Here is a 110672-nt window from a genome sequence, read left to right as displayed (position 1 = left end):
GGCGATACCGGGCAGACCCCGCCGGGGGCGGCACGATAACGTCCCGCCATGGAGGTCACCATCCGCCGTGCGCGGACCACGGACGTGCGGGCAGTACGCAGGCTCGTCGACGCCTACTCGCGCGACGGCATTCTGCTCGACAAGCCCACCGTCACACTGTTCGAATCCGTGCAGGAGTTCTGGGTCGCGGAACGCGACGACGATGCCACCGTGGTGGCCTGCGGCGCGCTGCACGTGATGTGGGAGGATCTCGCCGAGGTCCGCACGCTCGCGGTGGATCCGGCCTGCCGGGGGTTCGGGGTCGGGCATCTGCTGCTGGACAAGCTGCTGCAGACCGCACGGTGGCTCGGCGTCCGTCGGATTTTCTGCTTGACGTTCGAGGTGGCCTTCTTCGCGAAACACGGTTTCGTCGAGATCGGCGAGCTTCAGGAAACCGATGATGGTACGACAGACCCGGCTGCGATCGCTACGGATGTCTATGAAGAACTTCTCCGCTCGTACGATGAAGGTGTCGCGGAGTTCCTCGACCTGGAGCGGGTGAAGCCCAACACACTGGGCAACTCGCGCATGCTGCTGCACCTCTGAGCGGCTCCGCGACGGTCAGGGGTTTGTGTTTTCCGGTGAAAGGCGCTTTCCTTTCCTTAGGCAATGGGTCGTTTAGCGGAAAGGGAAGCCCGTGGCACAGAGGGTGCAGGTCATTCTTGAAGACGATCTCGACGGCGGTTCGGCGGACGAGACGGTGACGTTCGCGCTCGACGGCGTTGCCTACGAGATCGACCTGAAGAGCGCCAACGCGGACAAGCTGCGCGGTCTGCTGGCGCCGTACGTGGAGAAGGGTCGCAAGCAGAGCGGCCGGCTCGCCGGCGCCCGCCGTCCGGGCCGCGGCACGGCGTCCCGCCCGTCCGGCAGCGCCCCGGACACCGCCAAGATCCGCGCGTGGGCCAAGGAGCAGGGCCTGGAGGTCAACGACCGCGGCCGGGTGCCCAGCACCGTCCGCGAGGCCTACGACAAGGCCAACGTGTCCTGACCCCGGGGCCGCCGGACCGCCGGAGCGGGTGCGGGGCCCCGGCGGCCGCGTACGGCGTCGACGGCACACGCGCGGGGCGCGGAGGAGTCTCCTCCGCGCCCCGCGGCGCACACCCGACCGGCACCGCCGCCGGGGCCGGGAGGCCGGGGCCGGGCGGGGGCCGTACTCGGGCGGCGGAACAATCACGAGCTGTGCAACGCTGTAGAAGCGAAGCGGCAACGCGGACACCACCGGGTGGCACACCGGCCGCGGCGGGGCCTCCGCTGAGCCGTCGTCACCGCAGCCCGGGCCCGACCCGGCCCCGAGCCGACTTCTCGCCAGGCGAACACCGCCACCGCGGAAACTGCGCGAGAACCGCCCCGATACCGGGTATGAATGCAGGTGGACGGGTTCTTCGACCCGTCCAGGGGCAGTATGCGTGACCGGCCGAAGACGGATCCGGCTGCACCCCGGCGGCTCTTGTTCGCCGATGGCGTAGCGGTATCCGGTGCATCCGGCCCACCTGTGGGAACACCGATTCCCAGCATCAGGTTGGGATTGGTGTCGGCTGGTCGCGCAGCATCTCGCTCCCGTACCGGGGAGTGAATCCGTGGGCCGCGCCGCTGAGCGGGACTAGCATGCGGAAGGACAGGGCGGGGACCGACCCCGAACTGCCCGACCGCTCTGAGGAGCGATAAACGATGTTCGAGAGGTTCACCGACCGCGCGCGGCGGGTTGTCGTCCTGGCTCAGGAAGAAGCCCGGATGCTCAACCACAACTACATCGGCACCGAGCACATCCTCCTGGGTCTGATCCACGAGGGCGAGGGCGTCGCCGCTAAGGCCCTGGAGAGCCTCGGGATTTCTCTTGAGGCCGTACGCCAGCAGGTCGAGGAGATCATCGGCCAGGGCCAGCAGGCCCCGTCCGGTCACATTCCCTTCACCCCCCGGGCGAAGAAGGTCCTGGAGCTGTCGCTCCGGGAGGCCCTGCAGCTCGGCCACAACTACATCGGCACCGAGCACATCCTGCTCGGCCTGATCCGCGAGGGCGAGGGCGTCGCCGCCCAGGTCCTGGTCAAGCTGGGTGCCGACCTGAACCGGGTGCGCCAGCAGGTCATCCAGCTCCTCTCCGGCTACCAGACCGGTGGCGGCAAGGAGTCGGCCACGGCCGGCGGGCCCGCCGAGGGCACCCCGTCGACCTCGCTGGTCCTGGACCAGTTCGGCCGCAACCTCACCCAGGCCGCCCGCGAGGCCAAGCTCGACCCGGTCATCGGGCGCGAGAAGGAGATCGAGCGGGTCATGCAGGTGCTGTCCCGCCGCACCAAGAACAACCCGGTCCTGATCGGCGAGCCCGGCGTCGGCAAGACCGCCGTGGTCGAGGGCCTGGCCCAGGCGATCGTCAAGGGCGAGGTCCCCGAGACGCTCAAGGACAAGCAGCTCTACACGCTGGACCTGGGCGCCCTGGTGGCCGGCTCGCGCTACCGCGGTGACTTCGAGGAGCGCCTGAAGAAGGTCCTCAAGGAGATCCGCACCCGCGGCGACATCATCCTGTTCATCGACGAGCTGCACACCCTGGTCGGCGCGGGCGCCGCCGAGGGCGCCATCGACGCCGCCAGCATCCTCAAGCCGATGCTGGCCCGCGGCGAGCTGCAGACCATCGGTGCCACCACCCTGGACGAGTACCGCAAGCACCTGGAGAAGGACGCCGCGCTGGAGCGCCGCTTCCAGCCGATCCAGGTCGCCGAGCCGTCGCTGCCGCACACCATCGAGATCCTCAAGGGTCTGCGTGACCGCTACGAGGCCCACCACCGGGTCTCCATCACGGACGCCGCGCTGGTGGCCGCCGCCACCCTGGCCGACCGCTACATCTCGGACCGCTTCCTGCCGGACAAGGCCATCGACCTGATCGACGAGGCCGGCTCCCGGATGCGCATCCGCCGGATGACCGCGCCGCCGGACCTGCGCGAGTTCGACGAGAAGATCGCCGACGTGCGCCGCGAGAAGGAGAGCGCGATCGACGCGCAGGACTTCGAGAAGGCCGCGTCCCTGCGCGACGACGAGAAGCAGCTCCTGCAGGCCAAGGCCAAGCGCGAGAAGGAGTGGAAGGCCGGCGACATGGACGTCGTGGCGGAGGTGGACGAGGAGCTCATCGCCGAGGTCCTGGCCACCGCCACCGGCATCCCGGTCTTCAAGCTGACCGAGGAGGAGTCCTCCCGCCTGCTGCGCATGGAGGACGAGCTGCACAAGCGCGTCATCGGCCAGAAGGACGCCATCAAGGCGCTCTCCCAGGCCATCCGGCGCACCCGTGCGGGCCTCAAGGACCCGAAGCGCCCCGGCGGTTCGTTCATCTTCGCCGGCCCGTCCGGTGTCGGTAAGACCGAGCTGTCCAAGACGCTCGCCGAGTTCCTCTTCGGCGACGAGGACGCGCTGATCTCGCTCGACATGTCCGAGTTCTCGGAGAAGCACACCGTCTCCCGGCTGTTCGGCTCCCCGCCCGGATACGTGGGCTACGAGGAGGGCGGCCAGCTCACCGAGAAGGTGCGCCGCAAGCCGTTCTCGGTCGTCCTCTTCGACGAGGTCGAGAAGGCCCACCCGGACATCTTCAACTCGCTGTTGCAGATCCTGGAGGACGGTCGCCTGACCGACTCCCAGGGCCGCGTCGTCGACTTCAAGAACACCGTCATCATCATGACGACCAACCTCGGCACCCGGGACATCTCCAAGGGCTTCAACCTGGGCTTCGCGGCCACGGGCGACACCCAGAGCGGGTACGAGCGGATGAAGGCGAAGGTCGGTGAGGAGCTCAAGCAGCACTTCCGCCCCGAGTTCCTGAACCGCGTCGACGACATCGTGGTCTTCCACCAGCTGTCCGAGGACGACATCATCCAGATCGTCGACCTGATGATCGACAAGGTGGACGCCCGCCTCAAGGACCGCGACATGGGCCTGGAGCTCAGCGTCGAGGCCAAGAAGCTGCTGGCCAAGCGCGGCTACGACCCGATCCTGGGTGCCCGTCCGCTGCGCCGCACCATCCAGCGCGAGATCGAGGACCACCTCTCCGAGAAGATCCTCTTCGGCGAGCTGCGGGCCGGCCACATCGTGGTCGTGGGTGTCGAGGGCGAGGGCAAGGACGCCAAGTTCACCTTCCGGGGCGAGGAGAAGTCCGCCGTCGCGGACACCCCGGCCGCCGTTGCCTCGTCGGGTCCGGACCTGACGAAGTAACAACATTTAACAGACAACAGCAAGCGGGCTGAGCCCCCGGCGTTCGCGCCGGGGGCTCAGCCCGTTTCACGCTGCCCTCGCACCGCGCTGACCTGGGCTTTCCCCACGAGCAGTCAGCTGACGGAAAGTTGGCGAGCATAGCGCCGTGGCCATGTCATGGTCAAGGTCTATCTTTTCCGTCTCCACTTGGGTCAAATGACGTCCACCTGTCTTTCATATTGGTTTACCGAGCCTTGGCGAAGAGTCGGCTCGGTCGGGGAGGACGTCACAACGTTGAAGACCACCAGGAGAACCGCTGCGGCCACCACGGCTGCGGCGGTCATCGTCACGCTCGGCGCGGGTCTGTTCCCGAGCAGCGCCGTCGCGGCCGGTTCGGCCCCCGTGCCGAAGGACCCGGCCGACGCCGTCCAGTCCGTCAACACCGAGCACAACATTCCGGGCCCGCTGACCGAGAAGATGGAGGCGGAGCAGAAGGCCGCCACCGAGCAGTTGCTCGCCGGCACCGCCCAGGTCGAGGAGCACAACGGCAGCACCAGCGTGAAGCTGGGCAAGGACAAGTACGTCGAGCTCGCCCGCGAGCGCACGGACAAGATCTTCACGATCCTCGTCGACTTCGGTGACCAGGTCGACAACACCACCAAGACCGCGGACGGCAAGGTCAAGTACGGCGGCGAGCCCGGCCCGAAGCACAACGAGATCGCCGCGCCGGACCGCGCCACCAACAACTCGACCGCCTGGCAGGCCGACTACAACCAGCAGCACTACCAGGACCTGTACTTCGCCAAGGACAAGCCCTCGCTGAAGACCTTCTACGAGAAGCAGTCCTCGGGCCGCTACTCGGTCGACGGCGTGGTCTCGGACTGGGTCCGGGTGCCGTGGAACGAGGCCCGGTACGGCTCCGACTACTGCGGCTCCAACGTCTGCGCCAGCGCCCAGGACCTGATCCGCGACGCCGTCGACATCTGGTACAAGGACCAGCTGGCGAAGGGTCAGACCAAGGAGCAGGTCAGGGCGACCCTGGCCGAGTACGACAAGTGGGACCGCTACGGCTCCCACAAGGACGGCAACTTCAACCAGCCCGACGGGTACATCGACCACTTCCAGATCGTGCACGCCGGTGAGGACAAGTCGGCCGGCGGCGGCAAGCAGGGCAGCAAGGCCCTGTGGGCGCACCGCTCGTACGTCTACGGCAACCTGACCGGCCAGAGCGGTCCGGACGGCAACAAGCTCGGCGGTGTCCAGGTCGGCGACTCCGGCTTCTGGATCGGCGACTACACCATGCAGCCGGAGAACGGCGGCCTCGGCGTCTTCGCCCACGAGTACGGCCACGACCTCGGCCTGCCGGACCTCTACGACACCGCCGGCAAGGGCATCGACAACTCGGTCGGCTTCTGGTCGCTGATGTCCTCCGGCTCCTGGCTCGGCGAGGGCAAGGACAGCATCGGCGACATGCCGAACGACCTCGACGCGTGGAGCAAGCTCAAGCTCGGCTGGCTGAAGTACGACAGGGCCAAGGCCGGCACCGAGTCGACCCACCACATAGGCCCGGTGGAGTACAACACCGATCTCCCGCAGGCGCTGGTCGTCGACCTGCCGAAGAAGAGCATCACCACCGACATCAACAAGCCGTTCGGCGGCCAGTTCGAGTGGTGGAGCGGCAGCGCCGACAACCTGAACGTCACGCTCACCCGTGACATCGACCTGACCGGCAAGACCAAGGCCGGCATCAACGCCAAGGCCTGGTACGAGCTGGAGCAGGACTTCGACTACGCCTTCGGCGAGGTCTCCACCGACGGCGGCAAGACCTGGACCGTCGTGGACGGCACCTGGAACGGCGCCGCGCTCCCGAAGGAGAACGGCCGCCCGGCCCTCAGCGGCCTCGCCGCCACCTGGGGCGACCTGTCCTTCAACCTGGATGCCTACGCCGGCAAGAAGATCCAGTTCCGCTACCGCAACACCACCGACGGCGGCCTGCACTACCGGGGCTTCGCGGTGGACGACATCTCGGTGGTCGCCGACGGCGCCACCGTGTTCAGCTACGACGTGGAGAACGGCGACAACGGCTGGACCGCCGCCGGCTTCACCCGCTTCGGCGGCTCGTACACCAAGGACTACGCGCAGTACTACATCGCGGAGAACAAGCAGTACGTGTCGTTCGACCAGACGCTGAAGACCGGCCCGTACAACTTCGGCTTCGCCGACAGGCCGAACTGGGTCGAGCACTACGCGTACCAGCCCGGCCTGCTGATCTGGTACTGGGACGAGTCGCAGACCGACAACAACGTCAGCGCCCACCCCGGCCAGGGCCTGGTCCTGCCGGTCGACTCGCACCCGACCCCGCTGAAGTGGGCGGACGGCAGCCTGATGCGTCCGCGCATGCAGGGCTTCGACTCCACCTTCGGTTCGCGCCGCGTCCCGGCGCTGACCCTGCACAAGGCCGGCGTCGAGACGGTCGTCCCGAAGTCCAAGGGCGTCGACGAGTTCAACGACCTGCGGAGCTACTGGAGCGCCGACAACCCGTACAGCAGCGTCAAGGTCCCGCCGACCGGCACCAGCATCGAGGTCGAGAACGAGTCCTCGAACTACCTGGAGACCTGGATCCGGGTCCGCCCGGTCGACAACTGATCGGTGATCCGGATTAGTTGATCCAGTCCCGTCCGGCCCGTCCCCGCACCGCACCGGGGGCGGGCCGGACGCTTTGCCGGGCCCCGCGGGAGCTCAGGCCTTGCGGTCGGGCAGGCGGTCGAGGAAGGCGGCGACCGCCTGCGCGATCTCGGCCGCCGTCCAGTCCAGCGCCTCGGCGGCCACCGTGACCTCGGTCATCGCCAGGCCCGGCAGCCCGGGCTCGCGCCAGCTGCCGAACAGGCCCACCCTGGTGTCCTCCGCCAGACCCAGGCCGGCCTCCTCCAACTCGGCCGCCGGGTACGGCAGCCAGAGCTGGAACTGGTGGGTGTGCGGCGGCGCCGGGTGCACGCGGGCGCCGGGCACGGCGGCGACGGCCTCGGCCAGCGCGCCGGAGACCGTCCGGGCGTGGGACACGTACCCTTCCAGGCGCGGGAGTTCGCGCTCCAGCCCGGCGAGCGCGGCCAGCGCCGGCGGCCACTGCTGGAACAACTGGCCGCCGTACCGGTGCCGCCAGGCCTTCGCCGTCCGCACGAAGCGCTCCGGACCGGCCAGCGCGGCGCCGCTGATCCCGCCGAGGGTCTTGTAGAAGGAGACGTACACCGAGTCGGCCAGCGCGGCGACCTCCGGCAGCGAGCGGCCGAGGTGGAACACCGACTCCCAGAGCCGCGCGCCGTCCAGGTGCAGCGCGGCGCCCTGCTCCTCCCGCACGACCCCGGCGACGGCCAGCAGGTCCGCCCAGTCGGGCAGCACGAACCCGGCCTCGCGCAGCGGCAGTTCGAGGATCATCGCGGCGTACGGCTCGTCGAAGGTGCGCAGTTCCTCGACGGTGGGCAGGCGCGGGGAGATGGTCGGCCAGACGCTCCGCAGGCCGGTCAGCACGCCGAGCGCGTGCCGCTCGTGCTGGTCGGTGTGGCCGAGCGGGTGGGTGGCGACGGTGGGCAGCCCGGCCGCTTCGGCGTGGATCCGCAGCGCGACCTGCTGGGCCATCGTGCCGGTCGGGAAGAAGGCCGCGTCCTCGGCGCCGAGCAGGTCCGCGACCCGGCGCTCCAGCGCGCGGACCACGCCGTCGCCGTACTGGTCCGGACGACCGTCGAGGTCGTGGACGTCCTCTCCCTCCCGGGCCAGGTCGGCGAGGCGCTCGCGCAGGCTCTTCGGCCGGTGGCCGGAGAGCAGCCGCTCGCAGCCGCGCTGGGCGGCGAAGCGGCGGTCCTGGAGGCTCGGGCGGCGGGGGCCGTCGAGGTCGTCGCTGCTGTTGGCATACATGCGTCGATCGTCCCGCAGCGGAGGCTCCCGGTCAGCGGTGCGGACGTGAGCGGTGAGCAAGGCCGGCGGCAAATCCCGCAGGCATGTGGTGCCGGCCACAGGACCGGACGCGGTACGACCGGCGGCAGTGGACGGCGCACAAGGACGCCGCGGGCGGCGCAGGCCGTGGGCGGACGATCGGATCTCATGATCTTTACTCCGTCGGCTTGAATCTCCGGTGCGACGCTGACTACACGCCGTAGTACGTCACCAGGTTTGGGAGTCCGCTCGGTGACGGTTGAAGCTGAGTGGTCCCCCGCTCAGCACGCGCCCGAACGGGCCCCTCGTGCTGCCCCCGTACGACCGTGATTGGGCTAGCGATGTCCTCTGTCCCGCCCGTGGGGCCGGCGCTGCGCCGGCTCGCCGCCCGCACGGCGGCCCAGGCGGCGGCCTGGCAGCCCCGGCTCGGCCGCGCCGTCCGTGCCCACGCCTCGCCTGTGCTCGCGCTCGCGCCGACTTCTCACCTCGGCGCACGGCACCCACGCCCCGGCGCCGGGGCGTGGGCCGACCGCGAGCGGGCCGTCGTCGCCGCCGGGGGCGCTGCGGTGCTCCTGGCCGGCGCGCTGGTCGTCGCGGCGCCCGGGAGCGCCTCCGCGCAGACGGTCCTCCCGACCACCCCCGGCAGCTCGGCCTTCACCGCGCCGCAGGCCGCGGTACCCGTCCCCGGCATGGTGCAGGTGGCCGGGCCGAGCCCGTACCGGCTCCCGGACGGCAGCGAATCGCCGCAGGCGGACGTGGCGATGGCCCCCAACCTGCTGCCGGTAGAGCCGCCGGCGGACCAGGCCCCGGCGGCGGAACCGGCTCCTGGGGCCGGAGAGGCCGCGCCCGAGCCCGAGCCCGAGCCCACGCCCGAGCCGACGCCCGCGCCCGCCGCGGCGCGCGAGTGGTCCGCCCCCATCCCGGGCGGCGCGCCGACCAGCAACCCGTACGGGGTGCTCAACTCCAGGTACGCGGCCGGCTATCACACCGGGGTGGACTTCGCGATCGCGCCGGGCACGCCGCTGCTGGCGGTGGGGAACGCGACCGTGGTGTCGGCGGGCTGGCGCGGCTCGTACGGCAAGGAGGTCGTGCTGCGGCTGGCGGACGGGCACTTCGCGCAGTACGCGCACCTGTCCTCGGTGAAGGTGTCGCGCGGCCAGCAGGTGTCGGCGGCCGAGGAGATCGGACGGTCCGGGAGCACCGGCGACTCGACCGGGCCGCACCTGCACTTCGAGATCCGCACCAGCAACCGCTACGGCGCGGTGGTCAACCCGATCGCGTACCTGGCGTCGCACGGCGTCACCGAGTTCTGAGACGGACGGCCGTCCTGAGGGCGGGGGCGGCTCGCTGCGGGCCGCCCCTCCCCCGCGATCAGGCCTGGGCGGAGGCGGGGACCGGGCGGTCGATCAGGGCGCCGATCTCCAGCGCGACCTCCCGGGCAGCGGCCATCGCCTCCTCCACGGTGGCCTGCGGCGACTCGTGCCACATGTGGTCGACGTGCTCGGTGCCGGTCTCGTCCTGCTTGAGCAGGAACATCGCCGAGTTGATGGTGAAGAGCGACATCGCGGCGCGCAGCCGGTCCTGGAAGCTCGCGTCCGGCCCGTGCACGAGGCGGACCATCGCGATCATGCGCTCCTTGAACTCCAGCCCGGCCGGCGACTCGCGCAGCGCGGGCTGGTTCTCGTGGAAGAAGCGCAGCAGCGGCGCCCGCTCGGACATCCCGGCGGCGAAGCGGCGGATCAGCTCGTCGCGCAGCTCCGGGGACCAGGGCTGCCGGCGGCCCCACTCGATGGTCTCGTCGATCGGCGCGGCCATGGACTCGACGATGCCGTGGACGATGTCGTCCTTGGTCTTGAAGTGGTAGTAGAGCGCAGCCTTGGTGACACCCAGGCGGTCGGCGATCTCGCGCAGGGACGTCTGCTCGTAGCCCTGCTCGGAGAAGAGCTCCAGAGAGACCGCGATGATGCGAGCCCGGGTGTCGGTGCGAGGGCTGTGCGTCGGACCCATGGCCTGCCTCATGACTGCGTCGGTGACTGCTGCGGACACCGGCGGTGCCCGCCCCCCGGGACACATTCTCCCTGCCCAGGCGGCCGGGAAAGAAACTGGCTTGACGACCGGCTAGTGCACAACTTACCGTGCGGACGGTCCATAAACTAGCCGGGCGACAAGTAAGTAGCCGCTCCAGGCCGACGATCGTCCAAATCCAGTCCCGGGAGACACCACCCCATGTCACAGTCCAAGACCGCCGGCCCGGTACCGGAGGACAAGCAGACCGAGGAGGAGCAGCCGCGGTCGCCCCGCGAGATACGCCTCGTGATGGTCGGCCTGGTCGTCACGATGCTCCTGGCCATGCTCGACAACCTGATCGTCGGCACCGCGATGCCCACGATCGTCGGCGACCTCGGCGGGGCCGAGCACCTGTCCTGGGTGGTCACGTCGTACACCCTGGCCACCGCCGCCTCGACCCCGATCTGGGGCAAGCTCGGCGACCTCTACGGCCGCAAGGGCACCTTCCTCACCTCGATCGTGATCTTCCTGGTGGGTTCGGCGCTGTCCGGCCTGTCGCAGAACATGAACGAGCTGATCGGCTTCCGCGCGCTGCAGGGCCTGGGCGCCGGCGGCCTGATGGTCGGCGTCATGTCGATCATGGGCGCGCTCGTGCCGCCGCGCGACCGCGGCAAGTACCAGGGCATGTTCGCCGCGGTGATGGCGCTCGCCACCATCGGCGGCCCGCTCGTCGGCGGCTTCATCACCGACCACCTGAGCTGGCACTGGACCTTCTACATCAACCTGCCGCTCGGTGTGGTCGCGCTCGCCGTGGTCGTCGTCACCCTGAAGCTGCCGAAGGTCCGCAGCAACGCCCGGATCGACTACCTGGGCGCGGTCCTGCTCACCACCGGCATCACCTCGCTCGTGCTGATCACCACCTGGGGCGGCCAGCAGTACGCGTGGGGCTCGAAGCAGATCCTCGGCCTGGCCGCGCTGGCCGCCGCGTCGCTGATCGCCTTCTGCTACGTGGAGCAGCGGGTCGAGGAGCCGATGCTCCCGCTCAGCCTGTTCAAGAACCTGAACTTCACCCTGGTCTCGATCATCGGCTTCATCGTCGGCTTCGTGATGTTCGGCTCGACCGTCTTCCTGCCGCTCTACCAGCAGACCGTGCAGGGCGCCTCGGCCACCAACTCCGGCCTGCTGCTGATGCCGATGATGTTCGGCATGCTGGTCGTCTCGCTGGTGGTCGGCCAGGTCGTCACCCGGACCGGCAAGTACCGGATCTTCCCGGTCATCGGCACCATCGTGATGACCGGCGGCATGGTCCTGCTCTCCACCATGGGCACCGAGACCAGCAGCTTCACGTCCGCCTGCTGGATGATCGTGCTGGGCGCCGGCATGGGCTTCCTGATGCAGATCACCATGCTGGTCGCGCAGAACAGCGCCGAGCTCAAGGACATGGGCGTGGCCAGCTCCACCGCCACCCTGTTCCGCACCATCGGCGGCTCCTTCGGCGTCGCGCTGTTCGGCGCCCTGTTCAACAACCGGGTCGCCGACACCATGAAGGAGCGGCTCGGTGACAAGGCCGGCTCGTCGAAGGCCAACCCGAGCCAGGTGAGCCCGGCGGCGCTGAAGCAGCTCGACCCGCGCATCCAGGACGCCTACCACCACGCGGTGGCCAACGGCATGCACACCGTCTTCCTGTGGGGTGCGGGCGTGGCCGTGATCGCGATCGCCGCCGCGGTGTTCATGCGCGAGGTGCCGCTGCGCGGCGCCGGCAAGCAGGAGAAGCCGGCCGAGGCCTCGCTGGAGGCGGCGGCCGTCTGATCGGGTCCCGATGCGTGCAGCGCCCCCGGAGCGTTCTCCGGGGGCGCTGTCGCTTACTGCGGGAGGCGGTAGACGCCCTGCTCGACGGGCTCGACCAGGCCGTCCGCCACCAGGCCGTCCAGGGCCCTGGCCCGCTGCACCGCGTCCGGCCAGACCGCGTCCAGCCGGACCTGCTCGACCGGACCGTGGGCCTCGCGCAGCACGGCGAGCAGCTTGCCGCGCACCTGCCGGTCCGTCCCCTCGTAGGACTGGCCGCGCCGCGCCGGGCCATCGTACGGCGGGCGGCCGGCCCGCTGCCAGGCGCAGTGGGTGAACAGCGGGCAGTCGCCGCACTCGGGGCCGCGGGCGGTGCACACGAGCGCACCCAGCTCCATCACGCCGACCGCCCAGGTGGCGGCGGTCTCGGCGTCGTCGGGCAGCAGCGCGGTCGCCGTCCGGCGCTCGGCCGCCGTGGTGGCCTGGGCGGGGTACTCGACGCCGGTCACCGCGCGGGCGAACACCCGGCGGACGTTGGTGTCCAGCACGACGTGGCGCTGGCGGAAGGCGAAGGACGCGACGGCGGCGGCCGTGTACTCCCCCACCCCGGGCAGCGAGAGCAGCGTGGCGTGGTCGTCCGGCACCTCGCCGCCGTGCTCCCCGGTGATCGCCACGGCCGCCGCGTGCAGCCGCAGCGCGCGCCGCGGGTAGCCGAGCCGGCCCCACATCCGGACCGCCTCGCCGGGGGCCTCGGCCGCGAGGTCGGCCGGGGTGGGCCAGCGCTCCAGCCACGCCTCCCAGGCGGGCAGGACCCGCTTCACCGGGGTCTGCTGGAGCATGAACTCGCTCACCATGACCGCCCAGGGTGACGCGTCGGGGGTGCGCCAGGGGAGGTCGCGCTTGCTGGCCTCGTACCAGTCGAGGACGGTCGCGTGCAGCGCCGGCAGCGGGAGGGGCAGCCGGGGCGGCGGACCCGCGGGGGGAAGAGGGGCAGTGGTGGCGGTGATGGAAGTCATGGCCCTTCGATCCTCCCACGCCCGTGGACCCGACCGAATCGGAGGATTGAATTCCGGATCTCCGGGGGAATTCCCGGGGAACACGCCGAAAGGCCTCCCTCGAACGGCTCAAATGGCGGATCATGTGAAGGAAGGGGCGACTGTGCGGTGTTGGTGCGTCAAGCGACACACACTGTCTCGTAGAGTTTGGGCGTGCCCTCTCTGCGTCAACCCGTGGGACCGCTGCCGGCCTCGATCTACTGGCGACGGCGCCTCGTCGTGCTCGCCGCCGTCGCCGCGGTCATCGCCCTCATCGCCTGGCTGATGTCCGATCAGGGCGGCGGCAGTGACGGCGGATCACAGAGCAAGGCCGCACAGGCCGCGCCACCCCAGAGCCAGGCGCCCGCCCAGGCCATCACGCCCGGCGCCTCGCCGAGCGGCCCCGCGGCGCGCCCCGGCGGCGGCAGCACGGGCGGTTCCGGCGGCAGCGCGGGCGGGGCGGTCCCCGGCTCCGGCGGGGGCGGTGGCGAGGTCAGCCTCAGCACCGGTGGCAACGGCGGTGCGCCCAGCCCGGCCCCCGGTGGCGGCGGTGCGGCGACGGGCGGCGCGGCAGCGGGCGGTGGGGCGACGGGCGGTGCGGTCGGCGGCGCGGGTGGTTCCGGCGGCAGCGCGGGCGGGGGCGCCCCCGCGGTGAACACGCCCGACGTGATGGCGCTGCCGATCTGCGCCACCTCGCAGGTGGCCCTGGAGCTGGCCAGCACCCAGAACTCGTACCAGTCCAAGGACAAGCCGCGGTTCGCCCTGACGGTGAAGAACTCCTCCGGCGCCAACTGCCGCGTGGACCTGGGCCGGACGACCTCGGTGATCACCGTGACCGCCGCCAACAAGGGCGACCGGGTCTGGTCCTCCGGCGACTGTCCGACCGACCGGGGCAGCCTCTGGGTGCAGCTCCCGGCGAACGGCAGCCAGATCGAGACGTTCACCTGGGACCGCAGCCGCAGCAAGCCGCAGTGCGCCACCCCCGACCCGACGCCCCCGGCGAACGACACCTACGTCGTGAACGCCGACCTCACCGGCCTCACCGGCGACAAGGTCTCGGCCCGCATCTCGATCCGGCTGGACGGCTGACCACCCGCCAGCCCGCCGCACGACGAAGCCCCCGATCCGCGAACTGCGGTCGGGGGCTTCGGTGTTCCGCGGGTAGGCCGCGCCCGACGATCCGTCGGACCGTCAGACGTAGCGCTCCAGAATGGACGATTCGGCAAGGCGGGACAGGCCCTCACGGACCGAGCGGGCCCGGGTCTCGCCGACGCCCTCGACCGTCTGCAGGTCGTCGATGCTCGCGGCGAGCAGCTTCTGCAGCCCGCCGAAGTGCTCGACCAGGCGCTCTATCACCGTGTTGGGCAGCCGGGGGATCTTCGCCAGCAGCCGGTAGCCGCGCGGCGAGACGGCGGAGTCCAGCGACTCCGGCGAGCCCGAGTAGCCGAGCGCCTTGGCGACCGTCTGCAGGTCGAGCAGCTCGGCGTGGGTGAGCGCCTCCAGGTCGGCCAGCACCTCGGTGACCGTCCGGCCCTTCTTGGCGGCCCGCTCCGGGAAGTAGTCCCGGGCGACCAGCTCGCGCTCCGGCTCCACGCCCGCGATCAGCTCGTCCAGCTGGAGCGAGAGGAGGCGGCCGTCGATGCCGAGCTCCAGCACGTAGCCGGCGATCTCGGTGGCGATCAGCCTGACCATCTCCAGGCGCTGGGCGACGGCGGTGACGTCCCGGACCGTCACCAGGTCCTCGATCTCCAGCGCGGACAGCGTGCCGGCCACCTCGTCCAGGCGGAGCTTGTAGCGCTCCAGGGTGGCCAGCGCCTGGTTGGCGCGGGAGAGGACGGTGGTCGAGTCCTCCAGGACCCGGCGGGTGCCGTTGACGTACATCGCGATCAGCCGCATCGAGTGCGAGACCGCGACCACCGGGTAGCCGGTCTGCCGGTTGACCCGCTCGGCGGTGCGGTGGCGGGTGCCGGTCTCGTCGGTGGGGATGGTGGAGTCCGGCATCAGGTGGACACCGGCCCGGACGATCTTGGTGATGTCCTTGTCCAGCACCACCGCGCCGTCCAGCTTGCACAGCTCGCGCAGCCGGGTCGCGGTGAACTCGACGTCCAGGACGAAGCCGCCGGTGCAGATCGACTCGACGTTCCGGTCGAAGCCGAGCACGATCAGACCGCCGGTGTTGGCCCGCAGGACCCGCTCCAGGCCGTCACGCAGCCCCGTGCCGGGCGCGATGGCGCTGAGGGAGGCCCGCAGCAGGGCCTCCTCACGGGAGGACTTGTCCGCCCCCCGGTCGCTGGCTGCCACGTGACTCCTCCGGTCGACCCCGTACCGCGCGCCTCGCGCCGTGCGCCGGCCTACGGTCTGTTGCTCTGTCGCTCAGTACCGCTCGGTACTCGCCTTCTCGTCAATGAGACAGGGGAAAGTCTAACTGCGTGCGGCGGAGGCAGGGCTTGGGTCAGCGCAGTTCGTCGGAGTCGAGCGGCTCCCAGCCGTCCATCAGCTCCTCCGGGTAGGCGGCGACCCGGGCCTGGCGCGGGGCCGGCGGCGCCGACGGTGCCTCACCACGCGCCTCGCCGCGCGGCTTGGCGGAGGCCCGGCGGCGGCCCGGAATGGCCCGGAGCGCCTCGCCGATGTCGGCCACCTCGACCACCTTCATGCCCGGCGGCACCTTGCCCGGGTCCGGCGGGACGAGGGCGTGCGTGAAGCCCAGCCGGTGCGCCTCCGCGAGCCGCCGCTGCACACCCGTCACCCGCCGCACCTCGCCCGCCAGCCCGACCTCGCCGATCGCCACCAGGTTGCTCGGCAGCGGGGTGTCGGAGGAAGAGCTGGCCACCGCGAGCGCGACCGCGAGGTCCGCGGACGGCTCGCTGAGCTTCACCCCGCCGACCGTCGCGGTGTAGATGTCCTGCTTGCCGAGCTTCACGCCGCCGTGCCGCTCGACGACGGCCAGGATCATCGCGATCCGCGGCGACTCCAGGCCGGAGGTCGTCCGGCGCGGCGACGGGATCTGCGAATCCACCATCAGCGCCTGCACCTCGGCCACCAGCGGGCGCTTGCCCTCCAGCGTGACGGTGAGGCAGGTGCCGGGGACGGGCTTGTCACGCCTGGTCAGGAAGAGGCCGGACGGATCGGCCAGGCCGGCGATGCCCTCGTCGTGCAGCTCGAAGCAGCCGACCTCGTCGGTGGCGCCGTAGCGGTTCTTGATCCCGCGGATGAGCCGCAGCCGGGCGTGCCGGTCACCCTCGAAGCTCAGTACGACGTCCACCAGGTGCTCCAGCAGGCGCGGGCCGGCGATCTGGCCGTCCTTGGTGACGTGGCCGACCAGCAGGGTGGCCATGCCGCGCTCCTTGGACGCCCGGATCAGCGCGTTCGCCACCTCGCGGACCTGGGCCGGGCCGCCGGGGGCGCCGTCCAGCTCGGCGGAGGCGATGGTCTGCACCGAGTCGAGGATCAGCAGGCCGGGGCTGACCGCCTCGATGTGCCCGAGCACCGCGCCGAGATCGGACTCGGCGGCGAGGTAGAGGTGCTCGGAGAGCGCGTTGATCCGGTCTGCGCGCAGCCGGACCTGGCCGGCCGACTCCTCGCCGGTGACGTAGAGCGTGCGGTGCTGGGCGGTGGCCGCCTTGGCGGCGACGTCCAGCAGCAGGGTGGACTTGCCGACGCCGGGCTCGCCGGCCAGCAGCACGACGGCGCCGGGGACCAGACCGCCGCCGAGCACCCGGTCCAGCTCCGGGACGCCCGTCGACCGGGCCGTCGCGACCTGGCCGTCGACCTGGGCGATCGGGCGGGCCGGCGCGCTGACCGGGCCGGCCGCCGTGGTCCGGATCGGCACCGCGCCGTACTCCTCCACCGTGCCCCAGGCGTTGCACTCCGGGCAGCGGCCGACCCACTTGGGCAGCTGGTTGCCGCACTCGGTGCAGCGGTACGCCGGGCGCGGTTTGGCGGTGGTCTTGGTACGGGCAGCCATGGGGCCCACCGTAGCGCCTGGGTCTGACAGTGACGGGCGCGCCTTTGCGGAGCCGGGGGTGTGCGCCGGTTCCGCCCCCGGGCGTCCCGGGCGTCCACACATGTGGGCGATGCTGTTACCCGAAAGAAGTACATGCGCCAGGAATCGGCCGGCCGCGCCGCCCGCCGTCCCTACCGTCGGACGGGTGACAACGCGTACTGATGGACCGCCGCACCCGGAAGGGCCGGCACGTGCCGCAGGACCGGCGACCGCCGTGCTCGCGGCGTACGACCGGCAGGCGGACGGCCTCTTCACCTACTGCCTCTCGGTGCTGTGCGAGCACGACACCGCCGCCGACGCCCTGCACGAGGTCCGCGAGCTGGCGCAGCGGCACGGCGCGCGGCTGGCCGAGCCCGGGCTCGTCCGGGCCTGGCTGTTCTCCCTGGCCCGGTACTGCTGCGTGCGGCGGCTCTCGGACGGGACCGGTCGCGCGTCCGGCACCGTGCTGACGGAGGCCGAGGCGGCCCGGCGGCGGCGCGAGCTGGCCTCGCTCGCCTGGCCGGAGGCGGCCGGGACCGGCCCGGAGCAGCGGGAGGCCCTGGAGCTGTCGGTCCGGCACCGGCTGACCCCGCTGGAGGTGGCGGCGGTGCTCGGGCTGCCGTTCGACGCCACCCGGACACTGCTCGGTGCGGCGGAGGCGGAGGTGGCGCGGACCAGGTCGGCGCTGCTGGTGCTCGGGGTCGGCAGCTGCCCGGAGCTGAACCGGCTCGGCGGCGCCGGGGCGGAGAGCTGGCGGGACTGGGTGCTCGGGCCGGCGCTGCGGCGGGAGCTCGTGCAGCACGTCGTCGACTGCCCGACCTGCCGGGGGACGGCGGAGCGGGTGGCGGGCGAGGCGGGGGACGGGACCGGGCTCTCGGGGCTCGCGGGGCTGCCGTTGTTGACGGCGCCGGGCTCACCGGCGGAGAAGGACGAGCGCGGCGGGGTGGTGACGTACCCGTCGGCGCAGGCTGCCGCGGCTGGGCGGAGTGCGGGAGCGGGTGCACGTGCGGGAGCGGAGGCGGCGGTCGAGCCGGGGCTGCGGTTCGACCAGAGCGGCTTCCCTCGGCACCGGGCACCGGACGCGGGGCGGGGCCTGGCCGTCCGGCGGCGGGTGGTGACCACCGGGGTGCTCGCGGCCGTGCTGGCGGCACCGGTGGTCGCGCTGTGGGCCGGGCACCGGGGTGGCGGCGGGCCGGGTGCGACGGCGGCGGTCTCGTCGGTGCGGGTGGACGGGGCCGGGCGGCAGGCGGCACAGCGACCGCCGGAGGTGGGGATCGACGCGGCGCAAGGCGGTGCGGCAGGGACGGGCGCCACCGACGGGGCGAGGGTGCCCGGGATGGAGCTCGCGGGGGCCGGGGCAAGGAGTGCAGAAACGTTGCTTCCCGGCTTCCGCGGGCCCGAGTTCCAGGGCCCCGCCGTTCCGGTGCCCGGCCGGGGCACGACTGCGCTCGGCAGTCCCACGCTGATCGCCGCTCCTGTGGCGGCAGCCGGGTCGGCGGCCGGGTCCGGCGGGGCGGCCCAGCCCGCGCCGGCCGGGCTGCTCACCGTCGAGGCGGGCGAGTACGGCAGCCGGACGGTCCTCACGCTCACCAACTCCGGTGGCACCGGGATCCGCTGGCACGCGGTCGTGGACGCGGCCTGGCTCCGGCTCAGCCGGGACTCCGGGACGCTCGAACCGGGCCAGCGCATCACGGTGATCGTCACGGTGGACGACGACCTCGCCCCCGCGACGCACTGGACGGCCCGGATCGCGCTCCCGCCGTCCCAGGCCGTGGTCACCCTGGAGGGCGGCCCGCAGAACCGGGGCGGCTCCACCTCGGCGCCCGCCGCGCCGACGCCGGCCCCTCCGGCGACGGCCACGGCGACGCCCGCGCCCAGCACCACCCCGACCGCCACGGCCTCGCCCGGCACGACGCCCGCGCCGACGCCTTCGCCGACCGGCACACCGGCGCCCACACACTCGGCCGGCCCGACGGCCACGGCGTCCCCGAGCGCGACGGCCACGGCACACCCGACAGGCGGCGCGTCGGCGTCGCCGCACTAGGCCCGGCCTCGAACTCCCGCCGTCCGCTTGAAGGGCGGGCGCGGCGGCGGTCAGGGTGCGGGCGGCGCGAGGTGGGGGGGTGGGGGCGCCTCGCAGGTGCTGGGGTGGCGGGCGGGGGATCGGAGCGGGGCTCCGGGGCTCTGCTCCGCGGGGTGTCAGCGGCGGTGGATCGGGGGCACCTGGTACGTGCCGTCCAGGACGGACTGCTTCGGCTGGTAGAGCCGGATGATCGGGCGGAACTCGCCCTCCGGGGTGGGCAGCCAGTTCGCCAGTTCCGTCGGGTCCTCGGGCTCCTCGTGCTGGAGGGTCAGGGTGAGCGAGCCGTTCGCGCCGTACACCAGGCCGGGGGTGCGGTCGCCGATCGAGTAGCGCTCGATCGGGTTGGCCACGAGGTAGTAGTCGGGCACCGAGTACATCGTGACGGACCAGAACGCCTCGGCCGGCGGCGGCTGGTCGAAGCGGAGCGTGTAGCGGTGCGCGCCGCTGAGCGGGCGGCCGTCGGAGTCGTCGTACGTCACCGCGTACGAGGCCTCGTAGGCGTGGTTGCCCCACAGGCCCGCGCGGGCGGCGGCGGCGCGGCTGAGGTAGCCGGCGCGGCGGTCGGGGATGCGCCACTCGGGGTCGTCGATGGTGCCGGGGCCCAGGTGGTCGATGTTGTAGTCGAACAGGTGCAGCGCCGAGCGCCACTCCCCCGGCGGGTGGTCCTCGGGCGGGCGGGTGGCCGCCTCGACCCGTTCGCGCCCGGCGGCGAGGCCCTTGAGCAGGGTGTGCGTCCATTCCGGGGCCGCCGCGCGGTACGGGGAGACGCCCTCGTCCAGGAGGCCCAGCGGGGCCAGGCGCCGTTCGTACTCGACGTCGGGGCCGGCGGGCGGGAAGGCCCGCATCCAGACCCGCATCCGCTCGAAGAACGCGAGCCGCTCGGGCACGTCCTGGTCCGGCTCGGGCAGGCCGGCGACCAGGCCGCCCGGTTCCAGCGGGGTGAGGGTGAGCGCGCCCTGGAGGCCCTTGACCCTCGGGAGGTCGTCCGGGCCGGCGCAGGCGAAGCGGCCGACCACGGTCGCGACCGTGGTCGGCGCCTCGATCACCTTCTCCGGGTCGGGCGGGGTGCCGTGCCAGCCGGGCGGGACGAGCAGCCAGGTCTGCGCGCCGGTACCGGTGGCGCGGCTGCCGAGGTAGGCGAAGTTGTCGGTCCACGCGTCGACGAACTGCAGCACGTAGTAGGCCCCGGCGGTGTCCGGGACGTGCAGCACCTGGGGGCCCTCGGAGAGGTCGAGCTGGGCGATCGAGTAGACGGTGTCGTTGTTGACCGAGACGAAGTCGTCCCCCGGTCCGGCCAGCCGGGTGGCGTGGCTGAAGCGGTTGAACGTCGCCGCCGGGAGGGTGCCCATCCCGCCCTTGGTGAAGCGCTCGACCATGGTGAGGCCGGCGACGAGCGGGTAGCCGTAGACGTACGCGTCGGCGGCCAGGGCCTCCAGCTCGGGCTGGGTCATCGGGTGTCCTGTCTGTCCTTGGGGCGGTGCCGGCCGGGGTTCAGCGCGGGGTGAGCGGCGGGAGCCGCCAGCGGCCGTCGAGCACGCGCTCTTCGGGGCCGTAGAGCCGCAGGACGACGGTGAACGGGCCGTCCGGGGCCGGGAGCCAGTTGGCTGAGTGCTGGGCGTCGGCGGGCCGCTTGTGCTGGACGTAGAGGGTCAGGCCGCCGTCCGGGTCGTGGACCAGGCCGGGGGTGCGGTCGCCGATCGCGTAGCGGTCGAGGGTGTTGTCGACCGGCCGGCGGTCCGGGAGCTCGTACATGGCCGCGGACCAGGAGAAGCGGGCGGGCGGGAGCTTCCCGGGGCGGAAGCGGATGGTGTAGTCGCGGTCGCTGGCGTTGGGCGGCCGGTGGCCCTCGCTGTCGGCCGCCCAGCCGCCGTACCAGGCCTCCTCGGCGGGCAGCCCGTACGGGCGGAGCCGGGCGCCGAGGGCCTGGCCGAGGTAGTCGGCGCCGACCTGGTCGCGAGTGCCGGCGAGGCCGGACGCGTCGGGACGGGCGGCGGCCTCGCGGTCCAGCCGGGCGCGGGCGTCGGCGATGCCGCGCTCGATCTCGGCGCGCACCTCCAGCGGGAGGGCGGCGGGCTCGAACTCGCCGCGGCCGTCGATCCCGAGGTCGGTGAGGCGGCCGCGCAGGTCGAGTTCGGCGGGCGGGAGCCGGACGGCGGCCGGGCGGTGGGGCGACGGGAGCGGGAAGAAGCCGAGCAGGAAGTCGAGGAAGGAGAGGAACTCGATGGTGTCCATCACCTCGTCCCGCCAGACCGGCCAGACCGGGGCCGGGGCGGGGGGCGGCGCCGGGGTGCCCGCGTACGCGTGCAGCGGCCGCAGCCGGTACTGCTGCCGGACCGCCTCCATCGCGGCGACGTCGGCGGGGTCCGGCCCGGCGAGGTGCGTGCGGGCGACGATGCCGACCAGGCGGGTGGCGGTGCGGATCACGCTCCGGATGCCCTGCGGTGCCTCGCCCTGCCAGTCGGGGCCGGCCACCAGGTGGTCGCCGGCCTCCGGGCCGGTGGCGCGGGCGCCGACGAACCCGGCGTACACGGTGTCGAGTTCGTGGACCGGCAGGACGTAGTAGCGGCTGTCGGCGGGGACGGAGACGACCCAGGGCTCGGCGCGCAGGTCGAGCCAGGCCGAGGAGGACGGGGTGTCGCGGTCGACGGTGCCGCTGTCGGGCGCGGCGACGCCGGTGCGCGCGGGGGTGGTGACCACAAGGGTGGACGGCGGCGGGTGGTGGCGGAAGACGCCGAAGCCACCGACGTACGCCGGGTCGGCGTCGTCCAGCGCCTGCGCGTACAGGGTGCGGTAGTTCCGCAGGATCGGGTAGCCGCGCAGCCACGCCTCGGCAGTCGTCGCACGGACGGTGGTCGGATCGACGAGTGCCGGGCTGACCATGCTGTCGCTCTCCCCACGCAGGATTCGAACCACGCAGGATTCGGACGAATCGCTACATAGGGGATGCTAGGCGGGGAGGCGCAGGTCAGCACCTGGAAGGGGACGCGACGGGAGCGGGAGGTCGGCCGGGCCGGCCTCCCGCTCCCCCGCACGATCAGTGGGTGCGGCGCGTCACCAGCTCGGCCAGCGCGAGCAGTTCGTCCGCCTGGGCCGGTTCGGGCACGGCCACGGCCAGCAGGTCCATCGCCGCGGCCATCCGGTCGCAGGACGCGCCCTGCGCCCAGCCTCGCCCGCCCGCGCCGTCGACGGCCGCCGCGCAGAGCGCCAACTCCTCGGGCCCGAGTGGCCGTTCCAGTGCGTACAGCTCGGCGAGCCGGGCACCGTCGGGGGTGTTCGAGCCGAGCGCCGCGACCACCGGCAGCGACTTCTTCCGGGCCACCAGGTCCGCCCCGACCGGCTTGCCGGTGACGGCCGGATCCCCCCAGATGCCGATCAGGTCGTCGATCAGCTGGAACGCCAGGCCGATCTCCCGCCCGAAGCCGTCCATCGCCTTCGCCGCCTGCTCGGACGCGCCGCCGTACTCCGCGCCCATCGCGCAGGCGGCGCCGAGCAGGGCGCCCGTCTTCGCCTCCGCCATCGCGAGGCACTCGGCGAGCGAGACGTCGTCCCGCTGCTCGAAGGCGCAGTCGATCTGCTGGCCCTCGCAGAGCTCGACCACGCAGCCGGTGAGCCGGCGGACGGCGGACCGGGCGGCCGGGTGGGTGTCCTCGGCCAGCAGCCGCAGCGCCAGCGAGTGCATGGCGTCGCCGGCCAGGATCGCCTCGGTGGTGCCGAACACCCGCCAGGCGGTGGGTCGGTGGCGGCGCGTCTCGTCGCGGTCGATGACGTCGTCGTGGAGGAGGGTGAAGTTGTGCACCAGCTCGACGGCCGCCGCGGCGGCGGTGGCCGCGGCCGGGTCGCCGCCGAGGGCCTGGGCGGCGGCGAGGACCATGGCCGGCCGGATCGCCTTGCCGGAGGGCGAGGCGGAGGGCGAGCCGTCCGCCCCCCACCAGCCGAAGTGGTAGCCGGCGACCTTGCGCATCGCGCCCGGCAGCGAGTCGACGGCGGCCCGCAGGACCGGGTCGACCAGGCCGCGGGCCCGGGCGAGGACGCCCTCGGCCTCGTGGCCCTCCTTGTGGTCCCGCTCCAGCGTGGGGCTCGTCATGGGTTCCTCCCCCTGATGACCTGTCGTGAGAAGGCCGGCCGTCACCCTGGGGCGACGCGGCCGGCCGGTGCGCGGTAGGGCGCGCGGGGGCGCCGCTCGGCCCGGGGAGACGGGCTCGGGGCCGGACGGCACTCGGTGCGGACGACGTGCGCTGCGGACGGCCCCGGCGGACGGCCGGCCCGGCGGTGCTCCGCCCTGCCGGCAGTGGCCGCCCCAGCGCTGCGCCGTCCTGACGCTGTACGACCCCACCGCCGCGCCGTCCTAACGCTGCGCGATGTCCACGTTTTCCAGGACGCCGATCGCGTCCGGCACCAGGATCGCGGCCGAATAGTAGGCGCTGACCAGGTAGGAAATGATGGCCTTCTCGTCGATTCCCATGAACCGCACCGAAAGGCCCGGCTGGTATTCGTCCGGAATTCCGATCTGGTGCAGGCCGATGACGCCCTGGTTGTCCTCGCCGACACGCATCGCGATGATCGAGCTGGTCTGGCCGCCGCTGATCGGGATCTTGTTGCACGGGAAGACCGGCACGCCGCGCCACGAGGTGACGTGCTTGCCCTCGACCTCGACGGTGCCCGGGTAGAGGCCGCGCTTGTTGCACTCTCGGCCGAAGGCGGCGATCGCCTTCGGGTGGGCGAGGAACATCCTGGTGCCGCGGCGGCGGCTGAGCAGGTCGTCCATGTCGTCCGGCGTGGGCGGGCCGGAGTGCGTCTGGATCCGCTGGTCGTACTCGGCGTTCTGCAGGAGGCCGAACTCGGGGTTGTTGACGAGCTCGTGCTCCTGGCGCTCGCGCAGGGCCTCGATGGTCAGCCGCAACTGGTGCTCGGTCTGGTTCATCGGCTGGTTGTAGAGGTCGGCGACCCGGCTGTGCACCTTGAGGATCGTCTGGGCGACGCTCAGCTCGTACTCGCGCGGCTTCAGCTCGTAGTCGACGAAGGCACCGGGCAGTTCGAACTCGCCCTCGTGGCCGGAGGCGAGGTCGATCGCGGCCTCGCCGTGCTTGTTCTGCGCCTGCTGGAAGCCGTTCAGGTACTCGATGATCTGCAGCTGCAGCGCCTCGGAGCGGTCGTGGAGCTCCTGGAAGGCGGGCCACTGCAGCACCATCACGGTGCCGGCGGTGGCCGCCTTCACCGTGTAGGGCCAGGTGTTGCCGTCCTGCTGCAGGGCCTCGTCGCCGAGGTGGTCGCCGTCGGCGAGGGTGCCGATGACGGTGTCCTCGCCGTACTTGCCGGTTCCGATCCGCTCCAGCTTGCCGTGCGCGATGACGAAGACCTCGCTGATCTCCGCCCCGGCGGAGACCAGCACGTCACCGGCGGAGAACTCCCGTTGCACGAAGCGCCCGGCCAGCTCCTCCAGGAGGGCTTCGTCCTGGAAGCCGCGCAGCACCGGCACCTCGGTGAGGCTCGGCGGGACGATCCGCACCTCGGCACCCGTCTTGACGAAGCTCACCCGGCCGCGGCCGATCGAGTAGCGCAGGCGACGGTTCACCCGGTAGGTCCCGCCGGACACCTGGACCCACGGCAGCATCCTGAGCAGCCAGCGCGGGCTGATGCCCTGCATCTGCGGCGCGGACTTGGTGGTCGTGGCGAGGTTCCGGGCCCCCGCCGTGCTCAGACTCTGCTGCTGCCGGATCTCCGGCTGCCCGCCCGGCCCAGGAATACCGGCATTGGTTTCGGTCGACATAGGGAGCCCTTCGCAAACCCGATGAAGTGTCGCCTTGCATATTCATGGTGCAACTTCATGGTGGGCCCGTTCGGAGTCACGTCGCAATCACTCATTCGAGTGGTTCGGAATAACCGAACAAATAGTGCGACCAGATCACTTGATCGATATTTGTTCGATTGCCGATTCGAACTCGCCGGAATGCCGGATGCCATCCTCTCGCATCCCGCGCGCACGGAGTGCCGCTTCGCCGCTGGAACCGGGCGGCTTCGGCGGCAAGTGCACTGCTACAGCGGGCCGTTCCAGTCGAGGGTCGGCTCCAGCACCCCCTCCAGGGTCAGCAGCCAGCGCTTCACCTCGATCCCGACCCGGCCGCCGCCGAAGCCCCCGATGCCGTCCGACGCCACCACCCGGTGGCAGGGCACGAGCAGCGCGACGGGGTTGGCGGCCATCATCTGCCCGACCGTGCGGGCCGCCAGGCCGGGCTCGGTCACGCCCTCGAACACCCCGCTGCGCGCGGCCAGTTCGCCGTAGGTGATGGTCCGCCCGTACGGCACCTCGCGCCACAGCGTCCGCAGCACCGTCCGGTGCGGGCCGCTGCTCAGGCTCCAGTCGATCGGCAGGCCGGGCTCCCGGCTGCGGCCCGCCAGGTAGGCGCCGATCCGGTCGGTCACGGCGGCGATCTTCGCCTCGTCGGTGCAGACCGGCGTCTCGCCGTCGCGCCCGCCGTAGCCGACCGCCGCGACGCCCAGCGGCGTCACCGCGACGTGCATCGGGCCGCTCGGCAGCGGCGTCGGCACGGTGAGCCAGGACATCGACCAGGACTGCGGCACGCTCGGGCCCCCACCCTCACCCTCCACCGGGCCGGCCACCGGCCGACCCGGCACCCGGGAGGCGTGCGGGAACCGCCCGCCCCGCGCGTCATCGTACGGCGGGTCCGGTGCGCCGGCGGCCGTCGGCGGCCGTCGGCGGCCGCCCGTCACGCCCCGGCGCCGGGTCCTCGCGCTAGCGCCGGCCCTTCAGCTGCGCCGCGAGCGCCCGGGACCAGCGCGACAGCTCGGCGCGGTCCGGCGCGCGGCCCTCGCACAGCGCGGCGAGCTGCGCGTCGTTGATCCGGTTCGGCCCCGGGATCTCCAGCAGATAGGCCAGTTCCTCCAGCACGGTGGTGAGCCGCACGGCGTCCGTGTGATCGAGGGCCACCGCGGCCTCGTGGTGGCTGATGGTGAGCGAACCGGGCATGGCCAACCTCCTCCGTCCACCCCCGCACCCTCCACCGTACGACCGCCCCGCCCGCGCCGCCCGCGCCGCCCGGGGGCGAGGCCGGGGGCGGGGACGGTTCGCGCGGGCGGGGTGGGATTGTCGGCGTCGTCCCGCCCGGGTGCGCCCCGGGGCGGCCCAGGTCGGATCCTCGCCGCCCTCCCAGGGGCGGGTGCGCACCTCCGGCACGGCCAACACCGAGACTGCGGCGGCGAGTTGGCAGAGTGCGCCGAGCGGCAGGACGGTGTCCGTCCCCGCCGGCACCGCCCTTCGCCGGTCGGTGGTGTTGCGAAGCGGCGTTACGGAACGGTGTTACGAAGCGGCGTTACGAAGCCGGTCAAGGGCGTTACGAAGCCGATGGACCGCCGTGACGCGACCGGCCGGGGACCGCGACACGGGCTCCCTAACGTCACCGTCGACGCACCGGCCGCAGGGGCCGGGAGGCGTCGACCACGAAGGAGAGACACCGCATGAGCAGGAGCCGTACCGATCGTGCGCCGGGCCGCCGGGTCCTGGCCGTCTGCGCCCTGACCGGGGCCGCGCTGCTGACCGCCCTGACCGGCGGGCAGGCGTGGGCCGACGGGTCACCCGTGCCCGTCCCGGCCACCCCGAGCGCCGGCCCCGCCGCCGCGGGCACGGCCGTGGCGCCGCAGGGCGCGCCCGTCCGTCCCGCGCAGCCGCCCAGGCCCACCGCCTCCGCGCCCGCCGCGGCGGTCGTGCCCACGGAGCCCACCGCCTCGCCCGCGCCGCCGCGCACCCCGGAGGCCCCCCGGCCGCAGGTCCGCGAGGTGCCGAAGGGCGCCGCCCAGGCCGGGGACGGTTCCACCGCGACCGACGGCAACGGCCTCACCCTGGCCGCCGGCGGTGCCGTCGCGGCCGTCGGCGCCGGGGCGCTGGGCTTCGCCGTCCTGCGCCGCCGCTCCGGTGCGCGCGGCTGACACCGGCCCCGAGCCCGCCGGGCACCCCGGCGCCGCGCCCCCGCGTCCGGCCAGGCGGGGTGGCGGCGCCGGGGCGGCCCCGGCGGCGAGCGGGGCACCGGTCGGCGGGCGACGGCGGCGCGCCGCCGGGCGGGGGCGAGTCGCCGGGCAGGGACGAGTCGGCGGGCAGGGACGAGTCGGCGGACGGGGGCGGCGGCGCGGACCGCAGCGCGGGCCGGGCGTGGTCCGTCGGGCCGTCGTCGGGGCGGCCGGGCTGCTCTGCCTGCTGCTCGGCACGTCGGTGGCGCTGTCGTCCCGGGACACGCCGGTCGTACGGATCGAGGCCTCGGCGCACGGCAGCGCGACGGACGCTGCGACGCCCGGCCCCGCACCGGCGGCCTCCGCACCGGACGTCACCGCGCCGCCCACCGCCGCGCCGAAGGCCCTCGCCGCCTCGGAACCGACCCGCCTGCTCATCCCGTCCGCCGGTGTGGACGCCCCGGTGACCGGCCTCGGCCTGAACGCCGACGGGACGGTCCAGGTGCCGTCGGCCGACCGGGCCGAGGAGGTCGGCTGGTACCGCAACGGCCCCACCCCGGGCGAGACCGGCCCCGCCGTCCTCGTCGGGCACTACGACACCGTCCACGGCCCGGCCGTCTTCCGCCAGGTGCCGAAACTGCGGCCGGGCGACCTCGTCCGGGTGCGGCGCGCGGACGGCACCACCGTGGACTTCAAGGTCCGCTCGCTGCTCCAGGCCGCCAAGGACCGGTTCCCGACCGACGCCGTCTACGGTGACACCCCCGCCCCCGCCCTCAGGCTCATCACCTGCGGGGGCCGGATCGGCTCGGACGGCCACTGGACCGACAACATCGTCGTGCTGGCCGACCTGGCCTGAGGCGGCGGCACGGAACCGCCGACCACCGCCCGCACGACCTACTCAGGAGGCACGGGGACGCGTGCCGGAACGGGCCGACGCGCGTCGGCCCGGGCCAGTCGCGGCACACCGGTCACCACACACCAGGAGGACGAGCGCCGACGTGGCAGCAGCATCCCCGCCCCGCCGCCGGCCCGCCGCCGCGCCGATGGCCGCTCTCGCGGCCGTGGCCGTCCTCGTCGCCCTCGCCGCCATGGCGGTCGGCCGGGCCACCCCCGGCGGACTGCGGGACCACGGCCCTTCGCAGCCGGTGACGCCGCCCCCGGTGCCGCAGCCGCTCTGGCCCGGCCTGGCCGCCTCGCCGTCCCCGTCCGCCACCGGGACCGGGTCCGCCACCCAGGCGCCGCCGCGGCCCGTACCCGACGTGACCGTCCCCGGGCGGGACATCACCGCGGTCGACGTCCGCACCGTGCTCACCGAGGACCCCGAGGTGAGCACGGAGGAGCGGCACGCCCTCGGCTCGTGCACCGAGTGCGAGGTCCGCAGCCCCGAGTTCCGCGACCTCACCGGCGACGGGAAGCCCGAGCTGATCGCCGCCGTGGGCGTCCCCGGGCAGGTCGTGCTGCACGTCTACACCCTGGCTGACGACCGGCTCGTGCCGATCCTGCGGGTCAAGCTGCTGCCGACTTTCAGCGCCGAGACCGTCGGCACCGACCTGTGGCTGCGCGAGCCGACCACCACCTCCCTCCTCACCACCAGCCACTACCACTGGGACGGCGTCCGGCTCGTCCGACTGGAGCAGAAGGTCGAGGGCGTCGGCCCGCTGCCCGGCCCCACCGTCCCCCCGGAACCGGCGACGGGCGCCGTCCCCCCGGGCGGCCGCGTCCCCGTCCCCGTCCCTGTCCCCGTCCCCGTCCCCGTCCCCGTCCGCCCGACGGTCGGGCCCGAGCCGGCCCCCGCAACGGCCCTCCCGTCGCCGCGCGCCTCCGTCCAGGCCCCCTCCCGGCCGACGCCGGCCCTCCCGGGAGCGCATCCGTGAACCCCGACGCCCTAGCCTCAGCAGCCATGACCCCTGCCGCCACGCCCACGCAGCCCCGCATCCTGCTCGTCGAGGACGACGAGGTGATCCGCGAGGCCACCCGGATGGCCCTGGAGCGCTACGGCTTCCCCGTCGCCACGGCCGCCGACGGCCTGGAGGGGCTGGAGGCGTTCCACGCCGTCCGGCCCGACCTGGTCCTGCTGGACGTCATGCTGCCGCTCCTCGACGGCGTCGGGCTGTGCCGGCGGATCCGCGAGGAGAGCCAGCTGCCGATCCTGATGATGTCGGCGCGCACCGATCCTGTGGACGTCGTGTCCGGGCTGGAGGCCGGGGCGGACGACTACGTGGTCAAGCCGTTCGAGAGCGCGGTACTGGTCGCCCGGATCCGGACGGTGCTGCGCCGGGTCCGCGTGGTCGCGGTCCCGAACGCCGATGCGTCCGCCCCTGTCGCCTCCCCCTCCCCCGCGCCTTCCCCCACCGTCCGCAGCTTCGACGGCATGCAGGTGGACACCGACAGCATGGAGGTCCGGGTGGACGGCCGCCTCGTCCCGCTCACCCCCACCGAACTGCGGCTGCTGCTGGAGTTCACCGCCGCGCCCGGCATCGTGCTGGAGCGCTCGACCCTGCTCGAACGCGTCTGGGACTACGAGTGGGGCGCCGACACCCGCGTGGTCGACGTCCACGTGCAGCGGCTGCGCGCCAAGATCGGCGCCGGACGGATCGAGACCGTCCGCGGGTTCGGCTACAAGCTGCGGCGGCCGGCATGACGCTGCGCCGCCAGATCGCCACCGCCGTCGCCGCGATCTCCGTCCTGGTCGCGGTGGCCGTCGGCCTGCTGGTCCACCAGGCGATGATCCGTCAGCACGTCGACCAGGCCCGCGCCACCGCCCTCGCCGCCCTCGACTCCTCGCTCGGCGCGTACGGGCGCGGCGAGGCCCTCGCCCACGGCGCCGCCGTGGGCGACCCTTCGCTGCCCACCCGGCTGCGCGCGCTCGCGTCCGACGGCCGGCGGGGCACGCTGCTGGCGGCCGGCCCGGACGGCGAGACGATGTGGGCGGCCGGGCCGGCGCAGAACGGGGCGCTCTCCGTCCGCGTGGACTTCACGCAGGACCGGCAGGCGATCGCCGACCTCGACCGGATCATCCTGCTCACCGTCGTCGCGGCCGTCTTCACCACCGTCCTGGCCGGCGTGCTGGTCGCGGACCGGATCAGCCGCCGCCTGCGCACCGCGGCCACGGCCGCCCGGGGCATCGCCGCCGGCCGGACGGACACCCCGATCGGCGAACTCGTCGACGGGCGCGACGAGGTGGCCGACCTCGCGGCCGCCGTCGACCAGATGTCCCGCTCGCTGCACCGGCGGCTGGCGGACGAGCAGCGCTTCACCGCGGACGTCGCCCACGAGCTGCGCACCCCGCTCACCGGCCTGGTCACCGCCGCCGAACTGCTGCCGCCCGGCCGCCCCACCCAGCTCGTCCGGAACCGGGTCCAGGCCCTGCGCGCCCTCGTCGAGGACCTGCTGGAGGTCTCCCGCCTCGACGCCGACGTCGAGACCCCGGACCTGTCCGCCGTCCCCCTGGAACGGGCGGTGCGCCGCACCGTCACGCTCACCGGCCTGGACGTGGACGTCACGGTGACCGCCGACGCCGAGGTGCGCACCGACCTGCGCCGGCTGGACCGCATCCTCGGCAACCTCGTCCTCAACGCCCACCGCCACGGCGCCGCCCCGGTCGAACTCCACGTCGACGGCCACCAGATCACCGTCCGCGACCACGGCCCCGGCTACCCCGACGACCTCCTCGCCCACGGCCCCCAACGCTTTCGCACCAACGCCCCCGAACGCGGCCGCGGCCACGGCCTCGGCCTCACCATCGCCACCGGCCACACCCGCGTCATCGGCGCCGCCCTCACCTTCGCCAACCACCCCACCGGCGGCGCCCTCGCCACCCTCACCCTCCCCACCACCTGACCGGGGCCCTCCCCCACGTTCCTGGTGATCGCCGCGCGGGCATGCCGACTCCGTGCCAGGGAGGGCATGCAGAAGGGGGCCGCGTGACGGGTCCGGTGGTCAAGGTGTGCCGGAGGTCGGGGTTCGTACGCCGGCCGTGTCCTCCTCGCCCCGTCGACGGCTACGGACGGCGGTCCTTCCTGCCGTCCCGCAAGTCCCATTCGTCGAGGGTGCGCCGGGCTTCGGCGGCGAGCGGGTGGTGCGGGCCGTAGAGCCGTTCGGTGTCGAGGAGCAGTCGGAGCTGGGCCGTGCGGGCGCCGGTGTGGTCACCGGTCGCGAAGAGCAGGTGTGCCGTGCGGCTGCGGACCTCCAGTGCGAACACCGGATCGTGGTCGGCGAGCCGGTCCAGCTGGGGAAGCAGGGACCGGTACTCGGTGAGTGCCGAGACGTGGTCGCCGAGGTGCTCCAGGCACTGCGCTGCCTCGACGCGGAAGCGCAGTGCCTGCGGGTCGGTCGGGCCGGCCTCGGCGGAACGCTGCTCGATCAGGAGCCTGAACTCCGGCAGTGCGGCGCGGAACTGACCGTCCTCCAGCAGGGTCGCGGCGTACTGCTTCCGCAGCATGTGGACGACGGGAGAGTTCCGGCTGTGGGCCTCCGCGGCAGCGGACAGCGCTCCGCCGAGCACGCTCACGGCCTGGGTGATCCGACCCGTGTCCAGCAGCCCCTTGGCCTCCTCGACGGCGGCGGCGATGTCGGCCTTCCCGCCGACGGGTGCGGGAGGGCCCGGGTGCGGGTCCGCGGCGGGCACGGTCGGCACGGTCGGCGGGTGCGGTGACCGGCCCGGCAACTGCCCGCTGTGCCAGGGCGCGTAGGGCTGCCGGAACGGCCGGGTCGGGTCCATCGGCACACCCGGGCCGTCGGGGCGGTTCGAGGCGGGCCCGGGCAGCAGGGGCGCCAGCGCCCGATAGACCTCCGCCGCATCGGCCGGACGGTCCCGCGGGTCCTTGGCGAGCAGCCACAGGACCAGGGCCTCCAGTGGTTCCGGCACCTCCGGCCGGACCCGGCGCAGTGGCAGCGGCGGCTCGTGGAGGTGCCGATGCAGCACGCCCAGCGCGGAGGAACCGGCGAAGGGGACCGTGCCGCTGAGCAGTTCGTGCAGGATCACGCCGAGGGAGTAGAGGTCGGCGCTCGGACCGACCTCGCCCCCCACGGCCTGCTCGGGCGCCATGTACGCGGGGCTGCCGATGGGGGAGCCGGTGAGGGTGAGCCGCGTGGTGTCGGAGTCGAGGACGGCGGCGACACCGAGGTCGAGCACGACGACGGTGCCGTCGGGACGGACCATGACATTGCGCGGCTTGAGGTCGCGGTGCACGGCCCGCACCGCGTGCACGGCGGCCAGCACCGCGCAGAGCTGCGCCGCCACGGCGACCGCCCACGGCCAGGGGTAGGGATCGTGCTCGGCCAAGTGGTCGGCCAGGTCCGCGCCGTGGACGTACTGCATGGCCAGGTAGAGGTCGTCGCCATCGCCGGCGGCATCGTGCACGGTGACCAGTCCGGGGTGATCGACCTGGGCGGTGACCCGGCACTCCCGGACGAAGCGCCGCCGGACTCCGTCGAACTCCTCCGCTTCGGTCATCCGGTCGGGCCGGAGCAGCTTGACCGCCACCCACCGGTCCAGGGTGCGGTCGTGTGCCGTCCACACCTGGCCCATTCCGCCCTGTCCGATGAGCGTCGCCAGCTCGTACCGCCCGGCGACGAGCCGGCCCTTCATGAGCGCTCCTGCTGTTCGAGGTAGGCGCTCAGTTCGTCGAGCCCGGCCCTGACCTGCCCGATGCGGTCCTGGCGCGGCAGCCCCGGGGGCGGGTAGCCCGGCTGCACCGGCGGCAGTGCCACGGGGGTTCCCGGGCCGGGAACCACCGCGTCCGAAGGCTGCGGCCGCAGGTCGACGGCGAGGAAGTACGCCGGGACGAAGACCATGGTCCCGAGCAGGATCACCACCCCGGTGGTGGCCTGCCAGCTCTTCTGCTCGGACGGCCCGATCAGTGCCAACCCGCCGACGGACGCCGCCGCCACCGCCACCAGCAGCAGCCAGTCGCGTCTGCGGCGGTGCACGAGCGCGAGGTACAGCATTGACATCCAGCCCAGCATGCCGATGGTCAGCACCGGAACGGCGGTGAGAACCACCCGGAGAAGCACCCTCCACACACGCGCGCCACGTCGAGGCGGCGGCGCTGTGGGGACGGGGCCGTACATGGGCCAGCTCCTGCTCGGCGGAGGTTGATCGGTGATTGCCGGGGTCAGCCTACCGACCCCTCCGCCGCACGGCCGTCGCCCGTCAGGACGGGCTGATGCTCCCGTCCGTCAGCCCGTCGTACAGGCCCTGGACGAGCAGTTCGCCCAGCCTGGCGGCCAGGCGTGTCGCCTCCTCGAAGGCGGCGACCGCGCGGAACCGCTCCCCGTACCGCCGCTGGTCGGCCGGCGGCAGCCGGGGCACCTGGAGCCGGCGCACGTCGAGCCGGGTTGCGGACGTGGTGAAGCTGCTGGCCTGCCGGTTGTTCGCACTGCTGCGCAGGAAGCCGGCGAGGAACCACGAGTCCAGGGTCGCCGGGTCGGGTCGCAGCAGGTAGACGTTGCGGCCCAGCGCGGCACCGGCGGTGGCTTCGTCGATCACGCGGGTCGTGGTGCCCCGGCCGAGCACGGGGATCACCACGTCCCCGGCCCGGGTGAGCACCGGCTCCTCGTCCTCGCCCTCGGGCAGCACGCCGGAGGGGGCGCCGCCCGACACGATGTCGTGCTCGGTCAGGACCGGCGGGCCGCCGGTGCCGGCTCCGGCACCGCCCGTCCGCATCAACAGGGCTCCCGTCCTCGCCAGTTCTCCGAGGCTGGTCATCGGCCAGTGCGCGGGCGCGCCCTGGACGCCCGCCACCGGCGCCAGTTCCACGGTGCGCCGCAGGGCACCGGTCAGGCGGTCGCGGACCTCGCTCAGCCCCGCCTCTCCGCCGCCCGCCGCCCGGATCGGCAGGTGCCGGGCCGGGGTCACGTCCACGTCGTCGTCCAGCAGGTCGACCAGCGGGACGACGCGGCTGACGCCGGGCCGCTGCGGTGCCGCGCCGTCGCGGTCGAAGGCGTACCAGTCCTCCAGCACAATGCTGCGCAGTTCCTGCCAGGACAGCTTCTCCCCTCCGTCCGGCCGCTCGGCGGCGTTCACCAGGAGCAGTCGCTGCGGTTGCGGCGCGTCCGCCGCGGGGCGGCGCAGCACCCACAGGTGCAGGGGGATCCCGTACGGCGGGGCCACGCCCGCGGGCAGCGCGACGACCGCCCGGAGCGCGCCGCGCCGCAGCAGGTCCGCCCGGATCCGCCGACCCGACCGGCGGGACGCCGCGGCGGGCGGCATCAGCAGCACGGCGCAGCCGTTCTCGCGCACATGGGCGAGGGCGTGCTGCACCCAGGCCAGCTCGGACTCGGTCCGCGGCGGCAGCCCGTACTCCCAGCGGGTGTCGTAGGCGAGCTCCTCGTGCCCCCAGGAGCGTTCGTTGAACGGCGGATGGCACAGCACGGCGTCCGCGCGCACCCCGGTGTGCGCGTCGGCGCGCAGGCTGTCGCCCACCCGGATCCGCACCTCCTGGTCAGTGTGCAGGGCGAGGCGCACCGCGGTCAGCGCGGCGAGGTCCGGATCGACTTCCTGACCGGTCACCGCGGTCGTGGGACCGGCCGCGCCGAGCAGGCCGCCGAAGCCGCAGGCGGGGTCCAGCACCAGCTCGGCCCGGCCGGCGAGTTCGGCCATCAGCTCCGACAGCGGTGCGGGGGTCAGCGTGTACTGGCGGGGCCCGGCCTCCAGGTGGCGCCCCATCAGGAACTCGTACGCCTGGCGGGCGCCGAGTTCGTTCGCGAGCTCCGCGCCACCGCGCAGCAGCGCCAGACGCCCGGTCAGCTCGGACCCGCTCGGCACGGGTACCGGGTGGTCCTCGCCCAGGCGGGCGCGGAGTGCTTCGGCGAGTGCTTCGGGCAGCTCGCGGGTCAGACGGCGATCGTCGGCGGCGGCCAGCTCCTGCCATCGGGTGGGCTGGTCACGCAGCAGGAACACGGCACCGACCAGTCGCAGCGCGGTCGCCGCCCCGTCCGGATCCCGTTCGATCTGCTGCCAGACCCGTTCCCGCAGGGGCACCTGGACGAGCTTGCCCTGGTCGCGCAGCCACTGCTCGACGTCGGCCAGGTCGAAGGCCGGGCTGGTGTCGGTGCCGCCGACGGGCTTGGGGAAGTCCGCGTGCCTGCGCCGCCAGTTGCTGACCGCGGCGCGGCCGACACCGGCCAACCGCGCGATCCCTGCGGCGGTGACGTCTGTCCTGTTCTCCGGCACCGAGTGGGCCCCCTCCCCGCGACGCTACGACTGAGCACGATCTTACAACCTGCCTCACGGCGAGTTCTCATGTTGACGCGGTTCACAGGCGGTGATCTGATTGGCCCGCCGCTCACACAGCTCCCCGCCCGAAAGGTGCACACCCCTCCATGCCTCAGCAACTCCGCCGGGCCACCCTGATCGCCTGCAGCGCCACCGCGGTTCTCGGCCTCGCCGCCTGCGGCCCGGACAACGCGGACTCCTCGGCCACCGCGGCAGCCCCCTCCGCGTCCGCCGGCGTCGCATCGCCCGCCGGCGTCGCATCGTCCACCGCGCCGGCCCCCGTCCCCGCCGCGGGCACCGACGCCCTCCCCAACGGGAACAAGCTGAACGCCGTACTCCTGCCGGCCACCGCGCTCCCCCAGAAGCTCAAGCTCGACCCCAGCGGCACCAAGAGCACCGGCAACGGCTTCAACCCGCCGGTTTCGCCGTCCGCCGTCCCCGCCTCCAAGGCGTGCAACATGCTCAACGGGACGGGCTGGATCAACGCAGCGGGGATCACCGCCGCGTCCTTCGCCCAGAACAACTACACGGACGACTCGCAGGACATGTTCGCCCAGGAGCTGGACGCCTACCGGGGCAACGACGCGCAGACGGTCATGGCCAACCTGAAGAAGGCCCTCACCGCGTGCCACACCTACACCGTCGTGCAGAACGGCCAGAACTACACCGCGACCGTCACCCTGCAGAGCCTGCCCGGCGTCGGGGACGAGGCACTCCAGGCGGTCATCACGTCTCCGGACTGGACCGGGGGCAGCACGCTGGTCGCCGCCCGGGTCGGCAGCGTCGTCGTGACGACCTACGACAACGACCAGAGCAACACCGGAACCGCCGGCGTGGCCCTGACCAAGGCCCTGGTCAAGAACGCAGCTTCCGCGCACTGAACGCGGCGCCCGATCAGGCACCGCAACCGCATGCCCGGCCGCCCACAGCGGCGCCGGCACAGCGGCAGGCCCGCCGCTACGAGGGGAGCGCCGGGCCTGCCGTCGTTTTCGGCCCCGCCGGGTTCCGCACCCAGCGCAAAGCCCTCAAAGCCGCCATCGCCGGGACGGAGCCGTTCCGGCGGACCGTCGGCGCGTCGACCTGCCGACGGATCGCTCCACACTCCGAGCCGGCTCGACGCCGCGATCCGGCGAGGGAGCCTGCGGCCGGACCCCCGGCGGCGCCCCCACTGAACGGGCTGCCTGACGGCGCGTCCCCACCCTGTCCCCACCGGACATGAAAACCCCCTCCAAGTGATCTCGGAGGGGGTTTCGCATGATCGCAGTTGGGTTGTCTTCCCAGGTCAGGCACTGAGCCCCCTGTCGGGTTCGAACCGACGACCCCCGCTTTACAAGAGCGGTGCTCTGGCCAGCTGAGCTAAGGAGGCACGGTGGCCGTCCGCGAGGATCACGGCGGCACCGAGGGCAGTCTACCGGGCGCGGGTGGCGGGGTGGGGGGATATCCGAAGGTTGGCGGGGTGGGGTGGGCGTGATGGAAACGATGCGGAAATCGGGCCGGAGGGGGGCTGACAAGCGGCGGGGGCGCAGGTAGCGTCGCCGGGAGTCGGTTCGTGTAGTGGTTCAGACCACTGGACGGGCCGACGCGACAATCGAATCCCCCCTTTACTCGGATCGTCCGGCACGTTCCTGCCGGTGAAGGAGAGCACCAACCATGGCTTCTGTCACGTACGACCAGGCGACCCGCGTCTACCCGGGGGCGGACAAGCCCTCCGTGGACGCGCTGGACCTGGAGATCGCGGACGGCGAGTTCCTCGTGCTGGTCGGCCCCTCGGGCTGCGGCAAGTCGACCAGCCTGCGCATGCTGGCCGGCCTGGAGGACGTCAACAGCGGCGCGATCCGGATCGGTGACCGGGACGTCACCCACCTGCCGCCGAAGGACCGGGACATCGCCATGGTGTTCCAGAACTACGCGCTCTACCCGCACATGACCGTCGCCGAGAACATGGGCTTCGCGCTCAAGATCGCCGGCGTGAACAAGGCGGAGATCCGCACCAAGGTCGAGGAGGCCGCGAAGATCCTCGACCTCACCGAGTACCTGGACCGCAAGCCGAAGGCGCTCTCCGGCGGTCAGCGCCAGCGCGTCGCGATGGGCCGCGCGATCGTGCGCCAGCCGCAGGTCTTCCTGATGGACGAGCCGCTGTCGAACCTGGACGCCAAGCTCCGCGTCTCGACCCGCACCCAGATCGCCGGCCTGCAGCGCCGCCTGGGCATCACCACGGTGTACGTGACCCACGACCAGACCGAGGCGCTCACCATGGGCGACCGCGTCGCGGTGCTGAAGGGCGGCGTGCTGCAGCAGGTCGACACCCCGCGCAACATGTACGACAAGCCCGCCAACCTCTTCGTGGCCGGCTTCATCGGCTCGCCGGCGATGAACCTGGTCGAGGTGCCGCTGGTGGACGGCGGTGTGAAGTTCGGCGGCTCGGTCGTGAACATCTCCCGCGAGGACCTGGGCGGCGCCGGCAGCGACAGGACGGTGACCGTCGGCATCCGCCCGGAGCACTTCGAGGTCGTCCCGGCCGGCGGCATCGAGGGCGTCGCGGTGACGGTCAACGTGGTCGAGGAGCTCGGCTCGGACGGCTTCGTCTACGGCACCACCAAGATCGGCGGCGAGGACAAGGACATCGTGGTCCGCGTGCACGGCCGGCAGATCCCGGCCCGCGGCGAGACGATCCACGTCGTGCCGATCGCCGACGAGACCCACGTGTTCTCCACCAGCACCGGCGCCCGCCTCAGCAACTGAGCCACGACGAACGCGAGCCCGTCGGACCGGCCCCGGTCCGACGGGCTCCGTCCGTACACCCCCGCGTCAACACGGCGACGGGACGAACCCGGACACGTCGTCACTCGATGGTGTAACGGAGGGCGACCCGGCCCGTACCCACCGCTACGCTCCTGAGCGTGAAGCAGCTAGTTCGCCGTATCGGCCAGACCGTCGCCCTCACCCTGCCCGTGGTCCTGGTGACCACCGGCACCCTCGCCGTGACCCGGGTCCCGTGGGCTCCGCCGACCGGGCTCGACCAGCAGGTCGTCGCGGCGTCCAGCGGCGACGGCGCGGGCATCGGACGGTCCGCGGGCGCGGCTGGCAAGACGCCGGACGGGCTGGCGCCGCAGGACGCGCTGCGGGTCGCGATGCTGGACGAGCTGCGCGAGCACAGCCCGGCCGCGGCGCTGGACCTGCTGGAGCGCTCGATGCGCGAGCAGCCGTCGCTGACGCCGTACTGCACCTCGCTCGCCACCGAGCTGGGCCGGGCGACGGTCAAGAAGTACCAGGGCGACGTGCAGCGGGCCCGCTCGTTCGCCCGCCCGGTCTGCGACGGCTCCTTCGCGTCGGGTGTGACGGGCTGACGTCCCGGGGGTCGGCGAAGACCTGGGCTCCAACCCCCGTCGGCGCGCCTATTGTTCAGGCATGACCGCTGATTCCGGCCCCACCGCCGACCTCGCGTCCCCGCAGTCCCAGCACCCCCACCCGCCCCGGCCGACCACGACGCCCGTCACGCAGGCCGTCATCCTCGCCGGCGGCCAGGGCTCCCGGCTGCGGCCCTACACGGACGACCGCCCGAAGCCACTGGTCGAGATCCCGGGGACGGGCATGCCGATCCTCGGCCACCAGCTGGCCTGGCTCGCCGCCGAGGGCGTCACGGACGTCGTGGTGTCCTGCGGCCACCTCGCCGACGTGCTGGAGGAGTGGCTGGGCAGGGCGGACCTGCCGCTGCGCGTCCGCACGGTCATCGAGGAGGAGCCGCTCGGGCGCGGCGGCGGGCTCAAGTACGCGGCCAAGGCGCTGCCCCGCCCGGACGAGCCCTGGTACGCCACGAACGGCGACATCTGGACCCGCTTCAGCCTGCGCGACATGGCCGCCTTCCACCACGAGCGGGACGCCGTCGCGACACTCGCCCTGGCCCGGCCGCGGATCCCGTGGGGCGCGGTGGAGACCGACCAGTTCGGCAACGTGCTGGACTTCATCGAGGCGCCGCCGTCGCCGTTCCTCATCAACGCGGGCCTGTACGTGTTCAGCCCGGAGTTCGCCGAGCTGCTGCCGGGCGTGGGCGACCACGAGCGCACCACGTTCCCCCAACTCGCCCGCGGTAAGCGGCTGGCGGGCTACCAGCTCCCGCAAGGCGTGTACTGGCGCGCGATCGACACCGCGAAGGACCTCACGGAGGCGGCCAAGGAACTCGCCGCCGGAGCGGGCCGGGCACCTCAGTAGCCCCTCGCAGCAAGCCGGTCGGCCGGGTGCTCCCCCACGGAGCGCCCGGCCGACCGCGCCGTCCCCACCCGGTCAGGTCGCCGTCGGCGCCCCCGGACGGCTGGAGTGGCCGCCGCCCGACAGGTCGGCCAGCTGGCCGCTGCCGAGCACCCCGCCGAGCAGGCCGGAGCCCGAGCCGCTGGGGCTCGGCTTGGACCCCGCGCCCGAACCCGCGGGAGCCGGGGTGGAGCGCTGGCCGGGCGAGGAGCCGGCCGGCTGCGCGGCGGACGAGGGTGCCGACCCAGGGGCCGAACTCTGGCCGCCCTCCGCCTTGGTGGAGTGCTTCCCGCTCGGTGTCGGGGTGGCCGGGCGGGAGGCCGGGGCCGAGGACGCCGGGGCGGTCGGGCTCGCCGCCGGGCGGGACGCGGCCGGCGCGGGCTGCGTGGACGTGCCCTGACCGTGCGCGGCACCGGAGGGGGAACCGCTCGGCCAGACCGGCGTGCCGTAGTCGGTGGCCGGCCGGCTCGGCGCCTGGTGCGGCCGGGCGCTGGTGCGCACCGCCGCGCCGAGCATCGAGCCGAGCAGCAGCGTCATGCCGACGACGACCGTGGCGACCACCGTGCCCCGCCGCAGCACCCGCCGCCGCAGCGCCCCGGGCGTGCCCGAGCCGTACCGCCGCCAGGCCTCCAGGTTGAGCCGCCCGTCCAGCGAGGCGAACGGCGCCCCGGCGATCAGCAGCGGGCTCCACGCGGCCATGAAGATCAGGTCGGGGGTGTCGTACACCGGGACGGCCCGCCAGCTGACCGTGAACAGCAGCACCGCGGAGAGCAGCATCGCCGCGCCGGCCGCGAGCCGCTGCCACAGGCCGAGGACGGTCAGCACGCCGACCACGATCTCGGTGAACGACACCACCAGGCCGGAGCCGACGGGGTGCGCCATGGCGAAGGCGAGCAGCGGCTCGGCGGCCTTCCACGGGTGCAGCGAGGCCAGCCAGCGCATCATCGAGCCGCGCTCGCCGCCGTCGAAGTACACCGGGTCGCAGAGCTTGCTGAACCCGGCGTAGACGGACAGCGAGCCGAGGACGGCGCGCAGCGGCAGCAGCACCAGGCCGAGGTCGACCCGTCGGCCGGGGTACCAGGACTGCTTGCCCCCGGCGTCGGCGGCGGAGACCTCGGGCAGCTCGCCGCTCGGGGTCCAGCCCTGCGGCGCGCCGATCGGGCCGACGCCCGCGTCGGTCGCGGTGCCGGCGCCCTCGCGCGGCTGGCGCGGGACGGTCCGGGCGCCCGCGAGGGCCGGGATCACCCGGGTGTCCGCCTCGGCCAGGCCGACGCCGCCTCCCGGGGAGCCGCTGAGCCGCACGGCCTCCAGGAGCCGGGTGGCGGCGAGGTCCCCGGGGGGCGCCTGGCCGGTCCAGGTGACGGGGGTGACCCGCCCCTTGCGGCGCGGCGCACCGCCCCCGGCGGCCCCCGCCAGCGCCGGGACGGCGGAGGAGGGCACGACCACCTGCGGGGTGACCAGCGGACGGCGGATCAGGCCCTGGCTCGCGTACGGGTCGCCGAACGCGGCGCCGGTGGAGAGCAGTCCGGCCGGGGCGTCGATCAGCGGCGCCGTCGGGGCACCGAGCCGGAGCCGGAAGCTGGCCTGGGTGCTGCTGAGGCGCGCCGGGTCCGACTCCACCTTGACGGTGTTGAGGCCCGGGTCCACGTCTATCCCGGTACTGCCGCCGCCGAAGAGGGGCCGCCGTTGTGTTCTGGTGTCCACGCCCGTCTAACCGGGTGACGGCCGCTTAGGACACTCTCCCGGGTGGATATCCGGCGCCCACTTGAAGTGATCATGAGAAAAGCGATCGGACCCGGTCGGGCCCGATCGCTTTCACCCGGATCGCGGAGAATTCGGAAATACCCCTGCATGCAGGGTCTCCGATGTGCCGCGCAAGCCGAGGTGCCGTGCAAGCCGATGCTCGACAGAACCTCAGCGAGAACCTCAGCGCTTGGCGCGCAGCCGCGCGGCCTCGTACAGCACGATGCCCGCCGCGACGCCGGCGTTCAGCGACTCCGTCAGGCCCGACATCGGGATCCGTACCCGGATGTCGCAGGTCTCCGAGACCAGCCGGGACAGGCCCTTGCCCTCGCTGCCCGCGACGATCACGACCGGGCCGGTCAGCACGTCCAGGTCGCCCAGCTCGGCCTCGCCGTCCGCGGCCAGGCCGACGACCATCAGACCGGCCTTCTGGTAGGCCTCCAGCGTGCGGGTCAGGTTGGTGGCGCGGGCGACGGGCAGTCGGGCCGCGGCGCCGGAGGAGGTCTTCCAGGCACCGGCGGTCATGCCGGCCGCACGGCGCTCGGGGATGACCACGCCGTGCGCGCCGAAGGCGGCGGCGGAGCGGACGACGGCGCCGAGGTTGCGCGAGTCGGTGACGCCGTCCAGCGCGATGATCAGCGCGTCCTGGCCCGCGTCGGAGGCGTCGGCCAGGAGGTCCTCGGGGTGCGCGTACTCGTACGGCGGCACCTGGAGCACCAGGCCCTGGTGGTTGAGCCCGCCGGTCATCTGGTCCAGCTGCGGGCGCGGGGCCTCCATCAGCGGGATGCCGCGGTCGTTGGCGGCCTGGAAGGCCTCGCGGACGCGGTCGTCGGTGTCGATGAACTGCTGGACGTACAGCGCGTTGGCCGGCACGTCACCCTGCAGGGCCTCGACCACCGAGTTGCGGCCGAAGACCAGCTCGGCGCTGCCCGCCCCGCCCCGGCCGCCGCGGCCGGCTCCGGCGCGGCGCATGCCGGCGCGGGCCTTGGCGTCCCGCTCGCGCTTGAGCGCGGCGTTGGCGGCGCGCTGCTTGGGGTGGCCCTTGCGCGCCTCGCCGGGCGGGGTCGGGCCCTTGCCCTGGAGCGACTTCCGGCTGTGCCCGCCGGTACCGACAGACGCGCCCTTCTTCGATCCGGGGTTGCGGCGGTTCCTGCGCTGGCTGTTGCCGGCCATGGCTGTACTTCCTGTCTGTCCGGCATGCCCGGCCGCCCCGCTCTGTCCGGCGGCGGCCGACGGCATGCGCTACGTCATGCGGGAGGGCCGCACCGGTCCGGTACGGCCCACCCTCACCCCGATCGTCAGATGGGGTTACTGGCTGTTGATCGTCCAGCGCGGGCCGGACGGGGTGTCCTCGATCGCCAGCCCGGCCAGGCCGAGCTGGTCGCGGATGGCATCCGCGGTGGCGTAGTCCTTGCGCTCGCGCGCCGCCTGCCGCTGGTCGAGGACCAGGCGGACCAGCGAGTCGACCACGCCGTGAAGGTCCTCGCCGCGCTCCGCCCCGCTCCAGTGCGGGTCGAGCGGGTCGAGGCCCAGTACTCCGAGCATCGCACGGACCTCGGCGAGACGCGCCACCGCGTTCTCCTTGTCGTCCGCGTTCAGGGCGCTGTTGCCCTGGCGGACGGCGGTGTGCACGACGGCCAGCGCCTGCGGCACGCCGAAGTCGTCGTCCATCGCCTCGGCGAAGGCCGGCGGCACCTCGGGCGCCGCGTCGACCGTCCCGCAGCGCTCGACGACGCGCTGGACGAAGCCCTCGATCCGGCCGAACCCGGCCTCGGCCTCCCGCAGCGACTCCTCGCTGTACTCGATCATCGAGCGGTAGTGCGGGGCCGCCAGGTAGTAGCGGAGCACGATCGGCCGCCACGCGCGGACCATCTCGGAGACCAGCACCGAGTTGCCCAGCGACTTGCTCATCTTCTCGCCGGCCATGGTGACCCAGGCGTTGTGCACCCAGAAGTTGGCGAAGTCGTCGCCGTAGGCCTTGGACTGGGCGATCTCGTTCTCGTGGTGCGGGAAGATCAGGTCCAGTCCGCCGCCGTGGATGTCGAAGGCGGAGCCCAGGTACTTGTGGGCCATCGCCGAGCACTCCAGGTGCCAGCCCGGACGGCCGCGCCCCCACGGGGTGTCCCAGCTCGGCTCGCCCGGCTTGGCGGCCTTCCACATCGCGAAGTCGCGCGCGTCCCGCTTGCCGGTCTCGCCCTCGCCCGCGGGCTGCTGGAGGTTCTCCAGCTTCTGGTTGGAGAGCGCGAGGTAGTCGGAGTACGACTTCACGTCGAAGTAGACGTTGCCGTCGGCCGCGTAGGCGTGCCCCTTCGCGATGAGCCCCTGCATCATCTCGACCATCTCGGGGATGTGCCCGGTGGCCCGCGGCTCGACGGTCGGCGGCAGGCAGCCGAGCGCGCTGTAGCCGTCGTTGAACGCCCGCTCGTTCTCGTAGGCGATCTGCCACCACGGCGTGCCGAGCTCGCGCTCCTTGGCGATGATCTTGTCGTCGATGTCGGTGACGTTCCGGGCGAACGTCACCTGGTAGCCGCGGTAGGCGAACCACCGCTGCATGATGTCGAAGTCGAGGTAGGACCGGACGTGCCCGATGTGTGGCGCCGACTGGACGGTAGCGCCGCACAGGTAGATCGAGACACAGCCCGGTACAAGCGGGACGAAGTCGCGTACCTGGCGGGTGCTGGTGTCGTACAGGCGAATGCTCACAGCGTCAAGCGTAGTGGGCAGGAGGGGGTGCCCCGCCACATTCCCGGGGACATTCCCGGGGAACGGCGGGCCGGAGGAGCCGGAGGAGGGTCAGATGTTGCCGACCACCTTGCGCGGAGTGAGGCGGACGACCACCCGGACGTCGTCCGGTCCGTCGAAGCCGTAGACGTCCTCGCCGCGGTACTTGAGGGCGAGCTCGTCGATCAGCTCGCGGCCGCCCTCGGTGGTCAGGGTCACCGAGCCGCGCACCTCGAAGTACTCGTACGGGCTCTCCGGCGGGTTGACCACGAGTGTGATGCGCGGGTCCTTCACGAGGTTGAGGTGCTTGCGCCGGCCCTCGACGGTGGAGAACAGGATGTCCTCGCCGTCCCGCTTGACCCAGACCACGGAGGACTGGGGGCTGCCGTCGGGCTGGATCGTGGAGATCACGGCGAAGCTCTTGCCGTCGATCAGGGCCTTGGCACGGTCGGAGAGTTGGGCGCTCATGGGAAACCTCTTCTCGTCGGCGGCTGGTACGGCCCGAGGACACGGCCTGGGCGGGCCCGTACCGAAACACTATCGACTCGGGCCCCCACAACACCCGTTGAACACTCGTCAGTCCCGGGCTATTCCCGGACCGCCGCACGCCCCGCGCTCAACGCCGTTCGTACACCAGGGCGGTGGCGATCGCGGCCAGCCCCTCGGCCCGGCCGGTGAGGCCCAGCCCGTCGGTGGTGGTGCCGGAGACCGACACCGGCGCACCGGCCGCCTCGGACAGCGCGGCCTGCGCCTCGGCCCGGCGCTTGCCGATCTTCGGGCGCACGCCGATCACCTGGACCGCGATGTTGCCGATCTCGAAGCCCGCCTCGCGCACCAGCCGGGCGGCCTCGCCGAGCAGCTTCACCCCGGACGCGCCGGCCCACTCGGGGCGGTCGGTGCCGAAGTGGGCGCCCAGGTCGCCGATTCCGGCGGCCGAGAACAGCGCGTCGCACGCGGCGTGCGCTGCCACGTCGGCGTCCGAGTGCCCGGAGAGCCCGAACTCGGCGTCCGGCCACTCCAGTCCGGCCACCCACAGCGGGCGCCCGGCCTCGAAGGCGTGCACGTCGGTGCCGACGCCCACACGGGGGATCGGCGGGAACTGCGGATCAGTAGGCATCGGCGGCCCTCCTGCGGGCGAGTACGGCCTCGGCGAGCACGAGGTCCAGCGGACGGGTGACCTTGAACGCCTCCTCGTGACCGGGCACCACGACGACCTGGCCGCCGAAGCGCTCCACCAGTCCGGCGTCGTCGGTCACCGGAGGCGCACCGGTGCCGCCCGCGGCCTCCTCGGCCAGCGCCTTGGCGTGCACCTCGGCCAGGACCTCCCGGCGGAAGCCCTGCGGGGTCTGCACGGCGCGCAGGGTGGAACGGTCGGGCGTGTCGAGGACGGGCTCGGGACGGCCCGGGTTCGGCTCGACCCGCTTCACGGTGTCGGCCAGCGGCACCGCGGGCACCACCGCCTCGGCCCCGGCTCGGACGGCGGCCGCGACCGCGTCCACCACCTCGACCGGGACGAGCGGGCGGGCCGCGTCGTGCACCAGGACGGTCTCCACGTCCGCCGGGATCGCGGCCAGGCCGAGCCGGACCGACTCCTGGCGGGTCGTGCCGCCGGCCACCACGCGAACGTCCTTGCCGTCCAGCCCGTGGCTGTCCAGCAGGGCGACGACCTCCGCCACCCCGTCGGCCGGCGCGGCGACCACGACCAGGCCGACCGCCCGGCTGCGGGCCAGGGCCCGGACGGCGTGCACCAGGAGCGGCACACCGCCCAGTTCCCGCAGCGCCTTCGGGGCACCGGGCCCGAGCCGCTCACCGCGCCCGGCGGCGGGCACCACTGCTGCTGCGACTGCTGCTGACGCGTTCAGGTTTCACTCCTTCGGCGAAGTGGGTATGGCCATGGCGTGCACGACGGGCGCACGGACCCCTTCCGAAGAACCACCGGTCCGCGGCCCACACGATCCGCAGAAACGGGGGGCCTGGACCGGCTCGGGCGGGGGGCGTCGTCCGGACACGCCTCAGCGCCCGAAGTGCCACTGCACCACTTCCCGGATCCCTCCGGGAGCGGCGCGCCGGCACCGGGCGCTGTGAGCGTTGGGCGGCAGCCCGACCGCACTACGAGGCGAGGACCTCGTCGAGCAGCGTCTCCGCCTTGTCCTCGTTGGTGTTCTCGGCCAGCGCGAGCTCGCTGACGAGGATCTGGCGCGCCTTGGCGAGCATCCGCTTCTCACCGGCCGACAGGCCGCGCTCGCGCTCGCGACGCCAGAGGTCGCGCACAACCTCGGCGACCTTGATAACGTCGCCCGAGGCGAGCTTCTCCAGGTTCGCCTTGTAGCGACGGGACCAGTTGGTCGGCTCTTCGGTGTACGGTGCGCGCAGCACCTCGAAGACCCGGTCCAGACCTTCCTGGCCGACCACATCGCGCACGCCGACGAACTCCGCGTTCTCGGCGGGCACGCGGAGCGTCAGGTCTCCCTGCTGCACCTTGAGCACCAGGTAGGTCTTGTCCACACCTTTGATCTGGCGAATTTCGATGGCCTCGATCAGCGCGGCCCCGTGATGGGGGTAGACCACCGTGTCGCCAACCTTGAACGTCATGTGACAGGACCCCTTCCGTGGCTTTCCAGAATAACACGCTTTTCGGCGCACCCGAAGGGCGTTTTCGCAGGTCAGGGCCGGTCTCGGGGCTTGACAAGCACCCCCATGACGTGCTGCGACCGGTGTTCGAGAGAGGCTTCCCGCAGGTCGGAGGCGGTTCCGGCGCTCGGCGAAACCTGTCGCAACAGTCCCGAAACCGTGATTGGATCTTGAGTTTTCGCCGTTTATCGGGCCGTTTCCGGATCGTTATTCGATCTTGGTCGAAGCTTGCTCCCCGCGCCGCCACCCCGAGCGGCGCCGGGCCGCCCACGGCATGACACGGACACGTCCCGGTGCGCCCGGACGGGCCCCCGGCCGCCCCCGGGAGTGCGACACGGGGACCACCCCGTGAGGACCGCATAAGTGAGGTCGATAATCTGAGACCTGACCTACCGACACGCGACCTAGGGAGAAGCCGCCGCCGTGAGCCGCAGCCTTCGACGCGGCAGCATCGCCGCCCTCGCCGTCCTCGCCATCGCCTCGCTGTCCTCCTGCGCGGCCGGCAACCAGCCGGACACCCTGCAGATCAAGCCGGACAGCGCCGCGGCGACGCTCGGCACGAACGTCCGGCTGAACAACATCGTCGTCGTCACCGGAACCGACACCTCGGGCGACTCCACCGGCCCCGCCAATGTGACGGTGAACATCAGCAACACCGGGGCCGACCCGGTCGAGCTGCAGTCCATCACCGTCGGCAACGGCGCCACCGCCACCTTCGCGGACCCCGCGGGCGCCCCGCTGACCAGCATCGTCGTCCCGGCCGGCAGCGCCGTGCTGCTCGGCGGCGCCGGCAACCCGTCCGCCAAGGTCGCGTCCGTGGGCGTCACGGTCGGCGGCGTCGTGCCGACGTCCTTCGCCTTCAAGGACGGCCAGAAGGTCGACGTGCAGGCCGGTGTGAGCCCGGACAAGGGCCTCTTCAAGGGCTACGGCCCGACCGCCGCCCCGACCGCCACCCCGGCCGCCGTGCCCAGCAAGAGCGCCACCCCGGGCACCGTTTCGACCACCCCGGGCGTGTCGGCCCCGGCCACCGGTGCCACCGGTGCTGCCACCCCGTCGGCGGGCACCGTTCCGAGCGCCCCGGCCGCGTCCGCCCCTGTCGCCGGCGCCACCACCGCTGCCACGCCGTCCGCCGGCACGCACTGACGGCTCCACACCGCGTCCGGCGGGTCCGTACGGGCCCGCCGGACATGCGGAAGGCCCCCGCCGGCAGTCGCCGGCGGGGGGCCTTCCGCATGTCCGTTGTCCGTGGCGGTTTACGGCTCGAACTTGTAGCCCAGGCCGCGGACCGTGACCAGGTAGCGCGGCGCGCCCGGGTCCGGCTCGATCTTCGCGCGCAGGCGCTTCACGTGGACGTCCAGGGTCTTGGTGTCGCCGACGTAGTCCGCGCCCCAGACCCGGTCGATCAGCTGCATGCGGGTGAGCACCCGGCCCGCGTTGCGCAGCAGCATCTCCAGCAGGTCGAACTCCTTCAGCGGCAGGTCGACCTTGGCACCGTCCACCGTCACCACGTGCCGGTCGACGTCCATCCGGACCGGGCCGGCCTCCAGGGCGCCCGGGCCGCCGCCGTTGTCGCCGGCGCCGCCGTCCTCGCCGCGGCGGCGCAGCACCGCGCGGATCCGGGCGACCAGCTCACGGGTGGAGTACGGCTTGGTGACGTAGTCGTCCGCACCTATCTCCAGGCCGACGACCTTGTCGATCTCGCTGTCCTTGGCGGTCACCATGATCACTGGGACGTTGGAGCGCACGCGGAGCTGGCGGCAGACCTCGGTGCCCGGCAGGCCCGGCAGCATCAGGTCGAGCAGGACGAGGTCGGCGCCGTTGCGTTCGAACTGCTCCAGCGCGTCGGGGCCGGTGGCGGCGACGGCCACCTCGAAGCCCTCCTTGCGAAGCATGTACGAGAGGGCGTCGCTGAACGACTCCTCGTCCTCGACCACCAGTACTCGGGTCACGATCAGGCCTCCGGGGCAAGCTGGGTTGTCTTTGACAGGGGTACTTCCCGCTCCCCGGCGGGGAGCGAACGGTCCGTGCGGCCCGTGGTGGCCGCGCGGTCCGGCGTGCGGATCCGGGGTGCCGCGGCGGACCCGACGCGGGCGTCGAGGTCACCGCCCTCGGCGGGTTCGACGTCTTCCAGGCCGTCGACGTCTTCGGCGTCTTCGGCGTCTTCGGCGTCCCCGAGGTCTTCGAGCTCTTCGGCGGTGGGCGCCTGGCCGGCGGGCAGGCGGATGGTGAAGGTCGAGCCCTGGCCCTCGACGCTCCACACCGACACGGTGCCGCCGTGCGAGGCGGCGACGTGCTTGACGATGGACAGGCCGAGGCCGGTTCCGCCGGTGGCCCGGGAGCGGGCCGGGTCGACGCGGTAGAAGCGCTCGAAGACCCGCTCGCGGTCCTTCTCGGAGATGCCGATGCCCTGGTCGGTGACCGATATCTCGATCAGTTCGCCGTCCGCCTCGCCGAGCGCGGCGGCGCTGGAGATGCGGCGGGTGGCGATGGCCACCCGGGTGCGGGGCGGGCTGTAGTTGACCGCGTTCTCGACCAGGTTGCCGAGCGCGGCGGCGAGCTGGCCGCGGTTGCCGTGCAGGTAGAGGCCGGCGATGCCGCCGGCGGCGATCAGGATCTGCTTGGCGGCGGCCTGCTGGCGGCAGCGGTCGATCGCCTCGGCGATCAGCTCGTCCACCGCGACCGGCTCCGGGTCGACCATCAGCCGGTCGTCCTGGACCCGGGAGAGGTCGATGATCTCCTGGACCAGGCTGGCCAGCCGGGTCGCCTCGATCTGCATCCGGCCGGCGAAGCGCTGGACCGCCTCCGGGTCGTCGGCCGCGTCCGCGACCGCCTCGGAGAGCAGGGACAGGGCGCCGACCGGAGTCTTGAGCTCGTGGCTGACGTTGGCCACGAAGTCCCGGCGCACGGCCTCCACCCGGCGGCGCTCGGTCTGGTCCTCGACCAGCACCAGCACCAGCCGGGAGCCCAGCGGGGCGACCCGGACCGAGACCGCGAGCGGCTCGGCGGCGCGGGCCGCGCCGGGGCGCGGCACCTCCAGCTCGACCTGGCGGATCTCGCCGTCCCGGCGGGTGGCCCGGGCGAGCGAGAGCATCTGTTCGACGGCGACCGCGCCGCCGCGCACCAGGCCCATCGCGTACGCCGCCGAGCTGGCCTTGACCACCTCGTCGGCCTCGCCGAGCACGATCGCGCAGGAGCGCAGCACCGACAGCACGGTGTCCACGCCCGGCGGGAGCGGGGGCTCCTGGGCGGCGCCCGGAGCCGGGTGCCGGCCGTAGTTCCTGCCGTTGGTGCCGCTGTACTTCCCTCTGGCCTGCTCGCGCTCGCTCCAACGGAAGGCGATGGAGGCCGTGAGGCCGACCCCGAGCCCGGCTATGGCGCAGGCAGCGGCGGCGGCCACGTTCACGTCCATGTGGCCAGCGTAAGCGCATGGCCTCGGCGTTCCCCAAGGGTCGGATCAAGGCATCGACCTGCTGTTGCCGAGAATTCACCTTCATGTAGCTGCCGATTCACCGCACCGGCCGTGCGTGGTCGCCCAAACGGCACAGAGTTGGCCGTGCAGCCCGTGTGGGAGTGGGTGGCGCGCCGAACCGGGGCCGCCGCCCGAAGGTGCGCGTACCATTCGCGCACCAGCAGCGGTCACCCGGACACCGGATCGACGGTCGGACGGGATGACCGGTCGGCACCGCCACCGACACAGCTACTGAGGAGAGAGCATGCGCGACGCGTACCACGAGGAACTCGATGCGATCGGCGACAGCCTGGTCGAGATGGCCCGGCTGGTCGGATCGGCCCTGGGCCGGGCGACCACCGCACTCCTCGACGCGGACCTCGCGCTGGCGGAGAGCGTGATAGCCGCGGACGAGAAGATCAACGATCTCCACCACGAGCTGGAGAACCGCGCGATCGACCTGCTCGCCCGGCAGCAGCCGGTCGCGACCGACCTGCGCATCGTCGTCACCTCGCTGCGGATGAGCTCCGACCTGGAGCGCTGCGGCGACCTCGCCCGGCACGTCGCCAAGGTCGCGCGGATGCGCTACCCCGAGTCGGCGGTGCCGGGCGACCTGCACGCCACCGTCCTGGAGATGGGGCAGCTCGCCCAGCGCCTGGTGGCCAAGGCCGGCCTGGTGATCGCCACCAAGGACGTCGAGAAGGCCCTGGAGATGGAGCAGGATGACGACGCCATCGACACGCTCCACCGCGAGCTGCTGTCGCACCTGATCGACGACCGCTGGCACCACGGCATCGAGACCGCCGTCGACATCACCCTGGTCGGCCGCTACTACGAGCGCTTCGCGGACCACGCCGTGTCCGTCGCCAAGCGCGTCGTGTACCTCGTGACGGGTGAGCACGTCGCGGACTTCGTCGCCTCCTCGGAGGCCGCGGCCGCGGAGTGAGCCGTCGCGGGGCTTGCCCGCGGCTCACCCCGAGGGGTGAGTAAACCTCGGGCGAGGGTGGTGTGGGCGCACGGATTTCCGAACGTTCCACCACTGCGCGCCCGTTGACGCCCCCTCCGAATGGCGGCTTCACTCGAAGCTGTAGGCACCGGAAGTGTGCCCGTCACAAGGAGGGTTCAGCACGATGAAAGCCAACCCGACCCGACCGGCGCCGGCACACGACACCGTCGAACCGCTCACCCCGAAGCTGCTGCCCGTCCTCGCCGCCGGCTGTGGCTGCGGCCCGGGGTGCGGCTGCGGCTGCCAGTCCGGTGCGCCCTGCCAGTGCGGCGGCGCGGACGGCGGCTGCTGCGGCGGCCACTGAGGAGGCACCGGGGGCGCCCGGCCGCTCGTGGGAGGCGGCCGGGCGCTCCCGGCCGTCCGGTTCCGCCGGTGCCTCAGAATCGGACGCCCCAGCACCGGACGCCTCGGCACCGGACGTCTCAGAACCGGACGTCGGTGCAGGGGTAGAAGGCGTTCGGCACACGCAGGCTGAATGACATCCGAACAGCAGGAGGCCCCGCCCCCGGCAAGCCGGGAGACGGGGCCGTGCCGTTTTCGGGCTTACTTCTTGCCCTGGTTCCTGACCGCCTCGATGGCGGCCGCGGCGGCCTCCTGGTCGAGGTAGCGGCCGCCCTGGGTGACGGGCTTGAAGTCGGCGTCGAGCTCGTACACCAGCGGGATGCCGGTCGGGATGTTCAGGCCGGCGATGGCCTCGTCGGAGATGCCGTCGAGGTGCTTGACCAGCGCGCGCAGGCTGTTGCCGTGGGCGGTGACCAGGACGGTCTTGCCGGCGGCGAGGTCCGGGACGATCGCGTCGTACCAGTACGGGAGCATCCGCTCGACGACGTCCTTCAGGCACTCGGTGCGCGGGCGCAGCTCGCTCGGGATGTCGGCGTAGCGCGCGTCGGCGGCCTGCGAGTACTCGGCGTCGTCGGCCAGGACCGGCGGCGGGGTGTCGTAGGAGCGGCGCCAGAGCTGGAACTGCTCCTCGCCGAACTCGGCCAGGGTCTGGGCCTTGTCCTTGCCCTGGAGCGCACCGTAGTGCCGCTCGTTCAGGCGCCAGCTGCGGCTGACCGGGATCCAGTGGCGGTCGGCCTTGTCCAGGGCGATCTGCGAGGTGCGGATCGCGCGGCGCAGCAGCGACGTGTGCACCACGTCGGGCAGCAGGCCCTCGGCGGCCAGGAGCTCGCCGCCGCGGGCGGCCTCCTTCTCGCCCTTCTCGTTGAGGTCGACGTCGACCCAACCGGTGAACAGGTTCTTCTGGTTCCACTGGCTCTCGCCGTGGCGAAGCAGGATGAGTCGGTACGTCGTGTCAGCCATGGCGCCCAGCTTAGTGGAGTCGAAAAACCCCTGGCCGGGACCTTTGGCCATGAGTAATGTGTGCTCTGCGCTTCTGACACTTACACCTGTCGGCCGAGCGGGCCTGCTCGTGCCGCTCGGCGGACGCCTGCCCCCGGGAGTCCCCACATGCCCTTGCCCGTGCTCGCCAACCCCCGGTTCCGAAAAGTGCTGCGGGAGACGATGGGCGGGCTGCCACGGCAGTTCTGGTGGCTCTGGGCCTCGACGCTGATCAACAAGCTCGGCGCGTTCGTCGTCACGTTCCTGGCGCTCTACCTCACCCACGACCGGGGCTACTCGGCCTCGTACGCGGGCCTGGTGGCCTCGCTGTTCGGCCTCGGATCGGCGATCGCGTCGCTCGGGGCGGGCGTGCTGACCGACCGGATAGGCCGCCGCCCGACCCTGGTCACCGCCCAGCTGGGCACCGCGCTGTTCACCGCCGTGCTCGGTTTCGTGGACGGACAGGTGGCGATCGCGGTGGTGGCCTTCCTGGTGGGCCTGTGCAACAACGCCACCCGGCCGGCCACCTCGGCGATCATCGCCGACCTCGTCCCGGCCGAGGACCGGGTCCGCGCCTACTCGCTGAACTACTGGGCGATCAACATCGGCTTCGGCCTCTCCGCCGCCGTGGCCGGCCTGATCGCCACCCACGGCTACCTCACGCTGTTCCTGCTGGACGCGCTCACCACGCTGGTCTGCGCGGTGGTGATCTTCATCCGGATCCCGGAGACGAAGCCCGAGGCGCCGGCCGCGACGGCGAAGGAGCCGGTCGTCGGCCTCGGCACGGTGTTCCGGGACGGCCGCTTCGTGTCGGTCGTCGCGCTCAACCTGCTGCTCGCCCTGGTCTTCCAGCAGGGCAGCACCACGCTGGCCGTCGACATGGGCGACGCGGGCATCACGTCCTCCCAGTACGGGCTGGTCATCGGCCTGAACGGGGTGCTGATCGTGGTGCTGCAGATCCCGCTCACCCGATGGATGGAGGGCCGCTCGCGGACCGGCCTGCTGATCGCCAGCTGCCTGTTCGCCGGCTGGGGCTTCGGGCTGGCGGCGCTGGCCGGGTCGTCCGCCTGGATCTTCGCCGGCTCGGTCGCGGTCTGGACGATCGGCGAGGTCCTGAACGCGCCGACCATGATGAGCCTGGTCTCCGAGCTGGCACCGACCCACGCGCGCGGCCGCTACCAGGGCGTCTACTCGCTCTCCTGGTCGCTCGCCTCGTTCCTCGGCCCGGCGGCCGGCGGCGTGCTGCTGGAGCGGGCCGGCCCGGCGGTGCTGTGGGGGGTGTGCGCGGCCTGCGGCAGCATCGCGGCGCTCGGGCACGTGGTGCTGGGGCGCCGGACGAGCCGTGCGGCGGGGGTCGCGGAGACGGCGGACGTGGTGGAGACCGCCGCGCCCGCCGAGGCCGCGAAGGCTCCGGCGGGCGCCTGAGGTCCGGTCAGTCGGCCGCAGGGGCGGCCAGGTGGGCGAAGGCGGCCAGGTTGCGGGTGGACTCCCCGCGCTTGGTCCGCCACTCCCACTCACGCCGGATCGCCGAGGCGAAGCCCAGCTCCAGCAGGGTGTTGAACGGTTCGTCGGCGTTCTCCAGCACCGTCCCGAGCAGCCGGTCGACGCCCTCCGCAGTGAGCGCCTCCAGCGGGAGGCGGCCGGCCAGGTAGACGTCGCCGAGCGCGTCCACCGCGTAGGCGACGCCGTAGAGCCGGGTGTTGCGCTCCAGCAGCCAGCGGTAGACGGCCTCGTGGTTCTCGTCCGGTCGGCGGATCACGAAGGCGTTCACCGAGAGGGTGTGGTCGCCGACCCGCAGGGCGCAGGTGGTGCTCAGCTTGCGGGTGCCCGGGAGGGTCGCCACCAGCGTGTAGGGGTCGGCGGCGGCCGGTTCCCAGGCCACGCCGGCGTCGTCCAGGGCGGTGCGCAGGAGGGTCAGGGCCTCGTCCTTGGTGCGGGTTGCCATGAGGGTGACGTTACTCGGCGGTACGGGCGGCGCGCAGCCGGCGGGGCCCTGCGGCGCCGGACCGGTCCGGGTCAGGCCAGCCGGCGGCGGGCCGCGGCGAGGCGCCCGGCCGGGCGGGCCAGGCTGCCGGCGTACACCTCGGCGGTGGCCGCCGCGGCGGTGTCCCAGCCGAAGTCGGACGCGTGCCGGGCCGCCGCCGCGCCCCGCCGCTCGACCAGGCCGGGATCGGTGACGTACGGCTCCAGCGCGTACGACCAGTCCCGCGGGTCGTGGCCGCGGACCAGCGTGCCGGTCTCGCCGTCGCGCACCGCGACCGGCAGGCCGCCGACCGCGGCGGCCACCACCGGGGTGCCGCAGGCCTGCGCCTCCAGCGCGACCAGCCCGAAGGACTCGCTGTACGAGGGCATGACGAGGGCCGTCGCCGCCCGGTACCAGTCCGCGAGCCGGGCCTGGCCGACCGGCGGATGGAACCGGACCACGTCGCAGATGCCCAGCTGGGCGGCGAGCTTGTGCAGGCTCTCCGGCCGTGCCAGCCCGCTGCCGGACGGGCCGCCGACCACCGGGACGACCAGCCGCTCGCGCAGGCCGGGGCGTCGGTCGACCAGCTCGGCGACGGCGCGCAGCAGCACGTCGGGCGCCTTCAGCGGCTGGATCCGGCCGGCGAAGAGCAGCACGGCGGCTTCCTGCGGCAGGCCCAGCCGGGCGCGGGCGGCCGCCCGCGCCTGCGGTCCGCCGGGCCGGAAGACGTCCAGGTTGACGCCGGGGTGGACGACGGCGAGCTGGTCCGGACGCGCCGAGTAGTGCCGCGCCAGCTCGGCGGCCTCCTCCGTGGTGTTGGCGATCAGCCGGTCGGCGGCCTCGACCACCTGGGTCTCGCCGATCACCCGGGCCGCCGGCTCGGGCGCGTCGCCCTCGGCCAGGGCGGCGTTCTTCACCTTCGCCATCGTGTGCATGGTGTGCACCAGCGGCACCCCCCAGCGCTGGGCGGCCAGCCAGCCGACCTGCCCGGAGAGCCAGTAGTGCGAGTGCACCAGGTCGTAGTGGCCGGGGCGGTGGCCCGCCTCCGTCCGCAGCACGCCGTGGGTGAAGGCGCACAGCTGGGCCGGCAGGTCCTCCTTGACCAGGCCCTCGTACGGCCCGGCGGTGACGTGCCGCACCAGGACGCCCGGGGCCAGCTCGACGGTGGGGGCGTCGTCCGAGCAGGTCGCCCGGGTGAACACCTCGACCTCGACGTCGAGCACGGCGAGGCGCTTGGCCAGCTCCACGATGTAGACGTTCATCCCGCCCGCATCGCCTGTGCCGGGCTGGTGCAGCGGCGAGGTGTGCACGCTGAGCATGGCTATCCGGCGCGGGCGGCGGCGGCCCGTGACGAGCGACTGGAGGCGTCCGCGCCCGGGCGCGGCCGACTGGGCACGGCGCACCGAACGGACGGGGGGCTGGATCACCTGGCTGAAGCCTCCTCTGTGCGGCCCGTCTCCGGCGGCCCGCATCCGGCCCGCCTGCTGTCCGGTGTGCGCTGCCCCGTCCGGGCCCACACATCACCACCAGTGTGCCAACCACCCGAGCGACGTCCGGCATTCCCGAATCGCCGACCGGGATCCTCGAACGGGCAACAGTGCAGGTGGGAGGGGGCGGGTCGGGCTTCTCGGTACCCTTCTGGGCATGGCCGCCTCCTTCGACCCCTCGCCCCCGTCCGCCCGCGGGCGCACCGGGCGGCCCGTGGGGACGGTCACCCGGGGGACCACCAACACCAACCGGCTGCGCCGGATGGACCGCTGGATCGCCCACACCCTCGGCCGTGCGCTGCGCGCCGCCGACCGGCCGCCGGTCGCGGTCGACCTCGGCTACGGCGCCGCGCCCTGGACCGCCGTCGAGCTGGCCGGACGGCTGCGCGCGGTGCGGCCGGACGTCCGGGTGGTCGGGATCGAGATCGAGCCCGAGCGGGTCGCCGCGGCCCTGCCGTACGCCGAGCCGCCGCTGCTCACCTTCCGGCGCGGCGGCTTCGAGGTGCCGCTGGACGGCGGGGCGCCGGCCCAGCTGATCCGCGCCGCCAACGTGCTGCGGCAGTACGACGAGTCGGCGGTGGCCGCGGTGTGGGAGCGGCTCTGCGCGCGGCTGGCGCCGGACGGGCTCCTCGTCGAGGGCACCTGCGACGAGATCGGGCGCCGGCACGTCTGGGTCGCGCTCGGCCCGGAGGGGCCGCGGACGGTGACCTTCGCGGCCCGGCTGGGCGGCCTCGACCGGCCCTCCGACCTGGCCGAGCGGCTGCCGAAGGCGCTCATCCACCACAACGTGCCGGGCCGGCCGGTGCACGCGTTCCTCGCCGACTTCGACCGGGCCTGGGCGGCCGCGGCGCCGTACGGGGCGTTCGGGGCGCGCCAGCGCTGGGTGGCCGCGTGCACCGCGCTGGCGGGCGACTGGCCACTGGTGGACGCGCGCGGGCGGTGGCGGCAGGGCGAGGTCACGCTGCCCTGGACGGCGCTCGCGCCGTAGGGCTCGCGGCACTCGCGCCGTAGCGCGGGTGCCGCTCCGGCACGGCGTTCGGCCCCGGGCGGCGACGCGCCCGTTTCACTCGAACGAGTTATCGAATTCCTCTGGCGCGTTGACGCCCCGTCACGTCACGATGGAGGCCACCGGGCGGCGCCCGCACCGCCGCACGCCGCACGCCCCGCTCAGCCGCCGACCCACTACCGCCGCTCCCGCAGTTCCACCCACGCCCGCTCGAACACCCGGTGCATCTCCGCCCCGAACAGCACGAACCGCACCTCGTCCAGCCCCGCCCCGGCCCGCTCGTCGCCGCTGTCCACCACCTCGGCGACGGTGGAGAGCGCGATCCGGGCCGCGTCGGCCGGGGGCCACCCGTAGATCCCGGCCGACACCGCCGGGAAGGCCACCGTGCGCGCGCCCAACTTCGCCGCCGTCCGCAGCGACTCGCGATAGCAGGAGGCCAGCAGCCCCGCCCGCTCCTCGTAATCCTCCGCCCGGTACACCGGCCCGACGGTGTGCACCACCCACCGCGCCGGCAGCCGACCGGCCGCCGTCGCCACCGCCTGCCCGGTGGGCAGTCCCTTGCCCCAGTGCGAGGCGCGCAGCCGTCGGCACTCCTCCAGGATCTGCGGCCCGCCCTTGCGGTGGATCGCGCCGTCCACCCCGCCGCCGCCCAGCAGAGAGGAGTTCGCGGCGTTCACCACCGCGTCCACCTGCTGCTCCGTGATGTCACCCTCGACCAGGGTGATACGCGTCACCATGATGTGCCCCTTCCCTGCCCGCCCCGGCGCCCGCCGGGACGGGCCCGAGCCGTCGTCCGAGTCCGATCACCACACCGCCACCGGCGTGGCAATAGCCACAACGGCCCCGGCGGGCCAGAGAAATCCCCGGAGATCACGTTATGGTCGCGAGAAGTTCCCCGCCGCAGGGTGCCAGGCAGGCACTGCGGACGGACGCCGACCGTTACGCACTCGGGGAAAGGGAGGAACCACCGATGCCCGCAACGGGAGACGGGCGGGCACTTGGTGCCGCGGACCTGACGGACGCCCTCGACGGCGCCCTCCCGCGCCGTGCCCGCAGCCACTCGGCCCCGGTCGGCCCGCTGACGGACGCTCCCCCGATACCTCACCCCCGGTCGCGGGCCGGAAACCTTCCGGCGGCCGGCGAGGGCGACGCCGCGGCCGGCGGCACCCCGCTCAAGCTGCTGGTCATCGAGGACGACGCCTCCGACGCCCAGCTGATCAAGGCCGCCGTGGCCGGCAGCGGCACCGCCATCGAGGTGCACTGGGCCCGCGGTCTGGAGCAGGCCACCGGGCTGCTCGCCCCGCCGCCCACCGGCGCCCGGCGCGGCCGCCCGCGCGGCACCGAGTTCAGCTGTGTCCTGCTCGACCTCGCCGCCCCGGCCGACCTGCCGCACCCGTCCGACGCGTCCGACGGGCTGGAAGGCCTGCACGAACTGCTCCGCCGGGCCCCGCACACCGCCGTCGTCGTGCTCACCGACGCGGCCGGCGCCGAACTGGGCGCCGCCGCCGTCGCCGCCGGGGCCCAGGACTTCCTGATCAAGCACGAGACGGACGGCCCGCTGCTCGCCCGTGCCCTGCGCTACGCCGTCGAGCGCAAGCGCGCCGACGAGTCCCAGCGCCGCCTGGTCGAGGCCGAACTGCGCGGCCAGGAGAACGCCCGCCTCCAGCGCCACCTGCTGCCCACCCCGCTGCTCGACGGCGCCGGGCTCTCCTTCACCCGCCGCTACCGCCCCGGCCGCCGCCGCGCCCTGCTCGGTGGCGACTTCTACGACGCCGTCCGCACCGACGACGGCACCATCCACGTCGTGATCGGCGACGTCTGCGGCCACGGCCCGGACGAGGCCGCGCTCGGCGTCGCGCTCCGCATAGCGTGGCGCACCCTCGTCTTCGCGGGCCTCACCGGCGAGGCCCTGCTCACCACCCTCCAGCACGTGCTCGAACACGAGCGGCGCAGCGACGAGATCTTCGCGACGCTCTGCATGCTCGTCATCGAGCCCGGCGGCGAGTGCGGCACCTGCGAGCGGGCCCGTCTCTACCTGGCCGGGCACCCGGCGCCCCTGCTGCTCGGCGCCGACCACCAGCCGATGACGCTGCCCTCCGACCTCGCCGGGCCGGCGCTCGGTCTGCTGCCGTGCGACGACGGCGAGGCCGCCTGGCCCGCGTACGAGCTCGAACTCCGGCCCGGCTGGCGGCTGTTGCTCTACACCGACGGACTGATCGAGGGCCGGGTCGGGGCCGGGTCGCGCCGCCTCGGCCAGGACGGGTTGGCCGACCTGGTCGGCGACCACCAGTCCGCCGGGCTCACCCGCGGCCGGCTGGTCGACAGCGCGATCGCCGAGGTCGAGGAGCTGAACGGCGGCGCGCTGACGGACGACGTCGCGGTGCTGCTGCTGGAGCGGAACCCGGTACAGCTGATCCTGGGCTGAGGCCCGGACGGAAACGGTGCTGCCCGGGAAGGCGGAGATCGCCTTCCCGGGCAGCACCGTTCGGTCCGCTCCGTCTCACCAGGGCCCGTAGGGTCCCATGTTGCTCCGGCCGCCGCCGCCCCGGCCGCCGCGGTTGGTCAGCTCCCTGATCGCCGGGCGCACGTCCACCATGTAGACGATCGAGGCGACCAGCCCGGCGAGGGTCCCGATGCCGGTCAAGAAGTTCACCCCGAACAGCAGGTCCCAGCCGAAGGCGATCGCGAGGATCGCCAGCCAGAAGCCCTTGGTCTTCTTGTCCGCGGCCCGGTAGGCGTCCTCGCGGCGGGAGGCGCCGTCGATCAGGGCGAACAGCTTGAAACCCAGGATGGCGACGGACATCCACCAGCCCGGGTTCAGATAGTCCAGGCTCAGCATCTGGGCCACTCCGCCCATCGCGGTCTCCTCAGTCTCTCGGCTCCGGCGAGCGGGCCGCCGCCATCCTGGCACGGTGAACCGTGCCCCGATGTCAACGTTCCGCGGTCACCGGATGTGCCCCGTTCGGTGGCGGTTCACTCGCCGCGGTCAGCGTCCTTGCGGGCGCGGGACCCCTTCTTCGGCGCGGCCTCGGCGGCGGTGTCCGCCTTGTCCTCGGCCAGCTCGGCGTCGATGACCCCGGCGTCGATCGACCCGGGCCCGGCGGGCACGCTCGACGTGCCCGGGCGGGTGCGCTCGACCACGACCTTGCCGCGCTCGGCCAGCTCGTCGTACGTCTCCTTCGCCTTGACCGCCAGCTCGACCGCGCGGCCGACCTGCTGGAGGGCGAAGTCCTGGGCCCGCTCCTGCAGGACCTTCAAGTCGGTGGGGAGCGTGGTGACCGTCTCGGTGACCTTGGCCTGCGCCTCGGCGAGCTTGGCCTGCGCCTCCTGGAGGCGGGCGCCGGCCTTCTCCTGCGCGCCCTTGCGGTCCGCGGCCAGTGCCTCGACCTTGCCCGGCACCTCGCGCAGCTTCTCGTAGGCGAGGTCACCGGCGCCGGCGAGGGCGTACAGCGGGGTCGGGTCGGTGAGGGACTTCTTGATCTCGTCGGTGATCGGCATGACCGGTCCTCCCGGTGGGTGTCTAGGCGGCTGGGCCGTCGGTCGTCGTCGGGGTGCTGGTGTCGGCGCCGGCCGCGGACGAACCGTCGGCCGCCGCGCCCCGGAGGGTGGCGTTCTCCTTGAGGAAGGCGTCGTAGACCGCGAGCAGCGCCTGCTTCTGCTGCTCGTCGATCAGCGGATCGGCGAGGATCGAGGCCCGCAGTTCCAGTCCCTCGTCCCGCCGCTCCTCCAGGATCCCGGCCTGGACGTACAGCGTCTCGGCCGAGATCCGCAGCGCCTTCGCGATCTGCTGGAGGATCTCCGCGCTCGGCTTGCGCAACCCTCGCTCGATCTGGCTGAGATAGGGGTTCGACACGCCGGCGGCCTCCGCCAACTGGCGTAGCGAGTACTGCGCGCTGCGGCGCTGCTCGCGGATGTACTCGCCCAGCGAGCCGACGTTCAGTGAGGCCATACCCACAGCGTGCAACATGGCGCTTGCAAATGCAAGCAGGACGCTAGCAGGAGCAAACGGGGGATGGTGGACGTCGGGGGGCTCTCGGGAGGGCGGGTGGCCGGGGCGACTCCGGGGTGGCCGCCCCCTCCCGCAGCGCGCCCCTCTCGACGGGGTTCGGATCGGGGGTGGGGGCGGCGTCAGGAGGTTGCGGCGGCGGTAGTGGCGGCGGGCCTACGGCCCGTCCACCGGCCGGATCGCTCGGCGGATCACACGAGTTCCGGCACCCGGATCGGCATCAGCACGGAGAAGGTGCCGTCCCGGCCGGGTGTGCGGATCGCCAACGGGGCGATCGGGCCGCCGAGTTCCAGGACCAGCTGCTCGGGCCGGCCGGCTCCCAGCGCCTCCAGCAGGAAGTCCCGGTTGACCGCCACCCGGAGTTCGCCGGGCGCGGGCACGGTGTCCGCCGGGGCGACGGCGAGTCGGCCGTCCGCCGTGACGGTGAGGACGGTGACCGCGCAGTCCGCGCCGTGCGGGCCGGACGGCAGGGTGCGGGTGGCGCCGGACTCGACGGCGCCGCGCAGGTCGGCGGCGGGGACGTCGACCCGGTGCAGCGGGTCGAGCCGGGTGAGCACGCGGTAGTCGGGGTAGTCGAAGTCGAGGGCGGCGCCCTCGATCCGGTGGCCGCCGGTCTCGACCCGGACGAGGCCGCCGCCGAGGGTGAGTTCGGCCTCGGCCGCACCTGCGGCGAGCAGCACCCGGAGGGCGTCCACCAGGGCCGTCGGGACGATCGTGCCGACGGGCGGCACGGCGTCGGGGGCCGCCGGCAGGGGCACCTCGGCGAGCGCCATCCGGTAGCGGTCGGTGGCGACCAGGCGCAGCGCTGCGCCGTCCACGTCGAAGAGCACCCCGGCGAGGGCCGGGAGTTCGGGCTCGGCACAACCCGCGAGGCGGCCCCCGCCGGCGCAGACGGCGAAGCGGACCGCGTCCAGCGCGGCGGCCAGTTCCGGGGCCGGGACGGTGAGCCGGAGTTCGGCGGGGCTGGTGGTCATCGGGTTCTCCCTCTGGTCGATCAGCGTGCGGATCAGGGAGAGCTCGCGGCGGGCGTCGGCGAGGCCGTCCTCCAGGCGGCGCAGGTGCGTGTCGACCACCCGGTGGGCCTCGCCGGAGCCGGGGGCCGCGCCGAGCACGGCGCGGATCCCGGCCAGCGGCAGGCCGACGCGGCGCAGCCGGGCGAGCAGTCGGGCGTCGGCGAGCTGCCGGGGCCCGTACCAGCGGTAGCCGGTTCGCGGGTCCACGCGGGCGGGGGCGAGCACGTCGGCGCCGTCGTAGTAGCGCAGGGTGCCGACGCCCAGGCCGGTGGCGCGGGCCAGTTCGCCGATGCTGTGCAGGTCGCTCTCCATGACGGTGACTGTGGTGGCTCGACCAGGTGGAGGGTCAAGCCCCGCTCCCGCCGGGCGCGCTCCCGTCGGGAGCGCGCCCGGCGGTGTTGAGGCGGGTGAGCTTGTGCGGGTTGCGGACGGACCGCATCGCGGCGACGAGGGGCGCTCCGCCGGGGCCCTCGACGAAGTCGAGGACCGTGACGGAGTCGACCCGGCCGCCCACCGTGAGCAGCAGGCCGGGCTGGCCGTTGACCAGGGCCGGGCGGGCGGCGGCGGTCTCGCCGAGCTGTTTGAGGATGCCGAGGACGAAGCGCGCGACGTTGTCCGCGCCGGTGACCGGGCGCAGCGCGGCGCGGACCACGCCGCCGCCGTCGGTCCACGAGGTGACGTCGGGGGCGAGCAGTTCCAGCATCCGGTTGAGGTCGCCGCCGACGCAGGCCGCGAGGAACTCGTCGGTGGCGCGGCGGCGCAGGTCCGGCGGGGCGTCGTAGCGCGGCCGGCCGGCCTGGACGTGCGCCCTGGCCCGGCTGCCGACCTGGCGGCAGGCGGTCTCGGTGCGGTCGAGGGCGTCGGCGATCTCCTTGTAGGAGAAGCCGAAGACCTCCTTGAGCACGAAGACGGCGCGCTCCAGCGGGGAGAGGCTCTCCAGCAGCACCATCATGGCGAGCGAGACGGTCTCGGCGCGTTCGACGTTCTCGGTCGCGTCCGGCTCGCCGACGAGCGGTTCGGGCAGCCACGGGCCGACGTAGGACTCGCGGCGGACGGCGGCCGAGTCGAGCCGGTTGAGGGCGAGGTTGGTGACCGTCCGGGCGAGGTAGCCGGCCGGGTTGGTGACCGGGCCGGTGACCTGGCTCCAGCGCAGCCAGGTGTCCTGGACCAGGTCCTCGGCGTCGGCGACGCCGCCGAGCATCCGGTAGGCGATGCCGAAGATCATCCGCCGGTGCGCTTCGAAGTCGGCGAGGCCGGGGTGTTCGAGGGGGTCGGTCACCCGGCCGACGCTACCGCAGGGGGTCGGCGGGGGCGCCGGTCAGCTGCGGAACGCGTCGTAGGCCGGGGCGAGCAGGACAGCGAGGTCGCGTCCGCGCACGGTGATGCCGGAGGGGCCGAGGCGGCGCAGCGAGGGTTCGCCCGTCTCCCGGCCCTCCTCCGGGTGTTCCTCCGCGCGCAGGGTGAAGTCGCCGCGCCAGTAGGCGGCGACGTTCACGGCGGGGGCGGTCTCGCGCTCGGCGGGGGCGGCGTCGTGCTCGGTCATGCGTCCTCCTCCTCGGCCACCGCGTCGCTGCGGGTGAGCTCGACCAGTTCGCGCAGCGCGTCGACGGGCAGGTCGGTGAGCCAGTGCTCACCCTCGCCCACCACCGTGTCGGCCAACGCGCGCTTGGCGGTGAGGAGTTCGTCGATCCGCTCCTCCACCGTGCCGACGCAGACCAGTCGGCGCACCTGGACGTCCCGGCGCTGGCCGATCCGGAACGCGCGGTCGGTGGCCTGCTCCTCGACCGCCGGGTTCCACCAGCGGTCGAGGTGGATCACCTGATTGGCGGCGGTCAGGTTGAGCCCGGTGCCGCCGGCCCGCAGGGAGAGGATGAACACCCTTGGCCCGTCCGGGGATTGGAAGCGCTCGACGAGCTCCTCACGACGGGAGCGGGAGAGTCCGCCGTGCAGGTACAGCACCTCCTCGCCGAGCCGCCGGGCCAGGTACGGGCGGAGCATCGCGCCGAACTCGGCGTACTGGGTGAAGACCAGGGTGCGGTCGCCCTCGGCGAGCGCCTCCTCCAGGAGCTCGGCCAGCCGGGCGACCTTGCCCGAGCGCTCACCCAACGCCGAACCGTCGTGCAGCAGTTGGGCCGGGTGGTTGCACACCTGCTTGAGCTTGCCGATCGCGGCGAGCACCGTGCCGCGCCGCTCCACGCCCCGGACGCCCTCGACCCGGCGCAGCAGGTCGGCCACCACCGCCTGGTAGAGGCCGGCCTGCTCGGCGGTGAGGCTGCACCAGACGGTCATCTCCTGCTTGGCGGGCAGTTCGGCCGCCACCGCCGGATCGGTCTTGAGCCGGCGCAGGACGAACGGGCTTGTGCGGCGCCGGAGTTCGGCGGTGCGGTCGGGGCTGCGGTGCAGCTCGACGGGGATCGCGTAGCGCTCCTTGAAGCGCTCGGCCGGACCGAGCAGGCCGGGGTTGGCGAAGTCCAGAACGGCGTGCAGCTCGGACAGCCGGTTCTCCACCGGGGTGCCGGTCAGGGCGATCCGGTGGACGGCGACGGGCAGTGCGCGGATCGCCCGGGCCTGCGCGGTGCCGGCGTTCTTGATGTGCTGCGCCTCGTCGGCGACGACCCGGCGCCAGCGGATCTTCCGCAGGGTGGCGAGGTCGCGCTGGACCAGCCCGTACGTGGTGATGACGAGATCCATGCCCCGTACGGTGGTGGCGAGTTCGTCCGCGCCGAGGCGGCCCGAGCCGTGGTGCACGTAGGTGCGCAGGCCGGGAGCGAAGCGCTCGGTCTCGCGCTGCCAGTTGCCGACCAGGGACATCGGGCAGACCAGCAGGGTGGGGGCCGTCGCCCCGTTCGCCTGCTCGGCGGCCAGCAGGGCGAGGGTCTGCACGGTCTTGCCGAGGCCCATGTCGTCGGCCAGGACGGCGCCCAGACCGAGTCCGGCCATCGCGCTCAGCCAGGCCAGCCCCCGTTCCTGGTAAGGGCGGAGGTTCGCACGGAAGTCCGGCGGGAGCGCGGGTGCCGGGGCGGTGGCGGTGCGCCCGGCGAGCAGGGCGCCGAGCGGGCCGTCCGCGCGGACGGCGGTGACCGGCAGGCCGGCGACCGTGGCCTCGGGGTCGAGCGCCAGGCGCAGCACCTGCGCCGTGGCGACGGCGGTGTCCCGCCGGCGGTCGAGGAAGGCGAGCGCGGCGGCGATCTGGGCCGGGTCGGCCTCCAGCCAGGCGCCCCGCACCCGGACCAACCCCTGCTTGGCGGCGGCCAGTTCGGCGAGTTCCTGCTCGCTGAGCGGATCGCCGTCCGGGCCGAGCGCCGCCTGCCAGCGGAACGCGACGACGGCGTCCCGGTCCACCTGGCTCGTGACGGCGAGCGAGCCGGGCGCGGGTGGGGTGGTGACGCGCAGCGCGAGGCCGAGCCGGGGCTTGCGGCGCCACCAGGCGGGGAGCAGCACGCCGAACCCGCTCTCGGCGAGGGCGGGCGCGCCGGTGCGCAGGAAGTCCAGGGCTCCGGCGCGGTCGAGCGGGAGGGCGGACGGGCGGGAGCGGTGGCGCAGCCCGTCCAGCTCCGGCCAGCGGTGGGTGGCGCGGGCGAGCTCGGCGGTGAGGACGTCGGCCGGGTCGTCGGCCTTGCGGGCGAGCGCGGCACGGGCGGCGCCGCCCGCGTGCAGGTCGGCGGCGCGGACCAGGAGGGAGGGCTCGTCGACGGCCTGGAGCAGGAGCTCCACCTGCCAGGCGTCGTCGGACGGGCGGCCCTCGGGGTCGTCCGGGTCCGGGCCGAGCGGTTCGAGCAGGCGGAAGCAGAGCCTCAGGGCGGGGTCGGCGGGCTCGGCGGCGGCGTACCAGGCGCAGAGCCGGCGGCGCAGGTCGGCGAGTTCTCCGCGGTCCGCGGCAAAGGTGCCGGTCGGGGCGGTCAGGGCGGCCAGCCAGTGTTCGGCGGCGCCTGTCGATGGGGCGGGGCCGCGCAGGAGCGGGGGCTCGGCGGCGAGGGCGGCCCTGGCCTCGGCGTCCACGAGGGTGGTCAGTGCGGCGTCCACCAGCGATTCTGCGGTGGCGCCGGTGGGCGGCCACTCCCCCAGCGCCACCGGCGGGCAGCCGGCGGCCAGGGCGGCGGCCTCGCGGCGGCCGGCGGGGGTGAGGTCCGGCTGCCAGCGGGCCCGCGGGACGCCGTCCGTCAGGACCAGCGGCAGCACCCGGCCACCGCCGACCGTCCGCCAGGCGAGGTCGTGCACGCCGGTGAGCCAGCGCAGCGACGGCCCGTAGACGACGTCGACGCGCCCGACGCCGGGCAGCTCGGCCCCGGTCACGGCCCAGTGCGGGTCGAAGACCTCGCCCAGCAGCTGGGCCGCCGCCCCGGCGTCGAACAGCAGCGCGGGCACCCGCCACGGCGCGAGTGCCGCCGCGCCGCGAACGGGGGTGACCGGCAGGTCGGGGGACGGCGCGGGCAGGCCGCCGACGGTCGGCAGCAGCAGGGTGGCCCAGCGCTCGGACGCCTGGCCGGCGAGCCAGCCGAGGCCCGGGCCGATCCCGCCGAGCACGGCGGCGACCTCGGCCGCCGCGCAGGCATGGGGGTGGGCGCGCGGGGCGGGCCGTCCGGGTGGTTCCGCAGACGCCGCTGCGGGGTGACGGCGGGCGTCCTCGGCCCAGAGCGCCAGCGCGCCGTCCGCGCGCCAGAGCGCGTGCAGGACGAACATGGGCGGGCCTCTCAGGGGTCGCGGGGTCGCTCGTGGATGGACCGGGGTCGCCCTCGAAGCGTAAGTGCGCCCTCTGACACGATCGAAGTGGTTGAAGTTTGAACGAGATGGGCTTATGGTGGGTTCAGGAAGAAGTTGAAGCCTAAACAAATGGCTTCGAATCCGAGGAGGAGCCATGGGCCTGTTCAACCGCACCAAGACCACCACCGCGAGCGCCGTCACCGTCGTCGAGACGCCGGCCGCCCCGGACCTCGCCCACCTGACCGGCGACTGGGCGATCGACACCGCGCACAGCGAGGTCGGCTTCTCGGTGCGCCACGCGATGGTCACCAACGTCAAGGGCCGCTTCACCGACTACGACGGCAAGCTCCACCTGGACGGCACCACGCCCGGCAACTCGACCGCCGAACTGGTGATCAAGGTCGCCAGCATCGACACCAACCAGGCCCAGCGCGACGAGCACCTGCGCACCGGCGACTTCTTCGCCGTCGACGCCTACCCGGAGATCCGCTTCCGCAGCACCTCGACCGAGCGGCTGCGCGGCGACTCCTACCGGATGACCGGCGAGCTGACGATCAAGGACACGACCCGCCCGATCGTCCTGGACCTCGACTTCACCGGCAGCGCCACCGACGCCTACGGCGCCGCGCGAGTCGGCTTCGAGGGCACCACCGTCGTCAACCGCACCGACTTCGGCCTGACCTACAACGCGGCGCTGGAGACCGGCGGCGTGCTGATCGGCGAGAAGGTCAAGCTCAGCTTCGACATCTCCGCCGTGAAGACGGCCTGACCCCGAACACGGTCGGACCACCCGAACCGCATCGCCCCTGCCGGCCCCCGAACGGCAGGGGCGATGCGTCGTTTCCGAGGCCAACAGCCGAGGGGTGCAAGGAATTCCTCGACCACGCCGCCGGTCTGGCGGGCAGGGCGGCGGTCAAGCCGGGCCGAGACGGCCGGGGTGCCCGAGACGGCTGGGGTGCCCGAGACGGCCAGGGCAACACGGCGGGCCCCGGCGGATGGGCCCCGGCGGATGGGGCGGGGTGCCCCGCGGGCTCAGGCCGGCAGGAGTGCCGCGTCCGCCACCGGCAGCCAGCTGCCCGGCGGGCGGCGCAACCAGCCCTCCGCCGCGCCGAGTTCGGCGGCCGCGCCGGCCAGCGCCGCCAGGCCGGGGTGCCGCAGTCCGGGCCGGTGCACCAGACTGACCAGGCAGAGCGGCACCGGCTCGACCAGTGGCACGTTCACGGCGCCGGGGATGCGCGGACCGCCCACCGTGGTCAGCATCGCGTCGCCGTGCCGCGCGAGGTAGCGGGCGGTCTCGTCCACGCCCACCGGAGGCACGTACGGGGCTGCCGCCGTCAGGCCGTGTTCGCGCAGCAGGCGGGCGCCGAGATCGGCCCACTCGGTGGTGGCCGGGTTGCCCGCGCAGATGTCGACGGGGTGCCCGGCCAGGTCGGCGAGGCGCAGCACCGGGCGGCCGGCCAGCGGGTGGGTGTCCGCCATCATCACCGAGATGTGCTCCAACCTGACCGGGAGATGGTCGAGTTGAGCGCGCAGTGCCGCAGGGAGCCCGGCGAAGCGGCCGAAGGACACGTCCAGCCGGTGGGCGAGCAGTTCGACGGCGGCCGCCGCGAGGCCGCCGTGGAAGCGGGCCAGCAGTTCGCCCTCCGGCCGGGCGACGCGGGCCCGGGCGAGCACCCGGTCGGCGGTCAGGTCGGGGCCGGTGACATCGCTGTTGAGGTCCAGCAGGAGGGGGCGTTCGGCGGCGCCCGCGACGATCTCGTCGTGCAGGGCGAGGAGCTGGCGGGCCTGCGGCAGCAACCGCCGCCCGGCTGCGGTGAGTTCGACGCTGCGGGTGCTGCGGGTGAACAGGGCGTCGCCGAGCAGCCGCTCCAGGGTTCGGATGTCCCGGCTGAGCGCCTGCTGGGCCACGTGCAGCAGGCCGGCGGCCCGGCCGAAGTGGAGCGTCTCGGCGGTCGCGACGAAGCCGCGCAGCAGGCGGGGGTGCAGGTCGACGGGCATGGCGGCAGATTAACAACACCGTGTTGTGAGTGCGACGGAACAGGTGTTGGACCGGAGGCGGGCCGCGGGGCGAGGCTGAGGGCATTCCCTTCGACGACTCCCCAGGAGCCCCATGGCCTCGCGCGCCCTTTTCACGTCCACCCCCGGCTCGTCCGTCCTCGCCTCGTACCGGCGCCTGTTCGCCGCCCCCGGCGCCGCCGCGTTCACCCTGACCGGGCTGCTCGGCCGGCTCGCGCTCTCGATGACCGGCGTCTCGCTCGTCGTGCTGATCGCCGAGCGGCGCGGCTCCTACGCGCTGGCGGGCACCGTCGCCGCGGCAGGGCTCGCCACCGGCGCGATCGGGATGCCGCTGATCGGACGACTGGTCGACCGCTACGGGCAGGCGCGGGTGGCCGTCCCGGCGACGCTGTACAACGTCGTGCCGCTCCTCGGCCTGCTGCTCTGCGTCCGGCTCGGCACGCCCGACTGGACGCTCTACGCCTGCTGGGCGGCCTGCGCGGCGGCGCCCAACCTCGGCGGCATGGCCCGGGCCCGCTGGGCGCACCTGCACCGGGACGACCCCGCCGCCCGGCACGTGGCCAACTCCTTCGAACAGGCGCTGGACGAGCTCTGCTTCATGGCCGGACCGGTCCTCGGCATGCTGCTCTGCACGACCGTCGCGCCGGAGGCCGGGCTGCTCACGGCCGGAGCACTCGGCAGCACCGGCACCCTGCTGTTCGCCGCCCAGCGACGCACCGAACCGCCGCTGGCCGCACACCCGGTGACGCTGCGCCACGACTCGCCGCTGCGCACGCCCGGGCTGCGCGTCCTCGTGCTGACCTTCCTCGCCACCGGCGCGGTGTTCGGCTCGACGGAGATCACCACGGTCGCGTACGCCGACGCGCTCGGCCACAAGCCGGTCGCGGGCGGGCTGCTGGCGCTGGTGGCGGCCGGATCGTGCGCGGCCGGGCTGTTCTTCGGACTGCTGACGCCGCGTTCGGCCCCGGGCGTGCGGTTCCTGCGCGGGATCGCGACGATGGCCGCGCTGCTGCTCCTGCCGCTCGCGGCCGGGCTGGGCGGGGCCGGGCTCGGCGTGCTCGGGCTGATGCTGTTCGCGGCTGGCACCGGCACCGCGCCGACCATGGTGACGGGCATGACGCTCGTCCAGGAGCTGCTGCCGCAGCGACAGTTGAACGAGGGGATGGCGGTGGCCGTGTCCGGCATCGTGGTCGGCATATCGGCGGGCGCGGCCCTCGCCGGGACGGTCGCCGAGCACGCCCCGCCCGGCACCGGCTACGCGCTGCCCGCCGGAGCGGCCGCGCTCGCCCTGCTGATCGCCCTGGCCGGACGGCGCCACCTGGTGCCCGGTGCCCGGCCGGGGCCGGTCGGAGATTCCGAACGGACTGTCAGTACGGCACGCTAGCGTTTCGGACATGTCGACCATCACGTATGTCCGAGGCGACGCCACCGCGCCCCAGGCCAAGGGCGTCAAGGTGATCGCACACGTCTGCAACGACCTCGGCGGCTGGGGCAAGGGCTTCGTCCTCGCCCTGTCGAAGCGCTGGCCCGGGCCCGAGGCGGCGTTCCGGCGCTGGTACCGGGAGCGGGCGGGGAACGACTTCGGGCTGGGCGCGCTCCAGTTGGTGCAGGTCGAGCCGTACGTCTGGGTGGCCAACATGGTCGGCCAGCGCGGCATCAGGACCGGGCGCTCCACCGGCGTGCCGGTGCGCTACGAGGCCGTCGACATCGCGCTTGCCGCCCTGGGCGAGCGGGCGGCCGAGCTCGGCGCCTCCGTCCACATGCCGAGGATCGGCTGCGGACTGGCCGGCGGGCGCTGGGAGCGGGTCGAACCGCTGGTGCGGGCGCGGCTCGTGGAGCGGGGGGTGCCGGTGACGGTCTACGACTGCTGAACGTCCGCCGGGCGCCTGTCCGCCGACTCGTCCGCCGGCCAGGTGTACACGTACTCGGGCAGCACGTGGCCGCCAGGGAACACGCCCTCCTGCTCGGCCGTCCGTCGGCCGCCCTCACGTTCGTAGAAGGCGACCGCGCGGGTGTTGTCCCGCAGCACCTCCAGGTAGAGGGCGGCCCCGGGGTGCCGTACGGCGACGTATGCGCGTGCCTCGGCCAGCAGGGCACGGCCGATCCCGCCGCCGGTGCTGCCGGGCCGGACGTGCAGGTTGTCGAGCAGCACCCGGCCTTCCGGTTGTGGCACGAGGTAGGCGAACCCGACGAACTCCCCGGCCCGTTCGGCGATCAGCAGCTCGGGCGTGTCGGCCGGATCCCCGTAGTCGGCGGTCAGCCGCAGCGCCCACAGCTCGCGGCGCTGGGCGGCCAGCCCGTCGCCGAGCGCCTCGGCGGGGACGATCCCCCGGTACGCCGTGCGCCAGCTGAGCGCGTGGAGGTCGGCGACGGCCTCGGCGTCGCTCGCCCCACCGCGCCGGATGGTGGTCTGCTCGGAACGGATCACGTGACAAGCCTCCCACACCCCAGAGTTGAACATGTTCAATCCCGCCCGCTACAGTTCCGGCATGCTTTTGAACACGTTCGAAAGAAGCGGGGGCGGGGCGGCGGCACCGGATGCGGAGGGGGCATCCGGTGCCGCACGCACCGACACCGGCTGGAGTCCGGTCTCCGGCTAGGCTCGTGCCCGTGGCAGACCTGGAAGCGAGCAACGGAACGGGCGGGACGACCGGAGCCGCCGGAACGGACCGGACGGCCGGCACGGACGGCACCGGCGACACGACCGAGGCGCCGACCGCGCCCCGCACGGAGGGCTCGGCGGCACCGGCCGCGGCACCGCCCGCCGAGTCCCGGGGCAGCCGCGCCCAGCCGAAGACCGACAAGAGCGAGGCCACCAGGGCGCTGATCCTGGAGACCGCGATGCGGCTGTTCCAGGAGCGCGGCTACGACAAGACCACCATGCGCGCCATTGCCGCCGAGGCGGGCGTCTCGGTCGGCAACGCCTACTACTACTTCTCGTCCAAGGAATTCTTGATTCAAGGGTTCTACGACCGGATGACGTACGAGCACGCCGCCGACGCCCGGCGGCGGCTGGCCGGCACCCGGGACTTCGCGGAGCGCCTGGAGATCGCCGTCGCCTCGTGGATCGACTGTGCCAAGCCGTACCACGAGTTCGCGGCGCAGTTCTTCCGCACCGCGGCCGACCCGAACAGCGCGCTGAGCCCGTTCTCCAACGAGTCCCACCCGGCCCGGGCCACCGCCGTCGAGCTGTTCCGCGAGGTGCTCACCGGCTCCGACCTGGCGCCGAAGCTCGACGCCGAACTCGCCGAACTGCTGCCGGACCTGCTCTGGCTGAACCTGATGATCGTCGTCCTGTACTGGGTCTTCGACCGCACCGAGGACACCGAGCGCACCCGGCAGTACGTGCACCGCTCGACGCCGATGGTGGCCCGGATCATCAACCTCTCCCGCTACCGGGTGTTCCGGCCGATCGTCCGCGACGCCAAGGGCCTGATCCAGGACTTCATCCTGCCCACCATCGGCAGGACGGCCGGCCAGTAGCCCGCCGCACAAGGCGCTTGGGATCGCCGGGAGCCGGCCCACTCGCTCGTGGACCGGCTCCCGGGCGACGCGGGCTCAGAAGGTGTCCGGGTTCCAGGCCAGCAGCGGGGTGCGCAGCAGCAGGTCGGCCGCCGCGGCCGCGCCCGGGCGCAGCTCGGTGACCAGGCCGGCCGCGGCCAGCCGCGGGAGCGTCTCACCGCCCAGGTAGAGCGTGCCCAACTCGGAGGCGCCGAGGGCGAGATCGGCCGCGTCGCCGGTCGGCGTGCATCGGCCGGTGCCGTCGGCGGCGACCTCGATCGCCCAGCGGCCGGCCGCGAAGCCGTGCCGGTCCTCGACCTCCAGCACCACGCGCCCGGGCGCGCCGTACGTGCGGGCGTTGAAGGCCTTCGCGACGTCGAGCACGCGCAGCCAGGTGAAGTCGGCGTTGTCCACGTACGGGGTGGCGGCGCGCGGGTCCTGGAGGAGCAGCGGCAGCGGGTCGTCCGGGCCGATGTTCTCGATGACGACCTTGCGCACCCAGTCGACGGAGAGCACGAACCGCCACAGCCCGGCCGCCGTCGCCCGGTCGAGGGCGAGGAAGTCGACCACGGTGAGCGTGCAGTTCGGGTAGCTGCCGTCCCAGGTGTCGTCGACCCGGTAGACCACCAGGCCGGTGGCGGTGCCCTCGGCGTCCCGGTGGACGGCCGCGAACGGCTCCTTGAACTCGAAGCCCGGCACCGTGGTCTCGCCGGTGAAGCGCTTCCACCACAGCTCGTCGCGGGCGAGCGCGCCGGGCTGGGTGAGCCGCCAGCGGTCGTGGAGCTCGGCGCCGACCTTGCGGAGCTCCGCCATGGTGACGAAGTCGATCCGCCCGCCCGGGACGGTGGGCAGGCCGTCGCGCAGGCCGCGGGTGCGGTTGAGGTCGACGTTCCAGCCGTGGCCCCGGGTGGCCGGGCCGAAGCCGTACCGGCCGTAGATGTTGTACTCGGCGGCGATCAGGACGGCGACCGCCGAGCCGCGCTCGCGGGCGGCGGTCAAGTCCCGCCGCATCATGGCGCTGAGCAGGCCGCGGCGGCGGTGCGTGGCGCTGACCGTGACGGCGGTGACGGCGTCGGCCTGGACGGTGGCGCCGCCCGGGACCGTCAGCTCGACGTCGAAGCTGCGGAAGGTGGCGACGCAGCGGCCCTCGTCGAAGCCGCCGAGCACCCGCCCCGGCCGCCACTGCAGGCGGCGGAACTCGGCGGCGCTCTCCACGTGCGGGCGCAGGAAGCCGAGGGCGAGCGCGCGGTCCCACGCGGCGACCTCGTCCTCGGAAATCGCGCGGATCTCAATCCCGTTGACCGTCTCGACGGCCCCTTCGTCGGTCGTGTCGCCCATGGGGCCACCGTACGACCGGGCCCCGGTGACGGCACCTCATTTATTCGTGCCCCACCCGACGTGCTCCCCCGGCACCACCGCCCAGTGCCGGCAGTGCAGCACGCGGTCCGCGAAGTCGACGTCGCGCTCGCCGAGCGGCCGGAACCCGAGCGCCCGGCAGATGCCGTTGGACGGCCCGTTGGTCACGGCCGGGAACGCGTGCACCTCGCCCCAGCGGCCGTCCCGCGCGGCCGCGTCCAGCAGTTCCCGGACGGCCGCCTTGGCGAGCCCGCGGCCCTGGAACTCGGGCAGCACCATCCAGCCGACCTCGGAGACGGCGGCGCCGTCCTCCTCGTACGACCAGAGCGCGATCCCGCCGGCCATGACCTCCCCGGCGCCGTCCGGCACGACGATCGCCTTGATCCACGACCGGTCCTCCGCCACCTCCGACACGTCCTTGCGCAGCCGCTCGACCACCTTCTCCTCCGGCAGCGGCCCGCCCAACTCGGCCATCATCACGGGATCGCACCGCATCCGCACGTACGCCCCGGCATCGCCCTCTTCGACATTCCGCAGCCGCACAAACGCCTCCTCGCCGACGATCGGAACCCCCACGCTAGCCACGGCCACCGACAGGTCGCGCAAACCGCTGGTGCGGGCGGTCGCGTCCTGGAATCCGGAGCGGCGTGCCGCTGCGCTTCCGGCGGGAGGAGCTCCGGAACCCGTCCCGACGGGGCCACGAGGAGCCCCGCACGCTACGGGCGGGCGTAGAAGTCGGGGGTGCCCATGATCCAGAGGCTGGCCTGCTTGACGGGCATGCCGACGCGCGGGGCCTCGATCATCTGGTCGTCGCCGATGTAGAGGCCGACGTGGTGGATGTCGGCGGCGCGGCCGGTGTCGGTCCAGAAGACGAGGTCGCCGGGGCGCAGGTCGCTGTAGCGGACGGGGGTGCTCTGGGCGTACTGGTCGGCGGCGAAGTGGTTGAGCTGCCTGCCGCCCGCGCGCCAGGCCATCATCGTCAGGCCGGAACAGTCGTAGCCGGCCGGGCCCTCGCCGCCCCAGATGTACGGCAGGCCGATCTTCGACCGGGCGAAGGCGACGGCGGCGGCCGCGGCCTCCGGGGACCACGGGCGGGCGGGCGGTGCCGCCGGGATGGCCCTGGCCGCGGCTGCGGCGGCCGTTTCGGCCCCGGCCTGTTCGGCCGCCGCCTTCTCGGCGGCGGCCTCGGCCTCGCGGGCGGCGATCGCCTCCAGGGCGTCGTGGCGCTGCCGCTCCAGCTCGACGGTGGTGTGCCGGGCGGCGGCCAGGTCGGCGAGCAGCTGCTCGCGGCGGCGGCCGATCGCGAGGACCTCGCTCTGCTGCGCCGCCAGCCGCTCCTCGGCCCGGCCCCGCGCGGCGCCGACCTCGGCGGCGGCCCGCCCGGCGGCCTCGGTGGCGGTCCGGGCGGCGTCGGAGGCGCGGCTCGCGGCGGCGGCCGTGGCGGTGGCGGCGTCGAGGACCTGCCGGGTGCGGTCGCTCGCGACGCCGATCGCGGTGGCGCGGTCGCCGAGCTCGCGCGGTCCGCGCGCGCCGAGCAGGGCGTTGAGCGCGGACAGTTCGGCGCCGGCACCCTGCCGATACGTTTCGGCGGCGAGCCGGGCGGCGTCCTCGAGCGCGGCGACCCGCTCGGCCTCGGCCGCGGCCGCCCGCTGCGCGGCGGCGGTCTCCTCGGTGCGGGCCCGGGTGAGCGCGAGCCGCGCGCCGTTGTAGGCCTCGACGGCCTGCTCGGCGCTGCGCCCGGCCCGGTCGAGCTCGATCCGGGCGGCGGCCAGCCCGGCCTCGAGGGCACCGACCGAGACGGCCTTGCGGTCGGCCTCGGCCCGGGCCCGGTCGACGTCCTCGGCGGAGGGGTACGGCTCCGGGTCGGCCGGGGCGGCCTGGGCGGGGGCGGCGGGGAGCAGCCCGAGCACGGCGGTGAGGGAGAGCAGGAGGGTCGGCAGGAGCCTGCGCACCACGGGACATCCCTTCGGCTCGGACCGGACGGGTCACGGGTCGGACGCGTCGCGGTCGGACGGGTCACGCGGTCGGACGGCCGCCTGCCGGACGGGCCGCCCACCGGGCGAGCCGGTGACCGGGCGGCCACCCGCCGGACGGGGTGCGGATGCGCGGCTGCGCAGCGCACGGACGGGAGGCGGCAGGGCGAACGGCCCGGCGATGCGCCCGAGGCGTGACGATGCGGTCACTCGCTGCTCATGCTCTCAAGTCGGCCGCCGTTCACGCGCGGAATACGCGCCGCCGGCCGGGTGATTATCGGATGATCCGATCAGCACTCAACTCCGGCCACGCGAAAGCGGTGCGCGAACTAGCGGTGGATCCGACGGGTGTGGGTCCGCAGGTAGGGGTGGCGCTCGGGCCGGGGCTCCAACCCGGTCGGCCGCACCCCGTACGTCCGACTGCGTCCGGCCCGGATCGTCCGGCGCCGCTGCTCCGCCCGGCGGCCCTGCCCGGGCTCGCCGCCGGACGCCCCGTACGCCGGGCCCTCGTGCGCGGTGGCGGCGGCCGAGGCGGTGCCGGTGCCCTTGGCGTAGGCGGCGGCCGAGCGGCGGTCGGCGAGCCGCGCCGAGCGGCGGGCCAGCGCCCGGGCGGCGTGGGCGTCCAGGTGGGCGGTGGCCCGGGCGGCCATCCGCTCGGCCACCCGGTGGGCGGCGGGGTGGTTGGCGGGCACCTTGTCCGGCGCGCCGGCGATCAGGTCGAAAAGCCAGGTGCGGGCCCGGTCCGCACGCCGGTGGAGGAGTCGCTCGCGCCGGAGCGCGCGCGCCCGGCGGCGGGGGCGCGTGGCGTACCGCCAGCGGGCCCACGGGCTGCTCGACCGGGCCAGCCGGATCGCGCCGATCCAGGAGAGGCCGGGGACCATGATGCCGAGCAGGCCGGTCCACACCTTGCCCTTGAGCAGGGTGATCACCGAGGCCAGGGCGTTGACCGAGATCACCGTGATCAGCCCCCACCTGGTCTCCTGACCGGGCACCACGCCGAGCGGCACGTACCCGACCAGCAGCAGGGCGGTGAACAGGATCCCGAAGATCACCGCGTCCACCGACTTGCGGCCCTGCTCGCTCCAGTACACGTCGTCCAGGTGCAGGATCAGCGCGAACTCGTCCAGCACCAGGCCGCAGCCGATGCCGAAGAACAGCCCGAACCAGCCGATCCACGGGTGCCCGCCGTAGGTGGCGAACACCCCGATGCCGCCGACCAGCAGGAAGCCGAGGCCGAACACCATGTGGTGGATGTGCAGGCCGCCGGGCGTGACGTTGCCGGGCCACCACCGCACCTTGGCGCGGATCATCCGCACGCTGAACCGGATGAACACGAAGGAGGTGATGAACCCGACCAGCAGCAGGAACAGCGGTTGTTTGTGCGCGGCGACGATGTGCTCGCGGTAGCTGTCCAGCAGTGTGGTCATGGGTCTTACCTTCGTTCCTGGTCCTGCGTCCTGCCTGCCGTGACGTGGCCCGGAGCCCAACACCGCTCCAACACCGGCCCGACGGGCGGTCAGAAGCCGCGGGTGCGCTTGGCGGCCCGGCGGGGCACGACCGGGTACAGCGAAGGACGCTCGACGCCGACGGGGAGCTTCATGAACAGCCGGGCGATCTCGCCACCGAGGTTCACCCCGATGGCCAGCGCCATCGCGATCGCGGCGGCCCGGGTGATCGACACCAGCCCGGCGCTGGAGTGCCCCTGGGCGAAGGCGAGCATCCCGAGGTAGAGCGCCGAACCGGGCATCAGCGGGCCGATCGCCGCCGTCACGTACGGCAGCGCGGAGCCGCTGCGGTAACGCGCCATCAGCTGGCCGAAGAGGCCGACCAGACCGGCCGCGACGCCGGTGGCGACGATCGGGGAGACGCCCGCGTTGTGGACCAGCGCGCCGTAGCTCGCCCAGCCGATGCCGCTGTTCGCGGTGACCAGGGCGAGCGTGCGGCGGTCGGTCTGCAGCAGCATCGCGAAGGCGAGGGTCAGGACCATCGCGGCCACCATCTGGACCGGCGGGTAGCTGATCCCCACCAGGCTCTCGTCCGGCCGCAGCCTCGCCTCGAAGCCGACGCCGAGGTAGAGGATCAGCATCACGCCGATCACGATGCCCGCGACCAGGTAGATCACTTCCAGCAGGCGCGCGGCGGCGGTGATGTAGAAGCCGGTCAGGCCGTCCTGGACGGCGGCGACCAGGGCCCGCCCGGGCAGCAGCGCGAACAGGCCACCGGTGATCACGACCGAGCCGCGCAGGCCCCAGTCGTTGAAGGACAGGATGATCCCGGAGGCGGCGGCCGGCATCGCCGCGGCGACGAACTGGTAGAACTCCGGCAGCCGGCGCCGGGCGAGCGCGGAGGCCAGCCGGTCGCCGAGCACGGCCGCGATGAACGCGCTCGCGAAGACCAGCCCGGCCTTGTCGTCGATCCGCCCGCCGACCAGGAAGGTCGCCGCGCCCGCCAGCAGCCCGGTGGTCAGCGCGAGCAGCCAGGCCGGGTACGGGTGCCGGTTGCGGCGGATCTCGGCGAGCCGGCGGTAGGCGTCGTTGACCGTGACCCGCTCCGCCGTGATGTCCGCGACCAGCTCGTAGACCGCGTTCAGCCGGGTGTAGTCGGAGGTGCGGCGGCGCACCACGCGGTCCGCGGTGACCGGCGGCTCGACCAGCGAGGGCTGGTGCGATATGCCGATCAGGGTGAAGGTCACCTGCGGCTCGCAGTGGTCCAGGCGGTAGGCGTGCGCGATGCCGAGCATCGCCGCCTCGACGTCCTCGGCGGCCTCGCCGCTGGCCAGCAGCAGCTCGCCGATGCGCAGCGTCAGGTCGAGGATGCGGGGGACGTTCCGGGCCGCCGAGGGGTGCAGCTCGCGGGCCGTCCGCTCGAACGCGGGGCGCTCGGACATCGGGGTGCGCAGGAGTGTGCGCATCCGGTCCGGCCAGGGCGCCTCGCCGGGCGCGCCGGGGGTCAGCTCCGGGACGGGGATGCCGGTGGGCGGGGTGTAGCCGGCGGCCCGCCACTCCTCGGGGGTGAGCGTGTCCTCGGCGACCGAGCGGCGGCGCGGGCGGGCGTCGGTCGACGCGGCGCCGGACGACGCGGCGGCGTCCGGCGCCGTGTCCTCCTGCCGTGCGCCGGACGGCCTCGACGGCAGCGCCAGGGACGGCGAGAGCTGCGGCTGGGGGGCCACGGGCTCCGGGGTCAGCAGGCCCCTGGTCTCGGGGACGGGCGGCGCGAGCGGCACGACGGTGGTCGGCTCGACGACCGGGGCGGGATGGCCGAGCAGGCCCTCGGTGGGCGGCGCTTCGGAGGGGTGGACCGGCTGGACCGGCGGTGTGCGCCGCGCCTGACGAGCCGCTCGGCCTCCCCTCGCCCGCTTGCCCCCGCCCGGTCGGCCCCGCTTCGGCACTTCCGCTCCTCGCCACCCCTGGTGGCACCGGGCCACCGATCGATCTCCGGTTACACCTTGCCTGATCGAACAGCCGGACGCACATGTACGTCGCGTCGGGTGACCTGCGCTGCGGGCGCCTACCCGGCGCGGTGCCGGGCGCCGGCGGACCCGCCGGAACGGCGGACCCGCAGCAGTTCGACCACCACCGGGATCACCGAGACCAGCACGATGCCGGCCAGGATCGCCTCGCAGCAGGGCGGGAGAAGGTTCCCCGGGCCCGGGGTGGGCGCCGGGCCCGGGGTGGGCGTCAGAGGCCGTAGCGTTCGACGATGTCCTCGTGGCGGGAGGCGCCGGCGCCGGCGGCCTCAGGACACGCCGAGGACGGCCCGGGCGAGGCGCAGGAGGCAGTCGCCGAGGTCGGCGCGGGCGCTGTGCGGGCGGTTCCGGACGCCGTCGTTGACCAGGGCGAACAGCGCGTGGACGCGGATCCGGGCCGCCGCCGCGTCGTAGTCCGGCCGCACCCGGCACAGCAGGCCGACCCAGGTCCGCAGGAAGTCCCGGCGGAAGTCCACCGCGACGCGGCGGTCGGGCGGGGCCAGCCGCTCCGTCTCGCTGAGCATCGCGCCCAGGTAGTCGCCGTTGCGCCGTGCGAAGCCGACGTACGCCGCCAGGCCGGCCGCCAGCGCGGCCTCTCCCTCCTTGCCCGCCGACGGGCAGGAGGGGCCCAGCCCCGCCGCGGCCGAGATCGCGCCGTCCACCTCGTGCCACAGGCGCTCGCGGCTGCGGACCAGCGAGGCGGCGAGCAGCTGCGCCTTGCTGTCGAAGTGCCGGTACACGCTGGGGCCGGAGATGCCGACGGCGGCGCCGAGCTGCTCGGTGCTGACGTTGTCGAAACCGCGCTCGTGGAACAGCCGGACGGCCGCCGCGAGCAGCTCCTCGCGCCGGGCCTGCGGGCGGGGCGCGGCGGCTTCGGCGGCGGTGCCACCACTGCCGGTACCGGTGCCACCGCTGCCGGCCCCGGTGAAGGACACCGCGAGAACGGCCGCGACCACCTCGCGCAGCACCGCCTCGGCCCGCCGGGGCTGCGGCGCCGCCGACTGGTAGGAGAGCCCGGCGCAGGCCGACAGCGCCGACCAGCAGAGCAACTCGGCGTCCGCGTCCGGCAGTTCCGGGCGTTCGGCGCGCAGGACGGCGCTCATCGCGGCGACGTCCGCCCGCAGTTCGCGGCGCAGGGCCGCCCGCCGGGCCGGCGGCAGCAGCCGGGCGTCGCGCTGCACCAGGGTGCCGAGCGGCCGGTGCCCCACGGCGACGGCGGCCAGCGCCGCGCCCAGCCCGGCGGTGGAGTCGGCCGCGCGGAGCCCGTCGGCGAGCGCGTCCAGGCCGAGCCGGACGGCGCGGTCGAGGAGTTCGGGCTTGCCGCGGAAGTGCCGGTAGAGGGCGGGCGCGGTGATGCCGACGCCGGCGGCCACCTCGGTCATCGAGACCTGGTGGTAGCCGCTGCGGTGGAAGCGGTCGGCCGCCACGGCGAGTATCTGGGCGCGCCGCCCCGGGGGCCGTCGGACCACCATGCTGCCGCCCCTCCCGGTTCCTGCCGCCCTGCCGAGGGAAGGCTAGCAAGGATTCACTTGTCATGGCCGTGGCCCGGTGTTCACCGGGCGGTCCGCTCCGTGCCGACCCTGGACAGCCGAAGCTACCCGGGATTAACTTGTGGGGCCATCACCTGGCACCTTCAGCCGTGACCGGCACCACCGAAGGGAGCGCCCCGTGCGCCGCACCGTGTTCACCGAGGACCACGAGGCCTTCCGGGAGACCATCCGGGACTTCATCGCGAACGAGGTCGTCCCGGTCTACGAGAGCTGGGAGGCCGACGGCCACCCCCCGCGCGACTTCTACCGGCAGCTCGGCGCGCTCGGCGTCTACGGCATCGAGGTACCGGAGGAGTACGGCGGCGCCGGCGAGAGCGGTTTCAAGTACCAGGCGGTGATCGCCGAGGAGACCGCCCGCGCGGGCGTCAGCTTCGGCTCGTCCGGGGTGCACACCGGGCTCGTCCTGCCGTACCTGCTGGAGTACGCCACCGAGGAGCAGAAGCGGCGGTGGCTGCCCGGCTTCGTCTCGGGCGACATCATGACCGCGATCGCGATGACCGAGCCGGGCACCGGCTCCGACCTCGCGGGCATCACCACCAGCGCGCGCCTCTCCGAGGACGGCACCCACTACGTCCTCAACGGCGCCAAGACCTTCATCACCGGCGGCGTGCTGGCCGACCTCGTCCTGGTGGTCTGCCGCACCTCCCCGTACGACCCGGACAACCGCCGGGGCGGGCTCTCGATCCTCTGCGTGGACACCGGGTCCGAGGGCTACACCGTCGGCCGCAAGCTGCAGAAGATCGGCCTGCGCACCTCGGACACCGCCGAGCTGGCGTTCAGCGACGTCAGGGTGCCGGTGGAGAACCTGCTCGGGGAGGAGGGCAGGGCCTTCACCTACCTGACCCACAACCTGGTGCAGGAGCGGCTCGCGATCGCGGTCGGCGCGTACGCGGCGGCCGCGGCGGCGGTGCGGTTCGCGCTGCAGTACGTCAAGGACCGGAAGGTGTTCGGCAAGGCCGTCGCCGAGTTCCAGAACACCAAGTTCACCCTCGCGGACTGCGAGGCCCAGGTGGTGGCGCAGCAGTCGATGGTGGACCGCGCGCTGGAGCTGTACCAGCAGGGCGAGCTGACCGTGGCCGACGCGGCCGCCGCGAAGCTGTTCTGCACCGAGTCGGCGTCCACCGTCATCGACAAGTGCCTCCAGCTGCACGGCGGTTACGGCTACATCCTGGAGTACCCGATCGCCCGGCTCTACACCGACAACCGGGTCTTCCGGATCTACGGCGGCACCAGCGAGGTCATGCGCAGCATCATCGCCAAGTCGCTCGGCCTGTAGGCCGGCTGTCGGCAGGTTTCCCAGCTGCGGCGGGCCGCACCCCCATGGCGGCCCGCCGTGCCCGTCCGGTCGCCGCGGCCGGCCGCTCCGACCAGGTGGGGTGCACGGGCGGGGTGCACGGGCGGGGTCGCGGGCGGGGTCAGTTGGGCGACCCGTGCTCGGCGCGCCAGGCCTGCCAGCCGGCGACGGAGGCCACCCGCGCCTCGTGCAGCGCCCGTTGGGCCAGGGCGGTGGGCGGGGTCTCCCGGCTGCGGACCCAGTCGCGGCCCGCGGCGGCCAGCGCCACGCACACCATCGCCACCCCGGCCGCGCCGAGCACCGAGCCGATGCCGGTGAGCACCGCGCCGCCGATCAGCAGCGGGCGGTTGACCTGGAACCCGCTGAGGTAACTCTCGTTGGTCGCCATGCCTCCACGATGCGGGCACTGGGCGGGGCCCGCACCCCGAACGGCTCCGGGTGCGGGAGCCCCCGGCGTCCGCCAACCTGGGCTCACAGGCAGGAGGACGCCGCGATGCCCGATCTCGAACAGCTCGCCGTGGAGCACGCCGCGAAGGCCGCCGAGAGCCCGCACGGGCGCAGCGCCCACCTCGTGCTGCACGACGGGGTGCTGCGGCAGACCGTGATCGCCCTGACCGGCGGCACCTCGCTGGACGAGCACACCCCGCCCACCGCCGGCAGCGTGCAGGTGCTGCGCGGCCGGGTGGCGCTGACGGTGGCCGGGCAGCACCAGGAGCTGTCGACGGGCCAGCTGGCGCCCGTCCCGCAGGAGCGGCACGGGCTGCTGGCCCACGTCGACTCGGTGGTGCTGCTGACCGTCGTCACGACGTGACGGCCACCGCGTGACGGCCACGGCGTGACGGTCACCGCGTGACGGGCTCCGGCACGCTCGCCGCGACCAGCCGCAGCCCGCGCAGGAAGTCCCGTCCGGACGGCGCGAGTTCGGGCGCGGCCAGCCACTGGGCGACGTACCCGGCCAGGAGGGTCTGGTAGAAGGAGCCGCGGGCGAGCTCCTCCTCGGTGTCCGGCACCTCGGGCAGCCCCTGGAAGAGCGCGGCGAGGCCGAGCCGGCCCTCCCTCTGCGCCTGCGCGAGCGCCTGTGCCAGGTCGGGCTCGTGCCCGGCCTGCGCGAGCGCCTCGAACTGGGCCGCCCAGAGGCCCCGGTGCTCGACGAAGACGCCCTTGAGGCCCTCCCACACCGCGACGAAGCGCTCCTCGGGGTCCTCCGAGGCCTGGTTCGCGGCGATGACGACGGCACCCAGGGCCATGCCCATCTCCCCGATCGCCTCGATCATCGCCGCGTTGAGCAGCGCGTCCTTCGAGCCGAAGTGGTAGCCGATCGCAGCCAGGCTGACGCCCGAGGCGGTGGCGATGTCCCGGGCCGTGGTGCGGCCGTAGCCCTTCTCGTACAGGCAGCGCTTGGCGCCCGCCATGAGGTCTTCGCGGTTTCCCATACTCCGATCCTACGGAAGTGCTGCACAGATGTCTTGCACCTCCGTCTTGCACTCTCGTCTTGCACAAGCGATTGACACGTTCGTACTAGACAAGTGTCTTGAACGTCCGTACGGTACTTCCCATGACCGCAACCACCGGCCGCGCGGGCCGTCGTGAATGGATCGGCCTGGCCGTCCTCCTGCTGCCGACCCTCGTCCTCGCCATGGACATGGGCGTGCTGTTCTTCGCCGTCCCCTACATCTCCACGACGCTCGCCCCCAGCGGCACCCAGCAGCTGTGGATCATGGACATGTACTCGTTCCTGCTGGCCGGCCTGCTCATCACGATGGGCGCGCTCGGCGACCGGATCGGCCGCCGCCGGCTGCTGATGACCGGCGCGGCCGGGTTCATCGGCGCCTCGCTGCTGGCCGCCTGGGCCGACAGCGCCGGACAGCTGATCGCCGCCCGGGCCCTGCTCGGGGTCGCCGGGGCCACCGTGATGCCCTCGACGCTCGCGCTGATCCGGAACATGTTCCACGACCCCAAGCAGCGGCAGATCGCGCTCGGCGCCTGGGGCGGCATCCTCACCGCGGGCGCCACCCTCGGCCCGGTGGCCGGCGGCCTGCTGCTCGACCACTTCTGGTGGGGCTCCGCGTTCCTGCTCGCCGTCCCGGTGATGGCCCTGGTGCTGCTCGGTGCCCCCGTGCTGCTGCCCGAGTACCGCTCCACCGCACGCACCGGCCGCTTCGACCTGCTCGGCGCCGTGCTCTCGATGGCCGCGATCCTGCCGATCGTCTACGGCGTGAAGACCCTCGCGGTGGACGGCTGGAGCCTGCTGCCCGCCCTCGCCGTCCCGGTCGGGCTGCTGCTCGCCGCCGCGTTCGTGTGGCGCCAGCGCACCGCCGCCGAGCCGCTGATCGACCTGGGCCTGTTCCGCATCCGCGAGTTCAGCGGGGCCGTCGGCGTCAACGCCGTCGCCATGTTCGCGATGATGGGCTTCACCCTCTTCACCTCGCAGTACCTGCAACTGGTCAAGGGCATGAGCCCGTTCACCGCCTCGCTCTGGTCGCTGGTGCCGAGCGTCGGCGTCGGCGCGGCGGTCGGGATCGGCTCGGCGCTCGCCGGGAAGGTCCGCCCGGCGGTGCTGATGGGCGGCGGGTTCCTGGTCGGCGCGGCGGGCTTCGCGATGATGACGCAGGTCGGCGCGGGCTCGCCGCTCGCGCTCATCCTCACCGCGGCGGGCGTGCTGGCCGCCGGGACGGTCGGCACCATGACGATGACCGCGGAGATGGTCGTGTCCGCCGCCCCCGCCGAGCGGGCCGGCGCCGCCTCGGCCACCTCCGAGACGGCGGTCGAGCTCGGCAGCTCGCTCGGCATCGCGCTGCTCGGCGCGGCGGGCGCCGCGGTCTACCGCCACCAGCTGGTCGGCGCCCTCCCGGCGGGCGTGGACGGCGAGGCCGCCCGCGCCGCGCGGGACACCCTCGGCGGCGCGGCCACCGTCGCCGCCCACCTCCCGGGCCGGCTGGGCGCCGACCTGCTCGCCACCGCCCGGGCCGCGTTCACGGACGGGCTGCACGTGGCGGCCGTGGTCGGCCTGGTCTTCGCCCTCGGCGCCGCCGTCCTGGCCTACCGCCTGATGCGCCACCTCCCGGCCGCCGCCCCCGCCCCGGCCCCGGAACCGGCCGGCGTCTGACCCCACCCGGGCCGGAGCCACGCATCGGGGAAGCCCCGCCCACTCGGGCGGGGCTCTCCGCCGTTCCCTGTCCCGTAAACTGCCCGCGGCCCTGCGTCGGCCGGCGCCGATACCCCTGAGCGCCGGCCCGTTGTGGAGGGGACCAGCCGTGTTCGAGCCGGGCCAGGGCGGGGGCAAGGCGCTAGAGGCTCCGGTACACCTCACGCCGGTTGTCGACAGCCATGACCCAGACGATCAGCACCCCGTCCCCGACGGTGTACACGACGCGGTAGTCCCCCACCCGCAGTCGCCATCGGGCGTGGTGCCCCTGGAGAGCCCTGACGTCGAACCCCGAGGTGTCGCCGCCGTCCAGCGCCCGCTGGAGTTCGGCCAGGCGGTGGAGGATCCGGAGGGCCTCCGGCCTGGGCACCTTGAGGAGGTCCCGTTGCGCGCGCGGGCTGAAGCGCGTGACGTGCCCCATCGCGGTCAGCCGTGGTGTTCGCGGAGCATGGCGGCCATCTCCTCCAGCGAGACGGAGCCGTCGAAGCCCTCGGCCACCGCCTCGTCGGCGAGACGGTTGAGCCAGTCGTCCTCGGCCCGCTCCGCGACCTCCTTGAGGCGCTGGTACTCGGCGATGTCGATCACCACGGCCTCCTGCTTGCCGCGTCGCGTGATGATCGTCGGGGTCTCGTCACGGCGGGCTCGGTCGATCACGTCCGCCAGATGGCTCCGGACCTCGGCCATCGATTCGATCACCGGTTCAGTCATGTCGCAAATGTAGCAGTTGTACATCTGTTGCAGCCCGAAGCAACGTGCCAGGGTGGGGCCATGGTTGCTGATCACGCGCGGGTGCGCGGGAGTTACGACACGGTGGCGGAGGAGTACCTCGGGCGGATCGGGGGCGAGTTGGCGCACAAGGCCGTCGACCGGGCCCTGCTCGGGGTGGTCGTGGAGGAGGCCGCCGGCGGGGTGGTCGCGGACCTCGGGTGCGGGCCGGGGCACGTGGCGGGGTGGCTGGCCGGGCGCGGGGCCGAGGTCGTCGGGATCGACCTCTCCCCCCGCATGGTGGAGCTGGCCCGCCGCGAGCACCCGAAGGCCGCCTTCCGCGCCGGCGACCTGCTCGACCTGCCCGCCGGGGACGGGGAGTTCGCGGGGGCCGTGGCGCTCTACTCGGTGATCCACCTGGAGCCCGACGAGCTGGCGCCCGCGTTCGCCGAGATGCGGCGGGTGCTGCGGCCCGGGGGCGTCCTGCTGGTCTCGTTCCACCTGGGCACCGAGGTACGGCGGCTGGACGAGTGGTGGGGGCACGAGGTCGACGTGGACTTCCACTTCCTGCAGACGGACGCCGTCGCCACGCACCTCGCCGCGGCCGGGTTCGCCGTCGAGGCCCGGCTGGAGCGGGAGGGCCTGCCCGAGGAGGCCCCGACCCGCCGCGGCTACCTGCTGGCACGGCGGACGGACTGAGGCTCCACCCGGGGGTGGAAGCGCTCGCGTCCACCCCCGGGTCCGTGCGGGGCCGGCCGGGCAGGAGGAGCGTGGTGGGGACGTGGCCCCCGTCCGCGGCCCGTCCCGTGGTCCCCGAGCGTCAGGAGCCCCCATGTCCCTGCCGAGCCTGCTCTCCGTCCTCGGTGTCCTGTGCTGGGCCGGGTACGAGTTGCTGCTGCGCCGCCGCGAGGACTCCGCCGCCGGCACCTGGCGCGCGGACGACCGCGACCGCGGCTCGACCCGGCTGCTGCTCGCCTGCTACGCCGTCTCCGTCCTGGCGGTGGTCCTCTTCGGCCGCGCGTCCGTCGGCGAACTTCCCGTCGGGGCGCGCTGGTTCGGCGTCGCGCTGATCGCCGCCGGGCTGGCGCTGCGGGCCTGGGGCATGCGCGCCCTGGGCCGGTTCTACACCCGCACCCTGCGCACCGTGGACACCCAGCAGGTCGTCCGCACCGGCCCGTACCGGCTGATCCGTCACCCCGGCTACTGCGGCAGCCTGCTGGTGTGGACGGGCTACGCGCTCGGCCTGGGCAGCTGGCCGGCCACCCTGGTCGTCCTCGCGCTGCTGCTCGCCGCCTACAGCTGGCGGATCGCCGCCGAGGAGCGCCTGCTGGTGTCCGCGCTGGGCCCCGCGTACGCGCAGTACCGGCGGGAGTCGAAGCGGCTCGTCCCCTTCGTCTACTGAACCCGGCCTTCGCCCACTGTGACCTCCGACACCCCTGGCCGCCAAGGTCGGAACAGGGTGCAGGCACTCGCGGTCCGCTTGAGCGGCACCTGGTTTTCGACCAGCGTTTCCCGGCCGGTGTATCCGTTCCGCGTCAAGTCCAGGCATACTGGCCGGACGGGTACTTTGCCCTCCCGTGACTCTAGACAAGAAGGGACCGGTGGCCAGGGATGCTGCGGAACGGTCTTGAGCCCTGGCACATCTTGGTGGTGCTGGCGATCGTAGTCCTGCTGTTCGGATCGAAGAAGCTGCCGGAGATGGCCCGCGGCCTCGGGAAGTCGATGCGCATCCTGAAGGCGGAGACGAAGGCGATGCGCGAGGACGACACCCCGGCCGACGCCGCGGGCACCGCGCAGAGCACCGCCCAGCAGCCGGCCGACCGCCCGGCCGTCACCCCGACGAACATCACCACGGCGGCCGAGACCAAGCGGCCCGAGACGACCGCCTGAGTCAAGCCGGACCTTCCGGAAGCCCCCGGCCCCGTCCCCGTGACGGAGCCGGGGGCTTCCGCCGTTCCCGGGCCCCGTCGTCCCGGAATCCCGAGTGGCCGTCCGCGGTGATCCGTTGTCTCCTGGGAGGCACCGACCGGAGGAACGGAGTCACCGCATGCCGCCCGACGAACCGTCCGACGGGCCGCCCGGCGACACGTCCGGCGAACCGCCCGGCGAACTGGCCGACCTGCGGGCCCGGCTGAGCGCCGTGGAGGCCCACGAGGCGCGGCTCGCCGAGGAGTTGCGAACCCGCCCGCCGCACCACCGGGTGCGGTCCTCGTTCGCCGTCCTGCTGATCCTGCTGGCCTTCCTGCTGACGCCGCTCGGCGCCGTCGCCGTCTGGGCCAAGTCGCAGATCTCCGACACCGACCGGTACGTGGCCACGATGGCCCCGCTCGCCCGGGACCCGGCCGTCCGGGCCGCCGTCACCGACCGGGTGACCGACGAGATCATGAAGCAACTCCCGGTCGACTCACTGCTCGCCGACATCGCGCCGGACGACCGGCCCAAGCTCGGCGCACTGCTGGGCAGCATCGGCCAGGCCCTCGACAGCGGGCTCACCGGCTTCGTCCACACCCAGGTCGAGCGCGTCGTGGACAGCGACGCCTTCGCCGCCGTCTGGACGGACGCCAACCGGGAGGCGCACGCCGCGATCGACCGGATGCTCACCGGGCAGGGCGGCGGCGCCGTCCAGATCAAGAACGACACCGTGGTGCTCGACCTCGCCCCGCTGATCGCCCGGGTGAGGACCGCGCTCGTCGACCACGGGCTGTCCATCGCCTCGCGGATCCCGGAGATCCACACCTCGTACACGCTGGTGCAGTCGGACGCCGTCCCCACCCTGCGCACCGGCCTGCGGGTGCTCGACGTGGCCGGCTTCTGGGTGCCGGTGCTGGCCGTGGCCTGCGCGGTCGGCGGGGTACTGCTGGCCGTCCGGCGCCGCCGGGCGGTGGTCGCGGCGGCGCTCGGCATGGCCGGCGGGGCGCTGCTGCTGGGCGTCGGGCTGAGCGTGTTCCGGGCCGTCTACCTGGACGCGCTCCCGGCGGGCGTGGACCAGGCCGCCGCGCACGCCGTCTACGACACCCTCGTGCGGTACCTGCGCTCCACCGTCCGGGTGGTGATCGCGCTCGGGCTGCTGGTCGCGCTGGGCGCCTGGATCAGCGGCTCCGGACGGTGGGCCGGGACGGTCCGCGGGCTGTGGCGGGCCGGGCTGGGCGCGGTGCGGAGCACCGCCGAGCGGGCTGGGCTGCGGCTCGGGCCGGTCGGGCGGTTCGTGCACCGCTGGAAGGCGTGGCTGGGCTGGGCGGCGGTCGCGGGGGCGGCGCTGGCCTTCGTGCTGTGGAGCTACCCGACGGCACTGGTGACGCTCTGCCTGGCGCTCGGGCTGGTGGGCGTGCTGGCGGTGCTGGAGCTGCTGGACGAACCCGGCCGGACGGACGGAGCCGTGGGCTCGGCCTGAACGGAGCAGGCGCGCGGGCGGGACGGCGTCCCCGGCGATCCACAGCAATGCCGAGAGACGGATTGGCTGGCAGGGCTGAATCCGGCGCGGCGGGCCTGTGCACGCGACCCGCCACACTTCCGGTCGGTCAGCTGCCCTCGTCCGGCGGCCGGGTCGCGCGGAGGGCGGTGATGACGCCCAGGGCGACGGTGGCGATCGCGAGGGCGAGGAGGACGGCGAAGGCGGTGGGGATCAGGAATCGCACGAGATCTCGCGTTCGGCGTCGAGGAGGAGGGTGAGGAGGTTGAGGAGGGTTGAGGCCGGGGCGGTGTTGAAGCGGACGAGGACCCGGCCGTCGATGGTCCTGTCGGTGTCGGCGGAGGGCCAGATCAGGCCGAACTTCTTTCCGCGCTCCTGGACTTCGGCGAGGAGGGTACGGATGTGGTCGTCGGAGTAGTGCCGGATCCGCGGGTCGGTCGGCTTCATGGGGTGGCGGCGGAGGGACATCAGGCGGCGTCCAGCTCGCACTCGAACCAGACCGACTTGCCGCGCTCCTGCGGGTCGACGCCCCAGCGGCTGGTGAGGCCTTCGACCAGTTGGAGGCCCCGGCCGGACTCGGAGAGGAGGGCGGGGGTCCGCGGGCCCGGGAGCACGGGGCTCTCGTCGGAGACGGAGACCCGGAGGACCTTGTCGAGGAAGAGGATGTGGACGATCGGCGCGGGGGTGTCGCCGTGCCGCCAGGCGTTCACGAGCAGCTCGCAGAGGGCGAGTTCGGCGTCGAAGGTGGAGGAGGGGGGCCAGCCGGCGCGGGTCATCGCGTCGCGGAGGGACTGACGGGTGAGGGCGAGGGAGGGCGTGTTGAGGTGACGCATGGGAGGACTCCCGGGCGTGGTGTGGAGTGGTGTCGGAGAACCGGCGGATACGTCGCCGTGAGCCAGGCCAGGCGGAAGGCATGACTGCTCTGCGGTGCTACGGAATAGCGTTACTGACGATCCGTCGGATCGATATGACATCGACCATAGCGCACGACGCCTGAGTTTTTAGGCGTGGACCTAAAAGTTCCCTCTACCGTGAAACCCAGCCCAGATGGACCTGTTGAACGCCAGCGCGGCACACTGGCCCCAGCACCGACAGAGAGGACGCCATGGCCCTTCGCTCCAATCCGACCCTCCGTCAGCGCCGGCTCGGCACCGAGCTGCGGAGGATGCGGGAGCAAGTCGGCCTCGGCGGTAGCCAGCTCGCCCGCATTCTCGGAATCAGTCCCGGCCAGATGACGCAGATGGAGACAGCAAAGATCGGCGTCAGCCCCGAGCGCCTGCGGACCGTCGCCTCGGCCTGCAACTGCGCCAACCAGCCGTTGATCAACGCCCTCGCCAACATGGCCTCCGAGCGGGAGAAGGGCTGGTGGGAGGAGTATCGCGGCGCCCTGACCATCGACTTCCTTGAGGTGGCGGAGCTCGAAAGCCGTGCCACGCGGCTGACCATCTGCACGACCACCTACATGCCTGGCCTGCTCCAGACCAGCGACTATGCCTCTGCCGTGTTCGCCCGGATCTTCCCTCCCCTGCCACCGGAAGACATCGACACCAGGACAGCCTTTCGACTCAAGCGACAAGAGGTCGTCCGCTCCGGTGCTGTGCCCTTGCAGGTATTCGTCCACGAGGCAGCGTTGCGGATGCAGTTCGGCGGGCCCAAGGTCCTCGCCGGTCAGCTTGATTCACTTCTCAAAGACTCCGAGCAGCCCGGCATCTCGGTCCGCGTCGTACCGTTCGCCGTCGATACCTTTCCCGGCTCTGGCGAGAACCTCACATTCGCCGAGGGGCCAGTCCCTGAACTGGGAACCATCCAGATGGATGTAACCCAGGGCGCACTCTTCTTCGACTCCCCAGCGGACCTGACCAAGCACCGAGCGATCTTCTCTCGCCTGGACTCCACGGCGCTTCCCGAAGAAGGATCACGCGATTTCATTCGATCCGTCATGAAGGATGTGAAGGCCAGCTATGCGTAGGTCAGAGTGGCAGAAGTCCAGCTTCAGCGCCGCGAACAACGAGTGCGTTGAGGTCCGTACGGCCGCCGGGCTGGTCGAACTCCGCGAGTCGGACGAAGGCGAAACCATCCTCCGCACCACCCCTGCTCGCCTCGCCACCCTCCTCCGAGCCATCAAATCCGGCGAACTCCGCCACCACGCCTAACCGTCACGGCCTCTCGCGCATGGCCGGGCATCAGTCGTCCGGGTTGTCGGCCGCCGCGTGGAGGGCGGTGAAGAGCGCGCCGAGGCGGGCGTTCCAGTCCTTGCTGGTGGGGCCGTCGATGGCGTGCTTCTTGCTCAGGTCGCGGACCAGCTTCTGGGCGTCCCTCAGATCCTGGGTGGCGTCGTCGGGTCCACCCTCGTTGAGACGGGCGGCGGCGTCGTCCAGGACGCGCAGGAGCTCCACCTGACGGTCGCGGTCCTTGCCGCCGATCTGCGTCTGGGCGACGGCCTGGCGGAGGGCGTTCAGCTGGGCGGCCGGGGGCTGGTTGCGCGGGACGGTCGGGGTGGCGGCGGGCGGGCCGGCCGCCGTGGTGGGCGCGGCGCCCGGGGCGGTGGTGGCCGCGGGCGCGGGGGCCTGGGCGGCGGGCGCGGTGGCGGCCGGCCTGCGGGCGGCCGCGTTGCCGGCCGGCTCGAAGGCGGTGAGGGCGATGGCGGCGACCCCGGCCAGGCCGGCCACGCCCAGCGCTCCCAGGACGAGCGGCTTGCGGCTGCGGGTGGCCCGGGCAGGGGCGGGGGCGGGTGGCGCCACCGGGACGGGCGCCATCAGGGAGGTGGCAGCGGGAGCTTGGGGCGGGAGCACGGTGGTGTGCTGCTGGTTCGACGGGACCGGCGGCAGCGCCTGGGTCGGCGCGGCGGTGGCGAGCAGCTCCGCCGTCGGGTCGCCGACGACCAGCCCCGGGACGGTGGCCAGGAGTTCGACGCGGGCGGCGGAGGCATCGGCGGGCCGCTCGGCCGGGTTCTTGGCGAGCAGCCGCAGCACCGCCGCGTCCAGCGCGGGCGGCAGCCCGGGGCGCCGTGCGGACGGCGCCGGCGGCTGTTCGCTGACGTGCTTGAACGCGATCGCCACCGGGGTCTCGGCGGTGAACGGGGTCTCGCCGGTCAGCATCTCGCTCAGCACGCAGCCGACCGCGTAGAGGTCGGTGCGGCCGTCCAGCTCGGAGGCGGTGGCCTGCTCGGGCGACAGGTACGCGGCGGTGCCGAGCACCATGGCCGTCTGGGTCAGGTTGTTGGACGAGCCGGCCCGGGCGATGCCGAAGTCGACGACCTTCACCCCGCCGTCGTCGGTGATCATGATGTTGCCCGGCTTGATGTCGCGGTGCACCAGCCCGGCCGCGTGCGCGACCGCGAGCGCCTCGCACACCGCCGCCGCGATGCCGACGGCGCGCTCCACCGGCAGCTGCGGCTGCTGCGCGAGCACTTCCGCCAGCGAGCGCCCGTGCACCAGCTCCATGACGATGTACGGCGAGCCCTGGTCCATGCCCGAGTCGAAGACCATGACGATCCTCGGGTGCACCAGCATCGCGGCGTGCTGCGCCTCCCGGGAGAACCGCTCGGCGAAGCGCGGGTCGTCGGCGAGGCCCCCGTTGAGGACCTTGACGGCCACCTGGCGTCCCAGCACGCGGTCCACGCCGCGCCAGACGGTGGCCATGCCGCCGACGCCGAGTATCTCGACGAGTTCGTAACGCCCGTTGAGCGCCCGTCCGATCATCTGGGACTCCCCTCACGTGCCGTGCCCGGGGTTCCGGGCCGCCTCGTGCACCCGTGCACGATAGCCGCCCGCGCCGGCCGGCTCCGGAGGAGTGCCCGGTGCGGCCGCGGCGGCCGTGCCCTGGAGGCTGCCGTAGCGCTGCATCCGCTGCCAGCGCAGCCGGGAGCCGGCCAGCGCGGTGAACACCGACTGGATCACCACCAGGTACATCAGCTGCCGGTACACGAACTGCTGCAGCGGCAGGCTCCACAGCGGGCCCATGCGCTCCTTGTCGAGCCGGAACGCGTACGCCCCCATCAGCACCTGCACCAGCAGGAACGCCGCCCACACCCCGATGATCCGGACCGGGTCCAGGAACGCCAGGCCGTACAGCGCGAAGACGTCCACGACCGGAGCGAGCAGCGGCAGCAGCACCTGGAACATCAGCAGGTAGAGCAGGCCGCGCCGGCCCAGCTTCCCCGCCTGTCCGCCCTGGACGAGCGCGCCGCGGTGCTTCCACATCGCCTGGAGGGTGCCGTAGCACCAGCGGTAGCGCTGGCGCCAGAGCGCGCTCAGCGAGGCGGGCGCCTCCGTCCAGGCCTTCGCCCCCTCCTCGTACACGACCCGCCAGCCGTCCCGGCACAGGGCCATCGTGAGGTCGGTGTCCTCGGCCAGGGTCTCCTCACCGACCCCGCCGACGGCGAGCAGCGCGGAGCGCCGGAAGGCGCCGACCGCGCCCGGGACGGTCGGCATGCACTCCGCGAGGTCGAACAGCCGGCGGTCCAGGTTGAACCCGACCACGTACTCGATGTGCTGCCAACGCCCCAGCAGGCCACCCCGGTTGACCACCTTGGCGTTGCCCGAGACGGCGCCGACCGACGGGTCCGCGAACGGCTGCACCAGCTTCCGGACGGCGTCCGGCTCGAAGACGGTGTCGCCGTCCACCATCACCAGCAGCTCGGCCCGGGCGGCGGCGATACCGGTGTTGAGGGCGGTAGGCTTGCCCGCGTTCTCCTGCCGGATCACCCGCACGTACGGCAGGTCCAGCGACTCCACCAGGTCGGCGGTGCCGTCCGTGGAGCCGTCGTCGACCACGATCACCTCGACCGGGTGGTCGGAGGCCAGCAGCGAACGCACGGCCGGCTCGATCCCGGCGACCTCGTTGTAGGCGGGCACGATCACGCTCACCGGTTCGGTCACCGGCGGGCCCCAGCCGCGGCGGCGCAGCCGCTTGTGCCGGACGGCGGCCACCACCACGGCCACCGCGCGCAGCATGCTCACCGCGCCCGCCGCCCACAGCAGCCAGCCCAGGACGGTGAGCACCCAGTCGCCGGCCCACATCAGCCAGATCAGTGCCAGACCCTGCCAGTGGTCGCCCGCCCCGGCCGGCCGGACCGGGTCGGGCAGGCCGACCGCGTCGCTGACGGTGGTGAAGCGGAAGCCGCGCGCCTTGAGCCCGGACAGCACGTCGGGCAGCGCGGCGACGGTCTGCGAGCGGTCGCCGCCGGCGTCGTGCATCAGCAGGACCTGGCCCTGGCTGCCCGTTCCGGCGGTGGCGTTCTTGACGATCGTGCCCACGCCGGGGCGCTGCCAGTCCTCGCTGTCCTGGGTCGTGAGGACGGTCAGGTAGCCCTCGCGCCCGGCCTGCTGGACGGCGGACCAGCCCGGGTCGTCCAGGGCGTCGGCGGTCGAGGAGTACGGCGGGCGCAGCAGGGAGCTCGTCACGTCGGCCGCCCCGGCCAGGGTCAGCTGGGCCTCACGCAGTTCGAGCGTGCGGCGCCAGGCGGAGGCGGCACCGAGGTCGGTGTGGGTGAAGGTGTGGACGCCGACCTGGTGGCCCTCGGCGACCATCCGCCGCACCAGCTCGGGGTGGGCGGCGGCCTGGGTGCCGACCAGGAAGAAGGTGGCGTGGACCCCGGCCTGGTGCAGGACGTCGAGGATCCTCGGGGTCCAGCGCGGGTCCGGGCCGTCGTCGAAGGTGAGGGCGATCGTGCCGGGCTTGGGGGCGGCGCTGCGGGGCGTGCCGCCGCCGGTGTCGATCACCGGGCCGCCGGTGCGGATCGCCTCGGGGACGGTGCCGGCGGCGGCCTGTACGGCGTCGCCGTCCGGGCGGTTGTCGTACAGGTGCTGGGTGTAGCCCTGGAAGAGCAGGGTTGCGGAGAGGGTGAGCAGGACGACGGCCAGCAGCGCCCAGTGCATGCGCAGGGGCCGCTGACGGGGCACTCCGCGCCGGCCCCGACGGGCGGCCGGAGCGGGGGCGGGCTTTCTTCGGCGGCGGGCTGCGCTCACGGGGCGGGTGCTTTCGGGAGTGAGGGGCGGGCGGTGTCCGGGCACGGGGGACCGGCGCGGCGCGGGGCGGTGCGCTGCGCGGACGGCGGGGGCCGGGTGTCGGCCGCTGTCAGGGGGTCGGGGTCAGGAGGTCGGGGTCAGGGGATCAGGGCGGGCTTGGTCGGCTTGCCCGGCGGTTCGCTCGGGCGGCCGTGGCCCGGTGTCGGAGTCGTCGTGGGGGCCCCGGGGCCGGTACCGCTCCTGCCGGGTGGCTGGGCGGCGGTGGCCGACGGCGAGGGGGCGCCGGACGCGCCGCCCGGAGCGGCCGGGGCGGCGGCCTGGGTGGGGGCGGCCGGGCCGGTCGGGGTGGTCGGGTGGTGGGCGCCCGTGGGCGGCCGGACGGAGACCGGCTGGACGGAGTCCGGGCGCGCCGTCTCGGAACCGTCCGGGATCGGCTCGGCCGGCGCGGTGGCGGCCGTCGGCCGGGGCGTGGGCGCGGCGGCCGCCGGCGGCTGCGGCAGCGGCAGGAACGGAGCGTTGACGGTGGGCCCGCCGAGCACCGTGGAGACCAGCAGCCCGAGGTAGCCGACGGCGGGGACGGCGAGCAGGACGGCCAGTCGGCGCACCCGCCGACGGCGGCGGCCGGAGGAGTCCACGAACACCGGTGCCGCGGTGGGGTCGACGGCCCCCGGAGCCGGCGGCTCCGGGGGTGCCGGGGCCACGACCGCCGGGAGTTCGGCGGTGTCGGCCTCCAGCGGGGCCGGGAAGGCCGACATCGCCGGGAGGAGAGCGGTCAGGGCGGCCTCCGGAGAGGGGGAGGCGGCCGGGGAACCGGGCAGCGGATCCCCGACCGCCGGCTCGTGGTCGTACTCAGTGACGGTCACGGTCGGTCCAGGTCTGGTCTGGGTGGAACTCGGGTGTGTGGCCCGCCCGGACTGCGGGCGGGCGGGCCACACGTTCCGGGCCGGCCGGGCCGGCGGCGCGTCCGGGGTTTGCGCCTGCCGGTCCGGCCGGTGGCCGGCCGGGTGGACGGTGGGCACGGGGGAGCCGACCGGCCACCCGGGGTCTCGGGTGGGTACTGCGGTACTGCGGGTACTGCCGTACTGCGGTGGTGCTGTCCGGATGGGTGGCGAGCCCGGGGGGATTCGCTCGCCCCCCACCCGGAGATCTGGGGGTCACCTCTGAGCCGGCTGGTCCTGTCTGCTCGGGTGAACGTCGGGCGAGGCCGTCGGCACGGCTCCGCCCTTGCCGGGTTTGGCACCACCGCCGTCCCCGGTGCCGCCGCTGTTCTTGCCGGTGCCACCGTCGCCGTTGCCCTTGCCGTTGCCGTTGCCGGAGCCGCCGACGGCCGCGTTGCCCGCGTCCGCCCCCTGGCCCGGCCCGGCGGAGTCGTGCGGCGGCTGCGGGGTGGCGCTGCGGTGGGCGTCGTCGCTCACCCGGCCGAGCGCCTCCCCGCAGTAGTCCTCCACCTGGTCCGGGCCGCCGGCCGCCGCGACCAGCGAGCCGAACACCGGGTCCAGGACCAGCCGGCCCGGGTGCTCACCCTTGGCCGTCCGGTCGCCGAACGCGTGGCAGAGGGCGACCAGCGCGGGCGATGCCGGCCCGGTGGAGCGTCCCGCCGCAGACGGGGTGCCGGGCGTCGGGGAGGCCGACGGCCCGAGGCCCTGGGAGCCGGTGGTGGACGAGCCGGTGCCGGACGGCCGGCCGGACGGGCCGCTCGCGGTCATCCCGCCCGGCGCGTGCCCGGACGTGGGCAGGGCGCTGGTGGCACCGTCGCCCACGCGGGTGCGCTCGGACTCGGAGGAGCCGCCGTCCAGCGGGGACAGCAGGTTCCCGGTGCCGGCGGCGACCGCGACCCCGCACAGCGCCGTGGCGCCCAGCACGGCGGCAGCGGCCTTCGTGCTGAGGGCCCTGGCGAGGGCGGCGGTTGCCATCGATCGTCTCCGGACGGGTGCGGTCTTTGCTACGGGGTGGGGCGCGAGACGGGCCGCCCGGAACGCGGTCAGGGCGGCCTCCTCCCCGGCCAGCTCGGCGGCCGTCGCCGGGGCGGCGGCCGCGGCGAGTACCCGGGCGACCTGCCCGGCGGCGTCGCCGTCCGGTCCGGTGAGCGAGGCGTCCTGCCCGGCCGACGGGCCGCCCACGGCACCGCCGAGCAGGTGCTCGGCGGCATCACGGTCGATCCGACGGGATCGGTTGGTGCTCATCTCATGTCCTTCAGCGTCGCGGCCCGGCGTTCTGTCACACCCTGCGGAGAAATTTTTTTCGCGGCGTTCCCGGCAGCCCTTCCGGAGGACGTCCCGGGCTCCTGCCCGGTGGCGCGCGCAGCCGGGAACCCGCCACCGGAGCCCGGCCCCGCGCCCGGCCCGAACGACTGCTCCAGCAGCTTGGCGAGCCGCCGCAGCCCCCGGTGGGCGGCCATCCGGACGGTGCCGGCCCGCTTGCCGAGCACCTGCGCGGCGCTCTCCGCGTCGAGTTCCATCACCACGCGCAGCAGCACCGCCTCGGCCTGGTCACGCGGCAGCCGGGAGATCAGTGCGAGCGCGTCGGCCGTGCCGACCCGGGCGAGCGCGGCGCCCGCGGTGTCGTCCCCGGCGGACAGCTCGGCGAGGTACTCGAAGGGCAGGTCGGCGACCGGGCGGCGGCGCCGGGCCCGCAGGTGGTCCAGGGCGCGGTTGCGGGCGATGGTGGCGGCCCAGCCGCGGAAGCCGTCGCCGTCGCCGGAGAAGCCGCCCAGGTCGCGGGCGATCTGGAGCCAGGCCTCGGAGGCGATGTCCTCGGCGTCCTGCGCGTCCTCGGGGCGGCCGCCGACGAGCACCCGCAGGTAGCGCAGCAGGCCGGGCTGGACGGTCCGGAAGAGGAGCCGGAACGCCTCCTCGTCACCGCCCTGCGCGGCCCGCACGGCCTCGGCCAGATCGACCGGAGCGGGGGCCGGGCCCCGTGGCGGGGCGGCGGGTGATACTGGTCCGGACCGGCCGACGGGGCTGCCGGTGCCCGCTCCGGGGCGCTCTGCACTCTGCACCCGCCACATCATGCGCCATGCGCGGGACGCGGGCGGGCCCGACCTTGGACCGGCCCGGCCGGGCCCGAGGTTCCACGAACGGCTGCCGCTCGCCGGCGGGGCCGCCCGGCCTGCATCATCCGTGGGCGAAGCAACCGGACCCGCGTCCCCGCCGTGGCCGCCGCCCCGCCCCCACCGTGCCGTCCGTCACGCCCGGACCGCCGCGGCGCACCGGATCCAGCGCGCCGAGCTCGTCGACGGGGTGCTCGTCCCGACCTGCGCGCGGACCGGGGCCGAGGCCACCGCCCGGGCCGTTCCGGAGGGCACGGAGCCCGGCTTCCTCTCGGCCGGGGACGAGCGCATCCGCAGCGCGCGGCGTGCCGGCACGCTGGGCCGCGGGCTGTGGACGCTCACCGCGGCCGAGGCATGAAACCGCAGGTCGGAGGCCATGTCCGGAGCCTGGGTGGAGGTGGTGTCATGACGCGCACCATGACGTCTGTCATACGGATCCGGCAACGGACGACACTGATCCGGCGAAGGGTCGCGCCGGAAGACTGGAGGCACGACGCGGGCACCGGCCCGCGGCCACCAGCGGGGAGGAACCCACCATGAGCCAGACCCTCAGCGTCGCCGCCACCGAGGTCGCCGCCACCGAGGTCGTCGCCACCGAGGTCACCACCGCCCCGGCCGGCGCGCAGAAGGAGCCGAACCCGCTCGCCTCCGCGTTCCGCCCGCTCCTCCTGGACGTCGCCGCCCCGCTGGCCGGCTACTACCTGCTCCACTCGGCCTGCGGGATGAGCGAGTTCGCCGCCCTGGCCTGGAGCAGCGCCATCCCGGCCGGCCGGACGGTCTTCGGCCTGCTGCGCGAGCGCAAGCTCAACCCGTGGGCCGCGCTGATGCTGGCCGTCAACCTGGCCGGCCTGGCGCTGACCTTCGTCACCGGCGACGCCCGGATGATGATCGCCAAGGACGGCGGGCTGAGCGGCACCGTCGCCCTGGCCGTCCTGGCCTCCGCCATCGTCGGCAGGCCGGTCATGACCCCGGTGCTGATGCCCTTCCTGACCAAGGGCAAGAACGCCCGCGCCGCCGCCTGGCAGCGGCTGGTCGAGGGCCGGGCGGCCGCCTCCCGCTCCTTCCACCGCTACGAGCGCCTGTTCTCGGCGATCTGGGGCACCGCGCTGCTGGCCGAGTGCACGGCCCGCGTGGTCGGCGCCTTCACCCTCCCCGTGTCGACCATGGCCTGGCTGTCCACCGTCTTCCTGATCGGGGCGATCGTGGCCGGCTCGATGCTCGGCCAGATCGCGGCCGAGCCGATGGAGAAGCTGGTCAGCGCCGAGGCCGACGCCCCGACCGCCGCCTGAACAGGTCCACGCACCACCTGAACGGCAGGTTCCGAGCATTCGAACGGCGAGGAACCATCCGGATCTCTCGATAGTCCTTCATAACGAGGGGGTAACGGACCCCCTGACGAGGAAACGGGGAGCCCCATGATCCGGACGCACGCGCTGACCACCGCCGAGGACCGCACCCTCGTCTGGGACGGCTGCCTCAACGTCCGCGACCTGGGCGCGCTGCCCACCGCCTCCGGCCGCCCGACCGCCCGCGGCGCGATCGTCCGGGCCGACAACCTCGACCGCCTCACCGCCGAGGGCTGGGACGCCCTCCTCGACCACGGCGTCCGCACCGTCGTCGACCTGCGCAACGCCGAGGAGTACAAGCCGCTCCTCCCCCGCCCCGAGAGCGTCGAGCTGATCCGCGTCCCGCTGGACGAACTCGCCGGCCCCGCCTGGTGGGAGGCGTACGGACGGCTGGACGGCACCCCGCTCGCGCTGCGCCCCTACCTGGACCACTGCCCGCACGCCGCCGCCGAGCTGGTCACCACCGTGGCCGGCGCCCGGCCCGGCGGCGTGGTCGTCCACTGCGGCGCCGGCCGTGACCGCACCGGCCTCGCCGCCCTCCTCCTGCTCTCCCTGGCCGGCGTCCGCCCGGCCGCGATAGTCGAGGACTACCTGCTCAGCGGCCCCAACGTCCGCCCGCTGTACGGGATGCTGGGCCTGCCGGACCAGTACCGCCGGATCGACGCGGTGCTCACCGAGGCCGGCACCACCGCCGAGGCCGCGCTGACCGCCGCGCTGGACGGTTTCGAGCCGGCCGGCTACCTGCTCGCCGCCGGGGTCACGCCGGCTGACATCGCCGCCGTCCGGGCCCGCCTGCTGCCCGCGGCCTGACGGTCAACGGCCCGTCGGCTACCAGAGCTTGTCGATCGTCCCGGGGTGGAGGGCGACCCGGCTGTGCGGGAAGTCCGCCCGGTGGCGCACGGCGTGCGCGGTGAAGAAGGCCGCCATCGTCACCTTGTCGAAGCCCTCCCGGTCGCTGGGGAACGGCTCCTCCGCCGTGCCCCCGACCAGGACCGCGCCCGGCAGCGGCTCCCAGCCCGCGCCCTCGTAGAAGCCCTGCAGCCCGCGGTCGCAGGTGAACAGCCCGAGGTCCGCGCCGCGCTCCCGGGCGGTGGCGCGGGCCGCCGTCACCAGCCGCCGCCCGTACCCGAGGCCGCGGCAGGCCGGGTCGGTGACCACGGTGGACAGGCCGCTCGCCGCGTACGTCCGCCCGGCGTGGACGAGTTCCTTGGAGAGCACGTCCAGCGCGGCCACCACCCGGGAGCCGTCCAGCATCAGCACGGAGAGCGGGCGCAGGGCCGGATCGTGCACGGGGTCGGTGGACGGACCGGGCGGTCCCGGCCACGCCAGGTCCTGCAACTCGGCCACCCGCAGCTTGAGTTCGGCCGGCACCTCACCCTCGGGCAAAGTGAGGATCCGCAGCTCGTCGGCCATCTCCGGCACCTCCGTTCCGTCCGGCCGCTTCCGGTGCCCGAAGCCTACCCGGCACTATCGTCAACTATCGGTTGACGCATCCCGGGCGACAACCTACGGTTGACGCATGGAGAATCCCGTTGTTCCCAACACCACTCCGCTGCGCCTCGACGACCTGATCGCCGCGATCAAGAAGGTCCACACCGACGCGCTCGACCAGCTGTCCGACGCGGTCATCGCCGCCGACCACCTGGGCGACCTCGCCGATCACCTGATCGGCCACTTCGTGGACCAGGCCCGCCGCTCCGGCGCGTCCTGGACCGACATCGGCCGGAGCATGGGCGTGAGCAAGCAGGCCGCCCAGAAGCGCTTCGTCCCCAAGGACCCGGCCACCCCCAACGACCTCGATCCCAGCCAGGGCTTCGCCCGCTTCACCGACCGCGCCCGGAACGTCGTCGTGGTCTCGCAGGAGGAGGCCAGGAAGGCCGGCAACGCCGAGATCACCGCCGAGCACCTGCTGCTCGGCCTGATCGCCGAGCCCGAGGGCATCGGCGCCAAGGCGCTCACCGCCCAGGGCGTCAGCGCGGAGGCGGTCCGCACCGCGGCGGCCGCCGCCCTGCCCGCCCCCTCCGACGAGCTGCCCGCGCTGATCCCGTTCGACGCGCAGGCCAAGAAGGTGCTGGAGCTGACCTTCCGCGAGGCGCTCAAGCTCGGGCACAACTACGTCGGCACCGAACACGTCCTGCTCGCCCTGCTGGAGCAGGCGAACGGCACGGGCGTGCTCGCCGACCTGAACGTGGACCGCGCCGAGGCGGAGACCTTCATCTCGGAGGCCATCGCCGCCATCATCGCCGCCCGGAGCGCGAACCCGGCACAGCCGTGAACCGCGGACGGGCCCCGGGGCGTCGACCGTGCCGGGGTCCGTGCCGCTCGTGACGCCCGCTCAGAACCCCGACACGTGCGTGGTGACGATCCGCACCCGCCCGTCGACGGCCGCCTCCAGCGCGGCCCGCAGCCGCGCCGAGCGGGCCGGGCCGAGCAGGGCCGGCGCCTCCTCGTCGACGACCCAGCGGTAGTCGTCCAGCTCACCGGCCGGGACGGTCACGGGGGTGCCGTCCGGGACGGTGCCGAAGTCGAAGAGCAAGTGCTGGGCGGGGTGGTCGAGTTCGGCCGAGGGGTGGGTCCAGGAGATCGCCAGCAGGTCGCCGGCGGCCCTGACGATGCCGGTCTCCTCCTCCAGCTCCCGGGCCGCGCACTCGGCGGGCCCCTCGCCGAGGTCGATCGTGCCGCCCGGGAACTGCCAGTGCTCGCGGTAGCCGGCCTTCACGATCAGGAGCCGCCCGGACTCGTCCCTCAGCAAGCAGCCGGCCGCCGCGTAGATCCGCGGCAGCGACGCCAGCCATTCCTCACGGGACTTCAAGGGCTCGGCCGACACGGCGGACCTCCTCTGCACAGGGGCGACAGTGGTTCTGCGGCCCCTACTCTGCCACCGCTGTCGCGTGCGGGCAGCGGCCTCGTCGGCCCGGACTCCGCGAGGACCGATGACTCGGGGCCGCCGGAGCGGTCCAACCCGCATGGAGACCAAGCGAACCGCCGGCGACCGGACACTCACCTGCGACCTCGGCGCGCTCACCGCCCCCGATCTGGCCGTCGTCGATGCCCTCGCCCGGCTGCGGCTCGCCGCCGCCCGGCACGGGGTCGGCGTCCTGCTGCTGAACGCGAGCCGTCCGCTGCGGGAGCTGCTCGCGTTCAGCGGGCTGGCCGACATCCTGCCCGTGGCTCCCGGGCGGTCACGCACGCCCGGGCTGCCACTCGGCGTCCAGCCGGGCCGGGAGGCCGAAGAGCGGGAAGAGCACGTCGGTGTCGAGGAAGTTGGTGAGCCCGGTGATCCGGCCCGCTGACACCTCCGGCACGATCAGCGCCCACGGCTCGTGCCCGCCCGCCGGGTCCGGCCGGTACTGGGCGAAGGCCGGGCCGCCGTTGGCCGTCACCGGGATCAGCCGGGAGCCCCGGCAGCCGTGGCCCGGGCCGAGCATCCACGCCCGGATCTCGCTCCGGCCCTGCAGCCACATCGCGAACGGCGGCATGTTGAGCGTGACGTCCTCGTGCAGCAGCGCGGCGAGGGCCGCCATGTCGTAGGCCTCGAAGGCGCTGACGTAGCGGTCCAGCAGCGCGCGGTGGTCGTCGTCCAGGGCGGGCGCCGGACGGGCGGCCGCGCCCTCGTCGGCGAGCACCGAGCGGGCCCGCTGGAGCGCGCTGTTGACCGAGGCCACCGTGCTGCCGAGCAGTTCGGCCACCTCGGCGGCCTTCCAGCCGAGCACCTCACGCAGGATCAGCACCGCGCGCTGGCGCGGCGCGAGGCGCTGGAGCACCGCGACGAAGGCCAGCCGCACCGACTCGCGCTGCGCGGCCACCTCGGCCGGGTCGCCCGCCCCGGGCAGCACCCGGCCGTCCGGCGCGGGGCCGATCCACGTCACCTCGGGCAGTCGGGCATCGCTCGCGGTGGCGACCGTCACCGGGCCGGCCAGGTCCATCGGGCGGGCCCGGCTGTTGCGGCCGTTCAGCGCGTCCAGGCAGACGTTGGTGGCGATCCGGTACAGCCAGGAGCGCAGCGCGGCCCTGCCCTCGAAGCCCTGGTGGCCGCGCCAGGCGCGGACCATCGTCTCCTGCACCGCGTCCTCGGCCTCGAAGACCGAGCCGAGCATCCGGTAGCAGTAGCCGGTGAGTTCGGTCCGGTACCGCTCCAGCTGGAGCTCGACCGGCTCCCCCGTGATCACGTCGGCCATCGTGCGCCCCCGTCGTCCTGCCGCGCCTGGTGAACGGCACGAACGTACCGCACGCCACTGACAGTTCATCAGCGGGCGCCGCACACCTGGCCGGACCCGAACGCGGCGGTCGCCAGGGGCCGGAGTGTCGGGACCGTCCTCGCCGCCCCGGTCGTGACGGCGGCCGGAAAGGCTCCCGCGGCGGCGAGGACGGTCCAACGACGGCGCCCGTTGCGGGGGTTCATGCGGCTGCTCCCCAACGCGGGCTCACCCGGCGTCCGGTGGGGGCTGACGGGACGAGTCCGCGCGAGAACGGCGGGCCGGCCCATCCGGGACCGCCCCGAGCGGCCCCTGAACGCCGGCCCCGAGCACGCGCCAGGGGTGGACGACCGGTGCGGCCGTCCACCCCCGTGCCGGCGGAGCCGCTCAGTGCGCGGAGTGCTTCTCCGCTCCGCGGTGCCGGTGGCCCTTGAGCTCGGCGTGCATCGCCGGAGCGGCGTGCGCCGCCGCCGTCCCCGCGTCGCGCCCGCCGTGCCGGAAGGGGTCCGCGGCGGCGTACCCGGCGGTCGCGGCGGGCGTGGCGCCCATGCGCATGCGTGGCGCGAACTGCTCGGGGTTGCTCGCCATGCCGCGGCGCTCCAGCAGTTCCTGGGTGCCCCGGCGGAGCTTGGCGGTGCTGGCGGGTGTTCGCTTGGTCATCGTCGGCCTCCCTTCGGCGGTCACCGACTGCGACGGACGTCGGCCGGTGGCCGCGTGGGCGCTGCTCGTCGAGGTGCGAGATGAGCGCCATGTCCGGATTTTATCCGGCCTGCGGCCCGGTGCCACCGCGAATCCGCCGGTACGGCGGGGTGCGCCCGGCCGACGACCCCGGGCGCTCAGCCCATGACCTCGTGGACGAAGCACCAGCGCCAGTCCTCCCCCGGCTCGTACGAGCGGATCACCGGGTGCGAGGAGGCGTGGAAGTGCGCGGTGGCGTGCCGCTGCGGCGAGAAGTCGCAGCAGCCGATGTGGCCGCAGTCCAGGCAGATCCGCAGGTGCACCCAGTTCCGGCGGCCCTGCGCCAGGCATTCGGCGCAGCCGTCGACGGGTGGGAGGGGCTGGATGGTCTCGGGGGCCATGGCGAGGTCCTCGCAGGCGGCGGTCATGCCCGCAGGGTAGTGACGCCCGCCCCGGGGCGGGCGCGAAGACACGCCCGGAGCGGGGCCGAGACGCGCCCGCCGGCTCACCCCACCCGCGCCGCCTCGTCGCGCCACCTCGTCGCGCCGCCCCGTCGCGCCGCCTCGTCGCGCCGCCGACCTGGCAGACGCAGCAGAGCCGGTGGTCTCCGCGACTCACGGCGCACCCTCAGGGCGCCATGGGAGCATGCCCCCCGTGGCAATCATGACGGGGAGAACGGACGGCGGCACCGGCGACGGGGGGACCGACGGTGCCGAGGCGGGCGCTGCGCCCGGGCACATACCGGGGCGACCGCCCCGGCCGGCGGGGCACGCCCCCGCGCCCGGGGGCCGCGGCCCGCAGGCCCGGGTGACCGACACCGGCCGGATACGGCAGCCGGTCGCCCTGGTCCGGCTGCTCACCGGCCTGCTCGGGATCGCCCTCACGGTCCTGCTCGCCGACTACGCGCGCGCCACCACCGGCGGCATGGCCGCCGACATCGCCGAGGCCACCGAACTGGTACCCCACCCCCTGGCGGGCCTCGCCGGCGGCCTCACCACCGCCGCCGTCCTGCTCCTGCCCGTCGGCCTCGCCGCCCGCCGCCTCCTCGGCCCCGACCGGCGGCGCGCCCTCCAGCAGGTCTCCGACGGCCTGCTCGCCGCCGTCCTCGCCTACGGCGCCACGCTCGCCGCCGGAATCTGGGCCGACGGACTCGCCCCGGCCTCCCTCCTCACCGCCCTCACCCAGGCCCTGCCCGGCGGCCACCCCGGCCACACCGAACCCGTGTACGGCTACCTCGCCCCCGTCCTCGCCTTCCTGACCGCCTCCGGCATCCGCGAACGACGCCTGCCGTGGACCGTCCTCGCCCTCTCCGGCCTCGCCGGACTCGCCGGCGGCTACGCCACCCCCACCGCGCTCCTCCTCGGCCTGCTCATCGGCTGGACCACCGCCCACGGCGTCCTCTACGCCGCCGGCACCCCGGACCCGCGGCCCCGGCCCGCCGAGATCCTCCGCAGCCTGCGCGAGACCGGTCTGCGGCCCACCGCCGTCCACCCAGCCGGGCCCTACCGCCACCTCGTCCAGCAGGCCGACGGCCGCCCCGACCTCGACGTCCAGCTCCTCGACCGCCAAGCCGTCACCGCCGCCGCCCTGCACCGCGCCTGGCGCCGCCTGCGCCTGCGCACCGCCCCCCACCCGCGCGCCCTGCGCTCCCCGCGCACCGGCCTGGAGCACGAGGCCCTGGTCTCGTACGCGGCCGTCGCCGCAGGCGTCCGCACCCGTCGCATCGCCGCCACCGCCGGACTCGGCCAGGACACCGCCCTCATCGCGTACGAGCACCTCGCGGGCCGCACCCTCGACGAACTCGCCGACGACGAGATCACCGACGGCCTCCTCACCGACGCCTGGCACCAACTCGCCCTCCTCCAGCGCCGCGAGATCGCCCACCGGGCCCTCGTCCCGTCCGCCCTCCTGGTCGACCCGGCGGGCGCGGTGCACCTGGTCGACTTCGCGGACGGCGACATCGCCGCGAGCGAACTCGTCCTGCACAGCGACATCGCCCAGCTCCTCACCACCCTCGCCCTGCGCACCGGCCCCGCCCGCTCCGTCCGCACCGCCGTCGCCGCCCTGGGCCCCGACCCCGTCGCCGCCTCCCTCCCCCTCCTCCAGCCGATAGCCCTGGCCCCCACGACCCGGCACTCCCTGAAGCGCCCGCCCGCGGCCGCCACCGCCCCCGCCCAGGAGCCGGCCGGCTCCGAGCAGCCGGATCTGCTGGACGGGATCCGGGCGGAGGTGCTGCGCCTTCGGCCGCAGGCTGCGGTGCGGCCGGTGAAGCTGGAGCGGCTGCGGCCGCGGACGCTGCTCGCGGTGGCGGGCGCGGTGGTGGCCGGGTGGCTGCTGATCCCGAAGCTGTTCGCGGCGGAGCAGAACCCGATCGCCGCCGTGGCCCACGCCGATCCGCTCTGGCTGCTGCTCGCCCTCCTCGCCGCCGGCGCGAGCCACGTCACCGCGGCGATGGGGTTCGTCGGCTTCGTGCCGGAGCGCCTGGACTTCCGCAACGCCGTGTTCGCCCAGGTCGCCGGGTCGTTCGCGAAGCTGGTGTCCCCGGGCGGCGTCGGCGGCGTCGCGCTGAACACCCGGCTGCTGCAGCAGGCCGGCGTGCCGACCGCGCAGGCACTCTCCAGCGTCGGTGTCGGCCAGTTGATCGGACTGGTGCTGCACCTGCTCCAGCTGGGGGCGTTCGTCTACCTGCTCGGCCAGGAGCCCGGCGGCTCGGAGCTGGACGCGCTGCCCGCCGTCGCCGGCGGCCTCGCGGGGGCGGCGGTGCTGCTGGCCGCGGTGTCGGCGGTGCCGCCGGCCCGGCGGTGGCTGGCGGCCCGGCTGCGGCCGTTGACGACGGAGGTGCTGCCGCGGCTGCTGGAGCTGCTGCGCGACCCGGGGCGGCTGGCGGTCGGGGTGACCGGGCAGTTGCTGGTGTCGATGTGCCTGACCGCCTGCCTGTACTGCTGCGCCCGTGCGGTGGGCCGGGAGCCGTCGTTCGCGGCGGTCGCGGTGGTGTTCCTGACCGGCAGCCCGGTCGGCAACGCGGCGCCGACCCCGGGCGGGGCTGGCGTGATGGACGGGGTGCTGATCGGGCTGATGCAGTCGGCGGCGTCGCTGGACACGGGCGGCGCGGGGGCGGCCGTCGTCCTCTACCGGTCGCTGACCCTGATCCTGCCCGTCCTGCCGGGCTGGGCGGCGTTCGCGTGGCTGCAGCGCCGCCGCGCCCTGTGAGCCCCTACTCCCGGTACTCGTCCTCGTCGAGCTGGACCACGCGGCTCTGCTCGGCGGCGTCCGCGAGGTCGGTGGCGGGGTCGGCACCGAGGGCCCGGCGCTCGGCCACCTCGTCGTACTCGTCTCCCTCGGGCGCCTCGTCGTCGGGTTCGACGGCCTCGACGGCCTCGTCGATCAGGTAGTCCTCGTGATTCTGCGGCATGGCGTCCGTCCTCGCTGTTCGGAGGCTCCCACGGGCCCGGATGGCGGTGCTGGGCGGTACTGGCAGTATCCGCCGCCGGGCGCCCGGACGCGATGTCCCGACCCGGTTCCGGCGTGTTGCCCGGACGGTTCCACCCCAGCGGATTGACCCATGAATCCGGCCATCGAATGACCCACCTCCATGGTGCATTCCGTCCCTAGAGTCGTCGTCATGACGACGAACGAGATCACCGAAGCCCCCGCCCGCCTCGACTACGCCCGCACCGTCCCCAAGGTGTTCCGCGCGATGATCGCCCTGGACGCCGCCGCCCGCGAGGGCCTGGACCCGGCCCTGGTCGAGCTGGTGCAGATGCGCACCTCCCAGCTGAACGGCTGCGCCTACTGCCTGGACATGCACGCCAAGGACGCCCGCAGGGCCGGCGAGACGGACGAGCGGATCCACCTGCTGCCGGTGTGGCACGAGGCCCCGGCCGGGGTCTACTCCGAACGCGAGCGCGCCGCCCTGGCGCTGGCCGAGGAGATCACCGCGATCGGCGGCGGCGTCCCGGACGCCGTGTACGCGCGGGCCGCCGCCCTGTTCGAGGAGGAGGAACTGGCCCACCTGATCTCGGTCTGCCTCACGATCAACGCCTGGAACCGGATCAACGTGGCCACCCGCAAGACCCCCGGCGCCCGGTAGCCGCCGCAGGGCCGGGCAGGACGCGCGCCGGGCCGCCGGGGGTACGATCGGTGCCGTACCAGGGCTTACCCACACCCACCCGGTGGCCCCGAGGCCCACACGAACGACGGGGAACCACATGTCCGGCTCGCACTACTTCACGGGTGCACCCGAGGTCGCCAGCGAGCGCCGGCCGATCACGGTCTCCCTGCCGGACCTCACCCTGGAACTGACCACCGACGCCGGGGTGTTCTCGCGCGGCCGGCTCGACCCGGGCACCCGGATCCTGCTGGAGCACGCGCCGCCGCCCCGCGTCCGCGGCCCGATCCTGGACGTCGGCTGCGGTTACGGCCCGATCGCGCTCACCTGGGCGACCCGTCGCCGGCGCCTGCCGGTCTGGGCGGTGGACGTCAACGAGCGCGCACTGGAGCTGGTGCGGCTGAACGCCGGGGCGCTGGGGCTGGGCAACGTCCAGGCCGCGCTGCCGGACGACGTCCCGCAGGACCTCCGGTTCGCCACGATCTACTCGAACCCGCCGATCCGGATCGGCAAAGCCGCACTGCGCCGGCTGCTGACGCACTGGCTCGGCCGGCTGACCCCCGACGGTTCGGCGTTCCTGGTGGTGCAGAAGCACCTGGGCTCGGACTCGCTGCAGAAGTGGCTGAACGAGCAGGGCTACCCGACCTCCCGGATCACGTCGGTCAACGGGTTCCGGATTCTGGAAGCGCGGCCCCGCCCGGAGACGGGCGAGGGCTCCGAGAGTGGACGAGGTACGACGTCGTGAAGCAGCTCCGCGGGACCGAACTGAAGCGTCTGCACCGCTCGTGGCGGCGCAGCAACGAGTTCCGGCTCGCGATGATCCTGGAGAACCTGCAGTCCCCGTTCAACGTCGGCTCGGTCGTCCGGACCGGCGCGGCGATGGGCGCCGAGAAGCTGTACCTGACCGGGGACACCCCGTCGGTGCGGTCGGCCGGCGCGCAGAAGGCCGCGATGGGGACCGACAAGTACCTGAAGGTCGAGCACTTCCCGACCGTCGCCGAGGCGGTGGCGGCGGCGAAGGCGGACGGCTTCAAGGTGGTCGGCCTGGAGCTGGCCGACGAGGCGGTGCCGATGTTCGCGGCCGAGCTGACCCCGGCGGTGGCCTTCGTGCTCGGCCACGAGGACCGCGGGATCACGCCGGAGGCGCTGGCGCTCTGCGACCAGGTGGTGTTCGTGCCGCAGCTGGGCCGGGTCGGCTCGCTGAACGTCTCGGCCGCCGCGACGGTGGCGTGCTACGAGGCGCGCCGCCAGGGGTACGCGATCAGCGGCACCCCGGACGGCAGCGACGTCGGCGGGCTCGACGACGAGTGACTCCGTCCACTGCGCGGGCCGACTCCGCGGGCCGGTGACTTCCGAACGTACGGGTGAAGGGTCTGCCTTTCGGCAGGCCCTTCACGCGTTTTCGGGGCGTCCGGCCGCGAGCGCCCGGTTCCCCCGCGCGGGGGAGACGGTCCGTCCTTCGGGTGGAGGCCCAAGTCCCGCCCCCTCGGCGATCTTTGAAGCACCGAAGGGGACGGACCCCGATCCCCTCTCCGCCACGGAGGAACGTCCATGCGAAAGCTCATCGCCGGCCTCGCGCTCACCGCCGCCGCGGCCGCCACGACAGCGGTCCCGGCCCAGGCCGCCGAGGCCGCCCACCCCCGCCACCAGCACCTGCACGCCTGGACCCTCCTCGACGACCGCGGCCCGGGCCCCACCCCGAACGAGCGGCTCACCGCACGGGTCGACGCCCGCACCACCACCGGCCACGACGCGCGCGGCCACGCCACCGTCCAGCACGTGTTCCCGAACAAGGCCGTCGTGCGCGCCGAGATCGCCGTCGACTGCCTCACCACCGACGCCGACGGCGCCGTCACCGTGACCGGCCCGATCGAGTCGCTCCACTTCACCGTCCCCGCCGGGGTGCCCGAACCGACCCCCGCGCCGAGCACCTGGCACCCCGAGACCGGCCTCACCTTCTACCCCGCCGACGCGAGCGGGGAGCGGCGGGTCGGCTGGACGGGTGCCAACGCGCTCGACTACAGCGCCCCGGCCCAGGGCGCCAAGTGCCGGGCCACCGCCCCCAACACCTGGGTCGTCGAGGGCGGGTACACCCTCCACCGGTGAGCGGTGATGCAGCCGGCTGCACCCACACCGACGGCGCCCTGCACGTCACCGTCACCGACGGCGGCCACGGCGGCACCGACCCCGCCCGCGGCGCGGCCTGCACGGCATCCGACGCAGGCTGAGCAGCTTCGACGGAACCCTCGCCCGGCAGAGCCCGCCCGTCGGGCCGACCACCGCCACCCTGGAGATACCGTGCGCGTCGTCATCGCCGAAGACCTCTCCCTCCTCCGCGACGGACTGATCCGAACCCTCCAGGACCACGGCTTCGAGGTCGTCGCCGCCGTCCGTCACGGTGCCGCCGGCGGCACCGTGAC

Annotated in this window: 107 protein-coding genes and 1 tRNA gene (1 of these 108 running past the window's edge); 48 read left to right on the top strand and 60 right to left on the bottom strand. The window is 73.9% G+C overall.

Annotated features, from left to right (window positions below):
- The 5 genes from ACWCXH_RS18730 to ACWCXH_RS18710 all read left to right on the top strand — a co-directional run.
- A protein-coding gene (locus ACWCXH_RS18730; protein ID WP_449802521.1) for a BlaI/MecI/CopY family transcriptional regulator crosses the window boundary here: on the top strand, positions 1 to 39 show its 3' end. It extends 411 nt beyond the left edge of the window; 39 of the gene's 450 nt are visible here — the last part of the coding sequence; the start codon falls outside the window, past its left edge; it ends in the stop codon at positions 37 to 39.
- A gap of 9 nt (positions 40 to 48) precedes the next feature.
- Positions 49 to 585, top strand: coding sequence for an amino-acid N-acetyltransferase (locus ACWCXH_RS18725; RefSeq protein WP_449802520.1), 537 nt, complete (start codon positions 49 to 51; stop codon positions 583 to 585).
- A gap of 91 nt (positions 586 to 676) precedes the next feature.
- Positions 677 to 1027 carry a histone-like nucleoid-structuring protein Lsr2 gene (locus ACWCXH_RS18720; protein WP_449802519.1) on the top strand — a complete coding sequence of 117 codons (351 nt, stop codon included), beginning with the start codon at positions 677 to 679 and terminating at the stop codon, positions 1025 to 1027.
- Between the two features lie 680 nt (positions 1028 to 1707).
- Entirely contained in the window at positions 1708 to 4227 is a 2520-nt protein-coding gene (locus tag ACWCXH_RS18715; protein WP_449802518.1) for an ATP-dependent Clp protease ATP-binding subunit, read from the top strand.
- Positions 4228 to 4500: 273 nt separating this feature from the next.
- Positions 4501 to 6852, top strand: a complete 2352-nt coding sequence (locus tag ACWCXH_RS18710) for an immune inhibitor A domain-containing protein (protein ID WP_449802517.1) — start codon at positions 4501 to 4503, stop codon at positions 6850 to 6852.
- Between the two features lie 93 nt (positions 6853 to 6945).
- On the opposite strand, the gene ACWCXH_RS18705 is transcribed toward ACWCXH_RS18710, so the two are convergent.
- Positions 6946 to 8115: a threonine aldolase family protein gene (locus ACWCXH_RS18705; protein ID WP_449802516.1), complete on the bottom strand. Its 1170-nt coding sequence runs from the start codon at positions 8113 to 8115 to the stop codon at positions 6946 to 6948.
- Between the two features lie 359 nt (positions 8116 to 8474).
- On the opposite strand from ACWCXH_RS18705, the gene ACWCXH_RS18700 reads away from it, so the two are divergent.
- A complete protein-coding gene (locus tag ACWCXH_RS18700; protein WP_449802515.1) occupies positions 8475 to 9446 on the top strand; it encodes a M23 family metallopeptidase in 972 nt (323 codons plus the stop codon).
- 58 nt (positions 9447 to 9504) lie between these two features.
- Here ACWCXH_RS18700 and ACWCXH_RS18695 read toward each other — a convergent pair whose 3' ends face one another.
- A complete protein-coding gene (locus tag ACWCXH_RS18695) occupies positions 9505 to 10140 on the bottom strand; it encodes a TetR/AcrR family transcriptional regulator (RefSeq protein ID WP_449802514.1) in 636 nt (211 codons plus the stop codon).
- 219 nt (positions 10141 to 10359) lie between these two features.
- Between ACWCXH_RS18695 and ACWCXH_RS18690 the strand changes: the two genes are divergently transcribed.
- A complete protein-coding gene (locus ACWCXH_RS18690; RefSeq protein WP_449802513.1) occupies positions 10360 to 11949 on the top strand; it encodes an MDR family MFS transporter in 1590 nt (529 codons plus the stop codon).
- Between the two features lie 53 nt (positions 11950 to 12002).
- Here the strand turns inward: ACWCXH_RS18690 and ACWCXH_RS18685 are convergent, their stop codons facing one another.
- A complete protein-coding gene (locus tag ACWCXH_RS18685; protein ID WP_449802512.1) occupies positions 12003 to 12941 on the bottom strand; it encodes an A/G-specific adenine glycosylase in 939 nt (312 codons plus the stop codon).
- A gap of 192 nt (positions 12942 to 13133) precedes the next feature.
- Here ACWCXH_RS18685 and ACWCXH_RS18680 point away from each other — a divergent pair, with 192 nt between their 5' ends.
- Positions 13134 to 14048: a hypothetical protein gene (locus ACWCXH_RS18680; RefSeq protein ID WP_449802511.1), complete on the top strand. Its 915-nt coding sequence runs from the start codon at positions 13134 to 13136 to the stop codon at positions 14046 to 14048.
- Positions 14049 to 14150: 102 nt separating this feature from the next.
- Here the strand turns inward: ACWCXH_RS18680 and disA are convergent, their stop codons facing one another.
- Positions 14151 to 15209: a DNA integrity scanning diadenylate cyclase DisA gene (disA, locus tag ACWCXH_RS18675; RefSeq protein WP_449802583.1), complete on the bottom strand. Its 1059-nt coding sequence runs from the start codon at positions 15207 to 15209 to the stop codon at positions 14151 to 14153.
- Positions 15210 to 15411: 202 nt separating this feature from the next.
- The gene (gene radA / locus ACWCXH_RS18670; protein WP_449802510.1) at positions 15412 to 16923 is read right to left on the bottom strand and encodes a DNA repair protein RadA; all 1512 of its coding nucleotides are present in this window, start codon (positions 16921 to 16923) and stop codon (positions 15412 to 15414) included.
- 184 nt (positions 16924 to 17107) lie between these two features.
- On the opposite strand from radA, the gene ACWCXH_RS18665 reads away from it, so the two are divergent.
- On the top strand, positions 17108 to 18985 hold the full coding sequence (locus ACWCXH_RS18665) for a BACON domain-containing protein (RefSeq protein WP_449802509.1): 1878 nt from the start codon (positions 17108 to 17110) through the stop codon (positions 18983 to 18985).
- A gap of 155 nt (positions 18986 to 19140) precedes the next feature.
- On the opposite strand, the gene ACWCXH_RS18660 is transcribed toward ACWCXH_RS18665, so the two are convergent.
- The 6 genes from ACWCXH_RS18660 to ACWCXH_RS18635 form a co-directional block, all read right to left on the bottom strand.
- Positions 19141 to 20475, bottom strand: a complete 1335-nt coding sequence (locus tag ACWCXH_RS18660; RefSeq protein ID WP_449802508.1) for a DUF1254 domain-containing protein — start codon at positions 20473 to 20475, stop codon at positions 19141 to 19143.
- A gap of 40 nt (positions 20476 to 20515) precedes the next feature.
- Entirely contained in the window at positions 20516 to 21904 is a 1389-nt protein-coding gene (locus ACWCXH_RS18655) for a DUF1254 domain-containing protein (protein WP_449802507.1), read from the bottom strand.
- 154 nt (positions 21905 to 22058) lie between these two features.
- Positions 22059 to 23108, bottom strand: coding sequence for a family 2 encapsulin nanocompartment cargo protein polyprenyl transferase (locus ACWCXH_RS18650; RefSeq protein ID WP_449802506.1), 1050 nt, complete (start codon positions 23106 to 23108; stop codon positions 22059 to 22061).
- A gap of 261 nt (positions 23109 to 23369) precedes the next feature.
- Positions 23370 to 24791, bottom strand: a complete 1422-nt coding sequence (locus ACWCXH_RS18645; RefSeq protein ID WP_449802505.1) for a family 2B encapsulin nanocompartment shell protein — start codon at positions 24789 to 24791, stop codon at positions 23370 to 23372.
- Between the two features lie 266 nt (positions 24792 to 25057).
- On the bottom strand, positions 25058 to 25603 hold the full coding sequence (locus ACWCXH_RS18640; protein WP_449802504.1) for a methylated-DNA--[protein]-cysteine S-methyltransferase: 546 nt from the start codon (positions 25601 to 25603) through the stop codon (positions 25058 to 25060).
- A gap of 172 nt (positions 25604 to 25775) precedes the next feature.
- On the bottom strand, positions 25776 to 26009 hold the full coding sequence (locus ACWCXH_RS18635) for a hypothetical protein (protein ID WP_449802503.1): 234 nt from the start codon (positions 26007 to 26009) through the stop codon (positions 25776 to 25778).
- Positions 26010 to 26497: 488 nt separating this feature from the next.
- Here ACWCXH_RS18635 and ACWCXH_RS18630 point away from each other — a divergent pair, with 488 nt between their 5' ends.
- The 5 genes from ACWCXH_RS18630 to ACWCXH_RS18610 all read left to right on the top strand — a co-directional run bounded on the left by ACWCXH_RS18630 (position 26498) and on the right by ACWCXH_RS18610 (position 30823).
- Positions 26498 to 26965, top strand: coding sequence for a hypothetical protein (locus ACWCXH_RS18630; protein ID WP_449802502.1), 468 nt, complete (start codon positions 26498 to 26500; stop codon positions 26963 to 26965).
- 220 nt (positions 26966 to 27185) lie between these two features.
- Positions 27186 to 27839, top strand: a complete 654-nt coding sequence (locus ACWCXH_RS18625; RefSeq protein ID WP_449802501.1) for a class F sortase — start codon at positions 27186 to 27188, stop codon at positions 27837 to 27839.
- 142 nt (positions 27840 to 27981) lie between these two features.
- Positions 27982 to 28857 (top strand): hypothetical protein, encoded by an 876-nt coding sequence (locus ACWCXH_RS18620; RefSeq protein WP_449802500.1) that lies wholly within the window; start codon positions 27982 to 27984, stop codon positions 28855 to 28857.
- A gap of 26 nt (positions 28858 to 28883) precedes the next feature.
- A complete protein-coding gene (cseB, locus tag ACWCXH_RS18615; protein ID WP_449802499.1) occupies positions 28884 to 29624 on the top strand; it encodes a two-component system response regulator CseB in 741 nt (246 codons plus the stop codon).
- Positions 29621 to 30823, top strand: a complete 1203-nt coding sequence (locus ACWCXH_RS18610; RefSeq protein WP_449802498.1) for a sensor histidine kinase — start codon at positions 29621 to 29623, stop codon at positions 30821 to 30823. Before cseB ends, ACWCXH_RS18610 begins: the two co-directional genes overlap by 4 nt.
- 160 nt (positions 30824 to 30983) lie before the next feature.
- Here ACWCXH_RS18610 and ACWCXH_RS18605 read toward each other — a convergent pair whose 3' ends face one another.
- From ACWCXH_RS18605 to ACWCXH_RS18595, 3 genes are all read right to left on the bottom strand, one after another.
- A complete protein-coding gene (locus ACWCXH_RS18605; RefSeq protein ID WP_449802497.1) occupies positions 30984 to 32573 on the bottom strand; it encodes a protein kinase domain-containing protein in 1590 nt (529 codons plus the stop codon).
- Complete coding sequence (locus tag ACWCXH_RS18600) at positions 32570 to 32986, bottom strand: hypothetical protein (RefSeq protein WP_449802496.1); 417 nt, start codon at positions 32984 to 32986, stop codon at positions 32570 to 32572. The genes ACWCXH_RS18605 and ACWCXH_RS18600 overlap by 4 nt, the downstream gene beginning before the upstream one ends.
- A 151-nt stretch (positions 32987 to 33137) precedes the next feature.
- Positions 33138 to 35159: an N-6 DNA methylase gene (locus tag ACWCXH_RS18595; RefSeq protein ID WP_449802495.1), complete on the bottom strand. Its 2022-nt coding sequence runs from the start codon at positions 35157 to 35159 to the stop codon at positions 33138 to 33140.
- Between the two features lie 149 nt (positions 35160 to 35308).
- Between ACWCXH_RS18595 and ACWCXH_RS18590 the strand changes: the two genes are divergently transcribed.
- Positions 35309 to 36082 (top strand): hypothetical protein, encoded by a 774-nt coding sequence (locus tag ACWCXH_RS18590; RefSeq protein ID WP_449802494.1) that lies wholly within the window; start codon positions 35309 to 35311, stop codon positions 36080 to 36082.
- 411 nt (positions 36083 to 36493) lie between these two features.
- Here the strand turns inward: ACWCXH_RS18590 and ACWCXH_RS18585 are convergent.
- Positions 36494 to 36567, bottom strand: a tRNA-Thr gene (locus ACWCXH_RS18585).
- Between the two features lie 284 nt (positions 36568 to 36851).
- Between ACWCXH_RS18585 and ACWCXH_RS18580 the strand changes: the two genes are divergently transcribed.
- From ACWCXH_RS18580 to ACWCXH_RS18570, 3 genes are all read left to right on the top strand, one after another.
- Entirely contained in the window at positions 36852 to 37943 is a 1092-nt protein-coding gene (locus tag ACWCXH_RS18580; protein ID WP_449802493.1) for an ABC transporter ATP-binding protein, read from the top strand.
- Positions 37944 to 38101: 158 nt separating this feature from the next.
- Entirely contained in the window at positions 38102 to 38548 is a 447-nt protein-coding gene (locus tag ACWCXH_RS18575) for a hypothetical protein (RefSeq protein ID WP_449802492.1), read from the top strand.
- A gap of 61 nt (positions 38549 to 38609) precedes the next feature.
- Positions 38610 to 39410 carry a nucleotidyltransferase family protein gene (locus ACWCXH_RS18570; protein WP_449802491.1) on the top strand — a complete coding sequence of 267 codons (801 nt, stop codon included), beginning with the start codon at positions 38610 to 38612 and terminating at the stop codon, positions 39408 to 39410.
- A gap of 72 nt (positions 39411 to 39482) precedes the next feature.
- Here the strand turns inward: ACWCXH_RS18570 and ACWCXH_RS18565 are convergent, their stop codons facing one another.
- The 7 genes from ACWCXH_RS18565 to ACWCXH_RS18535 all read right to left on the bottom strand — a co-directional run bounded on the left by ACWCXH_RS18565 (position 39483) and on the right by ACWCXH_RS18535 (position 46502).
- On the bottom strand, positions 39483 to 41093 hold the full coding sequence (locus tag ACWCXH_RS18565; protein ID WP_449802490.1) for a DoxX family protein: 1611 nt from the start codon (positions 41091 to 41093) through the stop codon (positions 39483 to 39485).
- A 279-nt stretch (positions 41094 to 41372) separates the two neighbouring features.
- The gene (gene rlmB / locus ACWCXH_RS18560; RefSeq protein ID WP_449802489.1) at positions 41373 to 42362 is read right to left on the bottom strand and encodes a 23S rRNA (guanosine(2251)-2'-O)-methyltransferase RlmB; all 990 of its coding nucleotides are present in this window, start codon (positions 42360 to 42362) and stop codon (positions 41373 to 41375) included.
- 135 nt (positions 42363 to 42497) lie between these two features.
- Positions 42498 to 43892: a cysteine--tRNA ligase gene (gene cysS, locus ACWCXH_RS18555; protein WP_449802488.1), complete on the bottom strand. Its 1395-nt coding sequence runs from the start codon at positions 43890 to 43892 to the stop codon at positions 42498 to 42500.
- Between the two features lie 90 nt (positions 43893 to 43982).
- Positions 43983 to 44378: a PPOX class F420-dependent oxidoreductase gene (locus tag ACWCXH_RS18550; protein ID WP_449802487.1), complete on the bottom strand. Its 396-nt coding sequence runs from the start codon at positions 44376 to 44378 to the stop codon at positions 43983 to 43985.
- Between the two features lie 148 nt (positions 44379 to 44526).
- Complete coding sequence (ispF, locus tag ACWCXH_RS18545) at positions 44527 to 45027, bottom strand: 2-C-methyl-D-erythritol 2,4-cyclodiphosphate synthase (RefSeq protein ID WP_449802486.1); 501 nt, start codon at positions 45025 to 45027, stop codon at positions 44527 to 44529.
- The gene (gene ispD / locus ACWCXH_RS18540; protein ID WP_449802582.1) at positions 45017 to 45772 is read right to left on the bottom strand and encodes a 2-C-methyl-D-erythritol 4-phosphate cytidylyltransferase; all 756 of its coding nucleotides are present in this window, start codon (positions 45770 to 45772) and stop codon (positions 45017 to 45019) included. The genes ispF and ispD overlap by 11 nt, the downstream gene beginning before the upstream one ends.
- Positions 45773 to 46019: 247 nt before the next feature.
- Positions 46020 to 46502: a CarD family transcriptional regulator gene (locus ACWCXH_RS18535; RefSeq protein ID WP_030244332.1), complete on the bottom strand. Its 483-nt coding sequence runs from the start codon at positions 46500 to 46502 to the stop codon at positions 46020 to 46022.
- A gap of 462 nt (positions 46503 to 46964) precedes the next feature.
- On the opposite strand from ACWCXH_RS18535, the gene ACWCXH_RS18530 reads away from it, so the two are divergent.
- Positions 46965 to 47684, top strand: coding sequence for a DUF461 domain-containing protein (locus ACWCXH_RS18530; protein WP_449802485.1), 720 nt, complete (start codon positions 46965 to 46967; stop codon positions 47682 to 47684).
- 110 nt (positions 47685 to 47794) lie between these two features.
- Here the strand turns inward: ACWCXH_RS18530 and ACWCXH_RS18525 are convergent, their stop codons facing one another.
- Both ACWCXH_RS18525 and ACWCXH_RS18520 read right to left on the bottom strand, forming a co-directional pair.
- Positions 47795 to 48490: a response regulator transcription factor gene (locus tag ACWCXH_RS18525; protein ID WP_031069385.1), complete on the bottom strand. Its 696-nt coding sequence runs from the start codon at positions 48488 to 48490 to the stop codon at positions 47795 to 47797.
- A gap of 2 nt (positions 48491 to 48492) precedes the next feature.
- Entirely contained in the window at positions 48493 to 49950 is a 1458-nt protein-coding gene (locus tag ACWCXH_RS18520; protein WP_449802484.1) for a sensor histidine kinase, read from the bottom strand.
- Positions 49951 to 50254: 304 nt separating this feature from the next.
- On the opposite strand from ACWCXH_RS18520, the gene phoU reads away from it, so the two are divergent.
- Together phoU and ACWCXH_RS18510 are read left to right on the top strand one after the other, a co-directional pair.
- Positions 50255 to 50935, top strand: a complete 681-nt coding sequence (phoU, locus tag ACWCXH_RS18515; RefSeq protein WP_449802483.1) for a phosphate signaling complex protein PhoU — start codon at positions 50255 to 50257, stop codon at positions 50933 to 50935.
- A gap of 184 nt (positions 50936 to 51119) precedes the next feature.
- Positions 51120 to 51299 carry a hypothetical protein gene (locus ACWCXH_RS18510; RefSeq protein ID WP_393039317.1) on the top strand — a complete coding sequence of 60 codons (180 nt, stop codon included), beginning with the start codon at positions 51120 to 51122 and terminating at the stop codon, positions 51297 to 51299.
- A gap of 239 nt (positions 51300 to 51538) precedes the next feature.
- On the opposite strand, the gene ACWCXH_RS18505 is transcribed toward ACWCXH_RS18510, so the two are convergent.
- A complete protein-coding gene (locus ACWCXH_RS18505) occupies positions 51539 to 52297 on the bottom strand; it encodes a phosphoglyceromutase (RefSeq protein ID WP_449802482.1) in 759 nt (252 codons plus the stop codon).
- Positions 52298 to 52444: 147 nt separating this feature from the next.
- Here ACWCXH_RS18505 and ACWCXH_RS18500 point away from each other — a divergent pair, with 147 nt between their 5' ends.
- Positions 52445 to 53740, top strand: a complete 1296-nt coding sequence (locus tag ACWCXH_RS18500; RefSeq protein WP_449802481.1) for an MDR family MFS transporter — start codon at positions 52445 to 52447, stop codon at positions 53738 to 53740.
- A gap of 7 nt (positions 53741 to 53747) precedes the next feature.
- Here the strand turns inward: ACWCXH_RS18500 and ACWCXH_RS18495 are convergent, their stop codons facing one another.
- On the bottom strand, positions 53748 to 54260 hold the full coding sequence (locus ACWCXH_RS18495) for a YbjN domain-containing protein (RefSeq protein ID WP_449802480.1): 513 nt from the start codon (positions 54258 to 54260) through the stop codon (positions 53748 to 53750).
- A gap of 71 nt (positions 54261 to 54331) precedes the next feature.
- Complete coding sequence (gene mshA / locus ACWCXH_RS18490; protein WP_449802581.1) at positions 54332 to 55681, bottom strand: D-inositol-3-phosphate glycosyltransferase; 1350 nt, start codon at positions 55679 to 55681, stop codon at positions 54332 to 54334.
- A 241-nt stretch (positions 55682 to 55922) separates the two neighbouring features.
- Between mshA and ACWCXH_RS18485 the strand changes: the two genes are divergently transcribed.
- On the top strand, positions 55923 to 56753 hold the full coding sequence (locus ACWCXH_RS18485; protein WP_449802479.1) for a class I SAM-dependent methyltransferase: 831 nt from the start codon (positions 55923 to 55925) through the stop codon (positions 56751 to 56753).
- 194 nt (positions 56754 to 56947) lie between these two features.
- Here ACWCXH_RS18485 and ACWCXH_RS18480 read toward each other — a convergent pair whose 3' ends face one another.
- The gene (locus ACWCXH_RS18480) at positions 56948 to 57508 is read right to left on the bottom strand and encodes an O-acetyl-ADP-ribose deacetylase (RefSeq protein WP_449802478.1); all 561 of its coding nucleotides are present in this window, start codon (positions 57506 to 57508) and stop codon (positions 56948 to 56950) included.
- 233 nt (positions 57509 to 57741) lie between these two features.
- Here ACWCXH_RS18480 and ACWCXH_RS18475 point away from each other — a divergent pair, with 233 nt between their 5' ends.
- On the top strand, positions 57742 to 59196 hold the full coding sequence (locus ACWCXH_RS18475; RefSeq protein ID WP_449802477.1) for a PP2C family protein-serine/threonine phosphatase: 1455 nt from the start codon (positions 57742 to 57744) through the stop codon (positions 59194 to 59196).
- Positions 59197 to 59271: 75 nt separating this feature from the next.
- Here ACWCXH_RS18475 and ACWCXH_RS18470 read toward each other — a convergent pair whose 3' ends face one another.
- The 7 genes from ACWCXH_RS18470 to ACWCXH_RS18440 all read right to left on the bottom strand — a co-directional run bounded on the left by ACWCXH_RS18470 (position 59272) and on the right by ACWCXH_RS18440 (position 66470).
- Positions 59272 to 59628, bottom strand: a complete 357-nt coding sequence (locus ACWCXH_RS18470; protein WP_449802476.1) for a DUF2516 family protein — start codon at positions 59626 to 59628, stop codon at positions 59272 to 59274.
- Positions 59629 to 59744: 116 nt separating this feature from the next.
- Positions 59745 to 60269, bottom strand: a complete 525-nt coding sequence (locus ACWCXH_RS18465) for a hypothetical protein (protein WP_449802475.1) — start codon at positions 60267 to 60269, stop codon at positions 59745 to 59747.
- A gap of 22 nt (positions 60270 to 60291) precedes the next feature.
- The gene (locus ACWCXH_RS18460) at positions 60292 to 60720 is read right to left on the bottom strand and encodes a helix-turn-helix domain-containing protein (protein WP_449802474.1); all 429 of its coding nucleotides are present in this window, start codon (positions 60718 to 60720) and stop codon (positions 60292 to 60294) included.
- 248 nt (positions 60721 to 60968) lie between these two features.
- Positions 60969 to 62102 (bottom strand): DNA polymerase III subunit beta family protein, encoded by a 1134-nt coding sequence (locus ACWCXH_RS18455; protein WP_449802473.1) that lies wholly within the window; start codon positions 62100 to 62102, stop codon positions 60969 to 60971.
- A gap of 34 nt (positions 62103 to 62136) precedes the next feature.
- Positions 62137 to 63069 (bottom strand): RNA polymerase sigma-70 factor, encoded by a 933-nt coding sequence (locus ACWCXH_RS18450; RefSeq protein WP_449802472.1) that lies wholly within the window; start codon positions 63067 to 63069, stop codon positions 62137 to 62139.
- A 39-nt stretch (positions 63070 to 63108) separates the two neighbouring features.
- Positions 63109 to 63333, bottom strand: a complete 225-nt coding sequence (locus ACWCXH_RS18445) for a hypothetical protein (RefSeq protein ID WP_449802471.1) — start codon at positions 63331 to 63333, stop codon at positions 63109 to 63111.
- Positions 63330 to 66470 carry a DEAD/DEAH box helicase gene (locus ACWCXH_RS18440; protein WP_449802470.1) on the bottom strand — a complete coding sequence of 1047 codons (3141 nt, stop codon included), beginning with the start codon at positions 66468 to 66470 and terminating at the stop codon, positions 63330 to 63332. Before ACWCXH_RS18440 ends, ACWCXH_RS18445 begins: the two co-directional genes overlap by 4 nt.
- 175 nt (positions 66471 to 66645) lie before the next feature.
- Here ACWCXH_RS18440 and ACWCXH_RS18435 point away from each other — a divergent pair, with 175 nt between their 5' ends.
- A complete protein-coding gene (locus tag ACWCXH_RS18435; RefSeq protein ID WP_449802469.1) occupies positions 66646 to 67260 on the top strand; it encodes a YceI family protein in 615 nt (204 codons plus the stop codon).
- Positions 67261 to 67523: 263 nt separating this feature from the next.
- Here the strand turns inward: ACWCXH_RS18435 and ACWCXH_RS18430 are convergent, their stop codons facing one another.
- Entirely contained in the window at positions 67524 to 68489 is a 966-nt protein-coding gene (locus ACWCXH_RS18430) for a LysR family transcriptional regulator (protein ID WP_449802468.1), read from the bottom strand.
- 112 nt (positions 68490 to 68601) lie between these two features.
- Here ACWCXH_RS18430 and ACWCXH_RS18425 point away from each other — a divergent pair, with 112 nt between their 5' ends.
- Complete coding sequence (locus ACWCXH_RS18425; RefSeq protein WP_449802467.1) at positions 68602 to 69891, top strand: MFS transporter; 1290 nt, start codon at positions 68602 to 68604, stop codon at positions 69889 to 69891.
- Between the two features lie 10 nt (positions 69892 to 69901).
- A complete protein-coding gene (locus ACWCXH_RS18420; protein WP_449802466.1) occupies positions 69902 to 70378 on the top strand; it encodes a macro domain-containing protein in 477 nt (158 codons plus the stop codon).
- On the opposite strand, the gene ACWCXH_RS18415 is transcribed toward ACWCXH_RS18420, so the two are convergent.
- Positions 70366 to 70935 carry an N-acetyltransferase family protein gene (locus ACWCXH_RS18415; protein ID WP_449802465.1) on the bottom strand — a complete coding sequence of 190 codons (570 nt, stop codon included), beginning with the start codon at positions 70933 to 70935 and terminating at the stop codon, positions 70366 to 70368. The two genes, ACWCXH_RS18420 and ACWCXH_RS18415, sit on opposite strands and share 13 nt — an antisense overlap.
- Before the next feature lie 182 nt (positions 70936 to 71117).
- Here ACWCXH_RS18415 and ACWCXH_RS18410 point away from each other — a divergent pair, with 182 nt between their 5' ends.
- Positions 71118 to 71990, top strand: coding sequence for a TetR family transcriptional regulator (locus tag ACWCXH_RS18410; protein ID WP_449802464.1), 873 nt, complete (start codon positions 71118 to 71120; stop codon positions 71988 to 71990).
- Positions 71991 to 72065: 75 nt separating this feature from the next.
- Here ACWCXH_RS18410 and ACWCXH_RS18405 read toward each other — a convergent pair whose 3' ends face one another.
- The 6 genes from ACWCXH_RS18405 to ACWCXH_RS18380 all read right to left on the bottom strand — a co-directional run bounded on the left by ACWCXH_RS18405 (position 72066) and on the right by ACWCXH_RS18380 (position 80275).
- Positions 72066 to 73346: a GNAT family N-acetyltransferase gene (locus ACWCXH_RS18405; protein WP_449802463.1), complete on the bottom strand. Its 1281-nt coding sequence runs from the start codon at positions 73344 to 73346 to the stop codon at positions 72066 to 72068.
- 36 nt (positions 73347 to 73382) lie between these two features.
- Positions 73383 to 73907 carry a GNAT family N-acetyltransferase gene (locus ACWCXH_RS18400; RefSeq protein ID WP_449802462.1) on the bottom strand — a complete coding sequence of 175 codons (525 nt, stop codon included), beginning with the start codon at positions 73905 to 73907 and terminating at the stop codon, positions 73383 to 73385.
- A 173-nt stretch (positions 73908 to 74080) separates the two neighbouring features.
- Positions 74081 to 75319 (bottom strand): C40 family peptidase, encoded by a 1239-nt coding sequence (locus ACWCXH_RS18395; protein WP_449802461.1) that lies wholly within the window; start codon positions 75317 to 75319, stop codon positions 74081 to 74083.
- A 347-nt stretch (positions 75320 to 75666) separates the two neighbouring features.
- A complete protein-coding gene (locus tag ACWCXH_RS18390; RefSeq protein WP_449802460.1) occupies positions 75667 to 76764 on the bottom strand; it encodes a hypothetical protein in 1098 nt (365 codons plus the stop codon).
- A gap of 89 nt (positions 76765 to 76853) precedes the next feature.
- The gene (locus tag ACWCXH_RS18385) at positions 76854 to 78725 is read right to left on the bottom strand and encodes a threonine/serine exporter family protein (protein ID WP_449802459.1); all 1872 of its coding nucleotides are present in this window, start codon (positions 78723 to 78725) and stop codon (positions 76854 to 76856) included.
- A 347-nt stretch (positions 78726 to 79072) separates the two neighbouring features.
- Complete coding sequence (locus tag ACWCXH_RS18380) at positions 79073 to 80275, bottom strand: TetR/AcrR family transcriptional regulator (RefSeq protein WP_449802458.1); 1203 nt, start codon at positions 80273 to 80275, stop codon at positions 79073 to 79075.
- Between the two features lie 196 nt (positions 80276 to 80471).
- On the opposite strand from ACWCXH_RS18380, the gene ACWCXH_RS18375 reads away from it, so the two are divergent.
- On the top strand, positions 80472 to 81629 hold the full coding sequence (locus ACWCXH_RS18375) for an acyl-CoA dehydrogenase family protein (RefSeq protein WP_449802457.1): 1158 nt from the start codon (positions 80472 to 80474) through the stop codon (positions 81627 to 81629).
- Between the two features lie 139 nt (positions 81630 to 81768).
- Here ACWCXH_RS18375 and ACWCXH_RS18370 read toward each other — a convergent pair whose 3' ends face one another.
- Positions 81769 to 82035 (bottom strand): hypothetical protein, encoded by a 267-nt coding sequence (locus ACWCXH_RS18370; protein WP_449802456.1) that lies wholly within the window; start codon positions 82033 to 82035, stop codon positions 81769 to 81771.
- A 105-nt stretch (positions 82036 to 82140) separates the two neighbouring features.
- On the opposite strand from ACWCXH_RS18370, the gene ACWCXH_RS18365 reads away from it, so the two are divergent.
- Positions 82141 to 82458 (top strand): cupin, encoded by a 318-nt coding sequence (locus tag ACWCXH_RS18365; RefSeq protein WP_449802455.1) that lies wholly within the window; start codon positions 82141 to 82143, stop codon positions 82456 to 82458.
- A 31-nt stretch (positions 82459 to 82489) separates the two neighbouring features.
- Here the strand turns inward: ACWCXH_RS18365 and ACWCXH_RS18360 are convergent, their stop codons facing one another.
- Entirely contained in the window at positions 82490 to 83080 is a 591-nt protein-coding gene (locus tag ACWCXH_RS18360; RefSeq protein ID WP_449802454.1) for a TetR/AcrR family transcriptional regulator, read from the bottom strand.
- Between the two features lie 122 nt (positions 83081 to 83202).
- Here ACWCXH_RS18360 and ACWCXH_RS18355 point away from each other — a divergent pair, with 122 nt between their 5' ends.
- Complete coding sequence (locus tag ACWCXH_RS18355; protein ID WP_449802453.1) at positions 83203 to 84753, top strand: MFS transporter; 1551 nt, start codon at positions 83203 to 83205, stop codon at positions 84751 to 84753.
- Positions 84754 to 84934: 181 nt separating this feature from the next.
- Here ACWCXH_RS18355 and ACWCXH_RS18350 read toward each other — a convergent pair whose 3' ends face one another.
- Together ACWCXH_RS18350 and ACWCXH_RS18345 are read right to left on the bottom strand one after the other, a co-directional pair.
- Positions 84935 to 85213, bottom strand: a complete 279-nt coding sequence (locus ACWCXH_RS18350; protein ID WP_449802452.1) for a type II toxin-antitoxin system RelE family toxin — start codon at positions 85211 to 85213, stop codon at positions 84935 to 84937.
- Between the two features lie 5 nt (positions 85214 to 85218).
- Complete coding sequence (locus ACWCXH_RS18345) at positions 85219 to 85500, bottom strand: type II toxin-antitoxin system Phd/YefM family antitoxin (RefSeq protein WP_449802451.1); 282 nt, start codon at positions 85498 to 85500, stop codon at positions 85219 to 85221.
- Between the two features lie 60 nt (positions 85501 to 85560).
- On the opposite strand from ACWCXH_RS18345, the gene ACWCXH_RS18340 reads away from it, so the two are divergent.
- The 4 genes from ACWCXH_RS18340 (at position 85561) to ACWCXH_RS18325 (ending at position 88888) form a co-directional block, all read left to right on the top strand.
- Positions 85561 to 86196 (top strand): class I SAM-dependent methyltransferase, encoded by a 636-nt coding sequence (locus ACWCXH_RS18340; protein WP_449802450.1) that lies wholly within the window; start codon positions 85561 to 85563, stop codon positions 86194 to 86196.
- Between the two features lie 133 nt (positions 86197 to 86329).
- Entirely contained in the window at positions 86330 to 86899 is a 570-nt protein-coding gene (locus tag ACWCXH_RS18335) for a methyltransferase family protein (protein ID WP_449802449.1), read from the top strand.
- 209 nt (positions 86900 to 87108) lie between these two features.
- On the top strand, positions 87109 to 87387 hold the full coding sequence (gene tatA / locus ACWCXH_RS18330; protein WP_449802448.1) for a Sec-independent protein translocase subunit TatA: 279 nt from the start codon (positions 87109 to 87111) through the stop codon (positions 87385 to 87387).
- Positions 87388 to 87544: 157 nt separating this feature from the next.
- Positions 87545 to 88888 (top strand): hypothetical protein, encoded by a 1344-nt coding sequence (locus tag ACWCXH_RS18325; protein WP_449802447.1) that lies wholly within the window; start codon positions 87545 to 87547, stop codon positions 88886 to 88888.
- A 231-nt stretch (positions 88889 to 89119) separates the two neighbouring features.
- Here ACWCXH_RS18325 and ACWCXH_RS18320 read toward each other — a convergent pair whose 3' ends face one another.
- Both ACWCXH_RS18320 and ACWCXH_RS18315 read right to left on the bottom strand, forming a co-directional pair.
- Entirely contained in the window at positions 89120 to 89374 is a 255-nt protein-coding gene (locus ACWCXH_RS18320; RefSeq protein ID WP_449802446.1) for a hypothetical protein, read from the bottom strand.
- Positions 89374 to 89739, bottom strand: a complete 366-nt coding sequence (locus ACWCXH_RS18315; protein WP_449802445.1) for an ATP-binding protein — start codon at positions 89737 to 89739, stop codon at positions 89374 to 89376. Before ACWCXH_RS18315 ends, ACWCXH_RS18320 begins: the two co-directional genes overlap by 1 nt.
- Positions 89740 to 90011: 272 nt before the next feature.
- Between ACWCXH_RS18315 and ACWCXH_RS18310 the strand changes: the two genes are divergently transcribed.
- Both ACWCXH_RS18310 and ACWCXH_RS18305 read left to right on the top strand, forming a co-directional pair.
- Positions 90012 to 90875, top strand: a complete 864-nt coding sequence (locus tag ACWCXH_RS18310) for a helix-turn-helix domain-containing protein (RefSeq protein ID WP_449802444.1) — start codon at positions 90012 to 90014, stop codon at positions 90873 to 90875.
- A complete protein-coding gene (locus ACWCXH_RS18305) occupies positions 90868 to 91059 on the top strand; it encodes a DUF397 domain-containing protein (protein ID WP_449802443.1) in 192 nt (63 codons plus the stop codon). The genes ACWCXH_RS18310 and ACWCXH_RS18305 overlap by 8 nt, the downstream gene beginning before the upstream one ends.
- A gap of 30 nt (positions 91060 to 91089) precedes the next feature.
- On the opposite strand, the gene ACWCXH_RS18300 is transcribed toward ACWCXH_RS18305, so the two are convergent.
- The 5 genes from ACWCXH_RS18300 to ACWCXH_RS18280 all read right to left on the bottom strand — a co-directional run bounded on the left by ACWCXH_RS18300 (position 91090) and on the right by ACWCXH_RS18280 (position 97753).
- On the bottom strand, positions 91090 to 92607 hold the full coding sequence (locus tag ACWCXH_RS18300) for a protein kinase domain-containing protein (protein WP_449802442.1): 1518 nt from the start codon (positions 92605 to 92607) through the stop codon (positions 91090 to 91092).
- 12 nt (positions 92608 to 92619) lie between these two features.
- Positions 92620 to 94785 carry a bifunctional polysaccharide deacetylase/glycosyltransferase family 2 protein gene (locus ACWCXH_RS18295; protein ID WP_449802441.1) on the bottom strand — a complete coding sequence of 722 codons (2166 nt, stop codon included), beginning with the start codon at positions 94783 to 94785 and terminating at the stop codon, positions 92620 to 92622.
- Between the two features lie 227 nt (positions 94786 to 95012).
- Positions 95013 to 95738: a hypothetical protein gene (locus ACWCXH_RS18290; RefSeq protein ID WP_449802440.1), complete on the bottom strand. Its 726-nt coding sequence runs from the start codon at positions 95736 to 95738 to the stop codon at positions 95013 to 95015.
- Between the two features lie 291 nt (positions 95739 to 96029).
- Complete coding sequence (locus ACWCXH_RS18285) at positions 96030 to 97058, bottom strand: hypothetical protein (RefSeq protein ID WP_449802439.1); 1029 nt, start codon at positions 97056 to 97058, stop codon at positions 96030 to 96032.
- A complete protein-coding gene (locus tag ACWCXH_RS18280) occupies positions 97055 to 97753 on the bottom strand; it encodes an RNA polymerase sigma factor (protein ID WP_449802438.1) in 699 nt (232 codons plus the stop codon). Before ACWCXH_RS18280 ends, ACWCXH_RS18285 begins: the two co-directional genes overlap by 4 nt.
- A gap of 241 nt (positions 97754 to 97994) precedes the next feature.
- Here ACWCXH_RS18280 and ACWCXH_RS18275 point away from each other — a divergent pair, with 241 nt between their 5' ends.
- From ACWCXH_RS18275 to ACWCXH_RS18265, 3 genes are all read left to right on the top strand, one after another.
- Positions 97995 to 98282 (top strand): hypothetical protein, encoded by a 288-nt coding sequence (locus ACWCXH_RS18275; RefSeq protein ID WP_449802437.1) that lies wholly within the window; start codon positions 97995 to 97997, stop codon positions 98280 to 98282.
- 178 nt (positions 98283 to 98460) lie between these two features.
- The gene (locus ACWCXH_RS18270) at positions 98461 to 99213 is read left to right on the top strand and encodes a VC0807 family protein (RefSeq protein WP_449802436.1); all 753 of its coding nucleotides are present in this window, start codon (positions 98461 to 98463) and stop codon (positions 99211 to 99213) included.
- A 126-nt stretch (positions 99214 to 99339) separates the two neighbouring features.
- Positions 99340 to 100080: a tyrosine-protein phosphatase gene (locus tag ACWCXH_RS18265; protein ID WP_449802435.1), complete on the top strand. Its 741-nt coding sequence runs from the start codon at positions 99340 to 99342 to the stop codon at positions 100078 to 100080.
- Between the two features lie 18 nt (positions 100081 to 100098).
- Here ACWCXH_RS18265 and ACWCXH_RS18260 read toward each other — a convergent pair whose 3' ends face one another.
- On the bottom strand, positions 100099 to 100683 hold the full coding sequence (locus tag ACWCXH_RS18260; protein WP_449802434.1) for a GNAT family N-acetyltransferase: 585 nt from the start codon (positions 100681 to 100683) through the stop codon (positions 100099 to 100101).
- Positions 100684 to 100789: 106 nt separating this feature from the next.
- Here ACWCXH_RS18260 and ACWCXH_RS18255 point away from each other — a divergent pair, with 106 nt between their 5' ends.
- A complete protein-coding gene (locus tag ACWCXH_RS18255) occupies positions 100790 to 101545 on the top strand; it encodes a Clp protease N-terminal domain-containing protein (RefSeq protein ID WP_449802433.1) in 756 nt (251 codons plus the stop codon).
- Positions 101546 to 101605: 60 nt separating this feature from the next.
- On the opposite strand, the gene ACWCXH_RS18250 is transcribed toward ACWCXH_RS18255, so the two are convergent.
- Entirely contained in the window at positions 101606 to 102097 is a 492-nt protein-coding gene (locus tag ACWCXH_RS18250) for an NUDIX domain-containing protein (protein ID WP_449802432.1), read from the bottom strand.
- A gap of 139 nt (positions 102098 to 102236) precedes the next feature.
- Between ACWCXH_RS18250 and ACWCXH_RS18245 the strand changes: the two genes are divergently transcribed.
- A complete protein-coding gene (locus tag ACWCXH_RS18245) occupies positions 102237 to 102563 on the top strand; it encodes an STAS domain-containing protein (protein ID WP_449802431.1) in 327 nt (108 codons plus the stop codon).
- Here ACWCXH_RS18245 and ACWCXH_RS18240 read toward each other — a convergent pair.
- The 3 genes from ACWCXH_RS18240 to ACWCXH_RS18230 all read right to left on the bottom strand — a co-directional run bounded on the left by ACWCXH_RS18240 (position 102453) and on the right by ACWCXH_RS18230 (position 104572).
- Positions 102453 to 103448, bottom strand: coding sequence for a sigma-70 family RNA polymerase sigma factor (locus ACWCXH_RS18240; RefSeq protein WP_449802430.1), 996 nt, complete (start codon positions 103446 to 103448; stop codon positions 102453 to 102455). The genes ACWCXH_RS18245 and ACWCXH_RS18240 overlap by 111 nt on opposite strands.
- Positions 103449 to 103853: 405 nt before the next feature.
- Positions 103854 to 104126 (bottom strand): hypothetical protein, encoded by a 273-nt coding sequence (locus ACWCXH_RS18235; RefSeq protein WP_449802429.1) that lies wholly within the window; start codon positions 104124 to 104126, stop codon positions 103854 to 103856.
- Positions 104127 to 104302: 176 nt separating this feature from the next.
- A complete protein-coding gene (locus ACWCXH_RS18230; RefSeq protein WP_449802428.1) occupies positions 104303 to 104572 on the bottom strand; it encodes a UBP-type zinc finger domain-containing protein in 270 nt (89 codons plus the stop codon).
- A gap of 235 nt (positions 104573 to 104807) precedes the next feature.
- Here ACWCXH_RS18230 and ACWCXH_RS18225 point away from each other — a divergent pair, with 235 nt between their 5' ends.
- Entirely contained in the window at positions 104808 to 107354 is a 2547-nt protein-coding gene (locus ACWCXH_RS18225; protein ID WP_449802580.1) for a lysylphosphatidylglycerol synthase domain-containing protein, read from the top strand.
- Between the two features lie 4 nt (positions 107355 to 107358).
- Here the strand turns inward: ACWCXH_RS18225 and ACWCXH_RS18220 are convergent, their stop codons facing one another.
- Positions 107359 to 107556 carry a hypothetical protein gene (locus tag ACWCXH_RS18220; RefSeq protein ID WP_449802427.1) on the bottom strand — a complete coding sequence of 66 codons (198 nt, stop codon included), beginning with the start codon at positions 107554 to 107556 and terminating at the stop codon, positions 107359 to 107361.
- A gap of 210 nt (positions 107557 to 107766) precedes the next feature.
- Here ACWCXH_RS18220 and ACWCXH_RS18215 point away from each other — a divergent pair, with 210 nt between their 5' ends.
- From ACWCXH_RS18215 to ACWCXH_RS18195, 5 genes are all read left to right on the top strand, one after another.
- The gene (locus tag ACWCXH_RS18215; protein ID WP_449802426.1) at positions 107767 to 108234 is read left to right on the top strand and encodes a carboxymuconolactone decarboxylase family protein; all 468 of its coding nucleotides are present in this window, start codon (positions 107767 to 107769) and stop codon (positions 108232 to 108234) included.
- 118 nt (positions 108235 to 108352) lie between these two features.
- A complete protein-coding gene (locus ACWCXH_RS18210; protein ID WP_449802425.1) occupies positions 108353 to 108997 on the top strand; it encodes a class I SAM-dependent methyltransferase in 645 nt (214 codons plus the stop codon).
- A complete protein-coding gene (locus ACWCXH_RS18205) occupies positions 108994 to 109563 on the top strand; it encodes a TrmH family RNA methyltransferase (protein WP_326846661.1) in 570 nt (189 codons plus the stop codon). Before ACWCXH_RS18210 ends, ACWCXH_RS18205 begins: the two co-directional genes overlap by 4 nt.
- A 240-nt stretch (positions 109564 to 109803) precedes the next feature.
- Positions 109804 to 110358, top strand: coding sequence for a hypothetical protein (locus tag ACWCXH_RS18200; protein ID WP_449802424.1), 555 nt, complete (start codon positions 109804 to 109806; stop codon positions 110356 to 110358).
- A complete protein-coding gene (locus ACWCXH_RS18195) occupies positions 110355 to 110480 on the top strand; it encodes a hypothetical protein (protein WP_449802423.1) in 126 nt (41 codons plus the stop codon). Before ACWCXH_RS18200 ends, ACWCXH_RS18195 begins: the two co-directional genes overlap by 4 nt.
- Positions 110481 to 110672: the final 192 nt, after the last annotated feature.

This window comes from Kitasatospora sp. NPDC001660 (assembly GCF_053596725.1).
The sequence above is the reverse complement of the archived record's forward strand: the minus strand, read 5'-3'. Positions and strand labels throughout refer to the sequence as shown.

What these genes read in the sequence shown, in the direction of transcription:
- ACWCXH_RS18550 (WP_449802487.1), bottom strand. Translation starts at nt 44,378, where the DNA reads ATGAGCGCCCAACTCTCCGACCGTGCCAAGGCCCTGATCGACGGCAAG.
- ACWCXH_RS18235 (WP_449802429.1), bottom strand. Translation starts at nt 104,126, where the DNA reads ATGACCAAGCGAACACCCGCCAGCACCGCCAAGCTCCGCCGGGGCACC.
- ACWCXH_RS18470 (WP_449802476.1), bottom strand. Translation starts at nt 59,628, where the DNA reads ATGGGCGGAGTGGCCCAGATGCTGAGCCTGGACTATCTGAACCCGGGC.
- ACWCXH_RS18350 (WP_449802452.1), bottom strand. Translation starts at nt 85,213, where the DNA reads ATGGGGCACGTCACGCGCTTCAGCCCGCGCGCGCAACGGGACCTCCTC.
- ACWCXH_RS18655 (WP_449802507.1), bottom strand. Translation starts at nt 21,904, where the DNA reads ATGGTCAGCCCGGCACTCGTCGATCCGACCACCGTCCGTGCGACGACT.
- tatA (WP_449802448.1), top strand. Translation starts at nt 87,109, where the DNA reads ATGCTGCGGAACGGTCTTGAGCCCTGGCACATCTTGGTGGTGCTGGCG.
- ACWCXH_RS18440 (WP_449802470.1), bottom strand. Translation starts at nt 66,470, where the DNA reads ATGTTCGTCCTGCACGCGCTCTGGCGCGCGGACGGCGCGCTGGCGCTC.
- ACWCXH_RS18255 (WP_449802433.1), top strand. Translation starts at nt 100,790, where the DNA reads ATGGAGAATCCCGTTGTTCCCAACACCACTCCGCTGCGCCTCGACGAC.
- ACWCXH_RS18580 (WP_449802493.1), top strand. Translation starts at nt 36,852, where the DNA reads ATGGCTTCTGTCACGTACGACCAGGCGACCCGCGTCTACCCGGGGGCG.
- ACWCXH_RS18380 (WP_449802458.1), bottom strand. Translation starts at nt 80,275, where the DNA reads ATGGTGGTCCGACGGCCCCCGGGGCGGCGCGCCCAGATACTCGCCGTG.
- ACWCXH_RS18310 (WP_449802444.1), top strand. Translation starts at nt 90,012, where the DNA reads ATGGCCCTTCGCTCCAATCCGACCCTCCGTCAGCGCCGGCTCGGCACC.
- ACWCXH_RS18520 (WP_449802484.1), bottom strand. Translation starts at nt 49,950, where the DNA reads ATGGACGTGAACGTGGCCGCCGCCGCTGCCTGCGCCATAGCCGGGCTC.
- ACWCXH_RS18685 (WP_449802512.1), bottom strand. Translation starts at nt 12,941, where the DNA reads ATGACTTCCATCACCGCCACCACTGCCCCTCTTCCCCCCGCGGGTCCG.
- ACWCXH_RS18445 (WP_449802471.1), bottom strand. Translation starts at nt 63,333, where the DNA reads ATGACCGAGCACGACGCCGCCCCCGCCGAGCGCGAGACCGCCCCCGCC.
- ACWCXH_RS18425 (WP_449802467.1), top strand. Translation starts at nt 68,602, where the DNA reads ATGGCCTCGCGCGCCCTTTTCACGTCCACCCCCGGCTCGTCCGTCCTC.
- ACWCXH_RS18480 (WP_449802478.1), bottom strand. Translation starts at nt 57,508, where the DNA reads ATGGTGACGCGTATCACCCTGGTCGAGGGTGACATCACGGAGCAGCAG.
- phoU (WP_449802483.1), top strand. Translation starts at nt 50,255, where the DNA reads ATGCGCGACGCGTACCACGAGGAACTCGATGCGATCGGCGACAGCCTG.
- ACWCXH_RS18485 (WP_449802479.1), top strand. Translation starts at nt 55,923, where the DNA reads ATGGCCGCCTCCTTCGACCCCTCGCCCCCGTCCGCCCGCGGGCGCACC.
- ACWCXH_RS18325 (WP_449802447.1), top strand. Translation starts at nt 87,545, where the DNA reads ATGCCGCCCGACGAACCGTCCGACGGGCCGCCCGGCGACACGTCCGGC.
- ACWCXH_RS18360 (WP_449802454.1), bottom strand. Translation starts at nt 83,080, where the DNA reads ATGGGAAACCGCGAAGACCTCATGGCGGGCGCCAAGCGCTGCCTGTAC.
- ACWCXH_RS18260 (WP_449802434.1), bottom strand. Translation starts at nt 100,683, where the DNA reads ATGGCCGACGAGCTGCGGATCCTCACTTTGCCCGAGGGTGAGGTGCCG.
- ACWCXH_RS18340 (WP_449802450.1), top strand. Translation starts at nt 85,561, where the DNA reads ATGGTTGCTGATCACGCGCGGGTGCGCGGGAGTTACGACACGGTGGCG.
- ACWCXH_RS18605 (WP_449802497.1), bottom strand. Translation starts at nt 32,573, where the DNA reads ATGAAGGGCCGGCTCGTCGCCGGGCGGTACGAGCTGGCGACGCTCATC.
- ACWCXH_RS18505 (WP_449802482.1), bottom strand. Translation starts at nt 52,297, where the DNA reads ATGGCTGACACGACGTACCGACTCATCCTGCTTCGCCACGGCGAGAGC.
- ACWCXH_RS18465 (WP_449802475.1), bottom strand. Translation starts at nt 60,269, where the DNA reads ATGCCGATCACCGACGAGATCAAGAAGTCCCTCACCGACCCGACCCCG.
- ACWCXH_RS18650 (WP_449802506.1), bottom strand. Translation starts at nt 23,108, where the DNA reads ATGACGAGCCCCACGCTGGAGCGGGACCACAAGGAGGGCCACGAGGCC.
- ACWCXH_RS18690 (WP_449802513.1), top strand. Translation starts at nt 10,360, where the DNA reads ATGTCACAGTCCAAGACCGCCGGCCCGGTACCGGAGGACAAGCAGACC.
- ACWCXH_RS18300 (WP_449802442.1), bottom strand. Translation starts at nt 92,607, where the DNA reads ATGATCGGACGGGCGCTCAACGGGCGTTACGAACTCGTCGAGATACTC.
- ACWCXH_RS18435 (WP_449802469.1), top strand. Translation starts at nt 66,646, where the DNA reads ATGGGCCTGTTCAACCGCACCAAGACCACCACCGCGAGCGCCGTCACC.
- ACWCXH_RS18270 (WP_449802436.1), top strand. Translation starts at nt 98,461, where the DNA reads ATGAGCCAGACCCTCAGCGTCGCCGCCACCGAGGTCGCCGCCACCGAG.
- ACWCXH_RS18590 (WP_449802494.1), top strand. Translation starts at nt 35,309, where the DNA reads ATGCCTCAGCAACTCCGCCGGGCCACCCTGATCGCCTGCAGCGCCACC.
- ACWCXH_RS18700 (WP_449802515.1), top strand. Translation starts at nt 8,475, where the DNA reads ATGTCCTCTGTCCCGCCCGTGGGGCCGGCGCTGCGCCGGCTCGCCGCC.
- ACWCXH_RS18405 (WP_449802463.1), bottom strand. Translation starts at nt 73,346, where the DNA reads ATGGGCGACACGACCGACGAAGGGGCCGTCGAGACGGTCAACGGGATT.
- ACWCXH_RS18200 (WP_449802424.1), top strand. Translation starts at nt 109,804, where the DNA reads ATGCGAAAGCTCATCGCCGGCCTCGCGCTCACCGCCGCCGCGGCCGCC.
- radA (WP_449802510.1), bottom strand. Translation starts at nt 16,923, where the DNA reads ATGGCTGCCCGTACCAAGACCACCGCCAAACCGCGCCCGGCGTACCGC.
- ACWCXH_RS18345 (WP_449802451.1), bottom strand. Translation starts at nt 85,500, where the DNA reads ATGACTGAACCGGTGATCGAATCGATGGCCGAGGTCCGGAGCCATCTG.
- ACWCXH_RS18635 (WP_449802503.1), bottom strand. Translation starts at nt 26,009, where the DNA reads ATGCCCGGTTCGCTCACCATCAGCCACCACGAGGCCGCGGTGGCCCTC.
- ACWCXH_RS18390 (WP_449802460.1), bottom strand. Translation starts at nt 76,764, where the DNA reads ATGACCACACTGCTGGACAGCTACCGCGAGCACATCGTCGCCGCGCAC.
- ACWCXH_RS18495 (WP_449802480.1), bottom strand. Translation starts at nt 54,260, where the DNA reads ATGGCAACCCGCACCAAGGACGAGGCCCTGACCCTCCTGCGCACCGCC.
- cseB (WP_449802499.1), top strand. Translation starts at nt 28,884, where the DNA reads ATGACCCCTGCCGCCACGCCCACGCAGCCCCGCATCCTGCTCGTCGAG.
- ACWCXH_RS18705 (WP_449802516.1), bottom strand. Translation starts at nt 8,115, where the DNA reads ATGTATGCCAACAGCAGCGACGACCTCGACGGCCCCCGCCGCCCGAGC.
- ACWCXH_RS18295 (WP_449802441.1), bottom strand. Translation starts at nt 94,785, where the DNA reads ATGCACTGGGCGCTGCTGGCCGTCGTCCTGCTCACCCTCTCCGCAACC.
- ACWCXH_RS18535 (WP_030244332.1), bottom strand. Translation starts at nt 46,502, where the DNA reads ATGACGTTCAAGGTTGGCGACACGGTGGTCTACCCCCATCACGGGGCC.
- ACWCXH_RS18420 (WP_449802466.1), top strand. Translation starts at nt 69,902, where the DNA reads ATGTCGACCATCACGTATGTCCGAGGCGACGCCACCGCGCCCCAGGCC.
- ACWCXH_RS18355 (WP_449802453.1), top strand. Translation starts at nt 83,203, where the DNA reads ATGACCGCAACCACCGGCCGCGCGGGCCGTCGTGAATGGATCGGCCTG.
- ACWCXH_RS18460 (WP_449802474.1), bottom strand. Translation starts at nt 60,720, where the DNA reads ATGGCCTCACTGAACGTCGGCTCGCTGGGCGAGTACATCCGCGAGCAG.
- ACWCXH_RS18660 (WP_449802508.1), bottom strand. Translation starts at nt 20,475, where the DNA reads ATGACCCAGCCCGAGCTGGAGGCCCTGGCCGCCGACGCGTACGTCTAC.
- ACWCXH_RS18220 (WP_449802427.1), bottom strand. Translation starts at nt 107,556, where the DNA reads ATGCCGCAGAATCACGAGGACTACCTGATCGACGAGGCCGTCGAGGCC.
- ACWCXH_RS18430 (WP_449802468.1), bottom strand. Translation starts at nt 68,489, where the DNA reads ATGCCCGTCGACCTGCACCCCCGCCTGCTGCGCGGCTTCGTCGCGACC.
- ACWCXH_RS18240 (WP_449802430.1), bottom strand. Translation starts at nt 103,448, where the DNA reads ATGGCCGACGTGATCACGGGGGAGCCGGTCGAGCTCCAGCTGGAGCGG.
- ACWCXH_RS18500 (WP_449802481.1), top strand. Translation starts at nt 52,445, where the DNA reads ATGCCCTTGCCCGTGCTCGCCAACCCCCGGTTCCGAAAAGTGCTGCGG.
- ispF (WP_449802486.1), bottom strand. Translation starts at nt 45,027, where the DNA reads ATGCCTACTGATCCGCAGTTCCCGCCGATCCCCCGTGTGGGCGTCGGC.
- ACWCXH_RS18630 (WP_449802502.1), top strand. Translation starts at nt 26,498, where the DNA reads ATGAGCAGGAGCCGTACCGATCGTGCGCCGGGCCGCCGGGTCCTGGCC.
- ACWCXH_RS18695 (WP_449802514.1), bottom strand. Translation starts at nt 10,140, where the DNA reads ATGGGTCCGACGCACAGCCCTCGCACCGACACCCGGGCTCGCATCATC.
- ACWCXH_RS18570 (WP_449802491.1), top strand. Translation starts at nt 38,610, where the DNA reads ATGACCGCTGATTCCGGCCCCACCGCCGACCTCGCGTCCCCGCAGTCC.
- ACWCXH_RS18230 (WP_449802428.1), bottom strand. Translation starts at nt 104,572, where the DNA reads ATGACCGCCGCCTGCGAGGACCTCGCCATGGCCCCCGAGACCATCCAG.
- ACWCXH_RS18370 (WP_449802456.1), bottom strand. Translation starts at nt 82,035, where the DNA reads ATGGCGACCAACGAGAGTTACCTCAGCGGGTTCCAGGTCAACCGCCCG.
- ACWCXH_RS18265 (WP_449802435.1), top strand. Translation starts at nt 99,340, where the DNA reads ATGATCCGGACGCACGCGCTGACCACCGCCGAGGACCGCACCCTCGTC.
- ACWCXH_RS18475 (WP_449802477.1), top strand. Translation starts at nt 57,742, where the DNA reads ATGCCCGCAACGGGAGACGGGCGGGCACTTGGTGCCGCGGACCTGACG.
- ACWCXH_RS18315 (WP_449802445.1), bottom strand. Translation starts at nt 89,739, where the DNA reads ATGCGTCACCTCAACACGCCCTCCCTCGCCCTCACCCGTCAGTCCCTC.
- ACWCXH_RS18320 (WP_449802446.1), bottom strand. Translation starts at nt 89,374, where the DNA reads ATGTCCCTCCGCCGCCACCCCATGAAGCCGACCGACCCGCGGATCCGG.
- ACWCXH_RS18455 (WP_449802473.1), bottom strand. Translation starts at nt 62,102, where the DNA reads ATGGAGAGCGACCTGCACAGCATCGGCGAACTGGCCCGCGCCACCGGC.
- ACWCXH_RS18610 (WP_449802498.1), top strand. Translation starts at nt 29,621, where the DNA reads ATGACGCTGCGCCGCCAGATCGCCACCGCCGTCGCCGCGATCTCCGTC.
- ACWCXH_RS18215 (WP_449802426.1), top strand. Translation starts at nt 107,767, where the DNA reads ATGACGACGAACGAGATCACCGAAGCCCCCGCCCGCCTCGACTACGCC.
- ACWCXH_RS18715 (WP_449802518.1), top strand. Translation starts at nt 1,708, where the DNA reads ATGTTCGAGAGGTTCACCGACCGCGCGCGGCGGGTTGTCGTCCTGGCT.
- ACWCXH_RS18305 (WP_449802443.1), top strand. Translation starts at nt 90,868, where the DNA reads ATGCGTAGGTCAGAGTGGCAGAAGTCCAGCTTCAGCGCCGCGAACAAC.
- ACWCXH_RS18225 (WP_449802580.1), top strand. Translation starts at nt 104,808, where the DNA reads ATGACGGGGAGAACGGACGGCGGCACCGGCGACGGGGGGACCGACGGT.
- ACWCXH_RS18645 (WP_449802505.1), bottom strand. Translation starts at nt 24,791, where the DNA reads ATGTCGACCGAAACCAATGCCGGTATTCCTGGGCCGGGCGGGCAGCCG.
- ACWCXH_RS18335 (WP_449802449.1), top strand. Translation starts at nt 86,330, where the DNA reads ATGTCCCTGCCGAGCCTGCTCTCCGTCCTCGGTGTCCTGTGCTGGGCC.
- ACWCXH_RS18510 (WP_393039317.1), top strand. Translation starts at nt 51,120, where the DNA reads ATGAAAGCCAACCCGACCCGACCGGCGCCGGCACACGACACCGTCGAA.
- ACWCXH_RS18245 (WP_449802431.1), top strand. Translation starts at nt 102,237, where the DNA reads ATGGAGACCAAGCGAACCGCCGGCGACCGGACACTCACCTGCGACCTC.
- ACWCXH_RS18365 (WP_449802455.1), top strand. Translation starts at nt 82,141, where the DNA reads ATGCCCGATCTCGAACAGCTCGCCGTGGAGCACGCCGCGAAGGCCGCC.
- ACWCXH_RS18210 (WP_449802425.1), top strand. Translation starts at nt 108,353, where the DNA reads ATGTCCGGCTCGCACTACTTCACGGGTGCACCCGAGGTCGCCAGCGAG.
- rlmB (WP_449802489.1), bottom strand. Translation starts at nt 42,362, where the DNA reads ATGGCCGGCAACAGCCAGCGCAGGAACCGCCGCAACCCCGGATCGAAG.
- ACWCXH_RS18725 (WP_449802520.1), top strand. Translation starts at nt 49, where the DNA reads ATGGAGGTCACCATCCGCCGTGCGCGGACCACGGACGTGCGGGCAGTA.
- ACWCXH_RS18285 (WP_449802439.1), bottom strand. Translation starts at nt 97,058, where the DNA reads ATGAGCACCAACCGATCCCGTCGGATCGACCGTGATGCCGCCGAGCAC.